Annotated in this window: 103 protein-coding genes, 11 pseudogenes and 1 riboswitch (1 of these 115 running past the window's edge); of the genes and pseudogenes, 61 read left to right on the forward strand and 53 right to left on the reverse strand. The window is 67.5% G+C overall.

Annotation, left to right across the window (positions count from 1 at the left end; all coding sequences use genetic code 11):
* Positions 1-90 precede the first annotated feature (90 nt).
* Genes AB0I54_RS35215 through AB0I54_RS35260 form a run of 10 tightly spaced genes read right to left on the reverse strand, consistent with a single transcriptional unit; the run spans position 91 to position 10,062 of the window.
* On the reverse strand, positions 91-354 hold the full coding sequence (locus tag AB0I54_RS35215; RefSeq protein WP_363300327.1) for an alcohol dehydrogenase catalytic domain-containing protein: 264 nt from the start codon (positions 352-354) through the stop codon (positions 91-93).
* Positions 355-387: 33 nt separating this feature from the next.
* Positions 388-1,566, reverse strand: coding sequence for an acyl-CoA dehydrogenase family protein (locus tag AB0I54_RS35220; protein ID WP_363300328.1), 1,179 nt, complete (start codon positions 1,564-1,566; stop codon positions 388-390).
* Positions 1,567-1,602: 36 nt separating this feature from the next.
* Complete coding sequence (locus tag AB0I54_RS35225) at positions 1,603-2,754, reverse strand: acyl-CoA dehydrogenase family protein (RefSeq protein WP_363300329.1); 1,152 nt, start codon at positions 2,752-2,754, stop codon at positions 1,603-1,605.
* A complete protein-coding gene (locus AB0I54_RS35230; RefSeq protein ID WP_363300330.1) occupies positions 2,739-3,641 on the reverse strand; it encodes a 3-hydroxyacyl-CoA dehydrogenase family protein in 903 nt (300 codons plus the stop codon). The genes AB0I54_RS35225 and AB0I54_RS35230 overlap by 16 nt, the downstream gene beginning before the upstream one ends.
* 3 nt (positions 3,642-3,644) lie before the next feature.
* Complete coding sequence (locus tag AB0I54_RS35235) at positions 3,645-4,448, reverse strand: enoyl-CoA hydratase-related protein (protein ID WP_363300331.1); 804 nt, start codon at positions 4,446-4,448, stop codon at positions 3,645-3,647.
* A 15-nt stretch (positions 4,449-4,463) separates the two neighbouring features.
* Positions 4,464-5,663: a 3-oxoadipyl-CoA thiolase gene (gene pcaF / locus AB0I54_RS35240; protein ID WP_363300332.1), complete on the reverse strand. Its 1,200-nt coding sequence runs from the start codon at positions 5,661-5,663 to the stop codon at positions 4,464-4,466.
* Positions 5,660-7,294 carry an AMP-binding protein gene (locus AB0I54_RS35245; protein ID WP_363300333.1) on the reverse strand — a complete coding sequence of 545 codons (1,635 nt, stop codon included), beginning with the start codon at positions 7,292-7,294 and terminating at the stop codon, positions 5,660-5,662. The genes pcaF and AB0I54_RS35245 overlap by 4 nt, the downstream gene beginning before the upstream one ends.
* A 12-nt stretch (positions 7,295-7,306) precedes the next feature.
* Positions 7,307-8,053 carry a 3-oxoacyl-ACP reductase family protein gene (locus AB0I54_RS35250; protein WP_363300334.1) on the reverse strand — a complete coding sequence of 249 codons (747 nt, stop codon included), beginning with the start codon at positions 8,051-8,053 and terminating at the stop codon, positions 7,307-7,309.
* A 34-nt stretch (positions 8,054-8,087) separates the two neighbouring features.
* Entirely contained in the window at positions 8,088-9,233 is a 1,146-nt protein-coding gene (locus AB0I54_RS35255; protein ID WP_363300335.1) for an acyl-CoA dehydrogenase family protein, read from the reverse strand.
* Between the two features lie 31 nt (positions 9,234-9,264).
* Positions 9,265-10,062: an enoyl-CoA hydratase-related protein gene (locus tag AB0I54_RS35260; protein ID WP_363300336.1), complete on the reverse strand. Its 798-nt coding sequence runs from the start codon at positions 10,060-10,062 to the stop codon at positions 9,265-9,267.
* A 146-nt stretch (positions 10,063-10,208) separates the two neighbouring features.
* Here AB0I54_RS35260 and AB0I54_RS35265 point away from each other — a divergent pair, with 146 nt between their 5' ends.
* Together AB0I54_RS35265 and AB0I54_RS35270 are read left to right on the forward strand one after the other, a co-directional pair.
* Positions 10,209-10,862 (forward strand): TetR/AcrR family transcriptional regulator, encoded by a 654-nt coding sequence (locus AB0I54_RS35265; protein WP_363300337.1) that lies wholly within the window; start codon positions 10,209-10,211, stop codon positions 10,860-10,862.
* A gap of 265 nt (positions 10,863-11,127) precedes the next feature.
* Positions 11,128-13,176, forward strand: a complete 2,049-nt coding sequence (locus AB0I54_RS35270; protein ID WP_363300338.1) for an aconitate hydratase — start codon at positions 11,128-11,130, stop codon at positions 13,174-13,176.
* A gap of 868 nt (positions 13,177-14,044) precedes the next feature.
* On the opposite strand, the gene AB0I54_RS35275 is transcribed toward AB0I54_RS35270, so the two are convergent.
* Positions 14,045-14,848, reverse strand: coding sequence for a VOC family protein (locus tag AB0I54_RS35275; RefSeq protein WP_363300457.1), 804 nt, complete (start codon positions 14,846-14,848; stop codon positions 14,045-14,047).
* 380 nt (positions 14,849-15,228) lie between these two features.
* On the opposite strand from AB0I54_RS35275, the gene AB0I54_RS35280 reads away from it, so the two are divergent.
* Positions 15,229-16,023: a hypothetical protein gene (locus AB0I54_RS35280; RefSeq protein WP_363300339.1), complete on the forward strand. Its 795-nt coding sequence runs from the start codon at positions 15,229-15,231 to the stop codon at positions 16,021-16,023.
* On the opposite strand, the gene AB0I54_RS35285 is transcribed toward AB0I54_RS35280, so the two are convergent.
* Both AB0I54_RS35285 and AB0I54_RS35290 read right to left on the reverse strand, forming a co-directional pair.
* The gene (locus AB0I54_RS35285; RefSeq protein WP_363300340.1) at positions 16,020-17,654 is read right to left on the reverse strand and encodes a fucose isomerase; all 1,635 of its coding nucleotides are present in this window, start codon (positions 17,652-17,654) and stop codon (positions 16,020-16,022) included. The genes AB0I54_RS35280 and AB0I54_RS35285 overlap by 4 nt on opposite strands.
* Positions 17,655-17,856: 202 nt before the next feature.
* On the reverse strand, positions 17,857-19,335 hold the full coding sequence (locus AB0I54_RS35290) for an FGGY-family carbohydrate kinase (RefSeq protein WP_363300341.1): 1,479 nt from the start codon (positions 19,333-19,335) through the stop codon (positions 17,857-17,859).
* 278 nt (positions 19,336-19,613) lie between these two features.
* On the opposite strand from AB0I54_RS35290, the gene AB0I54_RS35295 reads away from it, so the two are divergent.
* The 4 genes from AB0I54_RS35295 (at position 19,614) to AB0I54_RS35310 (ending at position 24,101) form a co-directional block, all read left to right on the forward strand.
* Complete coding sequence (locus tag AB0I54_RS35295; protein WP_363300342.1) at positions 19,614-20,705, forward strand: glycoside hydrolase family 172 protein; 1,092 nt, start codon at positions 19,614-19,616, stop codon at positions 20,703-20,705.
* A gap of 153 nt (positions 20,706-20,858) precedes the next feature.
* Positions 20,859-22,268: a sugar ABC transporter substrate-binding protein gene (locus AB0I54_RS35300; RefSeq protein WP_363300343.1), complete on the forward strand. Its 1,410-nt coding sequence runs from the start codon at positions 20,859-20,861 to the stop codon at positions 22,266-22,268.
* Positions 22,265-23,242: a sugar ABC transporter permease gene (locus tag AB0I54_RS35305; RefSeq protein ID WP_363300344.1), complete on the forward strand. Its 978-nt coding sequence runs from the start codon at positions 22,265-22,267 to the stop codon at positions 23,240-23,242. Before AB0I54_RS35300 ends, AB0I54_RS35305 begins: the two co-directional genes overlap by 4 nt.
* A complete protein-coding gene (locus AB0I54_RS35310) occupies positions 23,232-24,101 on the forward strand; it encodes a carbohydrate ABC transporter permease (protein ID WP_363300345.1) in 870 nt (289 codons plus the stop codon). Before AB0I54_RS35305 ends, AB0I54_RS35310 begins: the two co-directional genes overlap by 11 nt.
* A 109-nt stretch (positions 24,102-24,210) precedes the next feature.
* Here AB0I54_RS35310 and AB0I54_RS35315 read toward each other — a convergent pair whose 3' ends face one another.
* On the reverse strand, positions 24,211-25,224 hold the full coding sequence (locus AB0I54_RS35315) for a LacI family DNA-binding transcriptional regulator (protein WP_363300346.1): 1,014 nt from the start codon (positions 25,222-25,224) through the stop codon (positions 24,211-24,213).
* Positions 25,225-25,331: 107 nt separating this feature from the next.
* Between AB0I54_RS35315 and AB0I54_RS35320 the strand changes: the two are divergent.
* Positions 25,332-25,633: pseudogene (locus AB0I54_RS35320) on the forward strand (transposase); the annotation flags it as partial.
* Between the two features lie 376 nt (positions 25,634-26,009).
* Here AB0I54_RS35320 and AB0I54_RS35325 read toward each other — a convergent pair.
* The 8 genes from AB0I54_RS35325 to AB0I54_RS35360 all read right to left on the reverse strand — a co-directional run bounded on the left by AB0I54_RS35325 (position 26,010) and on the right by AB0I54_RS35360 (position 31,642).
* A complete protein-coding gene (locus tag AB0I54_RS35325; RefSeq protein ID WP_363300347.1) occupies positions 26,010-26,336 on the reverse strand; it encodes a nucleoside triphosphate pyrophosphohydrolase in 327 nt (108 codons plus the stop codon).
* Positions 26,337-26,484: 148 nt separating this feature from the next.
* On the reverse strand, positions 26,485-26,682 hold the full coding sequence (locus AB0I54_RS35330; protein WP_363300348.1) for a hypothetical protein: 198 nt from the start codon (positions 26,680-26,682) through the stop codon (positions 26,485-26,487).
* 123 nt (positions 26,683-26,805) lie between these two features.
* A complete protein-coding gene (locus AB0I54_RS35335; protein WP_363300349.1) occupies positions 26,806-26,991 on the reverse strand; it encodes a hypothetical protein in 186 nt (61 codons plus the stop codon).
* Entirely contained in the window at positions 26,988-27,605 is a 618-nt protein-coding gene (locus AB0I54_RS35340; protein WP_363300350.1) for a hypothetical protein, read from the reverse strand. The genes AB0I54_RS35335 and AB0I54_RS35340 overlap by 4 nt, the downstream gene beginning before the upstream one ends.
* Positions 27,559-28,032 carry an SUKH-4 family immunity protein gene (locus tag AB0I54_RS35345; protein ID WP_363300351.1) on the reverse strand — a complete coding sequence of 158 codons (474 nt, stop codon included), beginning with the start codon at positions 28,030-28,032 and terminating at the stop codon, positions 27,559-27,561. Before AB0I54_RS35345 ends, AB0I54_RS35340 begins: the two co-directional genes overlap by 47 nt.
* A gap of 445 nt (positions 28,033-28,477) precedes the next feature.
* The gene (locus AB0I54_RS35350; protein ID WP_363300352.1) at positions 28,478-29,497 is read right to left on the reverse strand and encodes a hypothetical protein; all 1,020 of its coding nucleotides are present in this window, start codon (positions 29,495-29,497) and stop codon (positions 28,478-28,480) included.
* 3 nt (positions 29,498-29,500) lie between these two features.
* The gene (locus AB0I54_RS35355; RefSeq protein ID WP_363300353.1) at positions 29,501-30,631 is read right to left on the reverse strand and encodes a M4 family metallopeptidase; all 1,131 of its coding nucleotides are present in this window, start codon (positions 30,629-30,631) and stop codon (positions 29,501-29,503) included.
* A gap of 621 nt (positions 30,632-31,252) precedes the next feature.
* Entirely contained in the window at positions 31,253-31,642 is a 390-nt protein-coding gene (locus AB0I54_RS35360; protein ID WP_363300458.1) for a hypothetical protein, read from the reverse strand.
* Positions 31,643-32,247: 605 nt separating this feature from the next.
* Positions 32,248-32,419, forward strand: a riboswitch (M-box (ykoK) riboswitch).
* Positions 32,420-32,742: 323 nt separating this feature from the next.
* On the opposite strand from AB0I54_RS35360, the gene AB0I54_RS35365 reads away from it, so the two are divergent.
* The 3 genes and pseudogenes from AB0I54_RS35365 to AB0I54_RS35375 form a co-directional block, all read left to right on the forward strand.
* Positions 32,743-34,089, forward strand: a complete 1,347-nt coding sequence (locus AB0I54_RS35365; protein WP_363300354.1) for a CBS domain-containing protein — start codon at positions 32,743-32,745, stop codon at positions 34,087-34,089.
* A complete protein-coding gene (locus tag AB0I54_RS35370) occupies positions 34,086-34,265 on the forward strand; it encodes a hypothetical protein (RefSeq protein ID WP_363300355.1) in 180 nt (59 codons plus the stop codon). The genes AB0I54_RS35365 and AB0I54_RS35370 overlap by 4 nt, the downstream gene beginning before the upstream one ends.
* Positions 34,266-34,280: 15 nt before the next feature.
* Positions 34,281-35,402: pseudogene (locus AB0I54_RS35375) on the forward strand (divalent metal cation transporter); the annotation flags it as partial.
* Positions 35,403-35,533: 131 nt separating this feature from the next.
* Here the strand turns inward: AB0I54_RS35375 and AB0I54_RS35380 are convergent.
* Together AB0I54_RS35380 and AB0I54_RS35385 are read right to left on the reverse strand one after the other, a co-directional pair.
* Positions 35,534-36,142, reverse strand: a pseudogene (locus AB0I54_RS35380) (superoxide dismutase).
* A 182-nt stretch (positions 36,143-36,324) separates the two neighbouring features.
* Complete coding sequence (locus tag AB0I54_RS35385; protein WP_363300356.1) at positions 36,325-36,600, reverse strand: hypothetical protein; 276 nt, start codon at positions 36,598-36,600, stop codon at positions 36,325-36,327.
* Positions 36,601-36,896: 296 nt separating this feature from the next.
* Here AB0I54_RS35385 and AB0I54_RS35390 point away from each other — a divergent pair, with 296 nt between their 5' ends.
* Positions 36,897-37,040 (forward strand): hypothetical protein, encoded by a 144-nt coding sequence (locus tag AB0I54_RS35390; RefSeq protein ID WP_363300357.1) that lies wholly within the window; start codon positions 36,897-36,899, stop codon positions 37,038-37,040.
* Positions 37,041-37,084: 44 nt separating this feature from the next.
* Here AB0I54_RS35390 and AB0I54_RS35395 read toward each other — a convergent pair whose 3' ends face one another.
* Positions 37,085-37,258 (reverse strand): hypothetical protein, encoded by a 174-nt coding sequence (locus AB0I54_RS35395; protein ID WP_363300358.1) that lies wholly within the window; start codon positions 37,256-37,258, stop codon positions 37,085-37,087.
* Positions 37,249-37,350 carry a hypothetical protein gene (locus AB0I54_RS35400; protein WP_363300359.1) on the reverse strand — a complete coding sequence of 34 codons (102 nt, stop codon included), beginning with the start codon at positions 37,348-37,350 and terminating at the stop codon, positions 37,249-37,251. The genes AB0I54_RS35395 and AB0I54_RS35400 overlap by 10 nt, the downstream gene beginning before the upstream one ends.
* Positions 37,351-37,428: 78 nt before the next feature.
* Between AB0I54_RS35400 and AB0I54_RS35405 the strand changes: the two are divergent.
* Positions 37,429-37,518 (forward strand): annotated as a pseudogene (locus tag AB0I54_RS35405) (transcriptional regulator); the annotation flags it as partial.
* A gap of 259 nt (positions 37,519-37,777) precedes the next feature.
* The gene (locus tag AB0I54_RS35410) at positions 37,778-38,977 is read left to right on the forward strand and encodes an amidohydrolase (RefSeq protein WP_363300360.1); all 1,200 of its coding nucleotides are present in this window, start codon (positions 37,778-37,780) and stop codon (positions 38,975-38,977) included.
* A gap of 223 nt (positions 38,978-39,200) precedes the next feature.
* Here AB0I54_RS35410 and AB0I54_RS35415 read toward each other — a convergent pair whose 3' ends face one another.
* The gene (locus tag AB0I54_RS35415; RefSeq protein WP_363300361.1) at positions 39,201-40,283 is read right to left on the reverse strand and encodes a DUF5937 family protein; all 1,083 of its coding nucleotides are present in this window, start codon (positions 40,281-40,283) and stop codon (positions 39,201-39,203) included.
* A 209-nt stretch (positions 40,284-40,492) separates the two neighbouring features.
* On the opposite strand from AB0I54_RS35415, the gene AB0I54_RS35420 reads away from it, so the two are divergent.
* From AB0I54_RS35420 to AB0I54_RS35440, 5 genes are all read left to right on the forward strand, one after another.
* Positions 40,493-41,506, forward strand: a complete 1,014-nt coding sequence (locus AB0I54_RS35420) for an ISAs1 family transposase (protein WP_363300362.1) — start codon at positions 40,493-40,495, stop codon at positions 41,504-41,506.
* A 181-nt stretch (positions 41,507-41,687) separates the two neighbouring features.
* Positions 41,688-42,455, forward strand: a complete 768-nt coding sequence (locus AB0I54_RS35425; RefSeq protein ID WP_363300363.1) for an amino acid ABC transporter permease — start codon at positions 41,688-41,690, stop codon at positions 42,453-42,455.
* A 4-nt stretch (positions 42,456-42,459) separates the two neighbouring features.
* Positions 42,460-43,245, forward strand: coding sequence for an amino acid ABC transporter ATP-binding protein (locus tag AB0I54_RS35430; RefSeq protein ID WP_363300364.1), 786 nt, complete (start codon positions 42,460-42,462; stop codon positions 43,243-43,245).
* Between the two features lie 122 nt (positions 43,246-43,367).
* On the forward strand, positions 43,368-44,237 hold the full coding sequence (locus tag AB0I54_RS35435) for a transporter substrate-binding domain-containing protein (protein WP_363300365.1): 870 nt from the start codon (positions 43,368-43,370) through the stop codon (positions 44,235-44,237).
* A complete protein-coding gene (locus AB0I54_RS35440) occupies positions 44,234-45,643 on the forward strand; it encodes a CapA family protein (protein WP_363300366.1) in 1,410 nt (469 codons plus the stop codon). The genes AB0I54_RS35435 and AB0I54_RS35440 overlap by 4 nt, the downstream gene beginning before the upstream one ends.
* Before the next feature lie 700 nt (positions 45,644-46,343).
* Here the strand turns inward: AB0I54_RS35440 and AB0I54_RS35445 are convergent.
* A complete protein-coding gene (locus AB0I54_RS35445; RefSeq protein ID WP_363300367.1) occupies positions 46,344-49,556 on the reverse strand; it encodes a tetratricopeptide repeat protein in 3,213 nt (1,070 codons plus the stop codon).
* A gap of 372 nt (positions 49,557-49,928) precedes the next feature.
* Between AB0I54_RS35445 and AB0I54_RS35450 the strand changes: the two are divergent.
* The 3 genes and pseudogenes from AB0I54_RS35450 to AB0I54_RS35460 form a co-directional block, all read left to right on the forward strand.
* Positions 49,929-50,039 (forward strand): annotated as a pseudogene (locus AB0I54_RS35450) (AAA family ATPase); the annotation flags it as partial.
* An 83-nt stretch (positions 50,040-50,122) separates the two neighbouring features.
* A complete protein-coding gene (locus AB0I54_RS35455) occupies positions 50,123-50,626 on the forward strand; it encodes a hypothetical protein (RefSeq protein WP_363300368.1) in 504 nt (167 codons plus the stop codon).
* A 248-nt stretch (positions 50,627-50,874) separates the two neighbouring features.
* Positions 50,875-52,272 carry a transposase gene (locus tag AB0I54_RS35460; protein ID WP_363300369.1) on the forward strand — a complete coding sequence of 466 codons (1,398 nt, stop codon included), beginning with the start codon at positions 50,875-50,877 and terminating at the stop codon, positions 52,270-52,272.
* Between the two features lie 270 nt (positions 52,273-52,542).
* On the opposite strand, the gene AB0I54_RS35465 is transcribed toward AB0I54_RS35460, so the two are convergent.
* A complete protein-coding gene (locus AB0I54_RS35465; RefSeq protein ID WP_363300370.1) occupies positions 52,543-52,680 on the reverse strand; it encodes a hypothetical protein in 138 nt (45 codons plus the stop codon).
* 107 nt (positions 52,681-52,787) lie between these two features.
* The gene (locus tag AB0I54_RS35470; RefSeq protein WP_363300371.1) at positions 52,788-53,117 is read right to left on the reverse strand and encodes a thioredoxin domain-containing protein; all 330 of its coding nucleotides are present in this window, start codon (positions 53,115-53,117) and stop codon (positions 52,788-52,790) included.
* 319 nt (positions 53,118-53,436) lie between these two features.
* Here AB0I54_RS35470 and AB0I54_RS35475 point away from each other — a divergent pair, with 319 nt between their 5' ends.
* From AB0I54_RS35475 to AB0I54_RS35490, 4 genes are all read left to right on the forward strand, one after another.
* Positions 53,437-53,727 carry a hypothetical protein gene (locus AB0I54_RS35475; protein ID WP_363300372.1) on the forward strand — a complete coding sequence of 97 codons (291 nt, stop codon included), beginning with the start codon at positions 53,437-53,439 and terminating at the stop codon, positions 53,725-53,727.
* Positions 53,720-53,857: a hypothetical protein gene (locus tag AB0I54_RS35480; protein ID WP_363300373.1), complete on the forward strand. Its 138-nt coding sequence runs from the start codon at positions 53,720-53,722 to the stop codon at positions 53,855-53,857. Before AB0I54_RS35475 ends, AB0I54_RS35480 begins: the two co-directional genes overlap by 8 nt.
* A 12-nt stretch (positions 53,858-53,869) precedes the next feature.
* A complete protein-coding gene (locus AB0I54_RS35485) occupies positions 53,870-54,016 on the forward strand; it encodes a hypothetical protein (protein WP_363300374.1) in 147 nt (48 codons plus the stop codon).
* Between the two features lie 62 nt (positions 54,017-54,078).
* Positions 54,079-54,294 (forward strand): hypothetical protein, encoded by a 216-nt coding sequence (locus AB0I54_RS35490; RefSeq protein WP_363300375.1) that lies wholly within the window; start codon positions 54,079-54,081, stop codon positions 54,292-54,294.
* Between the two features lie 484 nt (positions 54,295-54,778).
* Here the strand turns inward: AB0I54_RS35490 and AB0I54_RS35495 are convergent, their stop codons facing one another.
* The 3 genes from AB0I54_RS35495 to AB0I54_RS35505 all read right to left on the reverse strand — a co-directional run bounded on the left by AB0I54_RS35495 (position 54,779) and on the right by AB0I54_RS35505 (position 57,438).
* Positions 54,779-54,934 carry a hypothetical protein gene (locus tag AB0I54_RS35495; protein ID WP_363300376.1) on the reverse strand — a complete coding sequence of 52 codons (156 nt, stop codon included), beginning with the start codon at positions 54,932-54,934 and terminating at the stop codon, positions 54,779-54,781.
* A 238-nt stretch (positions 54,935-55,172) separates the two neighbouring features.
* Positions 55,173-55,736 carry a dihydrofolate reductase family protein gene (locus AB0I54_RS35500; protein ID WP_363300377.1) on the reverse strand — a complete coding sequence of 188 codons (564 nt, stop codon included), beginning with the start codon at positions 55,734-55,736 and terminating at the stop codon, positions 55,173-55,175.
* Between the two features lie 541 nt (positions 55,737-56,277).
* Entirely contained in the window at positions 56,278-57,438 is a 1,161-nt protein-coding gene (locus AB0I54_RS35505; protein WP_363300378.1) for an ISAs1 family transposase, read from the reverse strand.
* Between the two features lie 152 nt (positions 57,439-57,590).
* Here AB0I54_RS35505 and AB0I54_RS35510 point away from each other — a divergent pair, with 152 nt between their 5' ends.
* The 7 genes and pseudogenes from AB0I54_RS35510 to AB0I54_RS35540 all read left to right on the forward strand — a co-directional run bounded on the left by AB0I54_RS35510 (position 57,591) and on the right by AB0I54_RS35540 (position 67,448).
* Positions 57,591-58,358, forward strand: a complete 768-nt coding sequence (locus AB0I54_RS35510; protein ID WP_363300379.1) for a hypothetical protein — start codon at positions 57,591-57,593, stop codon at positions 58,356-58,358.
* Positions 58,359-59,862: 1,504 nt separating this feature from the next.
* Complete coding sequence (ltrA, locus tag AB0I54_RS35515) at positions 59,863-61,065, forward strand: group II intron reverse transcriptase/maturase (RefSeq protein WP_363300380.1); 1,203 nt, start codon at positions 59,863-59,865, stop codon at positions 61,063-61,065.
* 195 nt (positions 61,066-61,260) lie between these two features.
* Positions 61,261-62,091, forward strand: a pseudogene (locus AB0I54_RS35520) (IS256 family transposase); the annotation flags it as partial.
* A 235-nt stretch (positions 62,092-62,326) separates the two neighbouring features.
* Positions 62,327-63,541: an IS110 family transposase gene (locus AB0I54_RS35525; RefSeq protein ID WP_363300381.1), complete on the forward strand. Its 1,215-nt coding sequence runs from the start codon at positions 62,327-62,329 to the stop codon at positions 63,539-63,541.
* A 135-nt stretch (positions 63,542-63,676) separates the two neighbouring features.
* Positions 63,677-64,141: pseudogene (locus AB0I54_RS35530) on the forward strand (transposase); the annotation flags it as partial.
* 575 nt (positions 64,142-64,716) lie between these two features.
* On the forward strand, positions 64,717-66,741 hold the full coding sequence (locus AB0I54_RS35535; RefSeq protein ID WP_363300382.1) for a hypothetical protein: 2,025 nt from the start codon (positions 64,717-64,719) through the stop codon (positions 66,739-66,741).
* 77 nt (positions 66,742-66,818) lie between these two features.
* Positions 66,819-67,448 (forward strand): hypothetical protein, encoded by a 630-nt coding sequence (locus AB0I54_RS35540; RefSeq protein WP_363300383.1) that lies wholly within the window; start codon positions 66,819-66,821, stop codon positions 67,446-67,448.
* A gap of 650 nt (positions 67,449-68,098) precedes the next feature.
* On the opposite strand, the pseudogene AB0I54_RS35545 reads toward AB0I54_RS35540, so the two are convergent.
* Both AB0I54_RS35545 and AB0I54_RS35550 read right to left on the reverse strand, forming a co-directional pair.
* Positions 68,099-68,644 (reverse strand): annotated as a pseudogene (locus AB0I54_RS35545) (helicase); the annotation flags it as partial.
* A 153-nt stretch (positions 68,645-68,797) separates the two neighbouring features.
* Positions 68,798-69,280 (reverse strand): hypothetical protein, encoded by a 483-nt coding sequence (locus AB0I54_RS35550; protein WP_363300384.1) that lies wholly within the window; start codon positions 69,278-69,280, stop codon positions 68,798-68,800.
* A gap of 182 nt (positions 69,281-69,462) precedes the next feature.
* On the opposite strand from AB0I54_RS35550, the gene AB0I54_RS35555 reads away from it, so the two are divergent.
* Positions 69,463-70,343 (forward strand): IS5 family transposase gene (locus AB0I54_RS35555; protein ID WP_363300459.1). Its coding sequence is split into 2 segments (ribosomal slippage): positions 69,463-69,823 and positions 69,823-70,343, totalling 882 coding nucleotides; the frame shifts between segments, so codons are not numbered across the junction.
* 15 nt (positions 70,344-70,358) lie between these two features.
* Here the strand turns inward: AB0I54_RS35555 and AB0I54_RS35560 are convergent.
* Both AB0I54_RS35560 and AB0I54_RS35565 read right to left on the reverse strand, forming a co-directional pair.
* Positions 70,359-70,754, reverse strand: a complete 396-nt coding sequence (locus tag AB0I54_RS35560) for an Imm7 family immunity protein (protein ID WP_363300385.1) — start codon at positions 70,752-70,754, stop codon at positions 70,359-70,361.
* Positions 70,755-72,218: 1,464 nt separating this feature from the next.
* Entirely contained in the window at positions 72,219-74,417 is a 2,199-nt protein-coding gene (locus AB0I54_RS35565; protein ID WP_363300386.1) for an NACHT domain-containing protein, read from the reverse strand.
* 412 nt (positions 74,418-74,829) lie between these two features.
* Between AB0I54_RS35565 and AB0I54_RS35570 the strand changes: the two genes are divergently transcribed.
* Positions 74,830-75,246 carry a hypothetical protein gene (locus AB0I54_RS35570; protein ID WP_363300387.1) on the forward strand — a complete coding sequence of 139 codons (417 nt, stop codon included), beginning with the start codon at positions 74,830-74,832 and terminating at the stop codon, positions 75,244-75,246.
* 93 nt (positions 75,247-75,339) lie between these two features.
* On the opposite strand, the pseudogene AB0I54_RS35575 reads toward AB0I54_RS35570, so the two are convergent.
* Positions 75,340-75,624, reverse strand: a pseudogene (locus AB0I54_RS35575) (IS5/IS1182 family transposase); the annotation flags it as partial.
* Between AB0I54_RS35575 and AB0I54_RS35580 the strand changes: the two are divergent.
* Positions 75,616-75,744, forward strand: a complete 129-nt coding sequence (locus tag AB0I54_RS35580) for a hypothetical protein (RefSeq protein WP_363300463.1) — start codon at positions 75,616-75,618, stop codon at positions 75,742-75,744. The pseudogene AB0I54_RS35575 and the gene AB0I54_RS35580 sit on opposite strands and share 9 nt — an antisense overlap.
* Positions 75,745-75,825: 81 nt before the next feature.
* On the opposite strand, the gene AB0I54_RS35585 is transcribed toward AB0I54_RS35580, so the two are convergent.
* Together AB0I54_RS35585 and AB0I54_RS35590 are read right to left on the reverse strand one after the other, a co-directional pair.
* Entirely contained in the window at positions 75,826-76,233 is a 408-nt protein-coding gene (locus tag AB0I54_RS35585; RefSeq protein WP_363300388.1) for a VOC family protein, read from the reverse strand.
* Complete coding sequence (locus tag AB0I54_RS35590) at positions 76,230-76,997, reverse strand: ArsR family transcriptional regulator (RefSeq protein WP_363300389.1); 768 nt, start codon at positions 76,995-76,997, stop codon at positions 76,230-76,232. Before AB0I54_RS35590 ends, AB0I54_RS35585 begins: the two co-directional genes overlap by 4 nt.
* 250 nt (positions 76,998-77,247) lie before the next feature.
* On the opposite strand from AB0I54_RS35590, the pseudogene AB0I54_RS35595 reads away from it, so the two are divergent.
* Positions 77,248-77,349 (forward strand): annotated as a pseudogene (locus AB0I54_RS35595) (Ku protein); the annotation flags it as partial.
* A gap of 385 nt (positions 77,350-77,734) precedes the next feature.
* Here the strand turns inward: AB0I54_RS35595 and AB0I54_RS35600 are convergent.
* Complete coding sequence (locus tag AB0I54_RS35600) at positions 77,735-78,376, reverse strand: hypothetical protein (protein WP_363300390.1); 642 nt, start codon at positions 78,374-78,376, stop codon at positions 77,735-77,737.
* A 389-nt stretch (positions 78,377-78,765) separates the two neighbouring features.
* On the opposite strand from AB0I54_RS35600, the gene AB0I54_RS35605 reads away from it, so the two are divergent.
* On the forward strand, positions 78,766-79,050 hold the full coding sequence (locus AB0I54_RS35605) for a hypothetical protein (RefSeq protein ID WP_363300391.1): 285 nt from the start codon (positions 78,766-78,768) through the stop codon (positions 79,048-79,050).
* 167 nt (positions 79,051-79,217) lie between these two features.
* On the opposite strand, the gene AB0I54_RS35610 is transcribed toward AB0I54_RS35605, so the two are convergent.
* Positions 79,218-79,442: a tyrosine-type recombinase/integrase gene (locus tag AB0I54_RS35610; protein WP_363300392.1), complete on the reverse strand. Its 225-nt coding sequence runs from the start codon at positions 79,440-79,442 to the stop codon at positions 79,218-79,220.
* A gap of 112 nt (positions 79,443-79,554) precedes the next feature.
* Here AB0I54_RS35610 and AB0I54_RS35615 point away from each other — a divergent pair, with 112 nt between their 5' ends.
* The 5 genes and pseudogenes from AB0I54_RS35615 to AB0I54_RS35635 all read left to right on the forward strand — a co-directional run.
* On the forward strand, positions 79,555-79,929 hold the full coding sequence (locus AB0I54_RS35615; protein ID WP_363300393.1) for a transposase family protein: 375 nt from the start codon (positions 79,555-79,557) through the stop codon (positions 79,927-79,929).
* Between the two features lie 90 nt (positions 79,930-80,019).
* Positions 80,020-80,436: a transposase gene (locus tag AB0I54_RS35620; RefSeq protein ID WP_363300394.1), complete on the forward strand. Its 417-nt coding sequence runs from the start codon at positions 80,020-80,022 to the stop codon at positions 80,434-80,436.
* A 355-nt stretch (positions 80,437-80,791) separates the two neighbouring features.
* Complete coding sequence (locus tag AB0I54_RS35625) at positions 80,792-82,576, forward strand: reverse transcriptase domain-containing protein (RefSeq protein WP_363300395.1); 1,785 nt, start codon at positions 80,792-80,794, stop codon at positions 82,574-82,576.
* Between the two features lie 250 nt (positions 82,577-82,826).
* Positions 82,827-83,075 carry a hypothetical protein gene (locus AB0I54_RS35630; protein WP_363300396.1) on the forward strand — a complete coding sequence of 83 codons (249 nt, stop codon included), beginning with the start codon at positions 82,827-82,829 and terminating at the stop codon, positions 83,073-83,075.
* Between the two features lie 203 nt (positions 83,076-83,278).
* Positions 83,279-83,512 (forward strand): annotated as a pseudogene (locus AB0I54_RS35635) (transposase); the annotation flags it as partial.
* Here AB0I54_RS35635 and AB0I54_RS35640 read toward each other — a convergent pair.
* The 3 genes from AB0I54_RS35640 to AB0I54_RS35650 all read right to left on the reverse strand — a co-directional run bounded on the left by AB0I54_RS35640 (position 83,445) and on the right by AB0I54_RS35650 (position 86,359).
* Positions 83,445-84,041 (reverse strand): bifunctional DNA primase/polymerase, encoded by a 597-nt coding sequence (locus AB0I54_RS35640; RefSeq protein ID WP_363300397.1) that lies wholly within the window; start codon positions 84,039-84,041, stop codon positions 83,445-83,447. The pseudogene AB0I54_RS35635 and the gene AB0I54_RS35640 sit on opposite strands and share 68 nt — an antisense overlap.
* 78 nt (positions 84,042-84,119) lie before the next feature.
* Positions 84,120-84,908 (reverse strand): phosphotransferase, encoded by a 789-nt coding sequence (locus AB0I54_RS35645; protein WP_363300398.1) that lies wholly within the window; start codon positions 84,906-84,908, stop codon positions 84,120-84,122.
* Positions 84,909-85,126: 218 nt separating this feature from the next.
* A complete protein-coding gene (locus tag AB0I54_RS35650) occupies positions 85,127-86,359 on the reverse strand; it encodes a cytochrome P450 (protein WP_363300399.1) in 1,233 nt (410 codons plus the stop codon).
* Between the two features lie 134 nt (positions 86,360-86,493).
* Between AB0I54_RS35650 and AB0I54_RS35655 the strand changes: the two genes are divergently transcribed.
* A complete protein-coding gene (locus tag AB0I54_RS35655; protein WP_363300400.1) occupies positions 86,494-86,685 on the forward strand; it encodes a ferredoxin in 192 nt (63 codons plus the stop codon).
* Positions 86,686-86,714: 29 nt separating this feature from the next.
* Here AB0I54_RS35655 and AB0I54_RS35660 read toward each other — a convergent pair whose 3' ends face one another.
* Entirely contained in the window at positions 86,715-86,942 is a 228-nt protein-coding gene (locus AB0I54_RS35660; RefSeq protein ID WP_363300401.1) for a hypothetical protein, read from the reverse strand.
* A 185-nt stretch (positions 86,943-87,127) separates the two neighbouring features.
* Here AB0I54_RS35660 and AB0I54_RS35665 point away from each other — a divergent pair, with 185 nt between their 5' ends.
* The 10 genes from AB0I54_RS35665 to AB0I54_RS35710 all read left to right on the forward strand — a co-directional run bounded on the left by AB0I54_RS35665 (position 87,128) and on the right by AB0I54_RS35710 (position 98,368).
* Positions 87,128-88,552: an MmgE/PrpD family protein gene (locus AB0I54_RS35665; protein WP_363300402.1), complete on the forward strand. Its 1,425-nt coding sequence runs from the start codon at positions 87,128-87,130 to the stop codon at positions 88,550-88,552.
* Positions 88,549-89,373 (forward strand): SDR family NAD(P)-dependent oxidoreductase, encoded by an 825-nt coding sequence (locus AB0I54_RS35670; protein ID WP_363300403.1) that lies wholly within the window; start codon positions 88,549-88,551, stop codon positions 89,371-89,373. Before AB0I54_RS35665 ends, AB0I54_RS35670 begins: the two co-directional genes overlap by 4 nt.
* A gap of 2 nt (positions 89,374-89,375) precedes the next feature.
* On the forward strand, positions 89,376-90,503 hold the full coding sequence (locus AB0I54_RS35675) for a CapA family protein (RefSeq protein ID WP_363300404.1): 1,128 nt from the start codon (positions 89,376-89,378) through the stop codon (positions 90,501-90,503).
* 53 nt (positions 90,504-90,556) lie between these two features.
* Complete coding sequence (locus AB0I54_RS35680) at positions 90,557-91,693, forward strand: extracellular solute-binding protein (protein WP_363300405.1); 1,137 nt, start codon at positions 90,557-90,559, stop codon at positions 91,691-91,693.
* Positions 91,694-91,770: 77 nt separating this feature from the next.
* Positions 91,771-92,661 carry an SDR family NAD(P)-dependent oxidoreductase gene (locus tag AB0I54_RS35685; protein WP_363300406.1) on the forward strand — a complete coding sequence of 297 codons (891 nt, stop codon included), beginning with the start codon at positions 91,771-91,773 and terminating at the stop codon, positions 92,659-92,661.
* A gap of 81 nt (positions 92,662-92,742) precedes the next feature.
* The gene (locus tag AB0I54_RS35690; protein WP_363300407.1) at positions 92,743-93,951 is read left to right on the forward strand and encodes a CoA transferase; all 1,209 of its coding nucleotides are present in this window, start codon (positions 92,743-92,745) and stop codon (positions 93,949-93,951) included.
* A gap of 50 nt (positions 93,952-94,001) precedes the next feature.
* Complete coding sequence (locus AB0I54_RS35695; RefSeq protein ID WP_363300408.1) at positions 94,002-95,156, forward strand: acyl-CoA dehydrogenase family protein; 1,155 nt, start codon at positions 94,002-94,004, stop codon at positions 95,154-95,156.
* A gap of 210 nt (positions 95,157-95,366) precedes the next feature.
* Positions 95,367-96,632, forward strand: a complete 1,266-nt coding sequence (locus AB0I54_RS35700) for a cytochrome P450 (RefSeq protein ID WP_363300409.1) — start codon at positions 95,367-95,369, stop codon at positions 96,630-96,632.
* A gap of 19 nt (positions 96,633-96,651) precedes the next feature.
* Positions 96,652-97,626, forward strand: a complete 975-nt coding sequence (locus AB0I54_RS35705) for a PDR/VanB family oxidoreductase (RefSeq protein ID WP_363300410.1) — start codon at positions 96,652-96,654, stop codon at positions 97,624-97,626.
* Positions 97,592-98,368, forward strand: a complete 777-nt coding sequence (locus AB0I54_RS35710; RefSeq protein ID WP_363300411.1) for a hypothetical protein — start codon at positions 97,592-97,594, stop codon at positions 98,366-98,368. Before AB0I54_RS35705 ends, AB0I54_RS35710 begins: the two co-directional genes overlap by 35 nt.
* A 73-nt stretch (positions 98,369-98,441) precedes the next feature.
* On the opposite strand, the gene AB0I54_RS35715 is transcribed toward AB0I54_RS35710, so the two are convergent.
* Positions 98,442-99,308, reverse strand: a complete 867-nt coding sequence (locus AB0I54_RS35715; RefSeq protein WP_363300412.1) for an enoyl-CoA hydratase/isomerase family protein — start codon at positions 99,306-99,308, stop codon at positions 98,442-98,444.
* Between the two features lie 97 nt (positions 99,309-99,405).
* Positions 99,406-101,157 (reverse strand): iron ABC transporter permease, encoded by a 1,752-nt coding sequence (locus AB0I54_RS35720; protein WP_363300413.1) that lies wholly within the window; start codon positions 101,155-101,157, stop codon positions 99,406-99,408.
* Positions 101,158-101,257: 100 nt separating this feature from the next.
* Here AB0I54_RS35720 and AB0I54_RS35725 point away from each other — a divergent pair, with 100 nt between their 5' ends.
* The 4 genes from AB0I54_RS35725 to AB0I54_RS35740 all read left to right on the forward strand — a co-directional run bounded on the left by AB0I54_RS35725 (position 101,258) and on the right by AB0I54_RS35740 (position 106,211).
* Complete coding sequence (locus tag AB0I54_RS35725; protein WP_363300414.1) at positions 101,258-102,016, forward strand: SDR family oxidoreductase; 759 nt, start codon at positions 101,258-101,260, stop codon at positions 102,014-102,016.
* Between the two features lie 68 nt (positions 102,017-102,084).
* Positions 102,085-103,236, forward strand: coding sequence for an ABC transporter ATP-binding protein (locus tag AB0I54_RS35730; RefSeq protein WP_363300415.1), 1,152 nt, complete (start codon positions 102,085-102,087; stop codon positions 103,234-103,236).
* Positions 103,237-103,320: 84 nt separating this feature from the next.
* Complete coding sequence (locus tag AB0I54_RS35735; RefSeq protein WP_363300416.1) at positions 103,321-104,772, forward strand: MmgE/PrpD family protein; 1,452 nt, start codon at positions 103,321-103,323, stop codon at positions 104,770-104,772.
* Positions 104,769-106,211 carry an MmgE/PrpD family protein gene (locus AB0I54_RS35740; RefSeq protein WP_363300417.1) on the forward strand — a complete coding sequence of 481 codons (1,443 nt, stop codon included), beginning with the start codon at positions 104,769-104,771 and terminating at the stop codon, positions 106,209-106,211. Before AB0I54_RS35735 ends, AB0I54_RS35740 begins: the two co-directional genes overlap by 4 nt.
* A gap of 77 nt (positions 106,212-106,288) precedes the next feature.
* On the opposite strand, the gene AB0I54_RS35745 is transcribed toward AB0I54_RS35740, so the two are convergent.
* On the reverse strand, positions 106,289-106,735 hold the full coding sequence (locus AB0I54_RS35745) for a VOC family protein (RefSeq protein WP_363300418.1): 447 nt from the start codon (positions 106,733-106,735) through the stop codon (positions 106,289-106,291).
* Positions 106,732-107,217: a VOC family protein gene (locus tag AB0I54_RS35750; RefSeq protein WP_363300419.1), complete on the reverse strand. Its 486-nt coding sequence runs from the start codon at positions 107,215-107,217 to the stop codon at positions 106,732-106,734. Before AB0I54_RS35750 ends, AB0I54_RS35745 begins: the two co-directional genes overlap by 4 nt.
* 87 nt (positions 107,218-107,304) lie before the next feature.
* On the opposite strand from AB0I54_RS35750, the gene AB0I54_RS35755 reads away from it, so the two are divergent.
* On the forward strand, positions 107,305-108,378 hold the full coding sequence (locus AB0I54_RS35755; RefSeq protein WP_363300420.1) for a zinc-binding dehydrogenase: 1,074 nt from the start codon (positions 107,305-107,307) through the stop codon (positions 108,376-108,378).
* Here the strand turns inward: AB0I54_RS35755 and AB0I54_RS35760 are convergent.
* On the reverse strand, positions 108,334-109,785 hold the full coding sequence (locus AB0I54_RS35760) for an MFS transporter (RefSeq protein ID WP_363300421.1): 1,452 nt from the start codon (positions 109,783-109,785) through the stop codon (positions 108,334-108,336). The genes AB0I54_RS35755 and AB0I54_RS35760 overlap by 45 nt on opposite strands.
* A gap of 93 nt (positions 109,786-109,878) precedes the next feature.
* On the opposite strand from AB0I54_RS35760, the gene AB0I54_RS35765 reads away from it, so the two are divergent.
* Positions 109,879-111,309 carry an aldehyde dehydrogenase family protein gene (locus AB0I54_RS35765; protein WP_363300422.1) on the forward strand — a complete coding sequence of 477 codons (1,431 nt, stop codon included), beginning with the start codon at positions 109,879-109,881 and terminating at the stop codon, positions 111,307-111,309.
* A gap of 79 nt (positions 111,310-111,388) precedes the next feature.
* Positions 111,389-112,321, forward strand: coding sequence for an NAD(P)-dependent oxidoreductase (locus tag AB0I54_RS35770; protein WP_363300460.1), 933 nt, complete (start codon positions 111,389-111,391; stop codon positions 112,319-112,321).
* Between the two features lie 71 nt (positions 112,322-112,392).
* On the opposite strand, the gene AB0I54_RS35775 is transcribed toward AB0I54_RS35770, so the two are convergent.
* Positions 112,393-113,562, reverse strand: coding sequence for a CoA transferase (locus AB0I54_RS35775; RefSeq protein ID WP_363300423.1), 1,170 nt, complete (start codon positions 113,560-113,562; stop codon positions 112,393-112,395).
* A protein-coding gene (locus AB0I54_RS35780; RefSeq protein WP_363300424.1) for a VOC family protein crosses the window boundary here: on the reverse strand, positions 113,540-113,777 show its final stretch. 614 nt of this gene lie beyond the right edge of the window; only the last 238 of its 852 coding nucleotides appear in the window; its start codon lies beyond the right edge, outside the window — the gene reads right to left on this strand; it ends in the stop codon at positions 113,540-113,542. The genes AB0I54_RS35775 and AB0I54_RS35780 overlap by 23 nt, the downstream gene beginning before the upstream one ends.

Genomic DNA, 113,777 nt, shown 5'->3' on the forward strand with positions numbered 1-113,777 from the left:
GGTGCTGGACCGGCATCTGCACCACCTGCCACCAACCCCTGCCCAGCAGAACACACACGACACCAAGATCAAGAGAGACCTAACGGAGTCCTACTGGTCGCCCTCCTGAAAACGACCATCGGTCGACTCCGCGACCTCACCGACGACGTCGATCCCTCCGATCAGGGGGAAGGTGCGCACGACCTTTCCGGCTCCTGTAGCGGCGAGCGCGTCCTTGAAGTTCACGCTCGAGTACGACGTCCGGATCAGCAGCTCGCCGGCCCCTACGTCCGCGATGGGGATGTGCGTCCACTCGCCGAATACGCGGTCTCCGTCGGATCTGAGCTGGTAGGCCAGGCTGCTGTCACTGTGCATGGAGTCACCTTGGCGTTGTGTGTCCGGGCCGCATCACCGGAAGGCTGCCTCGCCGGTGAGGGTACGGCCGATGACGAGCTGGTGGACCTCGGAGGTGCCCTCGTAGGTGAGGACGGATTCGAGGTTGTTGGCGTGCCGGAGCACCGGGTACTCCAGGGTGATGCCGTTGGCCGCCAGGATGGTGCGGCACTCGCGTGCGATGGCGATCGCCTCACGCACGTTGTTGAGCTTGCCGAGGCTGATCTGCTCGGGACGGACCAGGCCGGTGTCCTTGAGCCGTCCGAGCTGCACCGCCAGCAGCATGCCCTTGCCCAGCTCCAGGGTCATGTCGGCGAGCTTGGCCTGGGTGAGCTGGTAGGCGGCCAGCGGCTTGTCGAAGATGTCCCGGTCACGGGCGTAGGCGATCGCGGTCTCCAGGCAGTCCCGCGCGGCACCGAGAGCCCCGAACACGATGCCGTAACGCGCCTCGTTGAGGCAGCTCAGCGGCCCGGACAGTCCCCGCACGCCCGGCAGGACCGCATCGGCCGGCAGCCGCACGTCCTCCAGGACGAGTTCGCTGGTGACCGAGGCCCGCAGCGACAGCTTCTTCTTGATCTCCGGTGCGGAGAAACCAGGCGTGTCGGTGGGAACGACGAACCCGCGGATTCCGTCGTCGGTCTGCGCCCACACGACGGCGACCTCGGCGACGGAGCCGTTGGTGATCCACATCTTGCTGCCGTTGAGCACCCAGTCGGTGCCGTCCCTGCGGGCGCGGGTCCGCATCCCCGCGGGATTGGAACCGAAGTCGGGTTCGGTCAGGCCGAAGCAGCCGATCGCCTCACCGGCGGCCATGCGCGGCAGCCACTGGGACTTCTGCTCCTCGCTGCCGTGCTTCCAGATCGCGTACATCGCCAGCGACCCCTGCACGGAGACCAGCGACCGCAGACCGGAGTCACCGGCCTCCAGCTCCATGCAGGCCAGCCCATAGGCGGTGGCCGTGGTGCCGGCGCAGCCGTAGCCCTTCAGGTGCATGCCCAGCACGCCCAGGGAGCCGAGCTCCTTGGCCAGCTCACGGGCGGGGATCGCGCCGGCTTCGAACCAGTCGGCGATGTGCGGCTTGATCCGGTCCTCGACGTACCTGCGGACGGTGTCGCGTATCGCGCGGTCCTCGTCCTCGAGCAGATCGTCGATGCTGAACAGGCCCAGGGGGCTCTGCGGAGTCACGGTGGCCACGGGGGAGTTCCTTTCAGATGAAGGCGCTGACGCCGGTCAGATGAAGGCGCTGATGCCGGTCTCGGCTCGGCCTATGAGGAGCTTCTGGATCTGGCTGGTGCCTTCGTAGAGGGTCATCACGCGGGCGTCGCGCATGTACTTCTGCACCGGGTACTCATCGACGTACCCGTAACCGCCGAAGGCCTGGATGGCGGCGTTCGCCGCGCGCACAGCCGCCTCGCTCGCGTAGTACTTCGCCTTGGACGCCGCCACCCCGAACGGCTCGCCCCGCTCGATCAGATCGGCGGCCCGCCACACGAGCAGCCGCGCGCAGTCCGCCTCCACCGAGATGTCGGCGATCATGTCCTGGATCAACTGGAACGACGCCAGAGGCCGACCGAACTGCCGGCGTTCCTGGGAGTACTGCACGACCGCTTCCAGGCACCCCTGGATGATGCCCACGCAGCCGGCGCCGACGGACACACGTCCCTTGTCCAGGGAGTGCATGGCAATCTTGAAGCCCTCGCCCTCCTCGCCGAGCCGCGCCGAGGCCGGGACCCGGACATCCGTCAGGAAGATCTCGGCAGTGGCCTGGCCACGCAGCCCCAGCTTGCCCTTGATCTCGCGCCGCTCGAACCCAGTTGTGCTGGTGGGCACCAGGAACGCCGAGACACCCTTGGGACCGGGTCCCCCCGTGCGGGCGAAGACCAGGCACAGATCGGCCCACGTCCCGTTGGTGATGAAGATCTTCTGACCGTTCAGGACGTAGTCGCCGCCGTCGCGGACCGCCCGCGTGGCGAGATTGCCGGCGTCCGAGCCGGTGTCCGGCTCGGTGAGCCCGAAGCAGGCGAGGATCCCACCGGTGGCGATCCCGGGCAGCCATGACTGCTTCTGCTCCTCGGTGCCGTGCGAAAGGATCACCTTGCCGACCAGGCCCATGGACACCGAGACGATGCCGCGCACCGAGGAGTCGGCCCGGCCGAGCTCCTCCATGCCAAGGCAGTAGGTGACGTAGTCACCGCCGAGGCCGCCGTACTCCTCCGGAATGGTCAGCCCGAAGAAGCCGATCTCACCCAGCTTGGGAATGATGCCGACGTCGACGCTCTCCTCCCGGTCCCACACAGCCCGGTGGGGTACGACCTCCTTGTCGAGGAACTCGCGGGCGAGCGCTTGGAAGTTCTTCTGGTCGTCGTTCAGCGCGAGGTCCATGGCGTTCCTTCGATCTTGTTGCCGTGCTGGTCGTACGCGTACCAGCCCTTGCCGGTCTTCCTGCCGAGCTCCCCGCGCTCGACCAGTTCGGTGACACTGCGGCTGGGCAGGTCCTGCGGGTCGCCGCTCTCGTCGTAGCGCGCCTTCTTGGTGTGGTAGCCGATGTCGATGCCGGTGAGGTCCATCAGCTCGAACGGCCCCATGGGGTAGCCGAGTGCGGTGCGGCACACGGTGTCGATGGCCTCGACCGAGGCGACGCCGCTCTCCAGGAGGTGGATCGCCTCGTCGCGGACTGCATTGAGGATCCGGTTGGCGACGAACCCGGGGATCTCCCTGTCCAGCACGACCGGGAGCTTGCCGAGCTGCTCGGCGAGCGCGACGGTCGCCTGAACCGTCTCGTCGGAGGTCTGCGGACCACGCACGACCTCGACACACCGCATCACCATGGCCGGGTTGAAGAAGTGCAGGTTGCAGACCCGGTCCGGCCTGCCGGTGGAGTCGGCGATCTGCGACGGCACGAAACCGGAGGAGTTGGTGGCGAGGATCGCGTGTGGCCGGGTGAGGAGGTCCAGTTCGGCGAACAGCTTCCGTTTGACGTCCAGCTTCTCCACCGCGGCCTCGATGACGAAGTCCGCCTCCACGGCCGGGCCGGCCAGATCGGTGCCGAAGCTCAGTCGGGCGAAGGCGGCGTCCCGCTCGGACTCGCTCAGCCGGCCCTTCTCCACGGCACGGGCAGTCCGCTCCTCCAGTTCCTGACGGGCCCGGTTCAGGGCCGTCGCGGCGGGGTCGTACACCGCGGTCCGGAAACCGGCCAGTGCACAGACCATGCCGATCTGGGCACCCATGGTCCCCGCGCCGATGACGAGGATCCGGTCGACCATTCTCATCGGCTACCTCCCCCGGAAGACGGGAGGACGCTTGGCCAGGAAGGCTTCCGTCCCCTCGCGCTTGTCGTCGCTGGTGTAGAGCAGCGCCTGCGCCAGGCGCTCGATGACCAACCCGGTGTGCTGGTCGGCGTCCATGCCGGAGCGGATGACCAGCTTGGCCAGGCGCACCGCGAGCGGCCCCTTGCGCAGCACCTGGTCCGCCACCCGACGAACCTCGTCCATGAGCTCCTCGGCCCGGACCACGGAAGTCACCAGTCCGATCGCGGACGCCTCGGCGGCGTCGACCATACGGCCGGTGAGGATCATCTCGATCGCCCTGCCGGTGCCCACCAGACGGGCGAGCCGCTGAGTCCCGCCGGCACCGGGGAGCACGGACAGGTTCGTCTCCGGGAGCCCGAACCTTGCGGTTTCGGCGGCGATGCGGATGTCGCAGGCCATCGCCAGCTCGCAGCCCCCGCCGAGCGCGTAGCCGTTCACGGCGGCGATCGTCGGCTTCTCGAACGCCTCGATCTCGTCGTACAGCTTCTGCATGTCCGACTCGAGTGCGGTGTGCGGGGTGTAGTCCTTGAGCTGGGTGATGTCGGCCCCGGCGATGAAGGAGTGGTCGCCGGCGCCGGTGAAGACGACGGCTCCGACGGCGTCGTCGTCGCGGAGGTCCACGAGCGCTTGGCGCAGGTCAGCCTGTACCTGCTGGTTGACGGCGTTGCGCACCTCTGGCCGGTTGACGGTGATCACGGCGACCCGGTCGGAGATGTCGACCAGGATCGTTTCGTGAACTCGCTGAGGTGTCCGTGCTGCTGTTGTCATCTGCCTCTCCACATCTCACGCGGCCTCGAGGAGCAGGGAGGCGCCCTGCCCCACGCCGACGCACATCGTCACTACGGCGCGACGGGCCTGCCGGTCCGCAAGTTCGATGGCCGCGGTGAGGGCCAGTCGGGCCCCGCTGGCGCCGAGCGGGTGCCCCAGGGCGATCGCACCGCCGTTGGGGTTCACGTGCTCCGCGTCGTCAGGCAGCCCCAGGCCGCGCAGTACCGCCAACGCCTGGGAGGCGAAGGCCTCGTTGAGCTCGAACAGGTCCACGTCCCCGATCCCGAGGCCGGATCTGTCGAGCAGCTTGCGCGTGGCCGGGTCGGGGCCGATGCCCATCACCCGCGGCTGCACCCCCACCGAAGCCGCCCCCGAGATCCGGGCCAGCGGCCTGAGTCCGTACCGTTCCACGGCCCGCTCCGAGGCGACCAGGACGGCTGCTGCACCGTCGTTGACGCCCGAGGAGTTGCCCGCGGTGACGCTGCCGCCCGGCACGATCGGCTTCAGGCGGGCGAGCGCTTCGAGTGAGGTCCGGCGCGGGTGTTCGTCCGTCTCGACCGGTGGCGTCTCGCCACGCCTGGAGGGCACCGGCACGGGCGTGATCTCGCGCGCCAGCCGTCCCCGGGCGATGGCCGCGTCCGCCCGCTCCTGCGACCGCAGCGCGAACGCGTCCTGGTCCGCGCGGGAGACGCCGTAGGTGCCGGCGACGGTCTGGGCGGTTTCCGGCATCGAGTCCGTGCCGTACGCGGCCTGCATGCGGGGGTTGACGAAGCGCCAGCCGATGGTGGTGTCGTGGATCTCGTCGGCGCGGGACCAGGCGGTGGGCGCCTTGGGCAGGACGAAGGGGGCCCGCGTCATGCTCTCCACCCCGCCGGCGACGACCAGGTCGGCCTCGCCGGCCCGCACGGACCGCGCGGCGACGGCCACGGCGTCCAGGCCGGAGGCGCACAGCCGGTTCACGGTGATCCCGGGCACCTCCACGGGAAGTCCCGCGAGCAGCCCTGCCATGCGTGCCACATTGCGGTTGTCCTCGCCCGCCTGGTTGGCGCATCCGAGGACAACCTCGTCGACGGCATCCCATGGCACGGAGCCGAGTTGCTTGGCGAGGGCCTGGATCACGTGGGCGGCAAGGTCGTCGGTGCGGACGCCGGCGAGGGCGCCTGCGTACCGGCCGATCGGGGTGCGTGTCCCCGCCACCAGGTAGGCCGTGGTCATGGCTCCCCCTGGAAGCGGTCCCGGAGCTGGAACTTCTGGATCTTGCCGCTCGGTGTCCTCGGGAAGTTCGGAAGCACCACGAGCTTCTCGGGCCAGTACTGCCGGGCCACGCCCTTCTCCTTGAGGTACTGCTGCATGTCGTCGAAGGTGAAGTCGCCGGCCTCGGGCTTGAGGACGACGCAGGCGCAGGCTCGTTCCTGCAGACGTGGGTCGGGCACGCCGACGACGGCGACGGAGTCGAGTTTGTCGTTCTCGTAGAGGACGTTCTCCACGTAGGCGACGGGGATGTTCTCGCCGCCGCGGATGATGACGTCCTTGACCCGCCCGGAGATCTTGAGGTAGCCGTCCTTGTCGATGCGGGCCAGGTCGCCGGTGTCGAACCATTCCCCGCTGTAGCTCTCCCGGGTCAGCTCCAGCCTCTCGGCATAGCCGACGAAGAGGAACGGCCCGGTCACCTGCAGACGCCCGCCGTGGTTCGGGGCGAGTTCGTCGCCCTCGGAGTCGACCACCCGTATGCGCATGCCCGGCCAGGGGTGGCCGTCGGTGTCGGCGATCTTCTCCTCCGGGTCACCGGGGATGCCGAGGGTGACCAGCGCGTTCTCGCTCTGGCCCCACCCGCCGAGCACCACCATGTGCGGCAGTTTCCGCCGGGCGTCCCTGACGAGGACCCGGGGGATGGGTGCCCCCATGCAGCAGAAGCGCTCCAGCGACGACAGGTCGTGGCCGGCCAGGTTCGGGGCGTTCAGCAGGTCGTGCAGGAACGGTGTCGCCCCGGAGGTGTAGGTGATCCGGTGCTTCTCCACCAGCTCGACGAACGCGCCTGCCTCCCAGGTTTCCTGGAAGACGCCGGTGGCCCCGGTCTGCACCGGCAGCCGGGCGCCGTACAGGAAGCCGGTCAGGTGGGCGAGGGTGGACCCCATGTGGATCACGCTCGCGTCCGTGATCCCGAGCCGGGCGGGCAGCGGATCGTTCGCGGCGACCAGGGTGTTGTGGGTGTGCATCACGCCCTTCGGCTCGCCGGTGGTCCCGGAGGTGAAGATCAGGAGCGTCACCTCGTTCGGGTCCGGCCGCAGGGCGGCGAGCCGTGAACGGTCGGGCCGCTCCTCCCGCGCGGTGGCCATGAAGTCCGACCAGGGAAGTGCGCCGCAGCGCGGCTGGTCGCCCACGACGATCACGTGCTTCAGGTCCGGCCACTGCGGGCGCAGCCGCTCGATCATGGCCGGGTAGTCGAAGCCCCGGAACTCCTCGGGGACGATGACGACCTTGGAGCGGGCCAGGCTCACCATGAAGCCGATCTCCCGCTCCCGGTAGATCGGGATCAGCGGGTTGCTGATCGCCCCGATCCGGCTCGCCGCGAAGTGGGTGACCACCCACTCGATCCGGTTCGGAAGCTGGAAGGAGACCACGTCTCCCGGCTCGACGCCGAGTTGCAGGAACCCCATGGCACACCGGTCGACCTCGTCTTTCAGCTCCGCGTAGGTGATCTGCCGGCGCGAGTCGATGAACGCGGTCTTGCCGGGGGTCCGGGCGGCGGCGTCGTCGAGGAAGTCGGTGATGGTGCGATCGCGCCAGAACCCCTGCCGGGTGTAGGCGTCGATCTGGTCCTGCGTCAGGATCGTCTCGAAGGACATCGAACCTCCGCGTCAGCTCATGGTGAGGCCGCCGCTGACGCTGACGGTCTGTCCGGTGATGTAGCCGGCCTCGTCGGAGGCGAGGAAGGCGACGGCATTGGCCAGGTCCTCGGGCCGGCCGAGCCGCCGGAAGGGGATGGCCCGGGTCAGGGCCTCCCGGAGCTTGGGGTCGTCACCGCCGAGGGAGGCGAAGAGCGCGGTGTCGGTGGGGCCGGGGCACACGCAGTTGACGTTGATCTGGTGGCGTGCCATCTCCCGCGCGATCGCCTTGGTGAACGCGATCACGCCGCCCTTGGCCGCGGAGTACACCGCCTCTCCCGAGGAGCCGACCCGGCCCGCGTCCGAGCCGAGGTTGACGACCGCACCGGACTTCGCCTCGGCCATCAGCGGCAGTACCGCCTTGCAGGTGTTGAGAACGCCGTAGAGGTTGATCTGCATCACCCGGTCCCAGTCGGCCGGGTCGGAGTCGAGGAACGGGGAGGCCTTGTCCCAGCCGGCGTTGTTGACGAGCACGTCGACGCGGCCGAACTCCCGGACCACTTCCTCGACCATGGCCTGCACCGACTCACGCGAGGTGACGTCGGTGCGGATGCCGATCGCACCGTTCCCGATGCCCTCGGCGGTCTCCTTGGCGGTCGCCTCGTTGATGTCGGTGACCACCACCGTCGCGCCCCCGGCGGCGAGCCGTTCCGCGATCGCCTTGCCGATGCCCTGACCGGCACCCGTCACGATCGCGACCTTGCTGTCGAGCTGTCCCACGGATCTTTCCCCTTCTGGTGGTTGCCGGGCCGGGTTACGGCGCATAGGTACGGCCGAGCAGGTTCCGGGCGATGACGAGCTTGGAGACCTGAGCGGTCCCGTCCCCGATCTCGAGCCCGATGACGTCACGGAGCCGCTGCCCGAGCGGGCTCTCGGCCGAGTAGCCCAGGTGTCCGAACGTGAGCAGGCACTGGTGGATCACCTCGGTCGACAGCTTCGGCGCCCAGAACTTGGCCATCGCCGCCTCGGTGCTGTGTTCCAGGCCGTGGTCCTTGCGCCAGAGGGCCTCGTAGCAGACGTGCCGCGCACCGCGGATGTAGGTGGCGTGTTCGGCCAGCGGGAAGGACACTCCCTGGAACTTGCCGATCGGCTGGCCGAACGCCTCCCGGTCCCGTGCCCACTGGAGTGCCTCGTCGAGCGAGGCCTGGGCGGCGCCGAGGCAGGCGAGCCCGATGATGGCCCGGGAGTAGTCGAAGCCCTGCATGACGGAGACGAAGCCGCCACCCTCGTCGCCGATCAGCTGGTCCCGGGAGACGGGCAGGCCGTCGAAGTGCAGTGAGGCGCGGCCGATGGAGCGGCTGCCCAGATCGTCGAACGCGGAGCGGGTCACATACCGCTCGTCGAGATCGACGTAGAACGCGCTGACCCCGCGTGCACCCTCACCACCGGTGCGGGCCAGTACGAGACCGGTGTGGGCGTTCATCCCCAGCGTGATCGAGGTCTTCTCGCCGGTCAGCCGCCACCCGTCCCCGTCGGGCTCGGCTCGCAGCTCCAGCTTCGCCGCGTCGGTGCCGTGCCCCGGCTCGGTGACGCACAACGACGGGACGGCCTCGCCCGCGGCGATCGGGGGCAGCCATTGTGCCTGTTGCGCCTCGGTGGCGTTCCGCACGAGGACGTCGCTGATGAGGGCGGTGTTGATGATGAGGTAGGTGGCGTTGAAATCGGCGCGGCCCACCTCCTCGGCCGCGAGTCCGGCGACCACCGCGGTGGCCGCCTCGCCTCCGTGGTGCTCCGGGATCCGCAGCCCGGTGAGGCCCATGCCGGCCATCTCCTTGACCAGGGCCGGGCGCAGCCGCGCGGCCTTGTCGTCGGCCTGGTAGTGCGGGGCGAGCACCCTGGTGGCGAAGCGGCGCAGCTCCTGGCGGTACGACTCCTCGTACTCGTCGAACCGGAAGTCCACTGTCTGTTCCCTTCGAAAGTGGTGCGGCGACTCAGTGCCAGTCGACGTGGCGGTTGAAGTCGGGGGTCCGCTTCTCGGCGAAGGCAGCGGCGCCCTCGAGACCCTCGGGCGAAGCGGTGAACAGATCGAGCGCCGACATCGCGAGATTGCTGAGACCGGCCTGATGGTCGGTGTCGGCGTTGAAGGACTGCTTGAGGAAGCGGATCGCGGTGGGGCTCTTCGGGGTGAGCTCCGCCGCCCAGGCCCGGGCCTCGTCCATGAGCCGGTCGGCCGGTACGACCGCGTTCACCAGGCCCATCTCCAGGGCGGCCTTCGCGTCGTACATGCGGCACCAGAACCAGATCTCCCGCGCCTTCTTCTCGCCCACGATGCGCGAGAGGTAGGCGGAGCCGAAGCCCGCGTCGAAGGAGCCGACCTTGGGGCCGGCCTGCCCGAACCGGGCGGTCTCGCTGGCGATGGAGACGTCGCAGAGAACCTGCAGGACATGGCCGCCGCCGACGGCGACGCCGTTCACCGCGGCGATGACCGGCTTGGGGATGTCACGGATCAGCTTGTGCAGGTTGCCGATCTCGAACATGCCGCTCTCGCTGGGGCCGTAGTCACCGGTCTCGGCGCGCTGCTTGACGTCGCCGCCGGTGCAGAACGCCTTGTCGCCGGCGCCGGTCAGGATCACGCACCTGACGTCCTTGTCCGCCCAGGCGAGCCGGAAGGCCCTGATCATCTCCTCGACCGTCCTGGCCCGGAAGGCGTTGTAGCGCTGGGGGCGCTCGATCGTGATGATCCCGGCGGGGCCGTCCACCACGTAGCTGATGTCCTCGAAATCCGTCATGCCAGTCCCCTCGACGTGCGGTGAACCACCATTCAGTGAATACTCATTCATTGAATGGTGGTTCACTGTTCGATGTCAAGGGGGGTCGCGTTGACAGCCCCGCGAAAAATGAACGATCATTCACCGCACGGAGGGACGGTGCTCCATTGACCACTGAGACGAGCCCGCGAGCACGCGGGGAGAAGGCACGCGAGGAACGCGTGCGCCGACGCCGCCGGGAGATCCTTCAGGCGGCGGCCCGGCTCATGGAGGAATCCGGCTACCACGCGGTGTCGATGCAGGCCGTCGCCGAGCAGGCGGAGATCAGCGTCGGCCTTATCTACACGTACTTCGGCAACAAGGAAGACCTGCTCCGCGCCGTGATCGTGGACATCCTCGAGGACTTCCAGGAGCGGGTGCCCGCCGCGATCGAGGGGGCGGGCACCGACCCGGTCGACCGGCTCTTCCGCGGATTCCAGGAGTTCTGCCGCGTCATCGACGCCAAGCTCGACGCCACCGTGCTCGCGTACCGGGAGAGTCAGACCCTCGACGTCGAGGGACGCAGGCAGCTCATGGAGCTCGAGATCCGGACGGCGGCGCCGATCAAGCAAGCCGTCGTCGACGGGATCGCCCAAGGCGTCTTCCGTGATGTCGACCCCGATCTGGTCACACACAACATCGCGCTCATCGCGCACGGCTGGGCGCTCAAGCACTGGAACCTCGCGGGCCGTTTCAGCGTGGAAGACTACGTCGAGCGCGAGTTCGAGCTGCTGCTGGCCGCCATCACGGCGGAGAAGGGGCCGGGGGAGCGCCGAAGCTGAGCTGGATCGCCGGTACTGCCCATAGCCGACGTCCGGCGCAAGCGCTGCTGCGCACTGCAGACGCTTCGCCGGCCCGCAGCCCGTCATGACCTGTTCGGTTCCGCGACCAGCCTCGTCACGGGCACACTGAGCGCGGTTGCTCTGGAGAACAGCGTGTCCACCCTGGGATTTCCGGTGCCTCATACTGCTCGGGAAGCGAAGGCGCTGCAGTCGCCCGTCACGCGTCGGCTTGCCCCCTGTGCGCAAGGCGAGCAGCCTGGGCGTTGTGACGCTCTCCCACCGCACGCTGGCACACCGGCTGATCGACGACCATCTCGTCGATGGCCGGATGGAACCGGGCTGTGAGATCGGGTTGCGGATCGACCAGACCCTTACCCAGGACGCCACCGGCACCCTCGTGATGCAGGAGCTGGAGGCCCTCGGTCTGGACCGGGTCCACACCGAGGTCAGCGTCCAGTATGTCGACCACAATCTGCTCCAGGCGGACGAGCGCAACGCCGAGGACCACGCCTTCCTGCGCTCCGCCTGCCGTCGCTTCGGAATCTGGTACTCCAAGCCCGGCAACGGCGTCTCCCACCCCACCCACATGCAGTACTTCGGCGTGCCCGGCAAGACGCTCGCCGGGTCCGACTCGCACACCTGCGCCGCCGGCTCGCTCGGCATGCTCGCCCTCGGCACCGGCGGCCTCGAGGTCGCGCTCGCCATGGCCGGACGGCCCCTGTACGTGACCATGCCGGAGATCTGGGGGATCCGCCTGACCGGCCGGCTGCCGGAGTGGGTGAGCGCCAAGGACGTGGTCCTGGAGCTGCTGCGGCGCCACGGCGTCAAGGGCGCGGTCAACCGGATCCTGGAGTACCACGGCCCGGGCCTGGAGCACCTGTCCGCCATGGACCGGCACGTCATCGCCAACATGGGCGCCGAGCTGGGCGCGACCACCTCCGTCTTCCCGGCCGACGCGGCGGTGCGCGACTTCCTGCGCGCCGAGGACCGGGAGCCCGACTTCCGTGAGCTGGCCGCCGAGCCGGACGCCGTCTACGACCTGACCGACGAGATCGACCTCTCCGCGCTCGAACCCCTCATCGCCCGGCCCACCTCACCCGGCAACGTCGTCCCCGTGCGCGAGGTCGCGGGCGAACCCATCGGGCAGGCCGTCATCGGCTCCTCGGCCAACCCGGGACTGCGCGACTTCGCCGTCGCCGCCGCCATCGTTGCCGGCCGCCAGACCGATCCGGCCGTCAGCTTCGACGTCAACCCCACCTCCCGCGAGATCCTCGCCGACCTCACCAAGACGGGCTCCACCTTCGACCTGATCGCCGCCGGCGCCCGCATCCACCAGGCCGGCTGCCTCGGCTGCATCGGCATGGGCCAGGCCCCCGCACCGGGACGCAACAGCCTGCGCACCTTCCCGCGCAACTTCCCCGGCCGCTCCGGCACCGAAGAGGACGCGGTGTGGCTGTGCTCCCCGGAGACGGCCGCCGTCTCTGCTCTCACGGGCGAAATCACCGACCCCCGCGACTGGGCGGCCAGAGAGGGAGTGTCGTACCCGGACCTGCGGCTGCCCGAGCGCGCCTCGGTCAACCGCGCCATGCTGGAGCCCGCGCTACCGCCCGAGGAGGCGGCCAGGGTCGAGCTGGAACGCGGCCCCAACATCTCCGGCCTGCCCGACTTCGACCCGCTGCCCGACGTGCTGGACGGCCCGGTCCTGCTCAAGTGCGGCGACAACGTCTCCACCGATGAGATCTCCCCGGCTGGGGCGAAGGCACTGCCGTACCGCTCCAACATCCCCAGGCTCGCCGAATTCACCTTCACCCGTATCGACCCGGACTACCCGCGGCACGCCGCTGATCTGGCCACCGGCGGCAGGCCCGGCAGGCACTTCGTCGTCGGTGGGGAGAATTACGGCCAGGGCTCCTCCCGAGAGCACGCCGCCATCACCCCACGCCACCTCGGCCTGCGTGCGGTCATCGCCAAGTCCTACGCCCGCATCCACTGGCAGAACCTGACCAACTTCGGTGTCCTACCGCTGGAGTTCGACGACCCCGGCGACTACGACCGCATCGACACCGGAGACCGGCTACGCCTGGAGAACCTCCGCACCGCCCTGGCAGCCGGGGCCGAGCCCATGATGCGGCTGCACAACCCAACGAAGGACGAGACCTATCGGGTCCGGCATCACCTCCCCGATGGCCGCCGGCGCACCGTACTCGCGGGCGGCGCCATCGCGGCCCTCGCCCACGAGGAGCGACAGAACCCGGAAAACGCTGGCACGGGCATCCCGGTCACGCCGGCGGACCCCGGCGACCTCGGCGGCTGACCTCCACCTATTCCTCCGGGGCTCCTTCGTCCATCCGGAATGTCCTGGCCCAGGTGACTGTGCCGCGGCCCCGGACAAGCGCGGCCGAGCGGCCACCGACCCGTCTCGGCGATCACATGCCCATGTGCCTCGGACCAATCCTCTTCCTCTTGGGACGACCGGTCGTCGCGGAACAGGAGAACCGCCAGGTACGGGATGTCCGGCGCGCGCTGCACGGCCAGCGGCATGCCGTCCGGGAGCACGCCGAACCGGGTCGTGTCCCGCACGGGCGGTTCGGGCAGCGTCGCCGCCAGGGCGAGGTGCCCGTGCGTGGCGAACAGGGCTTGGCCGTGCCGGCCGCCGGGAACCTTGTGGTTGCTGTCCACCGCAGAGTCCAGGGCGGCGACTGTGGCGGCGTCGGTTCCCTGGGACGTACAGGACGTCCCTCAGGTGCCGCCACCGCACCTCGATCGCTGTCCCGGGATTGTCGACGTCCTGTGATGCGTCCAGCTGAACGCTGGCCCAAGGGCTGGGTTCGGCGAAGAGAGGGTCCAGGAACGAGAGTTTCATCATCGTGCCGGGTCGTCGGTGTCTTCCCGTTCACGGCACCCCTGGCTGCCCCCCCGCCATGTGTTTTCCTGGCTGTCCGTCGGACCGAGCGCGATGGGGGTTTCCTGGGCCAGGCGCTCGCCAGCGTCGGCCCACGGCCACCTCCCGCTTCCCGTCGTCCCTGGTGTCCGGTGCTTTCACCTCTGCCGTCTGGGCATGCGAGTCCGGCTGCGGCGGCGATCGTGGAGCCCCTACGCAGTCGGGGTTCCGCTCGGGCCTCGCACGCAGCAGCCCTGAGGCGGTAGACGGCCGCATGTACCAAGGGCGTCCCAGTGGGACGTCAGCGCCACCGACGCGAGGTCACCGTGAACTGGGCGCCGTCGGGGTCGCGCAGCACAGCTACGTGCTCGCCCTCCGCCAGGACGCTGCCGCCGTGTTGCTCCGCGGCCCGGGCGCACGGTTCCACGTCGGCCACGGCGAAGTGGACCTGCCAGTGCGGCCGGACCGAAGGGTCGGGTGGCGTCTCCACCGAGCCCGACTCGATGCGGGCGACGACATCGCCCCGGCTGCGCAGCAGGACTACGTCCCCGGCGTACTCGACCTCGCAGCAGCCGGGGAGGTCCGAGGCCCAGTCGAGGATCTCGGCGTAGAAGATGGCGGCGTCGAAGGCGTCACGGGTGTAAAGGGTGATGAACGTCCGTGCGGCCTGCCGCCATGCCTCCCACTCGGTGACGAGTTTCCCCTGCCAGATCCCGAAGGTGGCGCCGTCCCGGTCGGCGAGCAGCGCCGCTCTTCCAGGAAGGAAGGAGATCGGCCCGACCGCGACGGTGGCGCCGCGCTCCCGGACGCGGGCCACCGCTTCGTCCGCGTTCGCCACGGCGAAGTACGGCGTCCAGGACACGGCCGTCTGCCACGTCGTGGCCACCCCCGCAATCCCAGCGACGGGTACCCCGTCCGCCAGCGCGGTCCGGAAACGGTCGCCCAGTCTCGCATTGCGGTATCGCCATCCCAGCACGGCACCGTAGAAGTCCTGCGTGGCGTTGAGATCGCGGCTGGTCAGACTCACCCAGCACGGCGCGCCGAACGTGGAAGGCGTGGAAACGACGTCCGTCGCATCTGAGGAGTGTGTCGAGTCGTGATGCATGTCCATCGCGCCATGGTCTCGGAGCGGGTGACCGCTGTTTTCCGGTGTCCAACCAGAGTTCTGATCCTACTTATCGCCTGCCCTGAACTCGTTGACCTGAAAGCAGGCTCAAGCTTTGTCCGTAAAGGGGTCGGTTGTTCCTGCCTCTGGTACCCCACGCGAGTCCGGTCCCTTGGGTGGGTTCGCGGCTCCCACCCATCCGGCGCATATCGCGCACCTGGCGCACTTCGTTGGTTCTTCCGTGGCAGCGCAGCGACGCGGCTCAGGTGTGCCGTACACGGAATTGCGGGTGCAGCTGCAGCGCGTCCTGGCGTGCAGCGAGTCCGCCCGCGCGGACAATCCCTGTGCCGGGTGGTGCCCGGGCGGCGAACACGGCAGGTGTGCCGAAGCAGGCATACCGGCACGACACGCTGTCGGCGGGCTACCGGCTCAACCGGGTCCGGCTCACAGAAGCATTTGCGACTGCGGCCGCGGCGAGAGACGACCGCGCCCGGCGGACAGCCGAGCGCATCGTCGCCAGGCACGGCGCGAACCTAACCGTTGAAGACTGCGACATCCGCACCTGGTACCGGCTGTGGGGCAAAACCCTCCAGGCCACCACACCCGGCAGACTCATTACCGCCATCGGCCGGGAATGCGAGAAGACCGGCGGGCGGATGCTTCGCGCCTCCACCTTCACCACCAAGCTGTCCCAGACTTGCTTCTGCGGCACGAAGGTCGCCAAAACCCTCGCCGACCGGATCCACGCCTGCACCTCATGCGGATTCATCGGCGACCGCGACAAGGTCTCCGCCGCCCTCAACGCCCACGTCCGGCTCAACGATCCGGACGACCCCAGCACTGCGCGCCTGGACATCGTCCAGGCGCGCCATACACAGGTCCTCTTTGAACCAGCGCTGCAAGAAGCCCTGTCGAGTCAACCGCAGCGCGGTGCCCGCCCCGCACGGGGCCGCACCCACGCGGCAGCCCCCACATCGGGACACCCCGATCACGGGCCTCTGCTCGACACAACACACCGACCGGTACCGGACAAACCCCGAATGAGACCCGACCCGCGAACGAGCGGCACAAGGCCCACGTCGGAACAGCCGGCTACACGGACAACACGCCACCCAGGCGCGTCCGCTCCGCACAGACACCGGACGGACATCACAGCACTACGTGATTACTCTTAGAGCGACACGTCCCCGCACAGGTGCACCTCGACGCCCAGTTCGGCGAAGAAGGCCGCCTTGGCGCGCAGCGCCTTGTCCGCGGTCGCCGCGTCGGGGGCGTACGCGACGTTGAGGTGGTTGGCGCGGTGGCGGGCCATGAACTGGTCGCGGGTGATGCCGTGCAGGACCGCGTGCATGATCGGCCACTGGTGGTTGGTGGCCTTCAGCCGGCGCCGGGTCTCCTCTTCGGGCAGCTCGATCGACGTGGCGCGGCCGAGGTCGACGTGCAGCCGGCCGTCCATCAGGAACACGCGCGACCAGACGATCTCGCCCGGCTTGGAGACACCGCTGAGGGTGCCGCCGCCGAGCGGGAAGAACATCGGGGGCTGGCGCATGCTGTACGACTTGTCGTAGCCGCCGTTGTGGGAGGCGGGCACCGAGCCGGAGATCTCGAAGACCCAGACGAACCGGCCGTCGTGCTCCTCGCCCCAGCGAATGTCGTGCAGCGTGGTGGCCGGGTCGAGACCCATCGCCGTCCAGATGCGGTTGGTGACGAGGGAGTCGACGGCGACGCCCTCGTCCACCTCGTTGAAGTGGGGCAGCGGCGTGCCAGCGTAGAGCTCACGGGCGCCGTCGCGGCTGAGCACCGGCGGGCGCTGGACGTTGTTGAGCAGTCCCTCGGCGAGGTCGCTGGCCGGGACGGTGTCCTTCAGGCCCTGCTGGTACTGGATGCCGACCGCGTCGAGCCCGAAGTCGTCGGCGATGCGCAGCGCGGCGATGTACATCTTGAACTGGCTGAGCAACTGCGCGTCGGTGAGCTCGGTGGCCTCGTCGGTGCCGGTGCGGAAGGTCATGCCCGCGTGGTCGAGCCAGGCGCGGACCGCCTGTGCCTCCTCGTCGGAGACCTTCTTCATCTCGGCGACCAAGGCGCTCTGCGACAGGCGCTCCTTGTAGATGCCGAGCGGGTTGAGGAACTCGTCGTCGATGATGGCGTTGTACATGCCCATGCAGCCCTCGTCGAAGACGCCGATGATCGCCTTCTCCTCACGCAGCTGGCGGGCGAGGGCCACGCCCAGTTCGGTCTCCGGGTCCTGCGGCAGGGGCGGCAGGGGCCGGACGTGGCTGGTGTCGTGGGTGAGGGTGCCCGTCTCCAGCCAGGTGCGCAGGCCCTCGCGCGCCCACTCGTCGGTGAAGTCGGTGCTCCACAGGACGGAGTAGTCGCGTCCCGCCTTGGTGAGGCTGCCGGCGAGGTTGAGCAGGCCGACCAGGCCCGGGAACTCACCGCTCCAGTTGGCCACGACCAGGATCGGGCCCTCGTGGCTGCGCAGACCGGCGAGGACGTGGTGGCTGTACTGCCAGACGGCCTCGACGACGATCAGCGGGGCGTCCTTGGGCAGGGTCTTGAAGACCTCGATGCCGGCGCGCTGGCTGTCGATGAAGCCGTGGTCCTTGGCCTCGTCGACCGCGTGGCCGCGGCGCAGCTTCCAGCCGAGGTCCGTCACGGCCGCGGCGAGGTCGCCCTCCAGCTTCTGCTGGGTGGGCCAGCAGGTGACGTTGGCGGCAGGTCGCAGGTCGCCGCTGGCCACGGTGTGGACGGTGTGCGGCTCGGCGGCCGGCGGCCGGTTGAGCTCGGGCAGGGAGTACGTGGTCATGCGGTCTCCGTAGGTTGTGCGTTCGGCCCCGGAGCGGGGCCGCTGTGTCGAGCAATGGGTGAATCCGGTGTGACGGGCCCATGGCGGCAGGCCGGTGCCGGCCGTCAGGGGGTGGCGGCGACCGGCCCTCGCCGAGCAGGTGGCGCGGGGCCGTCTGCGGGCAGGCGGAGGTGGCCGTCTGCGGGCACGCACGAGGTGCCCGTCAGCGCTCCTGCAGTGCCGCCAGGGCATGGACGACGTCCGCGCTGTCCGGGTACAGCCGCCGGTAGAGGGCGTACGACGCGTCGTAGCGCGCGGTGTTTTCGGCGCTCGGCGTCACCGTCTCGCGCACCGGGTTCCAGTCGTCGACGGACGCGTCCCCGACGAGCTGGGCGGCCAGCAGCGCGCCGCCGTAGCTGGCGCCGATGGTGGTGGTGCGCAGCTCCTGCGGGCGGCCGGTGATGTCGGAGACGATCTGCGTCCACTGGGAGCCCTGGGTGCCGCCGCCGACGGCGACCACGCGGCGGATGTCGCCGCCGGCCTCCTCGATGACCTCGATGTTGTGGCGGACAGCGAATCCGGTGGCCTCCAGGGCGGCCCGGTAGAGGTCGCCGCGGGTGTGGGAGAGGGTCAGCCCGGCGATCACTCCGCGGGCGTCCGGGTCCATGAGCGGGGTGCGCTCGCCGGAGAAGTACGGCAGCATCAGCAGGCCGTTGGCGCCCGGGCCGGACTCGGCGGCCAGGCGGGTGAGCTCGGTGTGGTCGGTGCCGTCGAACAGGTCGCGCAGCCAGTTGGTGACCGCACCGGAGGTGGCCATGCCGCCCGCCAGGTTCCGGGTCCCGGGCAGCGCGCCGACCGTGCCCCACAGGGACGGGCTCGTGAGCGGCTTCGGCACGGTGTGGACGAGGAACATGGTGGTGCCGTACATCAGCATCAGGTCGCCGGTGTTCTGCGCGCCCACGCTCAGTGCCTCGGCCCAGGCGTCGATGGTGCCGGTGGTGACGGGGATGCCCGCGGGCAGGCCTGTCTCCCGGGCGACCTCGGCGGTGACGGTGCCGGCCGCCTCGCCAGACCAGCGCAGCGGCGGCAGCTCGATGCCGGGGGCCACCTCGGCCGCCCATGGGGCGTACCACTGACAGGCGTTCGTGTCGTACAGCGGGGTGCACTGGCTGGCCGAGTGGTGGTCGAGGACGTAGGCGCCGGTGAGCTGCCGGACCAGCCAGGAACTGGGCATGTAGAGGCGACGGGCCCGGGCGTAGGGCTCGGGCTCCTCCTCGGCGATCCAGGCGATCTTCGGGCCCGCGGCCTGGGTGGTCAGGGCCGAGCCGCAGCGCCGGATGATCTCGTCGGCGCCGAGCCGCGCCTCGATGCGTTCGATCTGGCGGACCGAGCGGGTGTCCACGCCGTAGAGGACGGCGGGGCGCAGCGGGGTGTCGTGCTCGTCGGTCAGCAGGACGCAGGGTCCCATGCCGCTGACGCCGACGGAGAGGACGGTGGTGTCACCCGGGCCGGTCAGCTCGCGGGCGAGTTCGGTGAACTCGCGCCACCACACGGAAGCGTCCATTTCGAAGCGGCCGGGTCCCGGCCTGGCGGGTCTGTGCTCCCGTACGGCCGAGCGGATCAGAGAACCGTCGAGGCCGACGAGGACGCCCTTGCTGCTCGACGTGCCGATGTCCACGCCGATGACTGCGTTGCGAGGCATGCCCAGGACCATCGCAGAAATCGATTTCAGGGTCAAGCGTCCACGCGTGGCCCACGGTTTCTCCTGGTGAGAGGCCTTGTGTGAGACCTGGCCGTCATCTGAGTGCCCCTGGACGTCTCACCTCTTGACACCCCCGAGGACCCCCTCTACGTTTCGGTGAAATGGATTTCAGAGGTGTTTCACCGAGGTGTCGGTGCCACCTCGCTCTTCCCGCGCCCCACGGTGCCCGTGCCGGCCCGCGGCGCGCGCCCCGTACTCCATCATGAGGGCAAGACACGATGACGACCTTTGGACTCGACGGCATCTCCCGCAGGACGCGTGCGGTCAGCCGTTCCATCAGCGCCGAGAACTTCACCGGCGCCAAATCCGGCGGCGGCCGCGCCACGGAGGGCACCGGAGCGGTGGCGGCGAGCCGGCTGGGACCGGGCTGGAAGATCTCGCCCAGCATCGACATCGCCGCCGGTGAGACGGCGGTGCTCGCCGACATCGAGGGCCCCGGCACCATCCGCCACCTGTGGTGCACCACCGACCCGCACACGGCGTGGCGGGGCACCCTGCTGCGGATGTACTGGGAGGGCGAGGAGGACCCGGCCGTCGAGGTGCCGCTCGGCGACTTCTTCTGCAACGGCTGGAACACCTTCAGCCAGGTCTCGTCCGTGCCGGTGGCGGCCAACCCCAACGGCGGCTTCAACGCCTACTGGCCGATGCCGTTCCGCCGCGGGGCGCGCATCACCCTGGAGAACCTGACCGCCGAGAAGGTCACGCTCTACTACCAGGTCGACTACGAACTGGACGAGGTCGGCGACGACGCCTCCTACTTCCACGCCCAGTGGCGCCGCAGCCACCCGGTCCCCTTCGGCGAGGTGCACACCCTGCTCGACGGCGTCACCGGCGCCGGCAGCTACGTCGGCACCTACCTGGCCTGGGGCGTCAACAGCCCGGGCTGGTGGGGCGAGGGCGAGCTGAAGTTCTACCTCGACGGCGACGACGAGTTCCCGACGATCTGCGGCACCGGCACCGAGGACTACTTCGGCGGCGCCTGGAACTTCGACGTCCCCGGCCAGGGCTACACCGCCTACACCACTCCCTACCTGGGCCTGAACCAGATCCTGCGCCCCGACGGGCTGTACCGCAGCCAGCAGCGGTTCGGCATGTACCGTTGGCACGTCCTGGACCCGATCCGGTTCTCCGAGGACCTCCGCGTCACCGTGCAGAGCCTCGGCATCGGCCCGGGCCAGGGCAACGGCCTGCCGCACCGCTACCGGCACACCAGTGACGACATCGCGAGCACCTCGATCTTCTACCTGGACGCACCCAGCTCCGCGTCCCGTCCGGCCACGCCGGACCTCCTCACGCTGGAAGTCGACTGACCGCCGTACGCGAGTCGCTTCCGGGTGACCGGCCCCCCGCACGCGGGGCCGGTTCCCAGGATCCGCCCCAGGGCCGCCCCCAGGATCCGCCCCGGGGCCGCCCCCAGGATCCGCTCTTCCCAAGGCCCATCACACCTCGACAGGAGCGCACGCATGCTCCAGCACGGCAAAGAAGCCGAGCCCGCGGTCCCCACCGTCCAGGCGGCGGTGCGGACAGACCGCCTGGCCCAGTTCGCCTCCCGCCGCCGCTTCCTCACCGGCCTCGCCGGCGCCGGGGCGGCCTTCGCCTCCCCCGCCCTGCTCACCGGCTGCGGCACGGCATCGGCCAAGGGCGCCACCATGAAGTTCTGGAACTTCTACGCGCCGCAGAACTCGCCGGATCCGGCGATCCGGGCCCAGGCCAAGTGGTTCACCGACTTGATCGACCTGTGGAACTCCAGCCACTCGCCCAAGATCGAACTGGTCTACATCCCCGTCGGCGACTACACCAACGGCGCCAAACTGCCCACCGCGTTCGCCACCGGCGCGGGCCCGGACATCTTCCTGCTCAGCCCTGGCGACTTCCTGAGGTACTACAACGGCGGCGTGCTGGCCGATCTCACGCCGCACCTGGACCACGGAGTGGTGAAGGACTACGGCACGGCGCTGACCAGCCGGATGGTCGACGGCAAGGTGTACGCCCTGCCGATGGAGGTCGAGCCGCTGGCGATGTTCTACTCGATCGACACCTGGGAGAAGGCGGGCCTGTCGGAGGGCGACATCCCCACCACCTGGGACCAGATGCTCGGTCTGGGGGACAAGCTGCGCACGAGGACCAGGGCGGGCGTGGCCTTCGAGTGCCTTCCCGGCTACTTCCAGAACTTCACCTGGTACCCGTGGATGTGGCAGGGCGGCGGCGACGTGGTGGACAAGCAGGGCAACATCGTCTTCGACTCCAAGGCGACCCGGCAGGCACTGCAGATGTGGCAGGACGCCGTGAAACACGGCATCGCGCCCCGCACCAATCCCGCCGCGGGCGACGTCATCGGCGGCTTCAAGGGCGGCAACGTCGCGATGTGGCAGACGGGCATCTGGAACGTCGCCAGCTTCAAGGCGTTCGCCCCCAAGTACCGTTACGGCGTTTTCAAGCTCCCGGCCCCGTCGGGCGGCAAGTACGTCACCACGTTGGGCGGCTGGTCGTTCTGCGCCAACGCGCAGGGCAGCAACAGCGAGGCCGCGGCCGAGTTCTGCGCCTGGGCGATCGGCTCGATGAAGGACGACGCCATCGACCGGATGGTGGACTGGTGCATCCGCGCCAAGTCGGACGTGGCGCCCCGCACCACCGCGCTGGAGCGCGGCGCGGCCAAGGGCGGCTACGACTCGACGATCATGAAGAAGTTCAAGGACGAGGTCTTCCCCGGGGGCCGTGCCGAGCCGCGCTATCCCCCGGTCGTCTACAAGGCGATCTCCGATGCCATCCAGGCGACCATGCTCACCGGCGCGGACGTGGCCGCCGAGACCCAGCGGGCCGCCGAGTCGATGAAGGCCTACACCAAGAGCTACCAGGGGGCGAGTCTGGTATGAGCAGTGTGACCGCACATGACACAGCGGGGGCGAAGTCCCGCACCACGGGCCGGTCCACGGCCCAGACACCCGCTTCTGCACGTCCGCGGCTCAGCCGCCGGCATCGCGAGTGGCTGGCGGCCGGCCTCTTTCTCGCCCCGGACGCCCTCGGCCTGCTGGTGTTCGTCGGCATCCCGATGGTGCTCTCCGTCGTGCTGAGCCTGTTCCAGGTCAGCGGCTTCGGCAGTTACCAGTGGGTCGGGCTCGGCAACTACGACCGGATGTTCCACGACCCGCTGTTCTGGCAGTCGATGAAGATCACCGGAATCTATGTGGTGGTCCTGGTGCCCGTGCTGTTCTGCCTGAGTCTCGGCCTCGGGCTGCTGGTCAAGCAGAAGCTGCCCGGCGTGGGCGCCTTCCGCACCGCGCTGTTCATGCCGTACGTGATCAGCCTCGTGGTGGTGGGCGTGCTCTGGAAGTTCATGCTCGACGACCAGGTCGGGATAGTGAACAAGGCCATGCGGGCGGCCGGCTTCGGCGGCGCGTCCTGGCTCGGCTCCCCGGGGCTGGCGCTCGGCTCGGTCATCGCCGTGATGACGTGGGTGATGATGGGCTACTACATGATCATCTTCCTGGCCGGGCTCCAGGAGATCCCGCAGGAGTACTACGAGGCCGCCCGGATCGACGGCGCGAGCGCCTGGAGGTCGTTCCGCTCGATCACCTGGCCGCTGCTCCGCCCCACCAGCTTCTTCGTGCTGCTGATGTCGACGGTCGCGGCCATCACCGGCGGCCTCGACCTGCTCTTCGTGCTGACCAAAGGCGGTCCGGCCAACGGCACTTCGCTGGCGATCTACTACATCTACCAGCAGGCCTTCACCTTCGGGGAGTACGGATACGCGTCGGCCATGGGCACCTTCCTGGTGCTGATCATGGTCGTCTTCGCCGGGGTGATCTTCAAGGTGACGAAGGGCGGGAGGTTCGACGATGGCGAGTGACGTGGCGACGGGCGGAGCGAAGGCGCGGGGCGCCGGCGGCTCCGGGACCATCGGCAGGACCAGCCGCATCTGGCTGACGGTGCTGGCCGTCGCGGTGTCCCTGGTGAGCGTGTTCCCGGTGCTGTGGATGGTCGACTCCGCGTTCAAGACACGCAGCACGGTCACCGACGGCCGGCTCATACCCACGGAGTTCACGTTCCAGAACTTCGTCGACGTCTTCACCCAGGTGCCGTTCGGGCGCTTCCTGTGGAACAGCTTCTTCGTCTCCGCGGTGATCACCATCGTGTCGCTGTTCTTCCACTCGATGGCCGCCTACGCGCTGGCCCGGCTGCGCTTCCCGGGCCGCGAGAAGGTCTTCGGGTTGATCTTCTCGACGCTTCTGGTCACCCCGCCGGTGGTGCTGATCCCGCTGTTCGTCGTGGCTCGTGAGCTGCACCTGCTCAACAGCTACGCGGGCCTGATCATCCCGGCCATCTTCAACGCGTTCGGCATCTTCCTGCTGCGCCAGTTCTACCTGGGACTGCCCAAGGAGCTGGAGGAGGCGGCGATCGTGGACGGCTGCGGCCACTGGCGGGTCTACTGGAACATCGTCCTGCCGATGTCCCGGCCGATCCTCTCGGCCCTGGCGATCTTCTTCTTCCTCGCCAACTGGAACGCCTTCGTCTGGCCGCTGGTGGCCACCAACGACCAGAGCCTCACGGTGATCCAGCTCGGCATCGCCTCGTTCGCGACCCAGGCCGCCTCCAACTGGAACTACATCCTGGCGGCGGCGACGGTGGCCGCACTGCCCATGCTGGTGCTGTTCTTCGTCTTCCAGCGGCAGATCGTGGAGTCGATCAAGACGTCCGGTCTCAAGTAGCGGCTCCGCAGCAGCGGCACAGCAAGCGAAAGGGGCGTCGCACCGGTCCTTCGACCGGTGCGACGCCCCTTTCGGCGTCCTCCGCGTGCGTCGGGCGCCGCCGCGTTTGTCATTCCGAGGCGACCGGCCCGGCGGTGCTCTCCCGGATCTGGAGCGTGGTGCGCAGCACCACGGTCTGCAGCGGTGCCTTACTGCCCTCCATGCGCTGCAGCAGCAGGTCGGCGGCGGTGCGCCCGAGTTCGTACGAGGGCAGCTCGACCGCCGTCAGCGGCGGTCGCACCAGCGACGCCCACGGGACGTCGCCGAAGGAGAGGACGCCGACGCCGGGCGGAGTGCGGCCGACCTCGTCCAGGGCGTTGAGGACACCGATGGTCATGAGGTTGTTGGTGACGAACACCGCGTCCGGCGGCTCGGGCAGGGCCAGCAGCTCGCGCATCGCCGCCCGGCCGCCTTCGACCCGGAAGTCGGCGTGCCGTACGTAGGTGTCGTCGGCCACGGCCCCGGCTCTGCGTGCGGCGTGCAGCGCCGAACGGTAGCCGGCCAGCCGCTCCTCGGAGGTGGAGGCGCCCTCGGGTCCGGTGATACAGGCGATCCTGCTGTAGCCGGCCTGCAGCAGATGGCGGGTGGCCACCTCACCTCCGTGCCGATCGTCGACTCTGACCGCGTCCACCTCGGCGTCGTGCGGCCGCCGGTCGACGGCTACCACGGGCACGCCGCGGGCGATCAGCGGACCCAGATCCGTGTCGTCCTGAGAGGCCACCGCGACGATCACACCCGCCATCTGCTCACCGAGCGCGACCTCGAGGTAGCGCCGCTCCTTGCCGGTGTCCTCGTCGGAGTTGCACAGGACGACCGAGAGGCTGGTGCGCTGCGCGGCGTCCTCGACACCGCGGGCGAGCGAGGTGAAGAACGGGTTCTCGATGTCCGGGATGATCAGGGCGATCACGCTGGAGCGCTGCTTGCGCAGCGAGCGCGCCAGCCGATTGGGCGCGAAACCGAGGGCCTCGGCGGCCTGTTGCACGGACTGGGCGCGTTCCGGTGTGACCCTGCCGCCGTTGAACACGCGCGACACGGTCGCCGGGGATACTCCGGCGGCTCGCGCCACGTCATGGATCGTCACCACCTGTGTCCGCACCTTTCAAGGGTTCTGGTTCCCACCTTACCTTGCTGATGAAAAGGATTTCACCCCAATATTGAGCGGGCCCGTCCAGAAACAGGCGACTCCGCCGAGGGATGACATGCCGGCGGCGCCTGGCCGCGTGGAAGGAGGCCGGCGTGTGGTATGAGCTGCACCTGGTACTGACGAAGAAACTGCGGGCGGTGATCGACTCCTCCCACGTGCGGGCCGCTCGGCGCGGCCCCAAAGCGGGCCCAGCCCGGTCGACCGCGCACGGCCGGGCAGCAAGCACCACGTCCTCACCGACGGCCAGGCCATCCCGCGCGCGGTGTCGCTGACCGGCGCGAATCGCAACGACGTCACGCAGTTGCTGCCCCTGCTGGACAAGGTCCCGGCTGTGGCCGGCGTCGTAGGCTCACTGGCCGGGAAGCGAAATCCGATATGCCATCGCTGTCGCCCACGGGCCGTCGCTGAACACAATCTGCGCAGCGCCCCGCAGACACGCCGTCCGCACCAACGGGTCCGAGGCCGCGCGGTCCGTGCGGCTCATGTACCGGCCCGGACGGCGGCCGGACTGCTCACCACGACGGCTTATGTCCAGCCAGAGCAAGGGGGACCTTCCAGCGCGGCATCGACCCGGGCGAGATCACCGCCCTCGCCCGCCGGGCCGGCCTCGCCCCCGCCGCCGGTGCCCCCCCGTGCTGCCGCTGCCCGCGGTCTGTCATGCCGTCCTGACCAAGCCCCGGACGTGAATCGCGTACCGCCCAACGTGACCGCCGACACGGCTACGTTCAGCGGTTGCCCGTCCAGACGATCCGGTCGGCGAAGCCGCCCCGCTCGCCCGCCTTGGCCTCACGAATCTTCTCCAGCTGATCCGCGTCGACCCCCAGGACCGCAGCAAGCGCGCGTACGACCTCCAGCACGTCTGCGAGTTCCTCCGGCGCCGAGTCCTCATCCGCCTCAAGGAACTCGGCGACCTCCTCGCTGAGCTTGTCCCTCAGCCGACCGCGGTATTCCTCCCGGCCAGCGGTGTAGGTGATCGGCTCGGCCCCGTCTTCCTGGATGATCTGCGGAATCCGGTCCCGCACCAACTTGCCGTGCCTGCTGTAGGGCTCCACCCGTGCTCTCCCGCACCCGTCTCCGTGAGGCGGTCGCCGAACGCCGCCCCTTCATGCCGCCGCAGCCTAGGGAAGTCGCCTCACAACTCGTCATGCGAACCGCCAGTCCCACCCGTTCGGAGGTGCCCCTTGCCACCGCAGCGGCTCGTCACCGCCGTCCGCGCGGCGGAAGCGGGCGACGGGCCCGCCCGCCGGAAGGGACGGCCAGCTGCTGCTGCGGCGGGGCGGTGTGCAAGGCAGAGACGCCCAGGGCGGCATCCCTCGCGGCAAGGGCCTCATCCCGTTCGGCCTGGACCTCGGCCCGCTCCCTCACCCACTGCTCGATCATGACCGCGTAGGTGCCCACCAGCTCCGACGGCTGCCGCTTCTCCTTGCGGACGCGGGTCGGCTCTTCGCGGAGCTTGTCGAGTTCGGCCTCAGCCTTCTTGACCGGGGCGCTCTTGTGCCGGGCGGCCTTGAACTCCGCCTGTTACTTGGCCATGAGCTTGTTCGGATACTTGTGTGTCAGCAGCCACCGCTTGATCTGGGCTTCCTCAGCGAGGTCGAGGATGGTGAGCTTGCCCGAGGAGTGCAGCGGGGTGCCGGCCAGCAGACGGTCGGCGGCCGTCCGCAGCTTGACGCACAATTCCTCCGGCGGATCCGGCTCAGGACTCACGACACGCCTCCCTCGGGCCGACCGCGCTCATGCTCGGCAAGGAGACTCTCCCAATGGGCAAGGCGCCTTCGCTCACGTCCCCAGCGGATCTCCGGGCTGGCACCGTCGGCGACGACAAGCCTTAACTCGGCTGCCTCAGCCCGAAGTTCGTCGATGTTCTCCTCGGTGCGGACGATGCTGCGGCAGGCCGGACGGCAGCCGTCGGTGTCGGGAGTGACCCGCGCGTCATCAAGCGCGGGTTCCAGCTCGCAAAGCGCCGTCGGGAACGAGAAGACGCAGGTCATGCCCTTTCCCGGGTAGATCTGCAGCGAGAGGTTCGCCAAGACATGCCGGGCTTCCCGGCCTGTACGAAGCACCCGCCCCGCGAACTTCCTCGCCCCGCCCGCCACCCGGGACCGGTAGGCATCCGCCGCCGGACCGCTGGCGTGCTCACCGGCCTTCAGCCGCCGGTCGGCCTCCTCCAGGCCCTCCAGCCGGGCCAGCCACCGCTCGAACGCGAGATCGTCGGGAAACCCGGATGCGAAGTTGCCGAGTCCACCGTGGTGATGATCGTCGGAACGCTGGCGGTCACCAGAGCCAGCGTTCGAGGAACTCGGCCCAGATGAAACCGACATAGCCCTCGAAGGCGGGTGGGTCGATCTCCTTGAGCTCCTCCGCAAGCTCTCGAAGTTCGGCCAGGGCTTCGTCCTCGTGCTCGTCCGGGTCGTTCAGGATCGGAGACTCGCTCACGTGTCGGCCGTAGTGGTGCAGTGTCTGCAGCCAGAGGTCGATGGAGGAGTTGGCAAACCAGGCTTCCCCGCCTGGCAGGACGTAGTAGACCTTGCCGGTGTCCGGCTCGACGCCGAAGGCCCATTGCAAACCTGGCACGAGGTTGCCGTGGTGGTTCTGGGAGAGCTGGTAGAGGACGGTTCCTGATGCGGTCTGGAGAGCGGGGTCCGGGTCTGTCTGGAACGCGACGTGCTCGATCAATTGATCGACGACGGGGACGCCGATGTTCACGAGGAGGGACTTTTGGTTCTCGGGGATGCGCCAGTTGGCCAAGTCGGCGGGATCTGCCCGGGCGACGTGTTCGGACCCGGCCCATGCGGTCGTGGGTCAGCACTGGAGGTCTCCTTGGGCGTTGGATGGGGCGGGCTGGCCCTCGCGGCCGGCCGGTGGTGACGGCTGGTCGCGGCTGGACACTGGTCTGGTGGATCGGCGGCTGACGTCTGCGGCGTAGGCGGCCCAGTCCCCGGCGGCCTCCTTCTGCCAATGGATGGCCACTTGGATGTGCACGCTGAGCCGGTCGTCACCGATGGGGTCGCTCTCCCGGGTCAGGCAGCCGCGGCGCAGGTGCTTGACTACTGGCGGGAGGGGGTTATTCCGACCGTGCACTATTCCCCTGTGTCCGCCCGTGCCACTGGTCCGAGGCCCATAGCATTCAGACGAACGTTGCTGAGAGCCGAGCGCCACCCCGATAGCTCAGGTGCGTGCATGGCCAGGTCGTTCATGGCAGGGGTGAGTTGGTTCGGTACGGATCGAGGGCTGCTCTGCGCTCGTGGTACGGCTGCTTGGCAAGCCGCGTGACCAGAGTCCACATTGTGCGCTCCCCGTCCAACGTGGGAGGAAGTGAGAGGCCGAGGGCCTCTGCCAGGGGTTTGCGACCCAGGTTGACCAGGGCGCGAACGGCGGCGGCCCATTCGTCCGTAGCGGTGACAGCAGAGCGGTACCAGAGAAGGGCCAGGCTGACGACGGTGACAATCGTGGTCAGAAGGACGGCTGCGCGGGCGTGCGCGGAGGCCAAAACCGCCGAGGCGGCGATAGCGACCGCGACATGGCCGGCGAGGAGCGCGACGAAGAAGTCCGCGCTGGCGCGGGCGAGGTCGACTTGGCGGCGGATCTGCTCGGGAGCCGCGCCCGTCAGTTCGTTCCAGAGCACTTGGGTGTCCAGGCGGTAACGGTTGTACCCGTACTCCTCGAAGCGGCGGATTGCGTTACCGAGCCGCGTGGGCGTGATCTGCGAGTCGTCGATGGGGAAGCGGGCCAGCTTCTCCCGCAGGAGGGCTCGTTGGGTGTCAGTCCGCCGCCGGTCCTTGCTCGCGGACTTTGTGATCCGGGGGTCGGCTTCCAGGCGCCGCAGATCGGCAGCCGCGGCAGCGGACAGAGGAGCTTCACGATGCTCCAGCCGCAAGAGCATCAGCCGGTCTTGAAGCTCTGCCTTGGCCCGGCGGTTCCGGCTGCACCCATGCGCGTAGGCGGCGGCCGGCCAGAAGAGGTACCCCTCCAGCAACCGGTACAGCGGGCTCTGTACGGCGCTCAGGACGAGTCCGAAGAGCAGGGAAGATACAAACAGGAGCAGCATTATCCCGGCCGATGTGGTGGGCCACAGATCTGCGATCGCACCGGTACGGCGAATGCTGGGGGCGACGGCGAAGAAGAAGATGCTGAGGTTGAGTGCCGTGGGCAGGATCCATCCCGCCACGAGCGTCCAGGCCCCGCCAAGCACTCCCTTGGCGATCTCACCCATGGGTCACTCTTCGTCCCAGTCGTCCTCGTCACCGAAAGGCGGCCCGGGTGGAGTATGGGCGGTGGGGACGCCCTTCCCGCCCTCCAAGACCCCGACCTGCCCCCAGGCATTCACCGTCGCATCAGACTCGACTCCGTGGCCGTAGCGGGCTACCGCGGCCACGACCGTGAGCTTCGCGAAGTCCGAGAACAACGCGTCCTGCGGCAGCTGGCCGCCGGTCAGCACGTCGTACCAGATCTGTCCGGCCTTCTCCCAGGCATGGCCGCCCAGGGCTTCAGCAACCAGGTAGAACGCGTGGTTGGGGATGCCGGAGTTGATGTGGACGCCGCCGTTGTCACGGCTGGTGCGGACGAAGTCGTCCATGGTCGCGGGCTGCGGGTCCCTGCCCAGGAGGACGTCGTCGTAGGCCGTGCCCGGCGCCTTCATGGAGCGCAGGGCCATGCCTGCGATGTGAGGTCCCAAGAGCCCAGCACCGATCAGCCAGTCCGCTTCGCCGACGGTCTGGCCCAGCGCATACTGCTTGATCAGTGAGCCAAAAATGTCCGATATCGACTCGTTGAGGGCGCCTGGCTGGCCAAAGTACGAGAGGTTGGCGGTGTACTGGCTGACTCCGTGGGTCAGCTCGTGGCCGATGACGTCGATGGGGATGGTGAAGTCCAGGAAGACGTCCCGGTCTCCATCGCCGAAGACCATCTGCTCGCCGTTCCAGAAGGCGTTGCAGTAGCCCTCGCCGTAGTGGACGGTAGCGTCCAGTGGGAGGCCGTTGCCGTCGATGGAGTTGCGGCCGTAGACCTCTTGGTAGAACTCGAAGGTGGCGCGGAGGCCTTCATAGGCACGGTTGACGGTGGCGTCCTCGCCGTGCGCGGAGCCCTCGCTGAGGACCCTCCGGCCGGGGAGGTCTGTGCTGTGTCGGGCGTCGTAGACGGTTCGGTGTGGCTGATCGGCCAGTGCTCCTTCGGGCAGGGCGACGGGCGGGGCGCCGACGACGGTGGTCAGCCGGCGGCGAGTGCGCTCATAGGCATCCGTCTCCAGGGTTCGGCGTGCAAAGGCAACGTGCCGCGGATCCTCGGCGCGTAGCAGCCTGGACAGGATGTGTGGGGGCACGATCGAGCAGTGCACCGGTGAGATCTTCATGGCCCCCTCGCCCGTGGCGTGAGATTCGACCGTAGCGGCAGCATCCCGTTCTCGCACCAGGTACGCCTTGATGTGCTGCCCTATTGATCGGTTGCCCGTCCGCTGCGATCAGTCGTGCTGATACGGGACCGGTAGTACCGCTGAGCTCGGTTCGCCCACCCTGGGGCTGCCGACATTGGCCAGAGAAACGGCTCGGATCCTCGACGCGCAGATCATGAACGTGAACTGCAGTGATCGGCGACAGGCACTCTGTTCAACTGTCCGTCGATGCGTCAGCACGGACTGCGATGTACTCGGCCCAGTCACGGCGGGCGTAGCCGACCCACCGGACAGCAGTGTTCCGGTGCAGGCCGATGAGGTCGGCGAGGATTCAGCCAGCGAGGCCCGGGCCGACTCCGGGAGAGCTGGGACCGCGGCTGGCGCTGTTCGGCGAGATGTCGAAGGAGCTCGGCCAGCCGTGGAGGCATCAGTACGGGGTGACGGCCGAGGACCAGATGAGCATGTTTGTCGCCGGATTTGAGGGATGCCTACGGAGGGTGTGGGGTGGGCGGCGGCCGAAGCCACCGCGAGACGGTCAGGCGGCGGGCTGCCGGCCCTGGTTGTCGAGGTGGCAGCGGGCGGTCAGGCGTCAGGGTCGACTTCGGGGTGCGTGAACCGCACGGGCTTGCCCAGCGACCGGGCGTAGGCGATTTCGGCTCGGGTGCTGTCTCCGATGTAGTCGCCGACTACGAGCACCTCATCAGCGAGCCGGATCTTCGCCCGGTGCAGATCGTCGAGTCGAACCTTCAGCGCCTCGGCCTCGACAGGATCGGACCGAAGTTCGTGCGGCGACTTCATGTCACAGCCCGGTTTGACGACAATCTTTCCGGCTTTGGTCTCCCGCAGATCGGCCTCGTTCATCTCGGTCATGAAGCGGGTGGAGCCGCAGATCACGACGATACGCGGGAGGCTCAACAGCTTCTTCGCGTCGGCGAGCTTCTCCTCGGGGGTGAGCAGTTGCGGGTATGACACTGGTTCCTCCTGGTGGTGTGGCCAGTAGCTTGGCGGCCGCGGTGTCGTCGAGCAAGCGGGGCAGCGGTTCGTCCGCGATCGGGAAGTCGCTGTCGAACACCAGCTGGCGGGGCGGCCGGTCGGGGGCATCCCACTCATCCAGCTGACGGAAGAAGCCGCAGAGTCCGCAGGCTGCGGGCGTAGGCGGCCATGTCGTCGTCGACGGCCTTGGGCCGCCCGCCGTGCTGGTGTCCGCGCTCGCGGGCGGATGCCTTGCCCTCCAGAGAGGGCGGCGCCGTTCCCGGACGGGTCGTAGGCGCCCTGGAGGGGGCCGGTGAGGAGTTCGAGTTCGATGTCGTGGTGGCGCAGGTCCTCGGCGATGGTCAGCAGTTCGGCGGCGCCGCGGCCGAGGTGCTTCGTCTCGTGCACCGTGGAGATCACCCGGGGACGGGGACGGCCTTCTTGATGGTGGGGGCGAAGTCCATCGCCCGCCTTGACGAACTCCGGCCTCACCTCGATGCGGCCCTTCGTGGCGGCTGCGGGGTGGCGGCTGCTGGGTGAGGTCAAGGACTGGTCATGGATTGGGGGCGTGGGGGGACAGGGGCGTATTCTTTGGGCGGTTTGAACAGACACCTCGTTCGGTGAGGCGTCTTCACGGACACAGGCCACTGATCCCACCCGTCGAGAGACGCTCCGGATCAGGACAGGTCTCCCCGGCCCAAGGGGTGACCCCAAGGGCCTTCGCCGTCGGGGGATCACGCCGTGGAGTGCCAAAGCTCTGACGAGTTGGGGTGCGCCGGGACCGGTTCTCGTTCCGGCTGCCCCTTGCCGCATGGCCGTGACGCCCCGTTGCGCGGCCGGGACCGGGAGGAGGCGAGATGGACAGTAGTCCGGGCCATAGTCGGCCCCCCTTCGTGTTGTCCGTGCCGTCCTTCCGCGGCCCGGGACAGCCCGCTCTTTCCTGACCCGTCGGCTCATCGGCCTTTGCCAAGCCGCGCTCTGGCGTGCGTTCGGCGTGCCTGCCGTCACCGGTTCAGGGAGGAAGTGCGCTGCCATGGGCCGCCCGGTGCCCCGTCATTGCGGGGCAAGGGGTGTTCATCTTGGCTGCCCACACTCTGCTCATGTCCACTTCGGCCCGTCTGCGCGACCGCCGGGTTCATTTGGAGCGCCGTGCCACCGCCTCCAAGGCGGTCCGCACCTCGCTGGTCTCGCTGGCAGGGCTGGTCGGCGGACCGGTCACCAACCAGGCCGGTGAGGAGGTCGGCCGCGTCGTCGACGTGGTCGCCCGCCTGTACGGCACGGAGCCGTATCCGCCGGTCACCGGCCTGATCCTCCGCATCGGCCGGCGGCGGACGTTCCTGGCCGCCGCCGCCATCGGCAAGGTGCAGGCCGGGCACGTGCGCCTGCGCACGGCCCGGGTCGACCTGCGCGACTTCGCCCGCCGTCCGGGCGAGGTCCTGCTCGCCAAGGACGTGCTCGACCACCAGCTTGTCGACGTCGACGGAGTGCAGGTCACCCGCGCCGCCGACTTGTACCTGGCGCCCCTGGTCGACCAGATCGTGCTGGTCGGCGTGGACGTCTCCCTGCCCACTCTCATCCGCCGGCTCGGTCCGCGCCGCTGGCAGAGCCGGCCGACGCCGGAGCGGGTGCTGGACTGGCAGGCGGTGGCCCCGTTCGCCGAGCACGCCACCGAGGGCCCGCCCCAGGTGCGGTTGCGTGCTTCCCGGGCTGCGCTGTACCGGCTGCGCCCGGCCGATCTGGCCGACATCCTCGAAGACCTCGGCCGCGCCGAGCGGCAGCAGTTGCTGGGCTGGCTGGAGCCGGAGCAGGCCGCCGACGCGCTGGAGGAGATGGAACCGGCCGAGCTGGAGAACCTGCTGCGCGAGGCACAGCCGGAGCACGCCGCCCGGCTGGTGGACGAGATGGAGCCGGACGAGGCCGCCGACGCCCTGCGTGACCTCGAACCCGAGGAGCGCGAGGCACTGCTGATCCGCATGCCGGCCGGTGAGGCTGGGGAGCTGCGCCGACTGCTGGCCCATCGGGAAGGCACCGCGGGCGGCGCCATGACCACGCTGCTGGTCACCGCCCGCCGGGATGAGACCGTAGCCGAGGTGCGGGCCCAGCTGGCGGAGCAGGCCGAGCACCGCACCGAGATCGATGCCGTCACCGTCGTCGACGACACCGGCCGGCTGGTGTGTGACCTCGCGCTGTTCGATCTGGCCGTGGCCGAGGACACGACTAGCGTGGCCGACCTGGTGGCCTGGCAGGCCCAGTTCGGCCCGCCCGCCACCGTCCGCCCCGACACTCCGCTGGCCGAGGCCGCCGACCAACTGGTCGCCGCCCGCGCCTCCTCCCTCCTCGTGGTCGACGACAGCGACCACCCGCTTGGCCGGATCCTGGCCGACGACCTGCTCGACGCCCTGCTGCCCGAACGCGGGCGCCTGCACTTTCGGAGGTTCCTGCAGTGACCCGCGACCTCGACACCACCGCCGCGGCCGGGGCGGCCGGGTCGGCCGGGGCGACGACCGGCGTGGCTCCCGCCCGCCGCACCGGCTGGCGGCGCCTCACCCTGATCGCGGCGATCGCCGGCCCCGGCCTGGTCGCCGCGAACGCCGGCAACGACGCCGCAGGCATCGCCACCTAGGCCTCGGCCGGATCCCAGTACACCTACGGCACCCTGTTCTTCATGGTGCTGGTCACCATCGCCCTGGTGATGGTGCAGGAGATGGCTGTGCGCCTCGGCGCGCACACCGGCAAGGGCCTGGGCGCCCTGATCCGCGAGCAGTTCAGCCTTCGCCTGACCGCGCTGGCCGTCTTCTGTCTGCTGCTGGCCAACACCGGCCTGGTCGTCAGCGAGTTCGCGGGCATCGGCGCCGCCTTCGAACTTCTCGGCGTACCCAAGTGGGCGGTCATCCCGCCGGCCGCGGTGCTGCTGTGGGCGCTGGTGCTGTTCGGCTCCTACCACTGGGCCGAACGCATCTTCCTCATCATGTCGCTGGCGTTCTTCGCCTACCCGGTCGCGATGATCCTCGGCCACCCCGACTGGGGCGCCGTCGGCCACCACCTGGTCGTCCCGCACATCGAGCCGAGCAAGGACTTCATCCTGCTCGCGGTCGCCCTGATCGGCACGACGGTCAGCCCGTACATGCAGTTCTACGCCGCCGCGGGCGTCGTGGACCGGGGCGCCAAGCCTGCCGACTACCCGCTCATCCGTGCCGACGCCGTCCTCGGTGCCGTCTTTGCCTGCGTCATCAGCCTGACCATCATCATCGCCACCGCGTCCGCCATCGGCGGCAGCGGCCCGCTGGACTCCGCCGCCCAGGCCGCCGAAGCCCTCAAACCGGTCGCGGGCCAGAACGCCGAGCTGCTGTTCGCGCTCGGCCTGATCGGCGCCTCCGCCCTGGCCGGCGCTGTCGTCCCGCTCTCCGCCAGCTACGCCATAGGAGAGGCAGCGGGCGTGGAACGCTCCGTCTCCCGCAGCTTCCGCGACGCCCCACTGTTCCTGGGCCTGTTCACCGCCCAGATCGTCCTGGGCGCGGCGGTGGCGATGACCCCGGTCGACGTCATCCAGCTGCTGATCGGCACCCAGGTCCTCCAGGGCCTGATCAGCCCCATCGTCCTGGTCTACCTGCTGGTGCTGACCAACCGCCGCTCGCTGCTCGACGCGGCGGCCAACGGCCCGCGCTACCGCATCGCGGCCACGGCCGTGGTCGTTGGCGTTGCCGGCATGTCCACCATCCTGCTGGTCCAGACCGTCCTGGGCTGGTTCGGCCTCGCCTGAGTGCGTGACGCTGTCGGAGATCTTGAGTCCGGCTTTGTGAGTGATCCTGGCTGGCTGGTCGCCGAAACGAGCCGGCGGGCAGGGAAGCAATGCTCGCTTCCCTGCCCGCCGGGTGATGGCGCGGTGCTGGATCAGGCGCCGGTTGCTGCGGTGAAGCGGGCGGCGACGTCTTCCCAATTGACCAGGTCCCACAGCTTGGTGACGTAGTCGGGGCGGACGTTCTTGTACTGCAGGTAGTAGGCATGTTCCCAGGCGTCGAAGACCAACAGCGGGGTGGCGCCCTGACCGACGTTGCCGTGGTGATCGTAGACCTGTTCCACGATCAGACGGCGGCCGAGCGGCTCCCAGGCCAGGACACCTCAGCCTGATCCCTGGACCGACGCGGTCGCCGTGGTGAGCTGCTTCTTGAACTGCTCGAAGCCGCCGAAGTGTTCGTCGATGCCGTTGCCGAGGGCGCCGTCGGGGCGGTCACCGCCGTCCGGGGAGAGGTTCTGCCAGAAGATCGAGTGCAGGACGTGGCCGGAGAGGTTGAAGGCGAAGGTCTTCTCCAGCCCGACCAGCGAGGTCGGTGTGATCTGGTCCTTCTCGCGGACCTCGGCGATCTGCTCCAGGGTGTCATTGGCGCCCTTGACGTAGGCGGCGTGGTGCTTGGCGTGGTGCAGTTCCAGGATCTGCCCGGTGATGGCCGGCTCCAGCGCGGCGTAGTCGTAGGGCAGGTCGGGAAGCGCGTAGGTGCCCATCAGGCACGTCCCCTTTCCGGGTGAGCGATTGTCAGAAGCCCACCCTATTCCTCTATTGCGAATTACTTGCAACAACGACTTAGATGCATCAGCATGATCTGTGGCGGGGTCGGCCCGTCAGTCTTCGGTGTCTGAGCGCCTTCCCTCCGTCGGCGTGTCCTTCCTGGAGAGTGATCGTCTTCTCACCCGGCGCCCGCCGGTCCCGGCCGGTCCCGCTCGTTCACGCCGTCCTGCTCCGTGTCCGGCGGCCTGCGTGTGGGGAGCACGTGTGAACCGCCGTCGCGGCCGCTCAGCGCGGCGTTCTCCAGCGTGAGGAGATTGATCGCTCTGGCGTGGACCTGGAGTCGTTCTTCGAGGTCGGCGCAGTGCTGTCGGAGGTCGGCGTACTTCTTCTTGAGCTGCTCGTGCTCGCTGAGCTTGCGGCTGAATGCCTCGGGGGTACTGTCCTGGGCTTTCACCCGGGCCTGGAAGAGCTCATTCAGGTCGAGGTGCTGGTGGGTGAGGTGCCAGCGTTTGACGTCGGCTTCGATCGCGAGCTAGGAGACGTTGAGGCGTCCGCTGGACCGCAAGGGGGTGCCGGGCAGGAGCCGCCGAACACGGCGGCCTGACGCAACCAACTTCCCTTGCTAAATGCCCAGTTGGAGCGCGGCGACATCCTGCCACCACTCGCATGTGCCCGACTGGCCCGCCGTGGCGACGAGATCAGCACCTTCCTCGACAAGACCCTGCCGACGAACGCCTCCCAGGCATCCATATGAGACGGCACAAGCTCACCCCCCGAGCCGTCGAAGCTGTGATCGACACCCTGCTGCGAGAAGCCGAGAACGGACCACATGCCACCGTCTCCGCCCTCGCCCGCCGACTGCAGGTCAACCGCCAGACCCTCCTTGTGGGTTGAAGTGCTGGATTCTGCGCGCCGCCGCGGCAGGATTGATGGCTGGTTCAGACCGCGTTGATGGTGCCGCCGTCGATGACGTAGTCGGCGCCGGTGATGTTGCCGGCCACGTCGGACAGCAGGAATGCGGCCGGGCCGGCGGCCAGTTGGGCGACCAGGCCGTTGGGGTCCTCGTAGACGGTGGTGCGGACCAGGCCGGGGGAGACGGTATTCACGCGCACGCCTGGGGTCCGAACTCCTCGGCCAGGGACTTGCCGTGTGCGGTGACCGCAGCCTTGACGGCGCTGTAGCCGGCAGGGACGCCCAGGGGCATCGGGGCGACGGCGGAGCAGATGCTGACGATCGCTCCGCGGCGCTCGATTCAGGCTGGGCGGCCAGCGACGCCCACGAGCTGGACGACGCCTGGTTCGACCAGGTTGCCGACCTCGGCTCTCAGCGGGGCCAGTACGAGTACGTCACCAACATCGGATTCGCCGCCTGAGACGCGTACCGAGTGCCTGGCGATCCGCGACGTGCCCGGCGAGAGGGACCTCGGCAGTCCCTCAACCACGACCCGATGGCCCGGAACACTCTCACCCTTGCGGACGACCACCTTTGTATGTCCGCGAACCTACTGGTCAAGCGGTTGGAAATGTCCGAGGCGAGTGTTACCGCGTGCACGGTAACGATCGCGCCCCTCGGCCGGGCCCCGCCTTACCGTTCAAGCAATTCGATGATGTGGATCTCTTTTAGGAGTTGCGATGAGCCACCGTGTCCCCGCAGACCTTCATGCCGACATCCGCGCGCGGCGGTCGGCGCTCGAGCAGCTCAGCCTTGACCTGCATGCCACGCCCGAGGTCCGGTTCGAGGAGCACTATGCCGCCGAGCAACTCGTCGGCCGGCTGGCCGGTGCCGGCTTCAAGGTGGACACAGGGGTCGGAGACCTGCCCACGGCGTTCGTCGCCACGCACGAAGGCACGGTCGACGGGCCGACGATCGCGGTACTACTCGAATACGATGCGCTGCCCGGTCTCGGTCATGGCTGCGGGCACAATCTCATCGCCGCTGGCGGCCTGACCACGGCCCTTGCGGTGGCGGCGGTCCGGCCCGACCATCCCGGAACGCTCAAGGTGATCGGCACCCCGGGGGAGGAGGGCGGCGGCGGCAAGATCCTGCTGCTGGAGCGCGGTGTCTTCGACGGGGTCGACGCTGCGGTCATGTTCCATGCGGCTGACCGCAGTCTGCGGGCACGCCATGCGCTCGCCTCGAGCAAGATCCGGATCACCTTCCACGGCGTTGCCGCGCACGCGGCCAAGGGCCCCTGGGAGGGCCGGTCCGCGGCGGCCGGCGCTCAGCTGTTCTTGACGGCTATCGACTCGATGCGCCAGTTCGTCCGTCCCTCGGCCCGTATCCATGGGATCGTCACGCACGGCGGCGACGCCCCCAATGTCGTCCCCGAGCGGGCTGAGATCGACATGTACGTGCGGGAGTCAACGACCGCCGCGTTGGACGACCTGATGGATCGGGTCTCCGCCGCGGCCGACGGAGCGGCCTTGGCTACCGGTACCACCGTGGTACTGACTGAGACCGCGCCCCGGTACGCCGAGCGCTTCAACAACATGGTGATGGCCGATCGCATCGCGGCCTACAGCGCCAGCATCGGCCTGGAGTTGGAGCCGCCTTCCGCACAGAACCCGGCCGGCTCCTCCGACATCGGCAACGTCTCTGCCATCCTGCCGGCGATCCACCCGTATGTGCAGATCTGCGAGCGAGGCACATCGTCGCATTCAGTGGCGATGCGGGAGGCCGCCCGTACCCCCCGCGCCCATGAGGCAGCCGAGACGATGGCCGCCGCCATGGCGGCACTGGTCCTGGACCTGCTCGAGGATGCAGAGCTTCTTACCGCCGCACGCGCCGAGTTCAATGCCGCTGTCTGTGTCGGTGAGCCGTCGCAGCACTGATCGACCCGTCTGCCCGCGGCTGACAAGACGCACAGCATCGGCATCGTCCAAGCGGCGCAGACCCAGGGGACGACGGAGGGGGCCCAGGGCCCGCTCCATGGTGATTGCAGGTGGCTGCACGGCCCTGCGGCTGGAAAACACTGCCGCAGGGCCGATTTTTTCTACCCTTCAGGCAGCTGGCATGCAGGCGGTCGTGATGCGTGATGGGGCGGCCCGTGGCATGTCACTGCACGATGGCGAGCAGAACGTCGACACCCAGGTGCCGGAAACGCTGTACATCGAGCCGGTGATAGACCATGCGGCCCTCGCGCCGTGAAAGCAACAGGTCCACTTCCCGCAAATGGGCGAGATGGCGGGACACCTGGGGCTGGGTCATTCCCGTACGTTCGGCGAGTTCTGTGGTCGTGATCGCCTCGTTGACCAGATGCCGGCAGATCGCCAAGCGCGACGGCTCGGCCAGGGCCGCCAGACGGGCACGTGCCTGCTCTGGAGTGATCGATTCCACTGGCTGGGCGTTTTCCACCGGGAAGTGGATGACAACGGGAAGGCCCGGCAGGTCCTTCACGATGAGATGCGGCCGGTTGTGGACGGACGGTACGAGCAGGCAACGGCGCTTGTTCAGATTCACGGTCAGCGTCTGCAGCTTGTCGAAGCTGACGCTCACCGGATCGTGGCGGACCTCGGCGTTGGGGCTCAACGAGGCGATCAGCTCGGCCGGTTGAAGTACCCGCGCTCTGGCTCTCACCTGCGCGCACTCCGCCTCCAACCGGTGCTCGATGCGGAGCCACTCCGTGTGGAAGAACTCAGTTTCGCATTGGAAGAAGAATTCAGCGAGGCTTGAGCGCACGGCCTCCGGGTCTTCGAGAATGGTTCGTGCGAGTTCTGCTCGTTGGAAGGATCGCCGCTCGCAGCTGGCAATGAACGCCTGGTGCCTCTCGGGATGGGACGCCAGGCCGGCCACGGGGTATCCGCCGCCGTGCACTGCCTCCGCCGCGATCTCTATGAATTGATGCAGGGGCAGCTTGTCCAGACGGCCGACTTCTTCGTCGAGTGACTGGCCGAGCGGCAAGTCCAGTGGCAGGAGCAGTCGGCAGCGTCGACGTGCCCACAGCGGAGCGTAATGCCTCACCGCATTTTGCAGGCCCGGTGTCATGGTGGAACGGGCATGCCTGAGCCAGGGCTGTGTTTCGAGATGGTGCTCGGGCTCCACAATCGCGTGCAGGCACGACATCATCTCGGCCAGCGGGGAGATGCCCGCAGCGATGTCCGCGGCGTATGCGCCCGCAAGGTTGACGACGACAGCCACGCGGGGAGCGTAGCGCATGGTCGCCACCGGGGAGCCCGCCTGTCGTGCTCGGCCGCGGGACAGGGCTGATGCGTTCTCACTCGGCAAGACGTGCCGATTGCGGGTGTCTGAGGCGGGACGGGCGGGGCGTCCGGGCTGGAGATGGTGAACACAACCTCTGATGATCAAGGTTCTCGAAGCCTTTGATCACGAACAGGGGTCGCGTTCGCGTGTCATCCTCCCTGATCGGTGTCCTGCAGCGCCACTGCGGGATCATCGATCCATGCCGCCCGCCCGAGGAACTCACCTCGCTCCACGAGACGTTGGACCAGCTCCCGGATCCGAGGCGGGTACGGGGTCGGCGTTGCGGGCTGGGTTCTCTGCTCGCCGTGTGCCTGCTCGCGGTCCTGGGTGGAGCGACCAGCTTGGCCGGCATCGCCCGGTTCGCCGCGGACGCACCCTTCGACGTGCGCACGCGGATCGGGCTCGGCGGCCTCCCGCGCGCCACCACCCTGGGCCGTCTGCTGTCCCTCATCGACGGTGACGCCGTCGACGACGCCATCGGTGTCCGGCTCGCCCGCCACGCGGCCGACCCGGTCGAGGACGACCAGCCGCTGGTGGGCCTGGCCGTCGACGGCAAGACCGTACGCGGCAGCCGCAGCGGCGACAAGAAAGCCGTTCACCTCCTGGCCACCGTCCTGCACGAGTCCCAGGCAGTGATCTCCCAGCGGCAGACCGCCGCGAAGAGCAACGAAATCCCTGCCTTCGTCCCGCTGCTGGACCGGCTCGACCTGCACGGCCACGTCATCACCGCCGACGCGATGCACACCCAGACCGACCACGCCGAGCAGATCACCTCCCGGGGCGCCCACTACATCCTCGTCGTCAAGGGCAACCAGAAAAAGCTCCGCAGTCAGCAGCGGCGACTGCCCTGGCGCGAGATCCCGCTTCAGCACCGCACCCGCGAACGGGCGCACGGGCGAGGCGAGATACGCCGCCTCAAAGTCTGCACGGTCCAGCCGGGTCTGCTTTTTCCGCACGCCGTCCAGGCCATCGAGTTCAAGCGCCTGCGCACGAATCGCACGACCGGGAAGACCACCATCAGGCCGGCGACCGCCTCGTCATGGCATTTCGGGTCTGAGGACTCGTCGTGCACCATACCCCGATGCACCCGACGGCGACGCGCGAAGTCGAGCGATGAAGTCCAGTTGACAGGCAGCCGGCCGCGGGCCCGGCCTGCCTGACCTGCCTGACAACTTCTGTCAGCGGGACGCTTACCGCACAGGCGGTAAGCGTCGCTACCGACCATGTAACGCCAGTCATAGGATGCGGACACCTTCAGGCCGACGAGATGCCTCCCGCAATTCATGCGGAGGTTCGCGAACGGCACTGCATATATCGGGCACGATAAAGAGGCGACCGTTTATGAATGCCTTTCTCCATACATTTTTCGATCCGCATGAACTGTTGTACGCATTCCCCGTGCTGCTCACTGAGGGGTTGCGGAACACGCTGACCATCGCGGCTCTCGCCATCGTCTTCGGTGTTGTGCTCGGTGTACTTCTTGCTCTGCTCCTCCTGTCGCAGCGCCGACTGGTACGGCTGCCGGCCCGCGTGTACGTGGATGTCTTCCGGGGCCTGCCCGCGATCGTCACAGTCAGCCTCATCGGGGTCGGCCTGCCGGCAGCGAACATCCGGCCCTTCGGACGCGAACCCCTCGGGTACGCGGTGCTCGCCATCGGCCTGATCTCCGCCGCCTACTCCGCCGAGATCTTCAGATCCGGAATCCAGGCCGTCCCGTCGGGGCAGCTGCACGCCGCGCGGAGCCTCGGCATGGGCTATCTGACCGCAATGCGGGTGGTCATCATCCCGCAAGGTGTGCGAAACGTACTACCCGCCATGGCCGGCCAGTTCATCATCGACATCAAGGAGAGCGCTCTGGTCTATCTGCTCGGACTGGGTGTCGGGCAGCGTGAGCTCTACTTCATTGCCCAGGAGCGGCAGGCGTCGACGTACAACTCCTCGGCACTGGTGGCCGCGGGCGTCTGCTACCTGCTTCTGACCATCCCCTTGACGTATGCAGTCAACCGGCTCGACCTGCGGTTGCGTGAAGGCCGTCGCACCCCGACGCCGAGTCGGGCCGCAACGACCGAGGCTCCAGTGCCAGTTGACATCGCGCCGAGAAAGGCCTGAATTGATGCCCACCGACATCCTGCCGGACGAGAACCGGCCTGCCTCGACGTCCCCAGTGGATCTCCCCGCGGTGAGTGTGCACGGCCTGTACAAGCGCTACGGGCACACCGAGGTGCTGCGTGGTGTGGACCTGGAGGTCACGCGGGGAGAGACGCTGTGCCTGATCGGCCGCTCAGGCTCGGGCAAGTCAACGCTGCTGCGATGTCTCAATCTGCTCGAGCCCCCCACTTCCGGCGAGATCCGGCTGGGTGGCGACCTCATCACCGGCCGTGGCGTGGACGTGGACGCCATCCGGTCACGGGTGGGCATGGTCTTCCAGCACTTCAACCTCTTCCCTCACATGAACGTGGTGCAGAACGTGACGGCCGCACTGCGGCACGTGCGCCACATGGACAAGGCCTCCGCCGAAGCCGTCGCCATGGAGCAACTCGACCGGCTTGGCCTGACACCACTGGCGCGGCAGCGGCCCGGCCAGTTGTCGGGCGGCCAGCAACAGCGGGTGGCGATCGCCCGCGCGCTGGCGATGGACCCGGAGGTGATGCTCTTCGACGAGGCGACCTCGGCACTGGACCCCGAACTCGTCAAGGATGTGCTGGACGTCATGCGATCTCTGGCGGCGTCCGGAATGACCATGATCGTCGTCACGCACGAAATCGGCTTCGCCCGCGAGGTTGCCGACACCGTGGTCTTCATGGACGACGGCCGCATCGCAGAGTGCGGCCCCGCCCGCGCGACCCTCGATGGGCCCAGGACAAAGCGCTTGCAGGAATTCCTCGCCCGCGTCCTGTAGACCCGCCGCGCGTGCGTCGTGTCGCCTGGCCGCGCGACGTGCAGATCAGCAATTCTCGCCCTCTCCGCTTTCCTGCCTCCTCAACCAACCTCGTCGCACAGAACCATCGATTCGGAGTTCCCATGCGTATAACACGTCGCCTGGCATCCAGATCCATCCTGGCCGTGGCCGTCACCAGCAGCTTTCTGCTGGCCGGATGCGGCACCGAGAGCAACGGGTCTGCAGCCCAAAAGGCTCAGACCAATCCCTACGGCCTGATCGACGCCGGCACCATCCGCGCGGCAACCCAGCTCGACCACCCCCCGTTCGAGTACGGGTCGCCCTCGGGAAAGCCCATCGGATTCATCGTCGATGTGACCGACGAGGCCGCCAAGCGCATGAAGCTCAAGGTCGACTACAAGAGCACCACCGTCCCCGCCGGACTGGCCGGCCTGACCTCGCACCAATACGACCTGGCAGCCATGGGACTCGGAATCACCGAAGAACGGGAGAAGAGCGTCGACTTCACCAAACCGCTCTTCTGGAGCTCAACAGTCGTACTGACGACCAAGGACAGCAACCTGTCCGGACTCGACGCCTTCGCCGGCAAGAAGGTCGGAGCAGTGACCGGCTCATCTCAGGAAGTCTTCGTCGACCAGAAGATGCCCACCGCACGCGCCATCTCCTTCCCCGGGGAGAACAGCGGGATCAACCAGCTGATGAACGGCAGCCTCGACGCCTTCGTCGTCGGCGGACCCAGCGCCGAACACTTCATGAAGGCACACGCCGACCTGCGGGACGCCGCCTCCGCCGCGGTCGACCACCCCACCTCCATGGCGGTGTCCAAGAACCACCGAGCCCTGCTCGCCGCACTGGACAAGCAGATCACCGCCATGGTTCACGACGGCACCTACGCGCGCCTCTACCGCAAGTGGTTCACCACGAAGCCGCTACCGCAACTGGTCCAGGCCTGGCCCGAGCTCGCCACCCAGTTCAAGGTGGCCGCCCCATGACCCACAACGACGCCAAGTCCACGAGCCCGGCGAACAACCAGATGCCCGACGGGACACTGCTGCCGACATGGCGGGACGCCAACGTCCACGACGACCTCACCGTGGTCGCGGTCGGAGACCTGATCCTTTCCGACGCCATCGCACCGCTCCTTTCAGAGCGCTCCCCGCAAGTCCTCACCCTCCTGCGCTCCGGCGACGTGACCTTCGGTAACTTCGAAAGCACCGCGATCGACCTGGAACATTTCGGCGGCTGGCCCGAAGCGGACTCGGGCGGAGGGTGGCTCATCAGTACCCCGGCAGTTCCCGCCGATCTGCGCTACATGGGATTCAACATGGTCTCCCGAGCGAACAACCACACCACCGACTGGGGCGTCGCCGGCATGCGCTCCACCGACCGGCTCCTGTCCGAAGCGGGCATCGTGCACGCTGGCACCGGCGAAACCCTGTCGCACGCCCGCGCCCCGAGGTATATGACCCTCCCCCCAGGACGGATCTCGCTCGTGGCGACGGCCTCCCGGTTCGAGTCCATGTCCAGAGCCGCCGACCCCATGGGCCGCGTACCTGGCCGCCCTGGAGCCAGCACCCTTCGCGCAACCCGGCACGTCATGGTTCCCGCCCACCGGCTGAAGGACCTCGCTGCCATCCGGGACGCGCAGCCGGCTGGGTCCGTTCGTGCATCCATCACTGAAGCCGACCGAGTCAACGAGACGGTCACTCTGTTCGGTACGACCTACGCGGCCTCGGACGAAGCGGACGACGGAGTGACGTTCCGCTTCCTCGTCAACGAGCAGGACCGCCAAGAATTCCTGGGCGCTGTACGCCAGGCCAAGCAGACATCAGACTTCTCCGTCGCGACGATGCACACCCACGAACCCGGCAACTACAGCGAAGAGCCACCGGACTTCCTCATCACGACGGCCCGCCAATGCATCGACGCCGGGGCGGACGCCTTCATCGGGCATGGGCCGCACCAGCTCCGCGGCATCGAGCTGTACCAGGGCCGCCCGATCTTCTACTCACTCGGAAACTTCTTCTACACGAAGAACACCATGCACCCCCTCACACCCGACGAAGGGCTGCGGGACGCCAAGGCCGACCGCACCACGCTGACCCCCGCGGAATACCAGGAACACGTACGCGTGCACGGGGTCTTCAGAGAGAGGGTCTGGTTCGAAAGCGTCATCACGGTGAGCCGCTTCAACCGACACGGACACCTGCGCACCATCGAACTGCACCCGGTGGAACTGCACTGGGACGGCCCCCGCGACGCCGACCGCGGTATCCCGCGCCTCGCCGCCGCGGACGTCGCCGAAAACATCCTGAGCCGGCTGCAGCGGTTGTCGAAACCTTTTAACACCGAGATCACGGTCAAGGACGGCGTCGGATACGTCGACTGCGACGGCTAATCCCCTTAGACTCGACCTATCATGAGGGGCCCGTCAGCTTGCTGACGGGCCCCACTCTTGTGATCATCAACTCCGAGCCTTCGGTCAGGGCGCATCCGCCCGTGGGCGCGCCGCTTGTCTGCCTTTCCTGCGTCACTGGCGGGTGCTGAGTGGTTCACTGGCGTGCCTGTCAGCTCGGCGGAGTGTGTCCGGGATCGAGCCCGGCCGCGGGCTCGACCTGCCGGGAGCGTCGGACTTCGCGTCGCTGATTGACGGTGTCATGCCCATTCGATGCCGAGTTCGGTGAGTGCGGTGCGCTGGGGTTCGATCGGCGAGCCAGACGGTGGAGTCGGGTCGGTAGACGCAGATGGATTGCCTTCCCCCGCCGCTACATACCCGAGGGCAGCATGGCCGAGCTCTACCCCGAGCACCCCGACAGCCCCCTCGCACTACCCAACACCACCAACACGACGACCGATTGGCGGAGTTGGTCAAAAGCAGGCGGGATCGGCAATGATGCGTCGGCAGGCACTGTCTTCCACCCGGATCACAGAGCGTCGAGAACTCCATGATCTTGGAAGTCCGTGCCTGTCACGTTCCCGGAACCCCGCCGAGCCGGCAGATCATCACGAACCGGACGTCAAGCGACTATGCCGAAACCCTGTGTGCTGACCCAGTGGCGTCTGGTCGTTCCGCGCGGGGTCGGGCCAGGCCGATGTGACTACTGGTGGCGTCCTTGTTTGCTCAACGCAGATATCGGCGGATCCCATGTGCGGGCGATGGATCTGTCAGGCTCCCAGCCGTAGCGTCGTAGCTGTTCTGCCTCGTCCAGTTGTCCGGCGTCTGCCAGCCGTTCGGCCGCCCATCGCAGCGCCCCGGCGTCGCCCGCATCAGCGGCGCGTTCGACCCAAGTCAGGGCCTCGTCCAGTTGTCCGGCGTCTGCCAGCCGTTCGGCCGCCCATCGCAGCGCCCCGGCGTCGCCCGCATCAGCGGCGCGTTCGACCCAAGCCAGGGCCTCGTCCAGCCGGTTGGCTTCCGCCAGCCGTTCGGCCGCCCACCGCAATGCCTTGGCGCCGCCAGCCCGTCCGTACCAGGGCAGTGCGTCATCCAGCCGGTTGGCTTCCGCCAGCCGCTCGGCCGCCCAACCCAGGGCCTCGGTGTCGCCAGCGTCAGCCGCGCGCTTAGCCCAGGTCAGGGCCTCGTCCAGCCGATCGGCAGCCGCCAGCAGGTCGGCCACCCACCATAGAAGCTCCGTGTCGCCAGCGTCGACGGCACGCTCGTACCAGGCCAGGGCTTCGTCCAACTGCCCCGCAGCCGCCAGGAGATCGGCTGCCCACCGCAGGGCCTCGGCGCTGGCGTCGACAGCGAGTTCCACCCAAGTCAAGGCTTCGTCCAGCCGTCCGGCCGCCGCCAGGGATTCAGCTGCCCACCGCAGAGCCTCGGTGCCGCTGGCCACAACGGCGCGCTCGACCCAGGTCAGGGCTTCGTTCAGCCGATCAGCTCCCACCAGCCGTCCGGCAGCCGCCAGCAGGTCGGTCGCCCATCGCAGGGCCTCGGTGTCGCCGGCATCGACGGCGCGCCGGTACCAGGTCAGGGCTTCATCCAACTGCCCTGCGGCCGCCAGCAGGTCGGCCGCCCACCGCAGGGCTTCGGTGTGGCCGACGTCGACGACGCGCTGGTACCACGTCAGAGCTCCGTTGATTTGTCCGGCAGCCGCCAGGGATTCGGCTGGCCACCGCAGGGCCTCGGTGTCGCCGGCGTCGACGGCGCGCTCGACCCAGGTTAGGGCGTCGTCCAGTCGTCCGGCAGCCGCCAGCAGGGCTGCTGCGCCCCCCGGGGCCTCGGTGTCGCCGGCGTCGGTGGCATGCTGGAGCCAGGGGAGAGCCTGGTCCAGTCGTCCGGTAGTCGCCAGCAGAGCTCCCACAGCGCCCAGGGCCTCGGTGTCGCCGGCGTCGGCGGCGCGCTCGTACCAGGTCAGGGCTTCGTCCCGTCGTCCGACAGTCAGCATCAGGTCGGCTGCCCATCGCAGGGCCTCGGCGCCTCCGGCGTCGACGGCGCGCTCGACCCAGAGCAGTGCATCGTCCATCCGATCGGCAACCACCAGTCGTCCGGCAGCCCACCGTAGAAGCCCGGTGTCACCCATGTCAGTAGCCCGCTCGGCCCAGGTCAGGGCATCGTCCAACCGGTTGGCCTGTGCCAGCAGGAGGGCCGTCCACCCCAGGGCGTCGGTGTCACCGGCGTCAACGGCGCTTTCGATCCAGGGCAGCACGTAGTCCAGGCGGTCGACCTTCGCCAGCCGTTCAGCCACCCCCAGTACGGTCGCGGTGCCGCTGGCGTCGACGGCGCGCTTGTACCAGGTCAGGGCTTCGTCCAACCGTCCGGCATCCGCCAGCCACTCAGCCACCAACTGCAGGGCGGAAACCTCGTCAGTGTCGGCGGTAGTGGCGCAAAGGTGGACGGCGATTCGGAGCATGCCTCGGGCTTGGGCTGCTTTAGCCAATGTCAGGCGGTCGGCGGCGGGGGCGTGGTCGATGAGGGCGTTCCACAGAGTGATGGGGGCGCGGGTGGCATGGCGGTGGCGGCGGCTGTGTTGTTCGAGGTAGTCGGCCAGGCGGTAGTGGGGTTGGGCGAGGGCGGGGTGTCCGGGGCGCGGGCGGATGCGGGTGAGGGGGCCGCGGGCGCCGCGAAGTGGTTTCGCGTTGTAGGCCAACGCTTGTTCGAGCCAATCCTCGTCGAGCAGGTCCCATTGAGTGTCGCTGAGGTAGCCCGGGGCGGCCGCTTCGAGCAGGGCCAGGGGGAGGGCGGGACCGTGGCCGAGCCGACGGGCGTCCATGGCAGCCTCGGTCAGTGCCCGCGCGCCGTCTGGTGCGGTGCGGTAGCGCTCCAGCAGAGCCGGAGCTCCGGCCAGATACTGGGTGATGGCGCCATTCTCGGCATGGTCGGCGGCGTACGCCAGGCGGGGATCCTCCACCGCCCGGTCGGCCAGGGCCCGCAGGTCGGTGTCGCTGAAAGCTGGTGGGATGGACAGGTCGTGACCGACCAGTAGCGCGCGGGCCTGGCCATGGGGATCTTCGCGGCCGGGTTCGGGCTGCAGGGTGAGGGTGCGCCAGTATTCGGGCCACAGGGTGCCCAGGACCAATACAGGCGTCCGTCCTGGGTCTGCCAGCAAGGTGCGCAGCTTCGCTGCGAGGCGTTCGCCGAGGTCGGAGGCGGTCAGCAGGTAGTTCTGGGCTTCGTTGAGCCAGACCACGGTGTGGGGTGCGAGCTGCTCGATGGCCGCGAGGGCGGCTTCGGGACGGGTGGGGTCGTAAGGGTGCCACAACCGCCACCCATCGGGGAGGTGGCGCAGTGCTTCCCAGCAGGCGCGGGTCTTGCCGGTGGAGGACCCACCCGTCAGCATCACGAGCCGGCTCATCCCGCGCTTGGCGTCCTCGGCGACGGCGTGGAGCCGGGCGTCGTGATCCCGCTCCACATAAGCCGGCAGGACCGGTAGTCCCGGGCCGGTGTTCAGCAGGTCGGTGCCGATGGCGTGGTGGACCTCCAGGGCGAATGGATCGGTCACCTCGGCCAGCGGCTTGCCCGGCGGGTCCATCAGCCGGGCCCTGACCCACAGTTCGGCGATCCGGGAGGCCAGGGCGTTGGCATCCCAGCTTGCCGAGCTGGCCAGAACAACCGCGACGGCCACGGCGTCACTTTGCTGGGCGGGAACGCTCGGGTCGCTGATGCACCGCCGGACCGTGTCCCGCGATGGCGACCCGAGCAGAGTGTCGTTCCTCGCGATGGCCGTGGTGATCTCATCCAGGCTCGGCTCACCGGCCGCCGTGTAGGCCTCGAAGAGCAGATCCTTCAACTCCCGCAACGGGCCCGGCCCGATCAGGGCCCGCGTCAGTTTCCTCGGACGTCTGGCCGGACTACTCCCCGTGTCGCCGCTCATCGCACCATCATTACCGGACCTTGTTCGGCATACGGCGTGAACAGCCCTGATACCTCCGCCCATTGAGGGCTCGTCGCAAGTTGGAGTGGATCTTCGAGAGGCCTTGAAGGTGGACACCAAGCCGGCCGGCTGCCCACCCGTCCTCCCCCCCCATATCCGTGGAGGCCCCTATGCCCGGCAAGCGCCTGACACGCCGTGAGCGGCTGGCACTGGCCCGCACCGTCCTAAATGGCACGGTCGCTGGAATTGCCCGAGCTGTCACCACCTGGCTCCTGAACCAACTGTCCTCATAACCCAGTGCCGCTTCCACTCAATGCAACGGCGAACTCTGTCCGAGCCTGACTGCTCAGGCTCGGACAACGGACAGCATGCTGGACCAAGACCTTCACCGGCCCCCGTCTCTGCGCTGCCATCGTCGACCGACTCACCTTCAACGGCACCGTGTGCGAGACCGGCACCGACTCCTACCGCCTCGCCAGCACCCGAGCCCGAACCGAACAACCCGCAGCGGGCTGCCCCCTGAAACCGCTGGACTGCTGGTCAGGGCACCTGTCAGACTCCGCCTCGTGGAGATACTCGATGTCCTGACCAGCATGGCGAAGACAGGCCGGCTGGGACCGATCTTCAGCGGCGCTGACTGGAACGATGTGACCGCAGCACTCGGCGAGCCGTGGGACATCGGAACAATGAGCCGGAACGGAAAGTGGCCGAGGCTCTTCGCCTACGGAGACCTTGAGCTGAGTGTCTGCCGCTGCCGCAAGGTCTCCCTCATCTGTGTCCAGACCTGGCGTGACGTCGTCGAACTTCCTCCGTCGGTTGTCGGGGGGACGGGCACCTTCCCTGCAGGGCTCAGGCACACGGACGTCGTTTCCGCCTTGGACAGGTCTGGCTGTTCCTGGGAGCCGTATGCTCCGCTGACCTTCGGCGACCAGTGCTCGCTCGCGGCGATCCCGTCAGGAGCGAACTTCACCTTCGAGATCCCCGAGGGCGAGGAACCCGTGCTGAACGTCATGGGCCTGCCCGGCGACGGTCACGACTGTTCCGCACGAACTACAGGCCAAGATCACTGACGCGAAGCGCCGTCAAAACTCGGGTTCTGGCTCACTTTCTGGATGCTGTTGGTGATGTTCACCTGGTGAGGTGAAGTCCGCTGGCTGCACGTGAGTTGATGTTCTTGCCGTGCTGGGCTGGTGGGAGCGGGGCGGTTTCGGCGGTCGGAGGGGTGGCCGCGGTGGCAATGGGTTCGTGGTCGGGGCGGGTGATTCCGCCGTTGACGGTGCGGATGGCGCGGGCTAGTAATCCGCGGGGTACGGCCGCTATGTGGGTGCGCGACCGCCTGGACGGCCTGTTCACGGATGGCGACTTCGCCGACTGGTATCCGGCTGATGGACGGCGTGGGCTGTCGCCGGCCCAGCTGGCTTTGGTGTCGGTGCTGCAGTACGCGGAAAACCTCAGCGACCGGCAGGCGGCGGACGCGGTCCGCTGTCGCCTGGACTGGAAGTACTGTCTCGGCCTCGAACTGGATGACCCCGGATTCAACTTCACGGTTCTGAGCGAATTCCGTGACCGGGTGGCCGAAGACGACCGCGCGGACCGGCTGTTGGCGCTGGTCGTGGACCGGCTCGCTGAGGCGGGGCTGGTCAGGCGGCGGGGCCGACTCCGGACCGATTCCACGCACGTGCTGGCAGCGGTGCGGCGTCTGAACCGTGGGGAGCTGGTCGCCGAGACTTTACGCTGTGCTCTGGAAGAGCTCGCTCTGCAGGGTGAGCGGTGGCTGGCTGCTCTCGTCACCTCTGACTGGGCGGACCGTTATGGCCGGCCGGTTCGCTATGACCGGCTTCCCCGCGGCGGCGACGCGTTGATCACCTGGGTGTTACAGGTGGGTGAGGACGGCATGCACATCCTGCAGGCCGTCTATCGTGACGATGCCCCGCCCGGTCTGCGGGAGTTGACGTCGGTGCAGGTCTTGCGGCAGGTCTGGGTCCAGCAGTACTGGCACGACGAGTCAGGCCACTTGCGGTGGCGGGCAGCGAAGTCGACCCGTGACCGGGCCAGCCGCAGGGCGACCGAGCAGAGGAACACCGGCAAGTCCTCAGCCGACGGCCGGCCGTATCCTGCGTCGGCGCGGGTACCGTGGTCGACGATGGAGATCGTCACCCCGCATGATCCCGAGGCCCGCTACAGCCAGAAGGTGACCGCGGCCGGCCAGCGCGACTGGATCGGATACCGGGACCACCAGACAGAAACCTGTGACGAGACCAGCCCGAACGTCATCGTCCAGGTGGTCACCCGCCCAGCGCCGCAACAGGACATCGATGCCCTCGACGACATCCACAAACAGCTGACACACCAGGGCTTTCAGCCTCGCGAGCACGTCGTCGACGGCGGCTACGTCACCCCGGACAGCATCCACCAGGCCGCCGTCACATGGGGCATCCCCGTGCTCGGTCCGGTCCGCGATGACCCGCAGGCAGCCCAGCGGCCGGGCTTCACGAAAGAGGACTGCGAGGCCACCGTCTCGGAAACCGTCCACGCTCACGGCCTGCGGCATTGCCGCTACCACGGCCTGGCCAAGACACACGTCCAGCACGTGCTCACCGCCGCCGGAGCCAACATCATCCGCCTCAGCGAATGCTTCCCACCCGGCACTGCACCGACACCTCCCTCACGACCACCCAGCCACTTCCAGCGGCTCTGTCAAAGGCTGACGTCCTAGAGATCACCAACACCATCCGGAATGTGAGCCAGATTCAAAACTCGTGAACATTTATCGCCCAGTGGTCGCTAACCGCCGCTCAAACTGGTCGACAAACGCTGTCACTGAAGGTGAACGCCACCTTCCAGCAGGTGCTCGCCGAACGGTGGGCAATGGCGACAGCGGAGCGGACGACGCGGGATGCGGGTGAGCCCGGAGTACGGCTGCGCTGCTACCTGGACCTGCGCCAGCCGATCAGCCCGGCCACGCCGGACGAAGCCCTGCCGCCGGTCAGCGCAGCCGCATCACAGTTGCGCCGACCGCGGCCGAGCCGGGCTCGTCGACGAGCGATCCGGCGTACGGCAGCCGGTTCACCAGCCCGGGACATCTGTCCTGCTCAGGGTGCAGTCGCTGCTGGTCAGTCCGCACGCGGGCGTCACGCCGGACCGGGGTTGCTCATTCCGACGCCATGCCTCGCCGGGCGGCCGCTGCGCCGTCTTGAAGGGGGTGACGTCCCGTCACCGCCACCGTTGCGGTCAGATGCCCAGGAGTTTGATGAGCATCTCCCGGGAGCACAGGCCGGCGTCCTCGCCGGTCTTCTCGCCTCCCTTGAAGGCAATTGCAGTTGGCGCTTCCGTGACGCTGTACTTCTTCGTCGTCTCGGGACAGTCGTCGATGTCAATCGAGAAGATCTTGGCCCTGCCTTGATAGTCTTCGCCGATCTTGTTCACGATCGGCAGCAGTTCGTTGCTCGGTCCGCTCCATTCCGCGGTGAACACCACCAGGGCCGGCAGGGGCGACTGGAGAACGTGTGTGTCGAAGTCGCTGTCCTTGTAGATTTCCGTTACATACTTGTACGACGTCATGTTTCCTCCGTATCTGGGTGGCTTCGGGGCCTTCTTCCGTTCATGGTCACCCGGCTTGTGTTCTGTTGGGGTGCGGGGTGGGCTGACCGGGTGAGCGCCATGGTTGTGTGCCGGGAAGTGGCGTACGGGTTCGACCTGATCCGGGGTTCATCCGGCTGACCGGTTCGCGTGCAGCGCGGGTCCCGGGGTTTGGCCATGAGTTCCCGGACCCCGAGTACACGACCGGGTAGCTGATGCCCAGGCGCCGGGCGGGGGCCGGGCGTGACGGCGAGCCAGGGGGACAGGGCAGACTCGGGGGAGACTGGAGAGGGGCGCCGCGATGACTGCACAGCCGATTCACCGGCACGGCCCGGAGCGGGTGCCGCGTAACGCGGAGGGCATCGCGGCCGCGCTGACTGGCGAGCGCCGGATGGAGTTCTACCGCGAGCTGCTGGCGGCTGCGCCTGAGGAGGCGGGGGGCGTGCTGCGGCGTTGGTGGTGCGAGGCGATGCTCGACACCGATCCGGCCGGGGACCGACTCACCGCGGCCGCGCTGGACGGGACGCTGCCGACGACGGCCGTCGCCGACCTCGTGCGCCGCCGCCAGGAGGCGGGCCTGCCTGTTGAGTGAGCCCTACGACGAGGAACCGCAGGGCCTGCCCTGCCTGCTGTCGGAGGAGGTCACCGACCTCCTCATGGACAAGGCCCTGCCCGGTGACGTGTTCGGCGCGATCGTCGCCGCCACGGTCGTGATCAACTAAACCCGCGGCCAGGTGCCCGGCAGCACCGCGTCGCCGAAGTGGCCCGAGCAGCGGCGCATACCGCTCGGCGCGGACGGCGCGCTCGGCATTGCCGAGTACGTCATCGTCGCCGACGCCGACCCGCCGCACATCGTCCTCACCCGCATCCAGCTCTACTGACCCGTCCGAACGGCGGTGCCCCCGCCTCGGGCTCCGCCTGACCGCGTTGATAGAACCGCGTCATGACGTACAGATTCACGGCCCGTGCCGCCGGAGCAGAGATCGATCCCGACGGCTACTTCACCGAGGCTGGCCTCGCCGAGCGTGAGGATGGCAGCGGTTTCATCTTGCTGTTCATGGCAGGCGAAGAAGTTCCCGACGATCAGGAGGTCGCTCTGGCTCGCCCGGCACCGCGCCGGCGACCCAGCCAAGGGCCCCTGGCCGGAGCCGAAGGCTGACGCCGAAGGCCGACGCGGTCGAGGCGACCGCAGCCAAGTGCGCAGCGGACTGGTCGGCCTGGAGGCACCGCAAGATCGCCGCGATGATGCGCGCCGACGGCCGCGAGTCGTCCACCTCGACCGTGGAACGGGCGCTGCGCCGCCGCAGGCTGCTGCGTCCGGGTTCCGCGCCGACCGCAGATCCTGGGCGCGGCTGCGTAAGCGGGTGTTCCGCGACCCGCCGAGGCAGCGGAACCGGGTCTGGCAGATGGACTTCTCCGAGTTCGCGACCGCCTGGGGCGGGATCTGGCGGATCTGTGCGGTGATCGACTACGCCACCACGTACCGCCTCCCGGCCACTGTCACGCCCACCTCTCGCGGCGCCGACGCGCTTGCCTGTCTGCGCCGCGCCGTTGCCGAGACGGAACGGGTCCGAGGGCCTCGACGACCCCCGCGCCGACCGCGGCGAGATGGACGTCGTCGACGCCGACGACTACGTCATTGGTCAGACGGCGGCGCCGATCGCGGTGGTCACCGACAACGGCCCATGCTTCCGCGGCGGCACCTTCGCCGAGGCGTTCACCGGCGACGACCCGCTGCTCCGACACGTCCGTACCAGGGTGAGGATGCCCTCGTCGTTGAGATCAACCTGTTCCGCCACACCTACAACACCCTCCGCCCTCACCAGGCACTCGACGACCGGACGCCGCGACAGGCGTACCTCACCAGCCGGGAGAGCCAGCAGCCACCGGTCCGGTCGTCCGTTAGGGGGATCCCTATCCGGACGGATCGTCTGCGGTGAAGAACAGGATCCGGCAGGGACGTCACGATCGCCTCGGAACACAGCGCCACGAGATCCTTGGGTGGCCCGAAGCCCGCGCTGATCCGCCGTCGGGCACTCAGCGCCTGGACTCGTACCTGGTCAGCAACACGCCGTCGGGAAACGTCCGGGTCTCCACCAGGCTGAGGTTCACCCAGTTGTCCAGGGCTGTGAAGAACGGCGTGCCGCCGCCCACCAGGACCGGATGGGTGACGATCGCGTACTCGTCGATCAGCCCGGCCCGCATGGCCGCCGCGGCGAGTGTGGCACCGCCGATGTCCATGGGGCCACCGTCGTCGGCCTTGAGCCTGGTGATCTCGGTGACCGCGTCGCCGGTGACCAACCGGGTGTTCCAGTCGACCGTGCTGGTCGTAGAGGAGAACACCACCTTCGGCATGTCCCGCCAGCGGCCGGCGTACTCGATCGTCGCCGGTGTGGCACCCGGCTGCTTGTCGGCGGTCGGCCAGTGGGAACTCATCGTCTCCCACAGCTTGCGCCCGTACAGCGCCAGGCCCGTCGCGTCCACCCGGTCGGACCACCACTGGAACAGCTCGTCGCTCGGCACGCTCCAGCCGAGGTCGTCGCCGGGCGCGGCGATGTAGCCGTCCAGGCTCGTGTTCATGGCGAAGGTCAGTTTCCGCATGCTGTCAGCCTCCCGTGAGTCGGTATTCGGTGTACAGACCAGCACAGCGCGCAAATATCATCGGTCCGGCCACGCTGAGGGCCAGTTGACCACCACGCCAAGCAGATGCTCCGTACGGAAAGGAGCCCCCGACGTACCGGCGGGGATGAGACGAGCCCGCCGCCACCGCTGTGACCTGCGCTGTTGCAGATACGAGCTCCTTGCGGCATAGCAGACGCCAGCGTCATCAAATCAGTCCTGTAGGGCTTGGGAGAAGCTGCTCAAGCTACGGGCACACAGGTCCTCACAGCACACGCACTCTCCGAATACCTCAGGGCCAAGAACGTCCGGCACATAGAAATGCCGCAGGTTTACGAAGCGAACTGAGGGAGACAGGTGCTGATAGGCCGGTCGGAGCTGGGTGATGAGTGTTCAGGCGATTGAGCCCTCGCCTGCCTTGTCAGGCCCTATGACGCGTCCGACGGCAATCTGCTCAGTCCGCTGGCGATGTTGGCCCAGCGTGCCCGGTGAAGGGCGCCACGGGCGAGGTCGCGTAGCGCGCTCATGACGGCGGGGGTGTGATGGCGGCGGACCCGGCTGGCGTCCTCGGCGAAGGTGACGTCCTTGGTCCAGTGGACGGTGTTCTCGATGATCCGGTGGCCGCGGGCCCCGGCCGCGATCTCGGCCGCGCTTGCCTGGTGGGGGATAGGTCGGTGACGGCGTAGACGGTCTCGGTCTGCGATTTCTTCGTTCCGATGCGGCGCCGCTTGCGGTGGATCCGCACGACTTGGCGGGAGTGGGGGAACAGCAGCCCGTCGACGCTGCAGACCTTCACCTCGCGGACCTCCTCCCGGTCACGCCCGCGGTCGCGGGAGCGGTGAAGGACGGGTATGTCCTTCCAGGGCAGGGCCCTCAACTGCCCTGCCAGAGTGGGCTGGTTGTGCTTCACGGGCAGCAGGTAGCGGGCGTCTCGGTTCTCGACGAGGTAGCGGGCGTGCTCCTTCTGCGCGTGCAGTACGTCCACGGTGATGACGGCATCGGCCAGGTCCGTTTCCCTCGCTGCGTCCAACAGCGGGCCGAACTCGGGGATTTCGTTCGTTTTCGCGCCGATCTTGCGATGAGCGGCGGTGAGGGCGTCGCCATGGCGGACGGCGGTGATGACGAATGCCCGGCTGCCGTCGGTGCGGACGGCCCCGCGCAGGCACTTGCCGTCCACCGCGAACGCCTGACGCCGCGGTGGCGGCTGCTCGCCCGCGTCGTGGGCCGCCCGGTGGGCGCGGCGCTGTTCCCGCTCGGGCACGCCGTCAGGGCCGAGCGCGCCGGCAGGCGTGCCGGTCAGAGCGGCCAGGCGGGCGAATCCGACCGCGGTCAGCGCGCCCGGCTCCACCCGGGCGAACACGTCGCGCAGGGTCCGCTCACCTGGCGCCCGGAAGCGACACGCGAACGGATCGAACGGGCAGCCCAGCCGGGCGAGCACGTCCTGGTCCAGGCGGCGGCCCCACTCGGCAATCGCTGTCAGCGAGTTGTGCCCCGCGCACGTCATGGCACACAGGCCCACGGCGAGCAGCGTCACCAGCTTGAAGCGCACCCCGCGCCGATCGCGCGGATCGGGAATCCGGGCCAGTGCATAGAGCAGCCCCGGCGGCACCACCGTCCCGGCGGGAGACAGTGAGGGCGCCGCGTCCGGCGCCGGAGGCGTAGGCGATGATGGAACAGCGAGCACGGCAACCTTGCGGACCTTGAAGCGTAGACAACTCCATGATCCACAAGTGCCGTGCTCGTCTCATGTCCGGCGCATCTCCGCGCTCTACGCGATCAAACCGGACGATCAGGACTCTCCCCGAGGGCCCTGACGTGAAGGTTCACCGGGCTGTCATGGGCCGCGCACAACCGTCCTGGAAGGCCCTGAGTCGTACTTTCCTGAGGGAGGTGGCGACATTGGGCGGTGGCCGCTGGTGGACAGCCCGACACCGGATGTGGGCATTGGCGGTGTTGGGGCTGCCACTGCTTCTCGGTGGGGTCGCCGTGCTGGCGATGCCGTACCGCCACAGCCTTTTGACGGTGCGGGCCTACGAAGAGGCATCAGGCACTCTGGTGGTCCCCGCGGTGGTCCCCGCGGTGGTCAAGGACCTGGAGAACTATTCCAACGGCAGGGGCGGCAAGTACTGGGTGGAAGTCCAGGGCCCGGTGTCCGTGTCTGGCAGGATCGAACTCGACGACTCTGATCCTGTGCTGTCAAGGCTGAGTAAGGGCGACCGTATCGAGATCAGCATCTGGCACGGGCGCCGCACCGACATCGCCTTCGATGGGCGGGTCCAGGAGACTACTGAGGCGCCGACCCCGGAGCCGGGCCTCTGGCTAGGTGGCGGCCTGGGCCTGCTCCATGTCGGCGTGCTCGCGTTCTACGCGGCCATCCGGCTGCGCCGGGGGATGCGTGAGCCCTCCCGGTCGGGTCCGGAAGAGGGTTTCACGCGGACCGGCAAGATGATCGCCGGATCCGCCGCGGCTGCGTGTATTGCCGGCGTCGTTGCCTCCGGGACGCACGTCAGCGATCCACTGACTTACGCGGTCATCTGGCTCATGCTGGCTTTGATGGCTCTCGCCATGTGGAGGGTGACGTCCTGGGTCCGTGGCCGACGATGATCTACCAAACCGGGCAAACGCGCCTCTCCCCGGGGCCCCGCCAAGAAACGCGCCTGGGCGGTCAAGCCCTGATCTATTCACTGCTGTTCCCCGGTCTTCCGCAGGGAAACCGGAGTCCGAATACATGACGGGCTGATCTTCGTAGCCGCCCCCGCACACACGGCAAGGCCCGATCTACAGCCGGGCTGTTCCCTGAGGCGCTGAAGCCATATTTCCCGGCAGCACAGCAACGCGTAGGAAGCACACCACTATGACGACGAGCACCTCTCCCGGCAACGACATCGCCCTCGATCTGATCACACAGGACCTGATGTTCTTGCGGCGCTTCATGCAGCGTGTCGTGGCCGACGGAGACCAGGCGGTCGTCCCCATGTCTGCATGCACAACTACATCTGCCTCATCATCCACGAGTCCCATCGGGCGCTGCAGGCGATCGAGCCCGGATCTCGCCGGACTACTTGCCTACGACTGTGCTCCAGCCATCGAGCGCGCGAGTCACTCCGTGAAACTCTTCGACGATAAGAAACCCCAAAGATCCGCACGGCCGAGGCCGCCGACCGCTGGACCTGGCTCATCCTCGCCGCCTATACCCAACTCCGCCTCTCCCGTCCCCTTGCAGCCGACCGCCGCCGTCCCTGGGAGCAACACCCGTCCCGCACCCCGCTACGACGTGCACACACCCAAGAAGACACAGCCAGCAGAACGACAAAAGAAGAGCTCAACCACCCCAGAGCCCCACCGCGCAGGTTAAAGATCAAGCGTACGTCCAGCGGTCCGGGCGTCACCGCAGCTCAGAAGGGATGTGAACGATGTAACCGGACGACAAGCTCAGGGTAGCCAGCCGGTGGAAGTCCGGTCCGGGGAGACGCCAGGGTCCCCGGTAGCTGACTCCCGGCGTCGCTCGAAAGGGTGGCGTCGAAGTGGAGTGACTAGCGCCCGTTGGGGGCGTGCAACCGGCCAGTCCGCAACATGAAGTGAAGCCTGCAGCGCCGTCATTTAACCCCCGCCCGCGGGCGGGCCAAGGAGGAGCCGAGCCTGTGCTTGAAAGGCGAAGGCCAAGGAAGGCGATCTTGGACCTGGAGCGATCGCCGAAGAACCTCCCGGCGTAAGGGGCGTGGAATGGTCGGACGGTTGTCCTGGGAACTGGAGAGAGCCTCCTCGGCCCCGCGCATGCGGCGCGGGAAGCGTGGCCTGCCTATAACCGGCGGAACCGGGAAGTGGCGGGCTGTCGAGAGGCAGTCGGAGGGGGTCGTAGTAGTGCCGATCGGCGGGACAACACAACCCGCTGGGAGCGAAGGGCCCCTGCTTCATCGATGCGATTCGCGAACAGGGAGGGGCCCGGTTGAGTGCCGTTTCGGCTAGATCCATCCGCCGGGAGGAAGGCGCCGCCAGACCGGGTGGCCGTCCTTTGGACAAGGTCCGAGCCTTGCAGCGGACGCTCTACCGCTGTGCCGAGCAAGAACCCGAACGCCGGTTTCATGCCCTATATAGTCATGTCCACCGCATGGACGTTCTTCGACGGGCGTGGGCCGGTGTGTGTGCGAACCGGGGAGCCCCCGGCGCCGACGGGGTGACCGTCGACGCGGTGGCGGCCTCGGGGGTGGACGCATTCCTCCAGGATCTGGCCGAGCGACTGCGGACGTATACGTATCGTCCGTCGGTGCTGCGGCGGGTCCAGATTCCCAAACCGGGGCGGCCGGGGGAGTTCCGGCCGCTGTCGATTCCCACCGTGGCGGACCGAGTGGTGATGACGGCCGCGAAATTGGTCCTGGAACCGGTCTTCGAGGCCCAGTTCACCGAGGCGAGCTACGGATTCCGGCCCAAGCGGTCCGCGATCGACGCGTGCGAAGCCGTGCGCGTCGCGGCGAACCAACGGCGGGAATGGGTTTTCGAGGCCGACATCCGGGACTGCTTCGGCACGATCGGCCACGACGCGCTCATGGCCCAGGTGGCCCGGCATGTCGTGGACCGACCAATGCTGAAGCTGATCCGGACCTGGCTGCGGATGGGAGTTCTGGAGGGCGGGGTGACCTCTCCAACCGGGGCGGGAACCCCGCAGGGCTCACCGATCTCCCCGCTGCTGGCCAACATCGCCCTGCACGTCCTCGACGAGGCATGGCAGGACGAGGGCCGCCGGCTGGGAGTGCTGGTGAGGTACTGCGACGACTTCGTGGTCCTGTCGCCGACCAGACAACGGGCCGAGCAGGCCCAGCAGTTGGCGGCGCGAGTGCTGGAACGGCTCGGGATGCGACTGCACCCCGAGAAGTCCGGCATCACCTGCCTCACCCGAGGCGGGCAGGGCTTCGACTTCCTCGGCTTCCACCACCGGAAGGCGGAATCGTGGAAATGGCGAGGCAGGTTCTACTTGCAACGCTGGCCCTCGGCCAGAGCGATGCGGGTGCTGCGGGACAAGGTCCGCGCGGCTACCGCCCGCTCGAAGACCGAACGGCCGGTGTCCGCCGTGGTCGCTGACCTCAACCCCGTTCTGCGGGGCTGGGCAGCGTACTTCCGCAACGGGAACTCCGGGCGGAAGTTCAACGCGGTCGACGGCTACGTCCACGAACGGCTGGCCATCTTCGCCAGCCGGAAACATAGACTCCGAGGCCGGAACTGGACCACCCGATTCACCTATGGGTGGATCACCCGGCTCGGCGTCTACCGCCTGACCGGAAACGTGCACAGGGCGACGGTGCATGCCAGTCGGTGAACGATGTCGGAAAGCCGTGTGCGGGAGAACCGCACGCACGGTTTGAAGCGGCGGGGGGCTGGAAACGGAGCGGAAGCCACCGCGCCAGTCCCCGACCCTACTAGCGTTGGACTTCGCCAGCCTCGGCCATGGCCAACCCGGGGACTGTAAGACGTTCGGTGTAACTCCCGATCATGGAAGATGCATCGATGACCAATGAGAACGTGTCCGAGTCCGAGGGTGCCGTCCACAAGCGTGGTGTCGGCGAAGGCCGTTGACGACCAGTTGATCGAGGAGCTGGTGGGCCGCGCCCAGGCCGAAGGGCTGCAGCTGACCGGTGAAGGCGGACTGCTCCAGCAGCTGACCAAACGGCTGCTGGAGTCCGCCCTGGAAGGCGAGATCACCGACCATCTCGGCTATGACAAGCACGATGCGGTCGGCAAGAACGGCGGCAACTCCCGCAACGGCAAACGCTCCAAGACGGTGCTGACCGACGTCGGTCCGGTGGAGATCACCGTGCCCCGCGACCGCGACGGCTCCTGCGAACCGAAGATCGTCAAGAAGCGGCAGAAACGCCTGACCGGCGTGGACGAGATGGTCATCTCGCTGGCGGCGAAGGGCCTGACCACCGGCGAGGTGCAGGCCCACCTGGCCGAGGTCTACGGCGCCGAGGTCTCCCGCCAGACGATCTCGACCATCACCGACCAGGTCCTGGAGGGCATGGCCGAATGGCAGAACCGCCCGCTCGACACCGTCTATCCGGTGATCTTCATCGACGCTATCCACGTGAAGATCCGAGACGGTGCGGTGGCGAACCGGCCGATCTATGTGGCCCTGGCCGTCACGGTGGAGGGCCGGCGGGAGATCCTCGGGCTGTGGGCCGGTGATGGCGGCGAGGGCGCCAAACACTGGATGCACATCCTCACCGAGCTCAAGAACCGCGGCGTCGGCGACGTGCTGATGCTGGTCTGCGACGGGCTCAAGGGCCTGCCCGAGGCGGTCGAGGAGGTCTGGCCGCGGACGATCGTGCAGACCTCATCCGTGCACACTCCTTGGTGGCGGGAATCCCCCGCCGGTCACCGCGCCAGCGGGAGAGGACCTATGCAGACGCGTTGCCTTCGAGGCCCCCATGCAGACCAGTCCCTCCCGCTGGAGGCGGGCCGCGAACTGGCCAGCGGGAGTTGCGCTTCGAGCGCCCAGATGAGGTACCAGCGGGGCCGCCCGGTCGGTGACCTGGACCGACAGGACGGAACCCATGGACCACTCGTTACCCACCAACCCCGTGGACCCAGCCAAGGTGTTCGCCGGCCTCGACTGGGGCAACGCCCATCAGCAGCTCTGCCTCGTGGACGAGGCCGGCCAGGTCGTGCACCAGAGGCGCTACGCGCACACCGCTGACGGCCTCGAGCGTCTGGACCGGCACCTGCGCCGTCACGCGCCACTGACCGGGATCGCCATCGAACGAGGCGAGGGCCTGCTGGTCGAGCGTCTTCAAGCCGCAGGTCACACCCTCTACTGCGTCTCTCCGAAGATCTCCGCGCGAGCGCGGGAACGCTACCGGATGGCGCCGAAGAAGGACGATGCCTTCGACGCGTTCGTCCTGGCCGACAGCCTCCGCCACGAATACCGGCATTGGCGGCCGCTGCCGGTCGCCTCACCGACACTGGCCGAGCTGCGGGCGGTCATCCGCGACCGCGAACGCGTCGTCTGGAACCAGCGTGACCTGGAGAATCAGCTGCGGGCCATCCTCGAGTCCTACCATCCGGCCGTGCTGCACCTGTTCTCCTCCCTCGACCGCGATATCAGCCTCGCGTTCCTGCAGGACTACCCGACACCCGAACAGGCCCGTCGCATCGGACCCGAGCGGATGAAGGCGTTCATCGGCCGCCACGGCTACTCCGGCCGCACCCGCCCCGAAGTACTGGTGGAACGACTGCGTACACACCTGCTGACCGCTGCACCGGGCACAACCTCCGGCAAGCAGCTGACCGCTGTCCTGTTCGCCGAGCAACTCGCCCTGCTCAACGACCACATCCGCATCCTCAACAAACGGATCGACGAGCTCCTGGTTGCCCACCCCGATGCGTCAATCTTCCTCAGTTTCCCCTGCATGGGCCGCTCGTGCGCAGCAACTCTGCTGGCTGAGATGGGCGAGGACCGCGGTCGTTTCCCCACCCCGGCCGCGCTCATGGCCGAGACCGGAGTCGCCCCAGTCACCCGGTCCTCCGGCCGCACCCGGCAGGTCCGCTTCCGCTATGCAGCCAACAAGCGCATGCGCCACGCGGTGGATTGGTGGGTCTTCAATATGGCTCGCGAAGTGCCCTGGGTGCGCGAGGCATACGAGCAGGCCAGGGCCCGCCGTCAGCCCCACAACCGCGCTATCCGCGGCCTCGGCGCCCGCTGGGTCCGCGTCCTCTGGCGCTGCTGGCAGGACCACACCCTCTACGACCCCGACCTCCACCTCGGCAACCGCACGGAGGCCGATCTGACAGCCTGAAGGCCTCCTGGGCCGTCTGACCGAAGCCGCGGGACGATCACGTCACCGACCCTCGGCTCCTTGGCATGCCCGCAACCCCTTCCGAAACAACACCCGCCTCGTGATCCACAAACCGGAAGGTTGACAGGGGGAGTCTGCGTCGTCCATCTGCTGCGGAACTCCTTCCGCTATGCCGCCCGCCAGGACTGGGACAAGATCGCGCGTCTGCTCAAGCCCGTCTACACCGCTGCGACCGAGGAGGCCGCCCTGGACCGGTTCGCCGAGTTCGCCGATGCCTGGGGCAGGAAGTATCCGGCGATCGTGAAACTGTGGGAGAACGCCTGGGAGGAGTTCACCCCCTTCCTGCGGTTCGACACCGAGATTCGGCGCATCGTCTGCACCAGCAACGCGATCGAGTCGGTCAACGCTCGCATCCGGCGGGCGGTCAAAGCCCGCGGACACTTCCCCAACGAGCAGGCCGCGTTGAAGTGCGTCTACATGGCGATCATGTCCCTCGATCCCACCGGCAAGGGCCAGGCCCGCTGGACCATGCGCTGGAAGACCGCACTGAACGCTTTCGACATCACCTTCGACGGCCGCCTGTCGGCAGCCCGCCAGTAGTCTCAACTACCCCAGTTACACCACCCGTTTGACAGTCCCTGCAGAGGTGACAGTCCGTGCCGTGATCGAGGAGCGCGGAGTAGGCGTGTGTGGCGGCGCACTTGCGGCAGGCCCGCAAGAACGCAGTCGTACCGCCCTGTTTGAGCAGGTGCTCGCCGAGGCCGACGCAGACGAAGTCGTCCGCGGGCACGATGTTGTGCTCCTGGCAGCCGGGACAGCCGCACACCTAGCATGTGTTCTTCCGGTTCCTCTTTCGTCTTCGGCGGGACCTGAAGGTCTCCCTTCTGGAAGACGAGGTCACCGCCTGCGCTTGGCGGTCTCCTCCGGCGCTGGCCGGCGAGACCCTTCAGGGCCGCGTCCTGGCGGCACTTCGCTGACTGGCTCGCTGCACCAACAGACGTGCTCCGCTTCAGCATCTGCCGAGGTGGGGGCGGTTCACATGTCTTCGCACTGCTGACGCACAGTAAGCGACCGAAAACCTACTTCAGCTGACCCGATCTTCCCCCGTACGGTCTTCGACTTGGGCGCGACTCGCACAAGTGTTTGAAGAATCTACGGGGAGGACGAAAATTATCGTGCAGAGCTCCAAACGGTGGTGGTCTCACGCCGCTGTCGGTGCGTTACTGCTGACCCTTTCCGGTGTCATGCCGGCATCTGCCGATTCGGCTACGGCCAGGCCGATTTCCGCGATCGATGCACCACCGTCGGCGACGCCGGCCGCAGGGCTCGAACTACACGGCAATGCCCTTGCGGCTGTCGGTGGTGGAGGGCGGCCCGTCTCGGGCAAGAACCCGGAAGCCGGCCCGGAGTGGAAAAAGGTTGGGGGGAAATGGCAGGTCGACCGTACGACGGTCATGCTGCGCAACACGGTGACAGACCCGGACGGCGACAAGAGCGACTTGACGTTCGACGTGTGGACCGTGAACGCGGACGGCTCGCCGAAGGCACACATCGACACCGACAAGAACCAGTACGGGATGCCCGTCTCCGGCTATGTCGCGTCGGGTGAGAAAGCCTCCGTCACCATCGACTACGGCTACCTCCACCCGGGCTGGACGTACGCCTTCCGTACCTCCGCCTACGACGGCAGCCTGTACGAACAGACCTGGTCGCCGTGGGCCACCTTCACCATCCGGAACCACGCCGTTGACATCACGCTTCCCGAACCGGACAAGAATGCCCCCGATGTCGACCTGGACAAGTACCAGCAACCCCTGGTCACCAACGACCACGTCAACTCTGGGCCGGCCAACCCGACACCGCTGACGAAGAATGAGCTGCCGGCGCCGCTCGGCAAGGGCTGCAAAGAAACAGAAGGCAAGATCTACTGCGCCACCGTCGGTAAGCCGGCCGACATGACCTCCGCTGAGCGCAAGCAGGTGGCCCAGGGACTGCGCGCCGTCGGCACGTCCAACCTCGTCTCCTGGTGTGACGGCGCTGCTGTCGGCAAGGACTACATCAAACGCACCGAAGGATGCGTGAAAAAGGCAAACGAAATCACCAACACGGTCTACAGCAAGCTGCCGAACGGTGAGATCTGGCCGGTCGGACGCGCTATTTTCGCGTCGCAGATCGAAATAAAGACGGACGTCGCGTCCGACACCTTCACCCAGCACTGGATCCTGACGCCCCTGTCGTTCCGCGATGCGGCCGGCGAACAGTCGGAATGGGGCCCGATCACCATGCGGCCCAAGTTCACTTGCGCCCCCCAGTGCACGACCGGCGCGCCGACATGGTCGGCACCGCCCACATGGTCGACCACCGGCACGGACTACCATGCCGCGACCGCCACGATCACACAGACGGTCGACAGTATGAAGCCGGGTGACATCGTTCCCGTTCAGCTCATCTGGAAATGGGATTACACGGTCCCCAACCAGGTACCGGACGCTTTCCCCGATGGTGACATCGGCAACTCTGTTCCTGACCTGGACATCCGCTGTGACGTGGTGGCCGCGGCCACGCCGGGATGTGTTTTCTCCGCGTACAAGCCGACATGGGTCATGAACTTCAAGAAGTTCCCTGCCGCTGCCGCACACGCGTGGCTGACGCAGTCCAAGCTGCCCAACCACCCCGGCAGCCAGAAGGCCAGCAAGGCACTCGTCTACCTGCCCGCAAACGGCGGCAGTACCGGCCGCACGCCGAAGAAGAACCGCGCGGTCATCTGCCCGTCGGGATGGGCCGCGAAGGACGGCAACCCGGACGCCACGACGCTGCCCGGTAATACGCCCAGCGGAAGGGATCCTCTTTCCTGCGACGAGTTCGCCTACGCCGCCACCTACAACAGCGGCGGCATGCCGGCCCCCGACGGACTGAACCCCGTCTCCTCCGGCAATGCGTGCGTGCAGACCTACTCCCAGCGCACCCAGACGAACGTGTGGCACTTCTACGACGACACGCGCCAGGCCGCGCCGACGTGGAAGGAGGTCTGCGGGCGCTCCGCCATGTCGAACTGGATGAACACGCAGTCCATGCAACCGTTCCCCAGCAGCTTCAGTCAGCCGAACCGGCTGCTCGACAAGGACGAGTACTGGTACTACGCCCCCGAATTCGCGGGGTGCGACGCCAGCGCGACGACCGTGAAGTGCACCCCGAAGTGATCTGACCGACCTGCAGGGGCGGTGCCCATCGGTTACGGTGGCGCCGCCCCTGCCCCTTCCCGACAGGAGACGCCACGATGTGCGACGGCATTACCTGGGTCGCCGAGGAAGACGAACTGCTGCCTGGCGGCTATTGCGTGATCCTCGCCCGCAACCTCACCCCCGAAGACCTCGTACAACGCCTCGTTCCCGACGCACAGCCGCGCCTGGTGGGCCCGCGTACTCAGGAGGCGTTCGAGGACGAGCTGCGAGAGCTGTTGCGTGCAACCGGTCGGCACTACCCCATGGCGGGTGTTCGGTACGGATCGGTTGGCGATCTCGCCTTCGCCGTGGGCTGCGGACAGTGGGAATTCGCGCTGGGCCGGCATGACACACCGGTCATCTGGTACGGCGACGTGCACACGTATGAGCTGTACTACTTCGCCGAGCACCCGAACGTCCCGGAGCCGCATTTCCGCTACAGCCACAATGGCGGCGTGCAGCTGTGTTTCGACGTCGACACCGACGAGGCCCCCTACCTCTTCGACGTCGACGGCGACGATGCCGCCCTGGTCGCCGACATAGAGAGGGCCGCCGAAGTCACTCCCGCCCTTGAACTACTCGAACAGCGCTTCGGACTCACCCTGCCGAAAGAGCTGATCCTCACCGGCGAACTACCCGCCGCGGTCATCAAGAGCCCCCAGCAGACCGGGGAAACGGGCTCGTGAGGGATGGCATCACCTGGGTCGTCGAGGCAGAGATCAACGGTGTCGGGCACTGCATCGTTCTCGCCTGCAACCTCACGCCCGAATAGCTCGTACGCCGGCTCCCCAAGGACGATCCCACGTTCCTGCCCGCCGGAACCGGCGCGGCCTGACCGAGCGTCTCGACGCCGAAGGCGGCATGGGAGTGCGCTGCGGCAGCGTCGGTGCGCCGGCGTTCGCCATCGCCTACGGCCAATGGTGTGGCGAGATGGGCCCCGGATACGACCACGGTCTGTCCGATGGTGGGCCGAAATCTTCATGGCTCGGCACGCGGTGGAGTGCGGCATCGATCGCCCCGAAAGGCACCGCGCCGTGGCCTGGCAACGAGCCCGGATCCCTGCCGAGATCACGGCAGCCAGTGCATGGTCCACGCGCGCATGCTCGCTGCTCGTGCCTGACGGCGAGCTCACCCGGTGGAACCGGGAGGGTGGTCCCGCACCCTTTTTCGCGTCAGCCGGGGCAGAGGCCGTACGACTTCGGCCGTCCTGCCGCCGACCGCGCCTGGTCGATTTCCGCCGCCTCGGCTCACCCGCGCTAACGGTTGGGTTCCCGACTGCCGCAGCAATGCCCTCCCGCTCGGGCCGAGTTGAGGTGTTCGGAGTGGGGTCGCAGCCAACGAGGATCCGTGCGGTCTTTGTCGTCCCGTCGGGGTTCGGTCGCAGGGCGCGGCCGATGTTTTGGACGATGTCGACTTGGGAGCCGCGGGTGTCGGCGAAGCAGATGGCTTCTACGCCGCGTTCGCCGACGATGTCGACCCCTTCTTCCAGGACGCGGACGGAGGCGAGGAAGGCGCGGTGCACCCGCCGCCCCGCACTGTCGATGCCGTTGGCGAACTGGTGGATCGTCTCGCGGCGTTCGGCGACGAGGTGGTCGCCGTACAGCCACGCCGACCACACCCGCTGCGGCGGCACATGCCGGCCTTCGTCGAGGTCGTAGAAGCGGGTGTCGATCGAGGACGGCGGCATCTGCTCCGCCGCGGCCAAGGCGTGGTCGGGCACCTCCGACTGATACAGCGCGGCAGCGGTCTTCGGCAGGCTGTCCGCGAACGCTGCGGCTTCCTCGACCCGGTGATGGAACGTCATGACGGTGCGCGGGTTGTGCTTGGCGGCGTGCTCGAGGAGCGCGGTCTGCAGCAGTGCCAGGCGTCGGCCGCGCACCGCTGAAACACCGGCGTGCGTGGTGACGGCGGGCTGGACCTCCCCGGTCACACCCACGAGCCGACCGTCCAGGGGCGATGCCTGTCAGTGCGCGTCGGTAGGGCCCTCCGGTTTCGCCGCGGCAGGTGTCTGGACGGATTTGTCGTGCCTGCTTCGTCAGGGGTGGGTGTGCGGTCGGGGCTGGGGTGGGGGGTGGGGGTGTTGGCGGAGCCATTGCTGGAGTTCGCGGTGGCGGTACTGGTAGGCGGGTCCGCTGTAGCGCATGAGTCCTGCGGTGACGGCCCAGTCCAGGAACAGGCCAAGCCGGAACGGCAGACGACGGTGCGAGCAGACCAGGAACGCCACATACCGCGGTGAAGCCTGCGTGCCGAACGCGAGCCCGGCCGCGAGCCCGTACCCGAGCCCAGCCATGAGCCCGAGCCTGAGCCCGACCACGAGCCCGGCCGTGAGCCCGAGTGCGAGCCCGTACAGGGCGTCACTGCTGATGATGGCCCGGGCTCCGAGGCTCGTGCCCGGCTCTCGCCCGAGCGCGAGCGTGAACCCGAGCCCGAGCCCGAGCACGAGCACGAGCACGAGCACGAGCCTGAGCCCGACCACGAGCCCGAACGCGAGCCCGACTACGAGCCCGAATGCGAGCACGTACGCGAGGTTTTTGCGGGCTTGAGGCGCTCTGAACGGGTTGTCCAGACGCTTGGGGCTGCCGGTCGTGAGCCCAGAGACCGTTCCAGCCAGGACGGCAAACACGCCGATCACACTGGCGAGGACTAAGGCCTGTCCGGCGGATCATGAGTGTTTCGGCTTGCGGAGCCGTGTAGTTGGTCGTGGGCCGTGGCGATCTGACGAGCGAGGAATGGCGCCGCCTGGAGCCGCATCTGCCCGTCCGCGGACGGCGTGGTGGGCGGTGGGCCAGTCACCGCAGGGTGATTAACGGGATCCTCTTCCGTGAGCGGACCGGGATCCCGTGGCGGGATCTGCCGGAGAGGTTCGGCAGGTGGAAGACCGTCTATGAACGGCACAGACGCTGGTCCGCGGACGGTACCTGGGACCGGATCCTCCAGGCCGTCCAGGCCGACGCCGACGCCGAGGGCCGGATCGACTGGAGCATGGTGGGCGTCGACTCTGCGTCCTGCCGTGCCCACCAACACGCAGCCGGCGCCCGCAGGAAGACACCCCGCATACCGAAAAAAGAGCCACGCCCCGGCAGCACCGCTCCGACGAGGGACTCGGAAGGTCCCGGGGCGGCCTGACGAGCAAGATCCACCTCGCCAGTGAAGGTGGTCGCAGACCTCTGGCGCTGCTGGTCACTCCCGGCCAGTGGGGCGACGCACCGCAGATGATCGCCGTACTCGAACGCATCCGAGTGGCCCGCAAGGGCGAGGGGCGCCCGCGCACCCGGCCGGGACACCTGAGCGCGGACAAGGCGTACTCCTCCCGTTGGAACCGCCGCTACCTGCGCAGACGCCATATCAAGCACACCATTCCCGAACCGAAGGACCAGAGTGCCAACCGTCGGCGCCGTGGCAGCCGCGGCGGCCGGCCCACCGGGTTCGACAAGGGGCAGTACAAGCGCCGCAACGAAGTCGAGCGGACGATCAACCGCCTGAAGAGCTTTCGCGCCGTCGCGACCCGCTACGACAAGCGGGCCTACGTCTTCCACGGCACCGTCGCCCTCGCCGCAATCCGACTCTGGCTCCAAATGTGATTCGCCGGAGACGCCTCAGTCGATGCAGGGATCTTCCACTGTCGGGATACACGGAGACAGCAGCGCCTCCGTGTGCTGCGTGACCAAGCCGCGAACGAGCCTGAGCACGCGTACCTCGTTTTCGTGGTCTGGTTCTTCGTCATCGCGAACGTGGAGGAGCCCATAGGAACCAGGGGCAACCACAGCCACATGCTCGAACAGTTCGACAACGTCGGGCGACGAGCGGTGATTGGAGTGGCCGCCGAGGTGGATGAACGGCTCGCCGTTCATCCACCTGAGGTCAAGCAAGTACGGGCTGTCCATCTGGGCGATGCGAAGCCGAAGCTCATCGACGATCTGCCGCAGACTGGCCTCATCGTCGTCATCAACTGCGGTCCGCCTGACCGTGATCCAACCGTGGTACTCGAACATCTCGTGATCGTAGTGCGATGGCCTGCTTCACCGTGCCGATCGCAGCATGATCCGCCGGACACGCCTTAGTGGCTTGGGGGTTGTCCAGGCGAGGGGAAGGGGGGTGAGGACGGTGAGGGTGGTCAGGAGGGTGTCGGTTGCGCGGACGCGGGTGCGTCCGGCGAGGGGCCACAGTTCGTGCAGGACGAGGTCGTGGCCTCCGCGCTCGTGGGAACTGTCGCGTGGAGAGTGCCGGATGGGTCGAGGTGGGTGGTGAGGTGGTGGAGCCAGCGATGGACGTCCTGGGGTGTGTAGCGGCGGGGATGTACCGGGCCAGGAGGTGGCGGTCCAATTCATCAGCGGAGAGGGGGAGGAGCTCGGTAGGGTCGCCGTGGTCGAAGTAGACGGTGGCGGTCAGGCAGAGCCGCCAGGGGGTGGACAGCGCGGCTGCCAGGGGCCCGCTGGGGTGAGCGGCCAAGTTGTCGGTGAGGGGCTGCCAGCGGGCCGCGTCGAGGGCGCGACCGGTGAGGTAGGCCTGGGCGTCGTCGGTGCCGACGGGGGCGACGGCGATGCGGGCGGCGTCCAGGACGGTGGCGTGCTCGGCCAGTGTGTCGTAGTGCTGGGTGCGGCAGGTCAGGATGAGGGGCCCGGCATCGCGGCCTTGCTGGTAGGGGTTGAGCTTGTTTACGACGGCGGTGGCGCGGGGCGCGTCGGGGTCGGGGGTGCCGTCGGGGGCTGGGGGGTCCATCTCGTCCAGGCCGTCCAGGCCGTCCAGGACGGGCAGGATGAGGCGGTGGCGGGACCAGGCCGGCGGTCAGGTGCGGGGGCCAGTCGTAGGCCTCGGTCAGCCGTTGCTGCAGCAGCTCGGGCAGGGACTGGCGTTCGGTGTCCCACCGGGATAGCGGGATGCGGACCGGGACGGGGTCGTCCTCGGCGCGGCCGTCGATGAGGGCCGGCAGCAGTTCCAGGGCCAGGACGGTTTTGCCGGCCCCGGCCGCGCCGGTGACGACCAGCCGCAGCGGGCGGGTGGCGCGGTAGTAGCTGACGATGTTCGGCAGCGTCGCCGGGCCCGGGCCTTCTGCGAACAGGCGCCCGGTGGCCGGGGCCGCGGCCGGACGGTGCGCAGCCGGGTGCAGGACGTAGAGGAGGTTGATGCGCCGGTTGTCGTCGCCCAGCAGCTGCCGCCACACGGCGTTCTCCCCGGCCTCGACTTGCGCGGCCAGGGTCGCTGCCCAGCCACGGGCCTGCTCGGCGTCGTTGCCGTCGACGGGTTTGCGCAGTGCCACCACCGCGGCCACGAGCCCGGCCGCCGCCAGGGGAAGGCTCAGCAGGCCTGCGGTGTCGGCCGGCTGGAGGCCGCCGTGGATGATCTGCCGTACCGCGTATACGGTGCTTGCCACGATCGTCAGGGCGCACGGGGCGCCGATCAGCTGCCAGTTGCGCCGCCGGCGGCGTCCCCCGAGTCCGGCCACCCCCTGATCCGCACTACCGCTCTCGCGCCATAAGGCCGACTTCTCCCATTCGTGACCAAGCGGGTGCGCCCCCCGCCGGGTTCTGGGCCAGGTGGCGTTGGAGGTCGATGTGCCGGAACTGGTAGACCGCTCCGGCCTGTCGGAGCACGCCGCGCTGTTCGTGCGCGTCTTGTAGAAATGCCATGACCTGCCGGGGGATCTTGCGGCGCGCCGCTAGGTAGGTACAGCCGATGAGGAAGAATCCCCATGCTGTCTCGGCCAGTCCTTCCGTGATCCCGAGCACGAGCCCGGTCGCGATCCCGGTCTCAAGCCCGCCCACGGTCCCGGTCGTGAGCACGAACACGGCCGCGGTTGCGAGTCCGACCGTGAGTGCGATCGTGAAGAAGGTGCGTCGATCCAGGGCGAACAGGGTGGCTGGCCCGGAGCTGCTGGTGAGGTCGGGAGCATCGACTGCAGATTCAAACGTGAGAACGAGTGCGAGTCCGGCCGCAACGGCACCTGCCAATTCGAACGCGGGCCAGATCGAGAGTCTGGCCCCGAACATGATCAGCGACAGGACTGCGAGCACGATTACGAGCCGCAGTACGAGCCTGCCGGGGCTGAGAGAAGCAGACGGTGAAATGCGGAACCGGACCCGTGGCGTAGCGACATCCGAGTACCCGGCAAAGAATCCGAAAGTGAACCCGAAGACAAACCCGCCCACGAGTCCGGCCACGAGGCCGCCCACGGCCCCGGCTGCGAGACCGCCCACGGGCCCGCCCACGAGCGCGCCCACGAGCCCGACCGCGCAGCCGCCCAGGAGGAGGCCGAGGGTGCGTTGCCGGAAGGCTTTGGATAGTTCCCACCAGGCGATGTCGGGGCTGCCTGCGCGCTGGTTCTGCTGGAAGTCCGCGAGGATGACGAAGGTGCGGTGGGCTTGTTCGGCTGTCCAGCGGGGCGGGTTGGGCTGGTGGGGGGTGTAGGCGGCGGGGATGAAGGCTTGAAAGAGGCGGGTGTTGATTGCGGTGCGGTCGGGGTAGGTCGCTGTGTCGCACAGTTCGTCCGGGTGCGGTGTTTGCGGGGGTGTGGGGGAGGCGTCGGGGCGGGGGTTGTAGATGGTGCGGGCCAGGAACAGTCCCAGTGGGGTGGACAGCGCCTGTCCGGCGGGACTGGTGGTGCCCAGCTGGGAGGACACGGTGTTCCAGCGTGTGGCGGCAGGGGTGTGGGGGCCGCCGGCGTCGCGGCGCAGGTAGTGGGCCGCCTCCTGGGCGTCGAGGGGCTGGAGTTGGATTGCGGCGGCGCCGTTGAGGCGGACGGTGGTCCCGGGGCGGGTCAGGGCGGTGCGGTAGGGGTCTGTGCGGCTGGTCAGGACGAGGGGCTGCCGGGCGGGCAGGGCGCGGTTGAGCATGTCGAGCGCGGTGGCATGACGGGCTGGGGGTAGTTCGTCGAATCCGTCGAGCAGGGGCAGGACGCGGCCTGTGTTGAGCAGGTGCAGGGCCAGGTCGCCGGGTTCGTCTGCGGCGGCGTGGGCCAGGGCGGCATGCGATGGGGCGGTGAGGCCGCGGTGGGTACGGCGGAGCTTGTCGGCCATCCAGTCCTTCAGGGACTGGCGGGGGTCCCAGGAGGCGAGGGAGAACAACACCGGTACAGGCGCGCCGTCGGTGCGGCGGGCGATGAGGTCCTGCAGAAGGCGGATCAGCAGCACGCTCTTGCCCGCCCCGGGCTCGCCCAGGATCACCAAGCGCCGGGTGGGCACCTTCTCGGAGAACACTTGCCCGATCTCCCCGTCTCTGCCCGCCAGCCCGCTGGCGTCGGCCGGCCAGAGGCTGGGGTCGCCCGGGGGACCGCCCGGCCACGCGCCGGCCAGGCCCGTCAGCAGTTCCCAGGACTCGGCCAGTTGGAGGTCGGCGGGGCACCAGGCGACCGGGAGGGGATAGGGGTCGTTGACGCGGCGTACCACGGACTCGTTGTCCCACTGGGTCTTGACCGCCACGGCCAGCTCGTCCACGATCTTGTCGAGCTCGACGGGATCGGCTTCGGCGCGATCCGCACGGAATGACGCCCAGGCCAGATAGGCCGACGCCAGGCCGAGCAGCACAGACACCGCAGTTGCGGGTACACCGAGGTGAAAGTGCCGGGCCAGTACCAGCGCCGTGAGCGGCCCGAGGACCGACAGCAGCAGATACGCCGCGCCCACATGCCGCGGCCCCCGGCCGCTTCCCCCGCGTCTCATAGCAGGACATCCTGGCCTACCTGGCCCGGGCCGACACGCCCTTTGCACATACACAACTCGCCCACCAGGCTGACCAGTCGACGCCGCCCTGCATGAGCCGCCCCGGCACGTCCGGCCTCGCGCACCCGGGGCCTGATGCTCCTGACCTGCTGTGCCCTGCTCGTTGTCCGCGGGCCGGCCCCCTTCTGGGTTTCCAGCGCGTCTGACCTGGTTTCACCTGTCCGGTCTCGCTGTAGGTGAGCCAATCTCGGTGGACCTGGGTTATCTGCCCCTGGTGGTTCAGGTTGACTGAGACGTTGCAGGTCACGATGTCGGTCGAACGCCTGTCGGCAGCTTCAGGATTGCCACCGGGGCCGTCGTTGCTGAGCCCCGCCGTGCCCAAGGTCATGTCCGGGGCGTATCGTCTTCCGGCGTGACCGACACCGATGCGCCCCGGGCCAACCGTGACCTGCTCATCTGGTCCTGGATTTTCGCGGTCCCGGCGCTCGGCGGCTTCCTCTTGGCGCTCGGCCTGATGTTCTTCCCGTCGTCCTTCGACAACGACGGGGCTTTCCAAAAGCCGATGTCGTGCGGCGTGCCCGCGCTGTTCGACCGGCAGGCGTTCACGAAGCAGCACTACGGCCCCGACGGTGAGCCAGGCGAGCTCGGCACGTCCGGATGCGACGCGACGGTAGCCTCCCGGGAGCACCAGGCAGTCGGCGCCCTGGCCGTGGCCACCCCGCTTGGCCTGCTCGCCCTGACCCTCCACCTGCACCGCCGCACGGCCCTCGGCCAGCGAGCGGGCAACCAGGATCAGACAGACACGGCGGCTTCGTCTCACTCGACCTGAACCACCGCAGGTATCTCTGCTGAGACCGGACATCACCCTGCCGGAGCTGCACGGTTATCACGGCGTGATAAGAGGTCGTGTTCTCCCGTTGTTTCATCCCGTGATGCGGAGTTGGTCCCGTGGTGTCGGGTGGCGCCTGGAGATCGTGTTCTCGCCGGTGAGGCGGCGGGTCATGAGGTCGGTCATGGCGAGGTGGATCATCATGGCTTTGGAGCAGGCGGGGTGGGTTTCGTAGTCGCGGGCCAGGCGGCGGCGCAGCATCAGCCAGCCGTACGTGCGCTCGACTGCCCACCGCTTCGGGATCGGGGTGAAGCCGCTGGTCCCGGGGGCGCGGGCGGTGATTTCCATGTCGATTCCGAGGGTGGCGGCATGCTCGACGAAGTGGTCGGCGCCCCGGCCATCTGGGGCTCCGAGCAAGCCGTGACGGTCACCGACATCCGCCGCTACGGGAAGGCGACCGCCCAGGCATGGGACCCTCCTGGTTCTTGCCCGAGGTGATGACGAGCTTGGCGCCGGCCATCTGGGAGCGGCCAACGTTGTGCATGCAGACGAACAGCACCCTCGGAGTGGCCATCACGGTCACCTCGTGGCCGCTGCGGTGGTCGCTTGCCCAGCGGGTTGGAACAGTTCGATGAGGTTGCCGGCGGGATCGGCGAGCAGGATCTGTCGCCCGCCGGGGCCGGCGATCAGGTCGCTTTGGAACGGCAGGCCCGCGGTGCGGAGCCGGTCGATCTCGGCGTCGATGTCGTCGACGATCAGATGGATGCGGTTGCGCCCCGGGGTGGCGGCGTCGGCAGGGGTGGCGCGGGCTCCGGAGCTGGCCGGCCCGGACAGCAGCAGGCGCAGCGGGCCGCGGACGACGTCGGCGAAGGCGGGGATCGCGTTGGTGTGGACGGTGAAGCCGAGGTGGGTGGTGTAGAAGTCGACGGCGGCCTGGACGTCGTCGACGAGGTAGCGGACGCTGGCGCGTTGGTCGGGTGCGGTCATGAGGGCACTTCCTTGGCGAGTACGGGCAACAGGTGGCTGATGCGGGTGTCGATCTCTGCGGCGACACGGCTGAAGGCCGGGTAGCCGTCCTGGTGGGCGGGGTCGTCGGCGGTGGCCGGGTCGGGGATGCTCCAGTGGACCAGCCGGGGGTGGTCGTCGAAGTCGGGGCAGACCTCGCGGACCTTGTCGCACAGGGTGATCACGTAGTCGAACCGGCGGTCGCCCAGAGCGTCTAGGTGGCGGGGGTGCTGGTCGGCGATGTCGATGCCGAACTCCTCGCGCATGACCCGCACGGCGTGCGGGTGGATGTGCGGTTTGGGGTGGCTGCCGGCACTGGTCACCTCGATGGTGCCGCCGCTGCGGTGGCGCAGGAGGGCTTCCGCCAGCGGGGAGCGGGCGCTGTTGCCGGTGCACGCGAACAGCACCCGAAGGCCGCCCGGCCGCTGCGCGGGCATCCTCGGCGGTGCGCTGAGATGCAGCGTCGGATGCAGGGCCGCCCCGGTGCCGTTCAGCGCGTCGGCGCAGCGGTCCAGGTCGAGGTGGTAGTAGCTGTCGCGGGCATCGAAGCTGCTGCGCCGGGTGGTGACCAGCCCGCCGCTGCGCAGCAGCCGGAGGTGGTAGGAGACCAGGTTCTGCGGCTGGCCGACCAGATTCGTCAGCTCGCGCACGCGGTAGTCGCTGCCGGCCAGTTCGGTCATCAGCCGCCAGCGCAGCGGGTGGGCGGCCAGGCGCACGAACGGTGGGGCCGCTGGACCTGATGCCATCACGCCGACCACACTACATCAAATCAGTTTGATTGAATATGGAGGTGGAGCGGTACCCGCACCAAGGACCGGGCCGAGGCGGCCTGCCGCCCGGAGGCAGCGGGCGCGCCTCGGCCCGGTCCGGGCGATTCGTGAGGTTGGGAGGCTGCTCCTGCTCCTAGTGCCGCAGGGCGCTGCCGTCCGTAGGCTGGAGACGCTCGGGGCTGTGGTGTGGAGGTGCACGGTGCCCCGAACGATGTAGTCCGGCGCGATCAGTTTCGGTCTCGTGACCGTTCCTGTCCACGTGGTGTCCGCGACCGAGGACCACAGTGTGCGCTTTCACCAGTACCACGTTGAGGACGTGGGTTCTCTGGGGCAGCACCCGTAGCGCGAGGCAGGCTCATTCGGTTTTGCGCAGCTCAGCGTCGGTTTCGTGGACGCTAGCAGGTGCAATACGTGTGGTGGTATCGCCGTTTCAGGTGAAGCCCCGAGCACCGACGGCTGACGGGCAACAACTCCTTGATATGCCTGCCTCGTTGTCACGGACGCTCTCTGCTACCACGACAAGACCACCACCCGGCTCCGTAACGAGGTTGGCGGGACATGGAACCGATGCGCCTCCGGTGATCATGTACGGTCACCAGCGGGCTGGGTTCCTCGGGGCACTGGCGGCAGTTGCATACGAGAGCCCACCAGTAATCAGTATCGAGGGCTCTTCGAACTTGTGCGCTTCAGTCGGAAACCGACTTAAGCGGGGGCTACAGGTCCGCGAGCCAGGGATGCCCCGGGTGTGCGCGGGCGAGTAGCTCGGCCAAGGTCTCGCGCTGAGCTGAGGTCATGTGTGGGACGGTCGCGTCGAAGTCTGCTTGATCCTTTCGGCGGGCGTGCTTGGCCTTGAACAGCAGGACCAGTTCGGGCGCCAGATACGGGATGCCGTCTTGAGTGTGGCGGATGATGTCGCGGTAGGGAAGCCGGATCCTCTCATCGCGTCGGCAGATCCAGGTGTCGCCGTCGTGCGGTTCGCGAAACACGTCGAGCAGGTAGTTGCCGGTGGCCGGATCGCGCAGCCATGTCTGATGTACGGCGGCCAACACCTCCCGTGTGGCGTCCTCCCAGATCCGGCCGCTGCCTGCCGCGTCGAAGACGTATCCGGGAAAGCGGTTGCGGACCTCGGGAAAGCGCGTGGCCGGAATCCCGATCTCGATGTCCCCATGCGCGCGCGTCTGCCTGCCGCGGAACAGGTCCAGCGCCCAGCCCGCGGCCACGTACCAGGGCGTGCCAATCCCGGCCAATTGCTGCGCGACCTCACTCGGGGTCCAGCAGGAAGACCACCTGGCGTGGAGGGCTTCGATCTCGTCGGGTGACAGCTCGATGCCACCGCTGGGCAGTTGCTCGCTCACCTCAGGAATCTGGCGCCCCCAGGCCCGACTCGGCCCAGGCAGCCACGCCGAGGGCCTGGGAGAGCGCTTCTCCAACTGCCGGACCCGCGTGGCAAGGCGTTTCTTCCATTCCAGCGCGTTGGCCAGGTCGGCCTGCAGGGAGGCCCGGCTGACAGCTGCGATCCGTCCTTCCTGTGGAGAGGCGGCCGCGGCCGCGTGGACGCGTTGGAGGAGGTCGCGGTGTCTTTAGAGGAAAGTGCGGTCTACTCACGCGGCGCGGGCGAGAGCCGAAACGGTGATGTCGGCGTCGCTTCGCAGCATTGTGTCCAGGGCTTTGAGGACGCGCTCGCGGCGGCGGATCGAGTCGGCCCGCCTGCCGTCACTCATGTTCGTCATGCTCTTCTGCCAAGATGGAAGTCGGGCATGGGCGGTCCGACGCGGGGCATCCCGAGGCCGATGATTTGCCGTCGGCTGCGGCGCAGGACGCTGGTGGCTTCCCTGATCTGCGCGCGGTCCTCGTCGGTGAGGGCGTCGAGATCCTCTCGGACACGCCGGACGAGACGACGGACCCTGATGATCTCCTCATCGAAGGGTGCGGCTTCGACTTTTTCCCAGTCGTCGGCGGAGGTGAACGCGGCCAGGCGTTCCCGTTTCGCAGCAGGTCGGCGAGGTATGCCTCCAGATCGGGGAGGTAGGAGGCGTCAGTGCGGAAGTGGTCGCAGCCGACGCAGCGGAATCGGACAGGGCAGGCGTGTCCGCCGGCCGCGACATTGGACGGCTCGACGCAGACGCCGTAAGGTGCCTGGGCTTCGCCGACGGCGCGGCGGGCGTACTCGTCGTCCAGCAGTTCCTTGGCCTGCCGCTAGATGCAGTTGCCGTGGCGGTCAAACTCCATCGCCGAGACGCGGTCGACGGCCTCGCGTTTGCGCTGCTCACTGACCCGGTAGTAACGCTGAGTAGTGGCGAGTTGGCGATGGTCCATCGGACTTTGGAGGACGTCGGGCTGGATGCCCTGGTCAGCGTGCCGCTGGCAGTAGGTGTGCCGGTAGGCGTAGGGGAAGATCTTGGGTTTGTCGAAGGGCAGCATCTTGGTGATCTGCTGCTGTCGACGGTCACGGAATTGGGTTCAGGCCGCGATTCCGTGAATACCCAGGTCGTTGTCCGACTGCGGGAACGTTTCGCACGGGGATTGCCCTGGTATGGGGGTCGTCGCGGTCGAGGATGTGCTGTTTCCCGGGATCGATGTGCGAGTCACGGCGGTGCATGTCACCGCGGAGGGGATCGCTGTCGAGGCCACTTCGTGCGGGCGACCGCCGCCGTGTCCGGATTGCGGCTGTCCTGCACGTCGTGTGCACTCGCGATATGTGCGTTGGATAGCCGAACGCCCCGCTGTCGGGTGGCCGTTGACCATCACGCTCAGCGTGCGTCGCTTCTTCTGCGAACGCGCCTCGTGCCGACGGCGGACGTTCGTCGAGCAGGTCTCGGACCTGAGCGAACGATACCGGCGTCACAGCGTGGGGCTGCGTCGATGGATGCAGTCCATCGCGACGTTCCTGGGCGGACGCCCTGGATAACGCCTGTGCCAGGTCCTGCAGTTACCCACCAGGCGCACCCATCTGCTGGGCTTGCTCACTGCCCCGACGGTTCCTGAGCAGGCGCCTCGGGTGCTGGGTGTCGACGAGTTCGCCTTCCGGACGGGATGGCGTTACGGCACTGTCCTGGTCGACATCGAGGCGGCCCGGGTCGTGGACGTCCTGCCGGACCGGGACGCGGCGACCTTCGCCGCCTGGCTGCATGAACACCCTGACGCGGAGATCATCTGTAGAGATAGGGCCAGCGCCTACTCCAGTGCCGTCCGCGAAGCCGCCCCCGGCGCTCAGGAGGTCGCCGATCGGTGGCAGTGCGCCATGCGGCGCCTTGTCGTATCCCCGGTTCAACCGGGAGGAATTTGGAGGGAGGTTCTTGGGTCTGATGGCTTACCTAATCCGGAAACGGTGATGGGGACCAGAGCATGCCAGGAAATCGGTGACCGGACTCAGGTATCGGAGACGGGGCATCGAGGGACCCGCGTGACATGGTGAAAGCTGAACTGCCTGAACCCAAATTCCCAGAAGACTGAAGGTCGAGTCCGTCGGAAAGATACCTGAAACCGACGCCGCGCCCTGCGACGGCTTTATGCCATGGCCGACGCAACCTCCGGAGTGCGGAGCGATGCCCAGCGAGGGCATTCAAGGGGATGAGTTGGGCACCTACATCACGCTACGACGTACGACAAGGACGAACATGGGATCGCCTAAGGGATGAGATCTTCCTATGGCGACGGAGGCCCCGTAGTAGTCGCCGGAGTCACGACCGGCCAAGGAGGACGGGAAAGCCGTCCGCATCGGGCGAAGGGGGCCAGGTGATCGGACACCACAGAGTCGGGAGGTATGCGTAATGCAGAGCGCCGAAACGGTGCTGGGTGTCCTCCGTGAACGCGGCAGGCGTGGCCTGCCGTGCAATGAACTGTATCGACAGCTCTTCAATCCGCAGTTGTATCTACTGGCTTACGGGCGCCTGTATTCCAACAAGGGAGCGATGACGCCCGGGGTCATCGGGGAGACCGTGGACGGCATGTCCCTGGGCAAGATCGAGCACGTCATCGACGCACTGCGCCACGAGCGGTACCGGTGGAGCCCAGCTCGCAGGGTCTACATCCCGAAGGCGCGGTCCAGCACGAAGTTGCGGCCGCTCGGCCTGCCGCCCTGGAGCGACAAGCTCGTCGGCGAAGTGATCCGCCTGCTCCTTGAGGCGTATTACGAGCCGACGTTCTCCAGCTCCTCTCACGGTTTTCGTCCCCGCCGGGGATGCCACACCGCCCTACGCGACGTGGCCAACACCTGGACGGGGACAGTCTGGTTCGTCGAGGGAGACATCGCCCAGTGTTTCGACCAGCTAGACCATTCGGTCATGCTCCGGATCCTGGGCGAGAAAATCCACGACAATCGATTCCTTCGGCTGGTGCGCAAGATGCTCAAGGCCGGATACATGGAGGACTGGGTCTGGAACGCCACGCACAGCGGGAGCCCGCAAGGCGGGGTTGTTTCACCGATCTTGTCCAATATTTACCTGCATAAGTTGGACGAGTACGTCGAGACGGTCCTGATCCCGGAATACACCCGGGGCAGGGTCAGGAAGCCGAACCGTGCCTTCTACAGGGTGTGGGCGGCGATGCAACGCGCCCGCAGGCGCGGCGACCGCACTCAGTTGCGGGAGCTGCGCAAGCAACTCCGCAGCATTCCCAGCATGGATACTCAGGATCCCGGCTATCGGAGACTGCGGTATGTGCGCTATTGCGATGACACCCTGCTCGGGTTCGCCGGACCGAAGGCAGAAGCCGAGGAGATCAAACAACGACTGGCGCAATTCCTTCGTGACGAACTCAAGTTGGAACTGTCGCCGGAGAAGACCCTCATCACGCACGCCCGCACCCAGGCGGCGAGGTTCCTCGGCTACGACATCACCGTGCACCACAACGACCGCAAGATCACCGGCGGAAAACGTTCCGTCAATGGGGTCATCAGATTGCGTGTCCCCCGTTCGGTGGTATCTGCCAAGCAGGCCCAGTACATGAAGCGCGGCAAACCCGCGCGTCGGCCCGAACTGCTGAACCAGGACGACCACGTCATCATCAGCACCTACGGGTCGGAGTACCGCGGCATCGTCCAGTACTACCTGCTGGCCGGCGATGTCTTCCGACTCGCCCGGCTGCAATGGGTCATGGAGACCTCGATGCTGATGACGCTCGCCAACAAGTACCGTTCGTCGGTGTCGAAGATGGCCCGCGCCTATGCGGCCACCATCGAGACACCGCACGGGCTGCGCAAGTGCTTCGAGGCCCGCGTCGAACGCACCGGCAGGAAGCCGCTGGTCGGACGGTTCGGAGGGATCCCGCTGCGACGAGACAAGAAGACGGTCATCAACGACCGTCGGCTGGCCCCGGTCAACACCAAACGCAAGGAGCTGGTCACCCGGCTCCTGGCCGGACGGTGCGAGGCATGCGGGCGGATCGACGAGGTGGAAGTCCACCACGTAGCCAAGCTCGCCGACCTCGGGCGACCAGGAGATCGGCCGCCGTGGGCAGACCTCATGGCCGCACGACACCGCAAAACCCTTGTGGTCTGCGGCACTTGTCATACGGACATCCACGGCAGGAAACCTGTCGCAGCACTCACGGAGTAGTCACTGGAGAGCGACGTGCGGTGACAAGTCGCATGCGTCGTTCGGGCTGGGGGCCGTGGGAAAAGGGCCTGCTCAGCAGGCACCTCGCCGACGGCCCACCAGTACCCTGCTGCACAACCTCTCCTCCGCGGTCGAGAAGACATGCCATCAGCATCGCCCTTGCCTGCGGAGACAGGTCGAAGCCCACCGCGACACAGGGTCCCGGCGGATCATCAATCCACTGCCTCCGCCGACTCTGCCGCCCACGAAAATGGCCGTCCATACCGTCGACCGGTACTCCGACATCCACCGCCTGCTCACGCAGGAACAGACCATCTCCCAGATCGCCCGACGTCTGCACCTGGACCGCAAGACCGTCCGCCGCTTCCGCGATACCGGCCTCGACGAGCTGCTGGCCTCCGCCCGGTGCGGCCGCCCCAAGGGAGTGCTCGAGCCGTTCACCGCGAGATCCGCCAACGGGGCTACCAGGGCAGCGATCTGCCCGTGCGCCGCTACGTGACCGGACTCAAGACCGGGACCGTCGAACCCGCCCGCGGAGCCATCCCGAGCCCGCGCAAGATCACAACCTGGATCATGCTGCCCCCGCGGCGCGCTGAAGCCCCGCGAAGACGACGAGCTCCTGAAGTCCGGCTGGCGTGCCCGGACATCGCACGGGCCTGCGACCTCTCCTGAACCTTCCACGATCTACTCCAACACCGGTGCGGCCACCAGCTCTTGGAGTGGATCCTCCAGGTCGAACACGACGCGCCCCCTCCCATCTTGTCCTTCGCGCAGAGCCTATGCCTCGACCTCGACGTCGTCACCGCCGGCCTCACCCTGTCCTGGAGCTCGGGCATCGTCGAAGGCCACGTCAACCGCATCAAAACCATCAAGAGACAGATGTACGGCCGAGCCACCTTCCGCCCGCTGCGCACCCGAATCCTGCTCCGAGCATGAGCCGGGTATTCACGGAATCGCGGCCTGAACCAATTACGTGACCGTCGACAGGAGCGATGACGTAGCCGCCGTCTCCTCGAAAGTCCACGTGATTGGCCGGACTCTGCCAAGAGCGCTGCTCGCCTTCCGCCGTCGCTGGGTAGTACGCGTGCAAGCCACCCGACGGAGTCCGGACGAGGCAGGCCCAACCGGAGAGAAGACCGGCTCGCTGTGCTCGGCGAAAGGCGTCGTAGCCGTCGCCGTCCGCGTGGACGTCCACGTCAACGACGAGGAGTCCGGATCGGGCACCTGTCGGAATCCCGATGTTTGCGGCGGGTGCCGCCGCCACCAACCGGAAACGGTGTCCGCAGGTCGACGCGTCGTGAAAGCCGCTTCTGGTCAGCGGCCGCTTGCCGCGGGGGGCACGGGAAGACGGGGATCCCGAGCCGCGCAAGGCGCATCGCTGCCGTGCCAAGCGAGGCCTCCGCAGCGACCCGCCCGAACACCTGTGACCACAGGAGTCGTGAGGGAGTAGGGGTGGACATGCCATGGACGTTGGCTACCCAGGTTCACCAGTTGTGCCGTCATCGGAGGGGGTACGCCGAGCAGTGGGCTACGTTTGCGCAGGTCAGCGGCGTACCTCAAGTTGTGCGGACGCCACCGGCATCCTGAGTGACTGCCACGCCGGGAGGAGTGCGCGCCAACCGTCACCTGGAGTCGTTGGATGGCCGCCGATCCCGTGTCTGAACCTGTGAAACATGAGGACCGCGCACGCGTAGTGAGCGGCCGTCAGGAGTTCGTCGTCGGTGACCCGGCCGCTGGCGGAGGAGTATCCCGTCAGCAATGCGTCGGTCATCCGAGGAGCGAGCTGGCGGCTGCCTGCGAGGCCAATGGCGGCAAAGCCGAGATCAAGCGCCGGCCAGTCGAATGCAGCCGTCTCCCAGTCGAGAAGATGGATGACGCCGTCCTTGTCCTCGAGCATGTTGTCCGGGAACAAATCACCGTGAATGAACGATCGCTTGCGGGCCGGTAGGGCAGCGAACGCCGCCTCTGCCTCTTCAAGGAGCTCGCGCAGCTGAGCTCCGCCGGCGACGTCGTAAGTACCGCGCCAGTCGGCCGGGAGCCTGCGGGAAGGCAAACAGAGGTCCCGCGGAGGGTCCAGGCGGTGGATCTGGGCAAGGGCTGCCCCCGTCGCGTAGGCATGACGGTTGCTTGGCACCGGGTGCCTACCTCCGACGAAGTCAGTCGCAATCACGGGTCGGCGGGCGTGGTTGCCTACGCGTCCACCATCAGTGCGCACAAGGATCGCTGGTGTCGCGACCCCCTCGCTGATCAGCCAGTCCGAAAGCCGCACGAGTCGGCACGCGGTGTCAGCGGAATGGGCATCGAGGATGTGATGACCAGGTGTCGTCCGCATCGCGTCTGTACCTCGAATGCGGAGTTCGTTCGTCCGTGCACAGACCGTCGGAACTGCTGCAGCTCGTATCCGTAGTCGCTCCACAGGACGGACATTGTCGACAGGTCGACAATCGTCCTCGGGGTCATCCCTCTCGTCTTCTTTGGCTTGTGAAGGACGACGGCCCGACCCGCGTACGCGGATCGGGCCGTCGTCGTCAGATCAGCGGGAGCGTGCATTCACCACTTGACGTGGAGCGAGTCCAAGCCGCGGATGATGTGGTGCGGCGTCCAAGTCGCCGGCTGCGCGATCTCCATCGTCGCGAGCGGGCCCTCGGCGAGCTGGCGGAAGACCAGGCTTGCCTCGGTGCGCGCGAGCAGGTTGCCCAGGCAGAAGTGCTCGCCAGAGCCGAAGGCGACGTGCGGGTTCGGCTTGCGCGTGATGTCGAAGACGTCGGGGTCCTCGACGACGCGCGGGTCTCGAGCCGCCGAGGCGACGATGGGAAGGACCATGTCGCCGGCCGGGATGACGCCGTTCGGCAGCTCGACGTCCTCGAGGGCGACGCGGGGGAGGGCGTGCAGGGCCGGGGTCGCGAAGCGGAGGACCTCTTCGAAGGCCTGGTTGGCGAGCTCGGGGCGCTCGACCAGGAGGTCGCGCTGGTCAGGGTGCTGCAGGATGCAGTGCAGGCCGTTGGTCATCGCGTTGGTGGTGGACTCTGCACCCGCGTGGAGGAGCTCGTTCATGATGCCGATGAGCTCCTTCTCAGTGAGGCGGTCGCCCTCGTCCTCTGCGCCGATGAGTGCAGCCAGGAGGTCGTTCTCGGTGCTTCCGCTGGCACGACGGTTGGCGACGAGCTCGCGCAGGTAGCGGCTCATGGAGATCATCGCCTCGTGCTTTGCCGTAGAGAATTCGGCACTCGCCTCGGGGTTGATGTGCTCCATCAGCAGGACGAGCCAGTTCATCAGCTGCGGGATGTCCTCGTGCGGAACGCCGAGCAGGTCGCCGAGGACGACCAGAGGCATCCGCCTGGCCACGTCCCCGAGGAAGTCCATGCGGCGCGCCTCCATGTACGGCGCCAGAAGGCCGGCGGTCGTCTCGAGGATCTGGGGCTCCCAGCTCTTGACGTTGCGAGCCGAGAACGACCGGTTGACGATCTTGCGCAGGCGGAGGTGGTCGGCGCCGTCGATGCAGGCCAGGCGTGTGGTGGAGAGCTCAGCAGCCTCGCCATCGGGAAGTGCCGACGTGCGCGCGGCGGCGCTCGCGCGGCTCAGCATGGGGTGGCGCAGTGCCTCGACCACGTCCTCGTGGCGGACCGCCAGCCAGGTGCCGCTGGTGCTCCGGACGAGCGGCGCCTCCTCGCGCAGCATCTTGAAGAAGTCCCACGGCTGGGCCCGGTGGTCGAAGTCCGTGAGGAAGAGCTGGGCCAGGCGGCTGAGCTCTTCGCTGTCGGGACGAGCGGTGGTGGTGGTCATGCTGCTCCGATCCGGGGCGTTGTGCACTGATGAAAACATGTATATCGTGCTCATACTTTAAGTTTCAGTGGGCAACTTCACAAGCCCCCTGTACAAATCGCCGGGCCGACAGGCCTGGCGCGAGAGGAGCGGGCATGCGGGCGCGAATCGACGAGGGTCGCTGCATCGGGGCGGGGCAGTGCGCCTTCACCGTCCCCGAGGTGTTTGACCAGGGGGACGAGGGCATCGCCCTCGTCATTGCTGATCAGATCGAAGAAGGGCTGACCGAGGGGGTCCGGCAGGCCGCCGCAGGCTGCCCTGCGATGGCCATCTCCGTCGAGGACTGACTCGCGGGAGGCCTGCGGCGCGCGAGAAGTCAGCGCGTGACCGTGACACCTTCGCTGTTGCGAATGGCGAATCGATGTGCGGCGCGATGCGCAAAGGCGAGGGCGCGCTGCTGAGTGGCGGCGTTGCGGACTTCGCGGCGCGCGGGCTGCGGCGGCGGGTTCCGGGTGGCGGACGCCTGGATGTCGGTGTCGCGAACGACCATACGGATCATCTCGGTTCCGACGAGCTGTCCAAAGGTGGCGGACTGGCGGTTCATGTGGTTCCCCCAAGGCATTGGCGGCCCTGCGGATCGGGGCCATGCATCTATTCAACGCCAAGGTTTCCTGTGGATTTCCCGAAATTCGCGCGAGTCGGGTGGCGCTGGTCACGCTCTTGACATGGCTCATGGCGACAGTAACGATCAAAATCTGCACATGATGCGACTAGATTGGACGATGATGAATGGTCGAGCCTGACGTCGGGTTTCATGACAACACCACCTCGGCGATCGCTTCCTGGGCGGCGTCGGTGCGCCGTGCCGACATTCCGGAGTCGACCGTGCGGGCCCTCGTGGGCCATCACCTCGACACGGTCGCGTGCGCCGTTGGCGCGATGAGCTTTCCGCCCGCAGTTGCGACGCGCGACATCGCATGCGAGTCACCCACCGATCGGGGCGTCTCCGTCCTCGGCGCGATCAACAAGGTCGCCCCAGAGGCTGGCATCTTTGCGAACACGGCGATGGTTCGCTACCTGGACCTGAACGACAACTACTTCCGCCTCGGTGGTGGCCACACGAGCGACCTGATTCCAGCTCTCTGGGCTGCCGCAGAGTTGACCGGTGCGTCCGGGGCGGCACTTGTCGAGGGTCTTCATGTCGGCTACGAGGTCCACATGGCGCTGGCTGATGCAGTCGACCTCCGCGACCGAGGCTGGGACTACCCCGCCTTCATCAGCATCGCGACGGCTGCCGCGACGTCGCGGATGCTCGGTCTGAGCGTCGACCAGACGGCACATGCGCTCGCGATGACGATCACGGGTACGTCGGCGCCGCTCGGCAGCAGCCGTGTGGGCGAGCTCGGCAACTGGAAGGCGCTTGCCTCGAGTCATGCGGTGATGAACGGGTTCATCGCGGCACGCCTGGCGAGCCGCGGCGTCACCGGACCGTCGCGCGTCATCGAGGGCCATCGTGGCTTTCAGCACCTGGTGACCGGGCCCTTCTCCCTCGAGCACCTCGGCCGTCCCCGCGACGGTTTCACCGCGGGGGAGCGTTCTGCGTACAAGCTGCACGTCGCTGACTTCAACACCCAGACCGTGGTCCAGGAGTTCGTCGAGCTACATCGTCAGGGCGTTCGGCCGGATGACATCGACTCGGTCACCATCGCTGTGCCGTGGGTGACGTGGAGTGAGTGTGGCGGCGGCCAGGACGACCACGACGAGAAGTGGGATCCCAAGACGAAGGAGACAGCAGACCACAGCATCCCGTACGTCGCCTCGGTCGCCCTTGTCGACGGCTTCGTCCAGAAGGAGTCCTACCTTCCCGAGCGATACCTCGACCCGGCACTGCGACCGATCATGGCGAAGATCGAGGTTGTTGCTGACGCGGAAATCACCAAGACGTGGGTCGAGAAGCCGACGAACGTGATCACCCTTCGGCTGAAGTCTGGCGAGGTGCGCGCGATTCGCACGGACTACCCGCGTGGCCACCACCTGAATCCGGTGGAGGAGCGCGAGCTCGTCACGAAGTTTGAATACCAGTGCAGGTCGCTCGTTTCGAGCGAGATCGCGGAGCGGCTGCTTGCCACGCTGCAAAAGCTGGACAGTCTGGACACGCTTGGCGAGATGTTCGCCGACATGAGGTCCCTTGAGATGAAGGTGGAGACGCAATGAGCGTCAAGATGCTCGAAGGAAAGACTCTTCTCGTGACGGGGGCTGGCTCCGGCATTGGCGCCGCGACTGCTCGCCTTGCCGCGCAGGAAGGTGCGCTCGAGGTCGTTGTTGCAGACCGCGACGGTGAGGCTGCCGCCAAGGTGTGCTCCGAGATCAACGCCGAGGTCAACGCCCAGGTCGCTTTGGCGGTCGATATGGATGTCAGCGATGTCGCCGCGGTCAACGCGGTTGTGGAGCAGGTCATCGCACGCCACGGGCGACTCGACTGTGCCGTCAACAACGCCGGCATCTCCGGTCCGCGAAAGCGTCTTGGTGACTACACCGACGAGGAGTGGCGCAAGGTCGTCGCGATCAACCTGGACGGCCTCTTCTACTGCATGCGGGCTGAGTTGAAGGCGATGGGGGAGCAGGGTGTGGGAGCGATCGTCAACATCGCCTCGGGCGCCGTTGTCGAGCCGCCGCCGGGCCTCGCGCCGTACGCCGCGACCAAGTCTGGTGTCGTGGCCATGACCAAGGCGACGGCCGGTGAATACGGGCGCAAGGGTGTGCGGGTGAACGCCGTCCTTCCCGGCAAGACGCTGACGCCGCTGCTGACCCTGAACTTCGACGAAGCGAAGCTGGCCCAGGTCATGTCGACGGCGCCCATGGGCCGTATCGGCGGTCCCGAGGAGCTCGCAGAGGCGATCGTCTGGCTTTGCTCCGAGCGGAGCTCCTATGTCAACGGCGCCGAGCTGCTCGTCGACGGTGGTGGGCACGCGGCCTCGCGGATCAAGGAGGGCGACCTCGATCGTGATGACAGCGCCGCGGCGGCGGGTGCCTGAGCATGACCAGGAGCATCGAGATCGTCGCTGTCGGTGACGTCGCCATCAATCGCCCCGACCCGCTGAGCGCGCTCGCGCTTGTGCGCCCGATCTTCCAGGCCGCGGACGTCACGTTCGCCAACTGTGAGTCCACCTACGCGAAGAACTGGACAGCCAACCCGGCGGCCCGAGGCGTCGTTCGCTCGGATCCTGAACAGCTCGAGGGTGTCGCCTGGGCTGGTGTCGACGTCGTGTCGTTCGCCAACAACCACCACCTTGACGCGGGCTACGATGGCTTCCACGAGACCCTGGAGCACCACGCTGCTCACGGGATTGCTGTCTGCGGCGCCGGCAAGGATCTTGCGGCCGCTCGTACTCCTGCTGTGATCGAGCGTGACGGGGTGAAGACGGCCTTTCTCGCGTACTCCTCGATCCTCTGGCCTGGGTATGAGGCTGGACGTGGCAAGCCGGGCTGTGCGCCGATCTTCGTGGATACCCACTACGAGATGGAGGAGCCCGAGCAGCCGGGGTGTCACGCGAGGGTGTCGACGTACGTTCGCGCCGAAACCCTGAAGATGCTGCGCGAGGACGTGGAAGCTGCTCGCGAGGTTGCTGACGTCGTTGTCGTCAGCGCGCACTGGGGCATCCACTTCACTCCAGTGGAGATCAGTGACTATGAGTCGGAGTTCGGCCGGGCCGCCATCGATGCGGGAGCGGACCTGGTCCTCGGCACGCACCAGCACATCCTCAAGGCAGTCGAGGTCTATCGCGGGAAGGCGATCTTCCACGGCACGGGCAACTTCGTGATGGACGTTGACCTGCAGCCCTACAAGGACAGTGAGGGCGTCAAGAAGATGCAGGAGCACTTCGGTGACTTCGGCCTGAAGTACTACGAGGACTACCCGCTGTATCCGTTTCATCCGGACGCGCGCAACACGGTCATCGTGCGCGCTGTGGTGGAGGACGGGGCCGTGAAGCGGGTGTCCATGGTGCCCTGCCTGATCAACGGTGACGGTCAGCCGGCGCCGCTTGACCCGTCGGACCCGCGTTTTGCGGATGTTTGCAACTACCAGATCGAAGTCACCAAGGCCGCTGGCTTTGGTACGTCATTCGATGTCGCGGGCGGCGAGCTCGTTGTCTCTCTCGGCTGAACGCAAGTTCTGGCAAATCCTTTGCCCGTGACCCTCGCCACACTCTGATATTCATGATTAAGGTGATCAGGTCTACTGAAGCGCCTGCGGGCGCCTCTGATGAAGGAGCATGCACGATGCGCATTCCCATGACTGCCCGCACGGCGGTTGCCTCGATTGCCACCGCCGCGCTGGTCATGACGACCGCCGCCTGCGGTGGCGACAGCGAGGCCGACAAGATCGACGCTTCGAAGCGTCCGACCGACGCTGCGATGGCGAAGCTGTACGACGCGGCCGTCAAGGAGATCAAGGCCGACGGCAAGCTTCACGTCTACACCGGCATGCAGGACGCGATCTCCGCGAAGCTCGGAGAGGACTACACCGCGCGCTTCGGTCTCCCGATCAAGACCGAGAACATCGCGGGTACGTCGCTCACGGAGCGCTACGTCAACGAGTCGAAGTCGGGCAAGATCGTGGGCGACGTGCTCATGCTCGGCTCCTGTAGCTTCATCGAGCAGCAGATCAAGGACGGCCTGATCGAGTCCTTCGATGGCCTGGGCCTGCCGCAGTTCCCCGCGGCCGACTGGCCGAAGAGCTTCGTCTGGGCGGACTCCATTCCGGTCCTCCAGCAGAACCTCTGGGGCTTCGGCTACAACACCACCGAGGTGAAGGAGGCCGACATGCCGAAGTCGTGGGAGCACCTCCTCGACCCGAAGTGGAAGGGCAAGCTCCTCCTGATCGGCCCGGAGACCAGCACCGGTATGGCTGGCGCGTGGGACTGGCTCCTGCGCACCAAGGGTGAGGGCTACGTGAAGAAGCTCGCCGCCCAGGCTGGTCTGTGGGGCGCCGGTACCCAGTCCGCTGCTCAGCAGCTTGCTGCGGGCGAGCAGCCCATCATGGTCCCGACCGCGGAGACGGTCACCACGACGGTTGCCAAGGCGGGCGGGCCGACCGACTTCATCGCCCTCGACGAGACTACCGGTGCGCCCATGTGTGGCGGCGTGACCGAGGGAACGTCGCACCCGGCGCAGGCCAAGCTCTTCCTTGCGAACCTTCTCACCAAGGACGGCAACAACGAGTTCAGCGCGATCCCGGGCAATGGCACGGTTGGTCCGTTCGGCGGGTCGCTGAAGTTCCCGGCGAAGTTCACGCAGTCCGCGACGCTCTCGCCGGCGCGCATCGAGGAAGTCATCAAGGCCGTCAAGGGCTGATGTCCCCAGTCGAGGGGCGGTCGGTGGCGGGTCATCCGCTGCCAACCGCCCCTTTCCATTTCAACAGGAGAATGTGCATGAACATCGATGGCATCCCGCACCAGGTCGTGGAGCGGTATCGCCTTGACCGGATCCCGTTCGGTCGAGAGCAGCGTTCGACCGCGGACCTGCTCAGCCTGGCCGGCAAGACGGCGATCGTCACGGGCGGTGGTGGCAGCGGCCTCGGCAACTGCACGGCTCACCGGCTGGCCGAGCAGGGTGCTCGGGTCGCGGTTTTCGACGTCTCGCGCGAGTTGGCCAAGACTGCGGCTGACGAGTTGATGGAGCGATGGGGCGTCCCGGCCCTCGCGGTTGTTGCGGACGTCGGCGATCTCGCGAGTATTGAGCTAGGTGTGTCGGCGGTGCTCGAGGCCTGGGGCCAGATTGACATCCTCGTCAACAATGCGGGCGGGTCGGGGTCGATCAAGGCGGACGGTGCGAAGGTCGAGCACCACGGCAGCTTCCTGAGCCTCTCGCTCGAAGATCTCCAGGGTGTCGTCCGGGTCAATTTCATGGGTGTCTTGAACATGTGCCGCGCGGTCCTGCCCGTCATGGTTGAGCGCGGCGTCGGCCGCATCGTCAACGTGTCTTCCGAGGGCGGAAAGACGACCGTCGATGATCTTGCCGTCTACAACGCGTCGAAGTCAGGCGTCATCGGCTTCACGCGAAACCTGGCGCGGGATGTCGGGGGCCTTGGTATCGGTGTCGTCGGCGTATGCCCGGGAATCATGGTCTCGGAACGCACCCTCAATACGTTGTCGACCGCTGTCAACGGCATTGCCAGTCTGGACTCCAGCTTCCCGCGCGTCTCCATCGACCGCATGTCACTCGCTGACGAAGTTGCGAGCGTCATCTCCTTCCTTGCCTCCGATGCGGGCGCGTACGTCAACGGCACGTCTGTCAGTGCGGGTGGCGGTCTCGCCGACTGATTCGAAGCCGCCAGATGCTTGCGGACCCATGTGACTGGCATTACTCTGACTATGATTACTACAGTACCTTAGGAGCTCGTGATGTCCTTCCCGACTGGCCTTCTTGACGGCGTACGCGTCATCGATCTGACCAAGGCGACCTCGGGTCCCTTCGGCACGCAGATCCTTGCCGACCTGGGCGCTGAGGTGCTCAAGATCGAGGAGCCGCCGACCGGGACGCATGCCCGCGATGTGATCGACGCGCAGAACCGCATCGACGACATGGACTCGTACTTCCTCTGTGTGAACCGCAGCAAGCGGAGCGTGGCGATCAAGCTTGGTGACCCGGAGGGCCTCAAGCTCCTCTATGCGCTGGTCGCAAAGGCGGACGTGGTTGTCAACAACTACCGCCCCGGTGTGGCCAAGAAGCTGGGAGTCGACTATGACGCGCTGAAGAAGGCGAAACCGCAGATCATCCTCTGTGAGCTCAGCGCGTTCGGCGCCACGGGCGACTATCGCTTCCGTGCCGGATTCGACATCTCGGTGCAGGGTGCTTCTGGCGTCACCGAGTTCTGCCAGATCAAGGACGAGGACGGCATCCCGCAGGCGGTTCCCGTCCCCATGGCCGACCTTGTCGGTGGCATGTACGTCGCAGTGGCGGTCCCGGCTGCCCTGCATCGTCGGGCCACGACCGGCGAAGGCTGCCGGATCGACATCGCGATGAACGATTCGCTGATGACGTGGATGGCCGGCTTCGGCGTCCAGATGCTCAACTTCCCAGGCACGCTGAACATGGAGCGCGCGCCCCGCTTCTGGGGTACCTACGCGACCGCCGACAAGCCGCTGACCATCGCGGCCACGCGGCGCTCGCAGTTCGAGCGCTTCTGTCGGATCCTGGGCCACCCGGAGTGGCTCGAGGACCCGCGGTTCGCTGAGCCGAAGGCGCGCGAGGAGAACTTCGAGACGCTCCGCAGTATGGCCACCGAGATCCTGCGCTCCAAGACCTCTGCCCAGTGGATCCAGCGGTTCGAGGAGGGGGGTCTCGCCTACTCCGAGGTGCTCACTCCTGATGAGGCTTTCGCGCACCCGCAGACTGCCGCGCGCGAGATGGTCGTCGAGGTCAAGGCGCACAGCGGGAAGTCGCTGAAGCTCCTGGGCAACCCGATCAAGGTCGACGGTGTCGAGCAGCGGTACGTCGCGCCGCCTCACCCCGGTATGCACACCGGCGGTGTCCTGGCTGACCTTCTCGGTCTCGAGACCGAGCGTCTGGACGAGCTGCAGGATGCCGGCGTCGTCTACCTCGGCGAGTGACTCGCCGCCCGTGTCATCACTGAACATCCCCACAGATTGAGAGAGTTGCCGTGACCATCGAGCTCAGCCCTGAGCAGAAGGACCTGCAGCGGACCGTCCGCGAGCTGGTCAAGAACAAGATCGACCCGATGCTCGACAACCTTCCGGAGGAGCCGCTGCCGACGGACGTGCTCCGTGAGGTGCTCCGCATGCTCGAGCCCTTCGGCGTCCTGAATGCGCGCGTGCCTGAGGAGGACGGTGGGTCCGGACTCGGTTACGTGAACCTCGGCTTGATCTACGAGCAGCTTCCGCCGGAGATCTCGATGGACATCGCGTCCAACGACATGATCGCCATGCGCCTGTGCATGGGTGGCTCCGACGCGCTCAAGCAGAAGTACCTCCCGGGCCTTGCGAGCGGCGAGCTGATGGCTGGCTCCTGCATTTCCGAGCCGGGCGCTGGCTCTGACGTGACGAGCATGGCCACAAAGGCCGTGAAGGTCGACGGCGGCTACCGCATCACGGGCCAGAAGGTGTGGAGCAGTCACGCCGCTGTGGCAGATGTCGTCCTGGTGGCGGCGAGCGTCGGCACGGATGAGCGAGGCCGCAGCATCGTTGGCCGCTTCATCCTCGACACGCGCGAGACCGATGGCTACGAGGCGCGAGACCTCAACATGATGGGTCTGAAGCGGCACCACCTCGGCGAGGTCACGCTGGACAACGCGTTCGTTCCGGACGAGAACCTCTGTGGTGAACCCGGTGACGGCGTGGCTGCTCTCACGCGATCCTGGCTCGGCGCTCGCGCCATGCTCGCGATCATGTCGGTGCACCTCATGCAGCGGGCACTGGAGGCCAGCATCGAGTACGTCAAGACGCGCGAGCAGTTCGGCAAGCCGATCGGTGCCTTCCAGCTCGTCCAGAAGGCGATCGTCGAGATGCAGACGCTGACCGACACCAGCCGTTACCTGGCGTACCGGACCCTCAAGATGCTGGATGACGGCGAGTTCCCGCGCCTGGAGTCGTCACAGGCGAAGTACTACGCCACCGAGGCTGCCGTGAAGGTCACCAACATGGCCATCGAGCTGCACGGCGCCATGGGCCTGTCGTGTGAGCTGCCGCTCGAGAAGTGGGCCCGCGATGCTCGCATGCTGTGGGTTCCCGACGGCACGGGCTACATCCAGCGCCTGATGGCGGGTCGCGAGATCCTCGGACTCAACGCCATCCGCTGAGGTCCAGGGTGACCGGTTCTTCCGCCGCTCCATGGGCTGCCCAAGCCAATGCCCGGGTCCGTCGCCGACGGCCCCGGGCATTGGTCATGGTGCGGACGCCTAGAAAGATGCGCTCATGTGTTGCGCTCATAGTCGTAATTCGTATAATGATAAACAGGGTTTAGTCGGACTTTGAATCCGGCCACGTACTTGATGAAGGTGGACGCTCGCATGATGAATCAAGCCAACCCCCACGCTGGCTGGGACCTCAGCTCGGGTGTGAACCTCGAGCGCTACGACGAGGTCGAGGAGGTCCTGCGTCGCAGCCGTGACTTCAACCTCGAGGGCACCAAGGCAGAGTCGCTGGAGTTCGTGGGTGGCACCTTGGTTGCGATCGATGGCCGTCCGCACCTGAACCGGCGCAAGGCGCTGTCGCGGATGCTGAGCCCGAAGATGCCCTGGGGCGCTGAGGGCACCGCGTTCGAGGCGGTCTTCGCGCACTACGCCGCGCTGACGCGAGCTTCCGCGGAGCCGGGGGCGACGGAGGTTCGCTTCGACCTCCTCGACTTCGCGGCACGCGTCTACTGGCGCCTGGTCGCCGGCATGATCGGCGTCGACCAGATCGAGTCGGAGGCTGACATCGAGCGCTTCCGCGAGCTCGCGACTCACATCGTCATGGGCATCACGGTCGAGTACGTCGCAGACGAGCTCAAGGACGAGATCCTCGAGAACGCGCGGGCGGCGGTCGCCAAGATACGCGAGGAGGTCTATGTCCCCAGCTTCCAGCGCCGTCTCGAGCTTGTGCGCGAGGCTGGCGATGACCTGGCCAAGAAGGATGCGCTCCCGGGTGACTTGATCACCAGCATGATCGCTGTCGAGGACGACCTCGACGCGATCGACGACACGGCCATCTTCCGCGAGATGGTCGAGCTCATGGCGGGCTCGATCAACAACCCCGTTGCCATGGCTGCCTACGGACTCGACGACGTCATTCCGTGGCTCGACAAGCACCCGGAGGACCTCGAGCGTCTCCAGGACCGCACGTTCCTCAACGGCGCCATCGCCGAGTCGCTGCGTCTGCACCGCGCCACGCGCCCGTACCTCGCCCGCATCGCCAATAAGGACGTCGTCCTCGAGACGGGGCGCGAGATCAAGGAGGGCGACTGGGTCTACAGCTGGCTTGGTCCCGCCGACCGCGATGCGTCCGTGTTCGGTGACGACTTCGACGCCTACGACCCGTACCGCAAGGCACTCAAGGGGAAGGTGCCCGGCTTCGGCCTCGCCTTCGGCACCGGCGCGCACATGTGCCTCGGTCGGCCGATCCTCATCTGGGAGCAGGGTGGCAACGAGGCACAGGGTGTCCTCGTGAAGATGCTTCGCCTCCAGCTTGAGAGCGGGATGCGCCCGGACCCGGAGGGTGTCCAGCAGGAGTCTGCGGGCGCTGAGGGCGGCAAGCGGTTCGTCCGGTACGACGTCGTCATGCCGGTCCAGGCTTGAGTTCGAAGGAGACACGATCATGGTGAACAACGCTGACCAGTCGCAGATCAAGCTGCGCCTCCGTGACCGGGTTGACGTCGCCCGCGACGTCGTAAGGCTCGAGTTCGAAGCCGTAGGGGGAGAGGAGCTTCCCGCCTGGGAGCCCGGGGCCCACCTCGACATGTTCCTGCCCTCTGGCATCTCCCGCCAGTACTCGCTGTGTGGAGACCCGGGGGACACCTCCACCTATGCGGTCGCGGTGCTCCGCGAGCCCGCTGGGAGAGGTGGATCGGAAGAGATCCACCGCGACTTCACGCCCGGCGTGGAGATCCTGTCGCGCCGCCCGCGCAATCACTTTGAGCTGGTGGACGCCCCGGACTACGTCCTGGTCGCCGGCGGCATCGGCGTCACTCCGATCAAGGCGATGGCCGAGGAGCTCGAGCGCCGCGGCGCCTCCTGGCGTCTGGTCTACGGCGGACGCAGCCGCGAGTCGATGGCTTTCGCCGACCAGCTGGCTGCGTTCGCACCTGAGCGGGTGACCCTGGTCCCGCAGGACACGGACGGTCTCCCGGACATCGCAGGCATCGTCGGCGGCCTGTCGCCGGAAGGCGTCATCTACTGCTGTGGTCCCGCTCCGCTTCTCGACGCTGTCGCTGCGGCATGCGAGACGGCCGGGGTCGCTGACCGGCTGCACATCGAGCGCTTCTCGGCGCCGACGGATGCTCCGGAGATCGACACCAGCGGTGACTTTGCGTTCGACGTCGAGCTGCGCGCCTCCGGCGTCACGCTGCACATCGCTGCTGACCAGAGCATTCTTGAGGCAGTCCAGGAGATTCGCCCGGACATCGCCTCGTCGTGCCTCGAGGGCTACTGCGGCAGCTGCGAGACCGACGTTATCGAAGGCCAGCCGGATCACCGCGGAACCCTGATGAGTCCGGAGGAGCACGACGAGGAGGGCACGATGCTGATCTGCGTCGGCCGTGCGAAGTGCTCGAAGCTGGTTCTGGATCTCTGACGATGCCGACGGCGGCGTCACGCGCAAGGTGTTCGATTTCGTCGGCGTCAACGTCGTCGATGACCCTTCTGGGTTTGAGGCACTCGAAGCACTGGGCGCCAAGGGACTTCCCGTGCTCACTCGAGGCGACCAGTTCGTGTTCGGTCTTGACCTGGCGATGGTCGACGAGATCCTGGGTGTCCAGTCGGAGGGTGCATACCTACAGGTTGAAGAACTCGTTTCGCGCTCCGTGCGGACCGTCGACGCCGCCTTGCGCTTCTTGCGCCAGTTTCCGGTCGAGCGCTACGAGGACGGCTTGCCGGGCCGCCCTGGGCGTACCTACTTCGGCCTCGTCAACCACGTCGTGGGGCACCTGTGCAGGCTTGTCCTCGTAGCTGAGGAACGGGACACGGACTTCTCGCCCGTTGCGGTCTACGCCTTGGCTGGCTATCAGTCGCCCGAAGGTGAGGACTACCTGAAGGCAGGCACGACGATCGCGGACGTCGAGGCACGTGCAAGCGACCTTCAAGGTCGGGCGGCGACCTGGCTCGCCAGCGGTGACGATCCGGATCGGGTCGTGGAGATGTTCTACGGCGCTGTGCCGCTGCGCCGGGTGATCGAGTCCAACGCTTACTCGGTCATGCAGCACACTCGCCAGATGCAGGCCGTCATCACCTTCCTCGGCCTGCAGCCTGATGGCCCGATTGATCCCACGGAGTTCGAAGGCCTCAACCTCCCCCATGCGCTTTGGGACGAGGTCTGAGAGCCGGCGCGATCAGAAGCGAACGACAAACAGGGGCTGCCTCCGAAGAGGCAGCCCCTGTTGCTTTCGTACGTCAGGCCTGCTTGCCGCGCGAGCTCGCAAACGCACGGGTCGCCGCAAAGCCGTCGGTCTCGATCATCTGCGTCGTCCAGGCAAGGTAGTCGTAGCGCAGAGCCTGCTCGAGGCTCATGTCGGGCGCGGCGTTGGCCACCACCTTGCCGAAACGTACACCGACCGGGTCGCGCTGGGCGGTGGCTCGGGCCATGTCGATTGCGGTCTCGACGAGCTTTTCGGGCTCGGTGACAAGCGTGGCGAGTCCGACCCGGAGGGCCTCGGGACCGTCGAGGATCTGGCCCGTCCACACCATCTGCTTGGCCATGGAGGGACCGACGATCCGGCTCAGGCGGCTGGTCGCTCCGGCGCCACCGACGTGGCCGACGTTCGTCAGGTGCAGGTCGCTGATCTGGGCGGTGCGGGAGGCGATGCGGATGTCACAGCTCATGGCCAGCTCTACGCCGCCGCCCGTGCACACGCCGTCGATGGCGGCGATGACGGGCTTCGGGTATGTCTCCAGCCGGTGCCACAGTTCGCGAATGCCCTGGGCACCGAGGTGGTCGCCGTCGAAGACGCCTGCCACCTCGCGGGCGAGATCGAACTCCCGCTCACCGGTGCCGGCGGACCCGTGGGCTGCGCCCTCGTGGACGTCGGCCCCCGCGCAGAAGCAGGGGCGGCCATCCGTGCGCGGGCCACCGGTGATGACGAGGACCCGGACGTCGGGATCGTGCTCGAAGCGCATGATGGCGTCGCCGAATGCGCGGATCATCTCCTTGTTGAGAGCGTTGAGTCGGCGGGGGCGGGACATCGTCAGGACCGCGACGCCGTCCGCCACCTCGACGGAAAGGACGTCCTCTTCGGTGGCCTCAAGCTTCTCTGTGGTCATGTGTCACTCCTTCTCAGGGCCGGTCGGCCCTGAAATGGCCTGCGGCGGCCGATGGGCCGCCGCAGACGTCTTGTTGTGGAATTCCTGAAGCGCCAGATCAGGCCTTCTTGGCCTTCTTAGACTTGCGCAGGCCGGCATGTCCGGACAGGAAGTAGCCAGCGAGGTTGCCAAGTCCGATACAGGCAGCCGACACGAGGACGAGGGTCACCGCGATGGCCGCGAGGTCTGCGAACTTTCCGGCGTTGAAGGTTTGCAGGATCGCGTAGCCGACGACGGGCTTCTCGTTCGACGCGAGCATCGCGGCAACTTCCATGTCTCCGGCGACGTGGACGAAGACGAGCGTCCAGCCGGCGACCAGCCCCGGGATCATGAGCGGCACAAGGATCTTCCGGAAGATCTTGCCCTCCTTCGCGCCTGAGACAGCGGCGGCCTCTGACATCGAGTCGCTGACCTGGGCCGCCGCGGCATCCGCGATGATCGAGGCCTGCGGGATCGTCATCGCCATGTAGGCGATGACGAAGAGCAGGAAGCTGCCCTGCAGGTAGAACGGCGCGCCCGAGTAAGCCAGGATCATGCCGATGATCAGCACGAACCCGGAGACCACGACGGGCAGGCGGATCGCACCCTCGAGGATGCGGCTGACAACTCCGCCGTGGCGGCGCATGTAGGTCGACATCAGGGCAGCGAAGACGATGATTCCGGTCGCGGTGATGGCGGCTAGGACAAGGCTGTTGCGGAACGAGTCAATGACGTGCTCGTCCTGCCACACACGCTTGAACGAGTCGAAGCCGAGGTTGCCCAAGTCGATCCGCTGGCTCCAGAAGCCCTGGAGCGCGGTCAGCAGCAGACCGACCATCGGCAGCACGCCGGAGACCAACAGGAAGCCGATCATCAGGGCGCGGGCGGGCCACTTGCCCCATCCGAGCCGGACAGTCGTGCCGCGGGCGCCGCGGCCGCCGATCTGCACAAACGTCGCCGACTTCATGATGCGCAGCTGAATCAGCCAGGCGCCGCCGACGAAGAGCAGGATGAAGAGGCTGAGGCTGACCGCGAGGTCGGTCTGCGGCGGGTACGTGAAGTTGATCAGGCGCACGATGCGGACTGTCAGAACCTCGATGTTGCCACCCGTGCCGATGATGAACGGGATGGAGAACATCGCGAATCCGAACCAGATGAGCATGACGGCAGCGGCCGAAACACTCGGCCTCATCGCGGGGAGGGTGACGCGCCAGAACGTCTTGAAGCGCCCGGCGCCAGCGACACGTGCCTGCTCTTCGAGGTCAGCCGGCATGTTGCGCAGTCCGGCCGACACGAACAGGAAGGCGTACGGCACCAGTGCGTTGAAGTAGCAGAAGATCAGGCCGTACATCGTGTAGATGTTCAGCGGTCCTCGCGTGGCCTCGACGCCGAAGAGGCCGAGGAAGTCGCGGATCCAGACGTTGAGGATGCCAGCGCCGGGGGAGAGCAGCAGCACCCAGCCGATCGCGAAGGCGATTCCGGGAAGAAGGAAGGGCATCAGCGGGACGAAGTCGGTGACTCCCGGGATGCGAGCGTCGGTGCGCTCGTTGAGCCACGCCATCAGGCTGCCGATGATCACGGCGAGGATGCCGGCTGCGAAGACGACGATCACCGAGGTCTTGAGGACTTCACCGATTCCGTCGGAGGCGAACGCGCGACGGATCGGCTCGAAGCTCGGCGCGCCATCGACGATGAACAGGCTGACAACCACCTTCAGGAAGGGGTAGCCGACCATGACGCCGACGGCGGCGATCAGGGTGAACGAGGCGCCTTGGAACGCCGACACCCGGCGCCGTGGACCCGCGAGCCGGGTCAGGACGTCGACAGACATGGTTACTCCTCTGTGAGACGTTAGCCACGGATAGTCTGACTACTATGACCATATTGGTCAAGGGCGAGTCTGGATCGCTTTTGCAGCGAAGGAGATGGGCATGGATTCACAGCGGCATGCAGGGAAGACGGCGATCGTGACGGGTGCGGCGAGCGGCATCGGGCTCGCGACAGTCATTCGCCTGGCTGCGGAAGGTGCGCATGTCATAGGGTGCAATCGGTCGGCTGAGGCGCGCGAGCGCGCCGCTGGCGTTCTGGAGGAGCTCGGCCTCAGCGCGCGCTTCGTCGATGCCGACGTCACGGACCAGTCGTCCGTCGATGCCCTGGTCGCAATGGCGGACGGGCGGGTCGACCTGTTGGCAAACGTTGCAGGCGCGATGGACGGCTACGCCACGGTCGCCGACGTCAGTGATGAGGTCTGGCACCGGGTCATCGACGTCAACATGACGGGTGTGATGCGACTGTGTCGGGCCGTAGTTCCGGTGATGCAGGCGCAGGGGAGCGGGTCGATCGTCACCGTCGCCTCGCGCGGCGCGCAGTTCGCCGGCCCCGCCGGCGTCGCCTACGTGGCAAGCAAGCACGGCGTGCTCGGCCTTGCGCGGAGCATCGCCTGGTACTTCGGACCCGAGGGGATTCGCTCGAATGTCGTGCTCCCGGGAGCGGTCCACTCCGAGATGCACAAGTCGTCCCAGCGCAGTGGCTGGGCCTTTGAGCGTGCAGCCATCGCCAAGGGGCCCATGCCAGACCGCAAGGCCGACGCGGATGAGATTGCTGCCGCGATCTCCTGGCTGGGATCGGACGAAGCGAGCTACGTCAACGGGGCGACGCTCAACATTGACGCCGGATGGTCCGTTGCGTGATGAATCTATTGACAAACCATGATTATGATACGCAGTATGGCGCTAGTCACAACGTGAGGACTGACCGCATGGGCGTCAGTCGCGAGACCGAGGAAACGACGTTGAACCAGGTACAGACTCCCGCGATCGAGGTCACGAACCTCGTCAAGCGTTTTCAGCGCCGAGACGGCGAGCGCGTCCAGGCGATCGATGACATTTCGCTGAGCGTCAATCCCGGCGAGTTTGTCGTGCTGCTCGGCCCGAGTGGCTGCGGCAAGACCACGCTGCTCCGTTGTGTCGCCGGCCTTGAGTACCCCGACGCCGGCCGCATCGACATCCAGGGCAAGACCAAGTTCAACGCGGACTCCAAGCTGGTCGTCCCGGCTGAGGGGCGCGGCCTGAGCATGGTGTTCCAGTCCTACGCGCTGTGGCCTCACATGACGGTCTTCGAGAACGTCGCGTTCCCGCTTCGACAGATGAAGGTTGAGAAGTCGGAGATCAAGCGCCGTGTCACGGGCGCCCTGAAGCGGGTGGGTATCCCGCACCTGGCCGACTCCCACCCGAACCAGATATCCGGTGGCCAGCAGCAGCGAGTCGCTCTCGCTCGCGCGCTTGTCCCCAACACGGGTCTGATCCTGTTCGACGAGCCCCTCTCGAACGTCGACGCCCGCGTCCGTGACGAGCTCCGCTTCGAGCTTCTCGAGATGCAGCGCGAGATCGGCTTCGCCGCGCTCTACGTCACCCATGACCAGTCCGAGGCCATGACCATGGCCGATCGCATCGCGGTCCTGGGCGACGGCAAGATTCGCCAGCTCGCCCCGCCGGAGGAGGTCTACGAGCGTCCGGCCACCCGGTACGTCGCGGGCTTTGTCGGCACGATCAACGAGCTTGAGGGAACGGTCACCGAGCTGCATGCCGGCGGCGGCGTCAGCGTGGACACCGCGATCGGCAAGGTCGGGGGTCAGGTCGGTGCCGGGTCGCAGTACGTCGTGGGTGACCAGGTCGCTGTTGTGTGGCGCCCTGAGAACGTCCGCGTGACGCTCGACGAGGTGTCCGGCGTCAACTCCTGGCGCGGGAGCATCGATGCCTCGGTCTTCGTGGGTACCCACCGTGAGGCGCTCATTGATCTCGGCGCCGAGAAGATCCGTGCGTTCGGCATGGGATCCAAGTTCCCGGACGCGGAGGCCCAGGTCTCGGCAACGGTCTCGCCCGAGGATGTTTGGGTCCTGCCGCGCGACTGAAGTTCGACTTCACCAGACGGGCCCCTGGCTTCGACACACGTCGGATGCCGGGAGCCCGTTCTCTTTGTCGAAAGGAACAGCCACGTGATTGAGACAGAACTGGCGGCACCGGATGCGGCGTCCCGCGCGGTCACGCGTGATCTTGCTGCGTTTGCCGTCAACGTCGACGCGACGTCTATCCCCGGGGATCGACTCGAGCTCCTGCATCTCGCCGTCCTCGACACGGTGGGCGTCGCCGTCGCTGCGTCGCGTGAGAAGTCGGGTCGAATCGTCTCGCAGTATGCCCAGGCCTTTGGGCCGGGAAGCGGCGCGACCGTCTTCGGCTGTCCGCGCGGTGCAAGGGTTCCTGCGGAGTTCGCCGCTCTGGCCAACGGCACCATGGCGCACGCCCTTGACTTCGATGACATGCACACCCGCCTCGCCGGCCACCCGTCGGCAGTGCTCGTTCCCGCCGTTCTGGCACTGGCTGAGGAAGTCGGTTCCAGCGGTGATGACGTACTGACGGCCATGGCTGTGGCCTACGAGGTCGTGCACCGCGTCGCCGCGCTGATGGGCTATCCGGCACTCTTCGCCGGCTTCCACCCAACGGGGGTCTGGGCTCCCGTCGGCACCGCGGCTGCCGCGGCTCGTCTTCTCGGACTTTCGATCGACCAGGCGTGCATGGCGCTCGGGATTGCCGCTTCGCAGGCAGGTGGTCTGCGTGCCAATTTCGGCAGCATGGTCAAGCCGTTCCATGCGGGGCACGGAGGAATGGCAGGGATCATGGCCGCGAAACTGGCTGCTCTTGGGTTCGTCGCTGGTGACGATGCGATCGGAGGGCCCAACGGCTTCGTCCATTGTTATGGCGGCGACCGCGAGCGGATCGCAGAGGTGGTCGAAGGACTCGGTACGCGCTGGTTCCCGCTTGAGGGCTACAGCGTCAAGCTCTACCCGGCCTGCGGCAAGACGCACGCGACGGTCGATGCTGCGCTCGCCCTCCGTGGGGAGTGCTCGGTCGAGGCGATCGACCGCATCACGATCGACGCGGACGAGTCAGTCGCCGACGTGCTGCCCTACAGCCGCCCCGCCACGGGGCTGCAAGCCAAGTTCAGCCTCGAATACGCCGCCGTGGTTGCGCTGCTCGATGGCAAGGCCGGTCTTGCGCAGTACACCGACGAGCGCCTGGCTGATCCCCGGCTGCAGGACCTCCTGATGAAGACCGAGTCCCGCCTCAGTCCGGGCAATACCGAGGAGCAGTTCTTCGTCAACGAGACGGTGACGCTGCATCTGCAGGACGGTCGTCAACTGACTAACCAGGTAGCGCGGGAAGCCGGGGACCTGGGTCAGGAAGTCCCTCGTGAGGACGTCGTCCGGAAGTTCCGCGATTGCTGCGAGGGCACCCTGAGTGACGCTGCCGTCGACGCGTTCCTCGCCGGTTGGGAGACGCTTGCGACCATGCCCGACGTGTCGGCATGGATGCGGGGGCTCCAGGGTGCTGGAGCGGACAGCTCCGACTCGCCCGACGCATGCCCTCACGTCCGGAGTGATGCACTTTGACGCAGAGCTATACGTCCACCCTGGCCGAGCATGCCGTCAGCGTGCGCTTTGAGGACCTGCCGCCGACAACGGTCGAGGCAACCAAGGTCCTCATCCTCGACACGCTTGCGGCAACGGTCGGCGGTCGGCACATGCCATCCACGCAGATCGTCGCCGACGTCCGGCTTGCTGAGGGCGGCTTGCCGCAGGCGAGAGTCCTGAACACGGGGGAGTGGACGTCAATCGCGGGTGCGACGCACGTCAACGCTCACATGACCAACGCCCTCGATATCGAGGACACGATCAGTCACTCCGGGCACCACAGTGCGTGCACGGTCCCGCCCGCACTCACGGTCGCCGAGGCGATCGGGGCAAGCGGTGAGGACCTGATCGCCGCGGTTGCGGTCAGCTACGACATCGGTGCCCGCATCGCCCGGTCGTGCCAGCAGCTCAACGTGGTCGACGGTGAGCGCGTCGAGATCGCAGCCGTCACCGGCCTGACCTATGCGGCGTTCAGCTCGGTCATCGCCACCGGCTGCCTGATCGGGCTAAGTGCGGACCAGATGCGTCATGCCATCGGCATCACGATGTCCACGGCGGGTCTGCCCACAGCGGGCCGCTGGGCGGAGACGCGGTCGCCACGCCCCATGACGAAGTACGCCATGTACGGCGCGCTGGCCGAGGCCGGGGTGCGCGCTGCCTACCTGGCTTCGGCTGGATTCACGGCCGACATGGACGCCCTCGACGGTGAGCGGGGCTTCTGGCGGATCATCTCCTCCTTGTCGGTCGACTGGGAGTGGTTGACCAAGGACCTGGGAGAGCTCTACCTCGGTGACCAGACGTCGTTCAAGCTCTTCCCGGCCTGTCACTGGGCCATTCCGGCGCTCGACATCTTCGACCGAATCCGCCGTGAGGAGGACCTGAAGGCAGGCGACATCTCTGTCCTCGAAGCGCGCGTGCCCGCAGGCGCTGTTGCCAAGTTCATGGACCGTCCGGACGTCGACTCGGTGATCGACGGCCAGTTCAGCATCCCGCACGCGCTCGCGCTCGCGGCGGTCTACGGGGATGCGGGGCCGCACTGGCACACCGAGAAGGCACGGACCGATCCGGACGTCCTCGGGTTCCGCGATCGGGTGGCCGTAGTCCCGAATGCCGATGCCGACGCGGAGATGCGGGCTTACCTCCTGAAGCACGGCTACTGTGACCTCCTGCCGACCGAGGTGACGGTGAGGACTGTCGATGGCCGCACCTTCACCGGCTTCCAGGAGTACGGCCGTGGAGACTTCTGGGAAGGGTGCCAGACGGCGTCGTACGACGACATCGCGCGCAAGTTCCTGGCGTTCGCCTCGCCGTCGCTGGCAGAGCGGGCGGGGGTGGCGCTCGACCTCATCGGCCGGCTCGAGTTCGTCGGCGATGTGACTGAGCTGGTCAACGCCCTGTGTCAGGAACCGTCGTCCTGATCTTGACGCCCCGGGGCCAAATGACGAATCCCGGGCTGGTCCAGAGGATGACTCTGGGCCAGTCCGGGATTTCTGGTTCAGCGAGCCGGGTAGTACTTGTCGAGGCCCTTGCGCTCGACGTTCACGTTGCACGCCTCGAGCCAGATGCCGAGCTTGCTGGCGAAGAACGCAGCGCGCGAGTCGGCGGTGACGTCGCCACCAGTGCGGAACCACTCGCACTCGGCGAGGCGAGCCTCCTCCTCGGCGATCGTCGGGGCGCCGGCCCAGTAGCCCATGTGGTGGAAGACCGTGCCGTCCATGGGGGCGTTCGGCGTGCCGGGGATCGCCTCGAAGAGCTCGAAGGCGACAGGGCCGTCGGTCGCGAACGCGAGACGCGTGTCGATCTTGTATGGCGTGCCGTCCGGGTACGTCGCGTCGCCGACGAAGTGCTTGATCGGGGTCCACTCACGCAGGAGGAGGCTCTCGCTGAACTTCTCGATGCCTTCCTCCAGGTTCGGGACGGAGAATGCAACGTGCCAGATCACTTGAGGTCCTCCAGGTTCGGGTAGAAGTGCTCGAGGCCAGGGCGCTTCGTCAGGACGTGGCAGGACTCGAGGATCATGTCGTAGGGGCCCTCGCTGAGCAGGATGCGGCGCAGACCGTTGTCCGGGTCGTCGCGGTAGTAGATGCACGGGTAGCCCAGGGCGGTGAGACGCTCGTCCTCGGCGACCAGGTCGTCGGACCAGTAGCCGAGGTGGTGGAACCGGCTCTGGCCGCGCTTCACGTTGGGCGTGCCCGGGTTCTCCTGGATCAGCTCGAGAGCCAGGGGGAAGTCCGACGAGAACGCGATCGCCGACTTGATCCGGTACGTCGTGTCGCCCGGCCCGAAGACCTCGGTGTCGACGTGGTGCGTCGGGATGAAGCTCAGGCCGATGCCAGCCATGAGCTCCGCCTTGGCTTCCTCGACATCGTCGACGATGAACCCGGCGTGCCAGATCTGACGGGGCCTCTCGTTTAGTGTGCTCATAATAACCATAGTATGGAGGGCGTCGGTCACACGTCCAGAGGTGGCGGTGAACATTCCGCGCTTCGCGCAATCGAGAGGTTGATCTGCATGACAACGAAGACGGCTCGCTCGCTCGTCCTCACCGGACCCCGTTCGGTGGAGATCCGTGAGGTCTCGCTGCCTCGGATCGGTCCCGACGACGGTCTCCTGGAGATCGAGTCGAACGGCCTCTGCGGCTCGGACGTCGAGTTCTACGATGGGTCCCTTCCGGGGTACCCGAACCCGATGACCCTCGGTCACGAGCCCGTTGGGCGGATCGCAGAAGTCGGCGCTGCTGCTGCCGAGCGTTGGGGGCTGTCGGTCGGCGATCGGGTCGTCGTGAACTCGGCTCTGCGGTGCGGCCACTGCGCATCCTGCACGGCGGGTGGCTATTGTCGCGGTCGTTCCTACGGCACCATCTCTCCGAACGTGATGCCGGGGCTGTGGGGCGGCATGGCCTCGCACCTCTACCTCGATCCTGCCTCGGACCTGTTGCGACTCAATCCGGAGGTGACTGCCGCGGCGGCCGCTTTCCACAACCCGCTGGCCAACGGCTTCGAGTGGGCAGTCCGTGCTGCCGGCGCGACTGCTGGTGTCGACGTCGTCATCCTGGGAGCCGGGCCACGCGGCATCGGGTGCGCCATTGCGGCGGCGTCCGTGGGGGCCCGCGTCACGCTCGTCGGGCTCGAGCGCGACCGGAACCGTCTTGAGCTCGTGCGCAAGATGGGGATCGACCGGGGCATTGCCGTCTCCGGCGGTGGATATGTGCATGAGCTCCGGGACCACCTGGGGCGCGAGGTGGACACCGTTGTCGACACGACGCCGCACTCCGTCCAGGCGACGGCCAAGGGCATCGCCGCGCTGCGGACGGACGGGCGGCTCGTTCTGGCTGGTATCAAGGGCCCCGGCAAGTCCATTCCGGTCGATGCCGACACGATCAGCATGCGCCGGCTGAGCATCATCGGCCCGATCCCGAAGACGCGGGAGTCGCTCCAGCGATCGGTCGACCTGATCAACAGCGGTTACCCGGCGCTCGACCTGCTGACTACTGAGTCCTTCGCTCTCGACCAGCTTGCCGAGGCGATTGCCCAGGTCCTTTCAGACGACGTCGAGCGGCCGATCCACGTCCGGATCGAGCCGTAGGTCCTCGTTGCTTGCGAAGCGGCGGCGACGAATCTGCTGCACGAGCAGGTCGCCGAGGACAACGATGCTGCAGCCGGTCACGAGCGAGAGTGCGAGTGGGGTGAGCTCGGAAGCGCTCGCCTCCTCGCCGAAGATGATGCCGGACAAGGCTGCGGTCACGATGGCGCCCGAGTACCAGAAGGCGCGCATCAAGCCAACGGAGGCACCGACCTGCTCCTTGGGGACAAGGCGGAAGACCTCGTCCTGACTCGCCATGTAGAGCACCCCGATCGGGGCCGCGAACAGCAGCATGATCGCCATCAGGACGCCGAGTGGGGTTGCTCCGTCGACCAGCAGGAGCGTCAGTGTGCCGCACAGCTGGGTGATGTTGGCGACCATCAGGATCCGGCGCTTGTCGTGGATGCGCACCGCGGCCAGCGAGATGACTGCGGCGAGGAACGTCATCGGTGCGAGGACGAGGCCGACGTCGAAGATGGTCAGGTCGTGGCCCTGCTGGAGCCACTGCGGCCCCAGGATGGTGACGCTGTAGAGCACGACACCCGAGATGAAGAAGCGGAAGTAGACCCAGCCGAGGAGCGGATTCCGTCCGATCAGGCGTACGTCGACCACGGGGCGTGGGTGTCGGCTCTCCCACCAGATCAGCGCGGCCAGCGCCGGGCCGACCGTGATTGCGGGGATGAGGTGGCCGACGGGGGTGTCGGTCAGCGTCAGGCAGCCGCTGGTCATCACGGCGATGGTGAGCAGCATCCCGATCGGGTCGAGTGTCTCGCGGTTCTCGCCCGGGGCTCGATGCCACCGCAGGTGCCTCAGGGGGAGTGAGAGTGCGATCGCGCAGAGCGCGATGGGGACGTTGATGAGGAAGGCGGCGCGCCAGCCGAACGGTCCGACCAGTGCTCCTCCGAGGACCGGCGCGAGGGCTGCCGCGCATTGCTGGAAAGCGGCGGTGATGGAGAGCGCCCGTCCTGCGGCCGACGGACCGTAGTCATCGGCGGCGATCCGGATCAGCACCACGGTGGCGCCGTACGACGCGGAGGTGCCGACCGCGATGAGCGCCCGGCTCACGATGAGCACCGAGATGTCATTGGCGAGAGCGCCCATCGTGCCGGCAGCAGCCACCAGAGCGAGGCCCCCGCTGAACAGAGGGAAGGGCGGGATCCGGTCGGCCATGGCTCCGAGTACCGGCTGAATGGTTGCGCTCGCCAGGTAGAAGGCGATCACGAGCCACACCGTGTGCTTCATCGAGGTGTGCAGGCCTTCGGAGACGAGCACGAGGCTCATGGCGATGACCGATGAGTTGAGGGGGTTCATCGACGTGCCGAGCAACATCGGCACGAGGAGCCCGAGCGAGAAGCGACGGGCCGGATGCGACTGATCAGCGGTGTGGGCGGAGGGTGACACAGGCGGCATGGCTTCCTCGGGACGGAGGGTGGCCTGTGGGGTCTGTCACAGGTCATAAAACTATGAGTATGATAGCCAGTGTTGATTTAGGGAGGTAGCCCAGTGTTCGAGCAGCTCTTCATCGGCGGCGCCTGGCAGGCGCCTGCTGGACCAGAGACCGTGACCGTGCTGAGTCCGGCCACCGGCCGTCCGGTGGGACGGTTCCCCGTGGCGACTCCCGCCGAGGTGTCAACCGCTGTCGCCTCAGCGAAGCGGGCCTTTGCAACCTGGTCGTCCACCCCGCCCGCTGACCGGATCGCTCTGGTCCGTCGTGCGATGGCCGAGTTGGCGGACGCTTCAGTCGACCTTTCCCGACTCCTGGCCGACGAGCTTGGTACTCCGTTGACCGAGGCTCGTGAGCGGCAGGTCGCGCGAGCTCTAGAAGTCGGCGAGCTCCTGTGTGACTCGGCCGAGCGCATCCACTGGTCGCATGTCGACTGTGATGTCGAGACCACCCACGAGGCCCTCGGTGTGGTTGCTGCGGTCACCTCGTGGAGCCGGCCGCTCGAGCAGATGGTGATCAAGATCGTCTCGCCGCTGCTCGCGGGCTGCACGGTCGTGCTGAAGCCGTCAGAGCTGGCGTCGCTGTCCGCCTTCCCCGTGGTCGAGGCTTTCCGGAAGGCGGGCGTTCCTGCCGGTGTCGTGAACCTTGTCGTCGGGCGAGGGGCGGTGGGGGAGTCCCTCGTCTCCCACCCTGAGGTGCATGTCGTCACCTTCACGGGCACGACCGAGGTGGGGCGCCATGTCGCGCAACTCGCTGCGCGGGGCATGAAGCGGGTCATCCTTGGCCTGGGAGGCAAGTCGCCGTCCCTGCTCCTCGCCGACGGGGACGTCGACGAGGCGGTCCGCGCCACGCTCGAGAGCTGCTTTGCGAACTCCGGTCAGGCTTGCGGCTCGCTCTCGCGCCTGCTGGTGCCACGTGCACGGAAGGATGACGTCGAGGCGGCCATCCTGAGGCACATGGCGAAGTGCCGCCTCGGACTCCCGGATGACCCGGAGGTGACTGTCGGGCCCCTTGTTGCGGCAAGTCAGCGCGCCGCCGTCCTCGAGCTCATCGAGTCGGGCGTCGCCGAAGGTGCTCGCGTGCTCGCCGGTGGCGCTGACGCGGAGGTCCCAGCGAGCGGCTACTTCGTCGCGCCGACGGTCCTCACCGACGTCTCGGCAGCGATGGAGATTGCGCGGTACGAGGTCTTGGGTCCCCTGCTGTGCGTCCTTGCCTACGACTCCGAGGACGAGGCCGTGCACATTGCGAACGACTCTCCGTACGGTCTGGCCGCGGCGGTCTGGTCCGCAGACATTGAGCACGCCCGAGAGGTGGCGCGACAGATCCGCGCCGGTCAGGCCTGCATCAACAGCACGCGACTTCCTCTCGACGCGCCCTTCGGCGGCTCCGGCCACTCGGGCTTGGGGCGGGAACGCGGCGTCGAAGGAATCCTGGGCTTCACCCAGGTCAAGACCATCGGGATGGCGTCGTCGTCCCGCCCGACGGCGTGACCGGGTCCCGCTGTCGCTAACCCACATGCGCGGCACTTCCGGCCGGCGTAAGTACCCCTATCCAGATGGAGGAAACACCATGAAGGTTGGAATCGTCGGGCTTGGCAATATGGGCCAGCTGCTCGCCGGGGCCATCGTCCGGGCCGGCATCGAGACCTACGTGTACGACGTTCGCACGGAGCCGGTTCAGGCCCTCGAGGAGCAGGGTGCGAAGGGGTCGGCTTCGGTGGCGGAGCTTGCGGGGCTCGTTGACGTGGTCGGCGTCGTCGTCCTCAACGAGGCGCAGGTGCGCGACGTCGTCGAGCAGGTTGCTGCCGCGGGCCACGCGCGCACCGTCGTCATCCACAGCACGGTGACGCCCGCTTTCGTCCAGTCCCTTGCCGCGGATCCCGCGTTCGCGAAGCTCGCGTTCGTCGACGCTGCGGTCGCCGGCGGCATCGCTCGTGCGAAGACCGGCGACCTCACCGTGATGATCGGTGGCTCCGAGGAGACGGTCCAGTCGGTGTGGCCGATCTTCGATGCCATCGGTCGTGAGCTCTTCCACTGCGGCCCGGCAGGTGCCGGTTCGGCGGTCAAGCTCGCGGTCAACTTCATGACCATGTCGAGCTACAACCTGATGCTCGAGGCCACCGAGTTTGTCCGCGCGTACGGCATCGAGGAGGACGACCTGATGACCGTCCTCACAACGAGCTCCGCGGACTCGAAGCAGGTCCGGGCCTGGGGCCTGCAGGACCGGATCCGTCGCAACACCCCGGCCGGTACGACGCCGGCACCGCTCGTCTTCGAGAAGGACCTGAGCTCCTTCGCGACGGCTGCCGGTGAGGCCGGTCTCGTCCTCCCGCTCGCGGCCGTGTCAGCCAGCTCGACCGTGCGCACGATCGCGCGCCGCGACGCTTACATTGACGCTCTCGGCGACGCCTACGCCCCGGCTCCGCGGTGCTCGGTTTGCACGCTCGAGCTCGCCGCGCCGTTCCAGGAGGCCGGTGTACACCCGGAGTGCGCCTCGCACTGACGTCGTAAGACAACGAAGCCCACGATCCGAGGTCGTGGGCTTCGTCGTTTTCGGGGACGGGAGTCGAGAGGTCAGGAACCGAACTCGTCCACGAAGTCCTGGGTGTGCGCACCGAGTGCTGGCGCCGGCTCGAGGGCGGCCAGAGGGGCGCCGTCGATGAGGAAGGGACTCCGTACCGTGCGGATCTTTCCTTCGGTCGGGTGGTCCTGGACCGCGAACAGGTCGACCGCGGTCACGTGCTCGTCGACGAGGAGGTCATCGAGGGAGTTCACCTTGGCGTGCGGCACATCGATTTCACCGAAGACAGCAAGCCACTCGTCCGTTGTGCGTGCAGCGAGCTCCTGCGCGGCGACGCCGTACACGTGGTCGATGTTGTTGGTGCGTGCGCTGACGTTGACGAAGCGCGGGTCCTCCACGAGGTCGTGGTGACCCGTGAACTCGAGGAACGCCTTCCAGTGCTTGTCGGTGTAGAGCATCAGGCTGATGTAGCCGTCGCTCGTCGCGAACGGCCGGCGCTGCCGCGAGGCAGTGCGCGGGTACAGCGACGGGCCGGTGGCCGGCTCATAGGTGAGGCCGCCCCACTGCTCGGCGGCGGTGAAGCCGACGAGTGCCTCGAACATGGGGATGCGCACCTGGGAGGGACCGTTGCCCGCCCGATGTCCGGCAAGAGCGGCGCTGATGCCGAGTGCGGCGTACATGCCGCTGATCTTGTCGGCGACCGCGTTGCGGACGTACTCGGGCGTTCCTCCACGGCCCTGGACCCAGGCGACACCCGCTGCCGCCTGAATCGTGTCGTCATACGCCGGAACGTTCTCGTATGGGCCAGGGCCGTAGCCGACGAGCTCGCAGAGCAGTGCCTTCGACCCAGCGCCGTCGAGACCTTCACGGGACAGACCGAGCCGAGCTGCAGCAGAGGCGCGCATGTTGTGGACGACGACGTCGTAGTGGGGGAGAGCTCGCGCGAGAATCGCACGACCCTCCTCCTGTCGGAGGTCGAGGACCACGCTGCGCTTTCCACCGTTGAGGGCGAGGTAGATCGGCGACATGCCGGGGGTCTTGCCAGCGGTCAGGTGCCGGACGACGTCGCCAGTCGGAGGCTCGATCTTGTCCACGCTTGCACCGAGTTGAGCAAGCAGCAAGGTGCAGAACGGGCCGGACATCGTGCTCGTCAGGTCGAGAATCCTGACTCCGTCGAGCGGACCCTTGCCCGCGCTGGGTTCAGTAGCCGGCAGGCGGTTCATAGACGTCCTTGGCGCGAATCGTGCGGACGAACGTCCGCGGCTGGTGGGAACCGGGCGTGACCTGGCCGTGTTCGTAGCAGAACTCGACACCGAGGCCGGTCGGGACCGCCTCGAAGTAGAAGCCGATGGAGCCGGAGGTCTCATGCCGGATCAGGTCGTCCCGCAGCTCCAGGCCGGCGCGGCGCACGATGGCGCGAGCGCGCATCACGTCGTCG

Origin of the sequence: Streptomyces sp. NPDC050625, assembly GCF_040654755.1 — a bacterium.
Taxonomy (GTDB): Bacteria; Actinomycetota; Actinomycetes; order Streptomycetales; family Streptomycetaceae; genus Streptomyces.

Coding starts and splice junctions, on each gene's coding strand:
- AB0I54_RS35215 (WP_363300327.1), bottom strand. CDS start 354: ATGCACAGTGACAGCAGCCTGGCCTACCAGCTCAGATCCGACGGAGAC.
- AB0I54_RS35225 (WP_363300329.1), bottom strand. CDS start 2,754: ATGGACCTCGCGCTGAACGACGACCAGAAGAACTTCCAAGCGCTCGCC.
- AB0I54_RS35230 (WP_363300330.1), bottom strand. CDS start 3,641: ATGAGAATGGTCGACCGGATCCTCGTCATCGGCGCGGGGACCATGGGT.
- AB0I54_RS35235 (WP_363300331.1), bottom strand. CDS start 4,448: ATGACAACAGCAGCACGGACACCTCAGCGAGTTCACGAAACGATCCTG.
- pcaF (WP_363300332.1), bottom strand. CDS start 5,663: ATGACCACGGCCTACCTGGTGGCGGGGACACGCACCCCGATCGGCCGG.
- AB0I54_RS35245 (WP_363300333.1), bottom strand. CDS start 7,294: ATGTCCTTCGAGACGATCCTGACGCAGGACCAGATCGACGCCTACACC.
- AB0I54_RS35260 (WP_363300336.1), bottom strand. CDS start 10,062: ATGACGGATTTCGAGGACATCAGCTACGTGGTGGACGGCCCCGCCGGG.
- AB0I54_RS35275 (WP_363300457.1), bottom strand. CDS start 14,848: ATGCATCACGACTCGACACACTCCTCAGATGCGACGGACGTCGTTTCC.
- AB0I54_RS35285 (WP_363300340.1), bottom strand. CDS start 17,654: ATGACCACGTACTCCCTGCCCGAGCTCAACCGGCCGCCGGCCGCCGAG.
- AB0I54_RS35290 (WP_363300341.1), bottom strand. CDS start 19,335: ATGCCTCGCAACGCAGTCATCGGCGTGGACATCGGCACGTCGAGCAGC.
- AB0I54_RS35295 (WP_363300342.1), top strand. CDS start 19,614: ATGACGACCTTTGGACTCGACGGCATCTCCCGCAGGACGCGTGCGGTC.
- AB0I54_RS35300 (WP_363300343.1), top strand. CDS start 20,859: ATGCTCCAGCACGGCAAAGAAGCCGAGCCCGCGGTCCCCACCGTCCAG.
- AB0I54_RS35305 (WP_363300344.1), top strand. CDS start 22,265: ATGAGCAGTGTGACCGCACATGACACAGCGGGGGCGAAGTCCCGCACC.
- AB0I54_RS35310 (WP_363300345.1), top strand. CDS start 23,232: ATGGCGAGTGACGTGGCGACGGGCGGAGCGAAGGCGCGGGGCGCCGGC.
- AB0I54_RS35340 (WP_363300350.1), bottom strand. CDS start 27,605: ATGTCGGTTTCATCTGGGCCGAGTTCCTCGAACGCTGGCTCTGGTGAC.
- AB0I54_RS35350 (WP_363300352.1), bottom strand. CDS start 29,497: ATGGGTGAGATCGCCAAGGGAGTGCTTGGCGGGGCCTGGACGCTCGTG.
- AB0I54_RS35355 (WP_363300353.1), bottom strand. CDS start 30,631: ATGAAGATCTCACCGGTGCACTGCTCGATCGTGCCCCCACACATCCTG.
- AB0I54_RS35365 (WP_363300354.1), top strand. CDS start 32,743: ATGTCCACTTCGGCCCGTCTGCGCGACCGCCGGGTTCATTTGGAGCGC.
- AB0I54_RS35390 (WP_363300357.1), top strand. CDS start 36,897: ATGAGACGGCACAAGCTCACCCCCCGAGCCGTCGAAGCTGTGATCGAC.
- AB0I54_RS35400 (WP_363300359.1), bottom strand. CDS start 37,350: ATGCCCCTGGGCGTCCCTGCCGGCTACAGCGCCGTCAAGGCTGCGGTC.
- AB0I54_RS35410 (WP_363300360.1), top strand. CDS start 37,778: ATGAGCCACCGTGTCCCCGCAGACCTTCATGCCGACATCCGCGCGCGG.
- AB0I54_RS35425 (WP_363300363.1), top strand. CDS start 41,688: ATGAATGCCTTTCTCCATACATTTTTCGATCCGCATGAACTGTTGTAC.
- AB0I54_RS35430 (WP_363300364.1), top strand. CDS start 42,460: ATGCCCACCGACATCCTGCCGGACGAGAACCGGCCTGCCTCGACGTCC.
- AB0I54_RS35435 (WP_363300365.1), top strand. CDS start 43,368: ATGCGTATAACACGTCGCCTGGCATCCAGATCCATCCTGGCCGTGGCC.
- AB0I54_RS35440 (WP_363300366.1), top strand. CDS start 44,234: ATGACCCACAACGACGCCAAGTCCACGAGCCCGGCGAACAACCAGATG.
- AB0I54_RS35445 (WP_363300367.1), bottom strand. CDS start 49,556: ATGAGCGGCGACACGGGGAGTAGTCCGGCCAGACGTCCGAGGAAACTG.
- AB0I54_RS35460 (WP_363300369.1), top strand. CDS start 50,875: ATGTGGGTGCGCGACCGCCTGGACGGCCTGTTCACGGATGGCGACTTC.
- AB0I54_RS35470 (WP_363300371.1), bottom strand. CDS start 53,117: ATGACGTCGTACAAGTATGTAACGGAAATCTACAAGGACAGCGACTTC.
- AB0I54_RS35475 (WP_363300372.1), top strand. CDS start 53,437: ATGACTGCACAGCCGATTCACCGGCACGGCCCGGAGCGGGTGCCGCGT.
- AB0I54_RS35490 (WP_363300375.1), top strand. CDS start 54,079: ATGACGTACAGATTCACGGCCCGTGCCGCCGGAGCAGAGATCGATCCC.
- AB0I54_RS35500 (WP_363300377.1), bottom strand. CDS start 55,736: ATGCGGAAACTGACCTTCGCCATGAACACGAGCCTGGACGGCTACATC.
- AB0I54_RS35510 (WP_363300379.1), top strand. CDS start 57,591: ATGGGCCGCGCACAACCGTCCTGGAAGGCCCTGAGTCGTACTTTCCTG.
- ltrA (WP_363300380.1), top strand. CDS start 59,863: ATGGACGTTCTTCGACGGGCGTGGGCCGGTGTGTGTGCGAACCGGGGA.
- AB0I54_RS35540 (WP_363300383.1), top strand. CDS start 66,819: ATGTGCGACGGCATTACCTGGGTCGCCGAGGAAGACGAACTGCTGCCT.
- AB0I54_RS35560 (WP_363300385.1), bottom strand. CDS start 70,754: ATGTTCGAGTACCACGGTTGGATCACGGTCAGGCGGACCGCAGTTGAT.
- AB0I54_RS35565 (WP_363300386.1), bottom strand. CDS start 74,417: ATGAGACGCGGGGGAAGCGGCCGGGGGCCGCGGCATGTGGGCGCGGCG.
- AB0I54_RS35580 (WP_363300463.1), top strand. CDS start 75,616: ATGCTCGACGAAGTGGTCGGCGCCCCGGCCATCTGGGGCTCCGAGCAA.
- AB0I54_RS35585 (WP_363300388.1), bottom strand. CDS start 76,233: ATGACCGCACCCGACCAACGCGCCAGCGTCCGCTACCTCGTCGACGAC.
- AB0I54_RS35590 (WP_363300389.1), bottom strand. CDS start 76,997: ATGGCATCAGGTCCAGCGGCCCCACCGTTCGTGCGCCTGGCCGCCCAC.
- AB0I54_RS35605 (WP_363300391.1), top strand. CDS start 78,766: ATGGAAGTCGGGCATGGGCGGTCCGACGCGGGGCATCCCGAGGCCGAT.
- AB0I54_RS35610 (WP_363300392.1), bottom strand. CDS start 79,442: ATGCTGCCCTTCGACAAACCCAAGATCTTCCCCTACGCCTACCGGCAC.
- AB0I54_RS35615 (WP_363300393.1), top strand. CDS start 79,555: ATGGGGGTCGTCGCGGTCGAGGATGTGCTGTTTCCCGGGATCGATGTG.
- AB0I54_RS35625 (WP_363300395.1), top strand. CDS start 80,792: ATGCAGAGCGCCGAAACGGTGCTGGGTGTCCTCCGTGAACGCGGCAGG.
- AB0I54_RS35630 (WP_363300396.1), top strand. CDS start 82,827: ATGGCCGTCCATACCGTCGACCGGTACTCCGACATCCACCGCCTGCTC.
- AB0I54_RS35640 (WP_363300397.1), bottom strand. CDS start 84,041: ATGGCATGTCCACCCCTACTCCCTCACGACTCCTGTGGTCACAGGTGT.
- AB0I54_RS35645 (WP_363300398.1), bottom strand. CDS start 84,908: ATGCGGACGACACCTGGTCATCACATCCTCGATGCCCATTCCGCTGAC.
- AB0I54_RS35650 (WP_363300399.1), bottom strand. CDS start 86,359: ATGACCACCACCACCGCTCGTCCCGACAGCGAAGAGCTCAGCCGCCTG.
- AB0I54_RS35655 (WP_363300400.1), top strand. CDS start 86,494: ATGCGGGCGCGAATCGACGAGGGTCGCTGCATCGGGGCGGGGCAGTGC.
- AB0I54_RS35660 (WP_363300401.1), bottom strand. CDS start 86,942: ATGAACCGCCAGTCCGCCACCTTTGGACAGCTCGTCGGAACCGAGATG.
- AB0I54_RS35665 (WP_363300402.1), top strand. CDS start 87,128: ATGGTCGAGCCTGACGTCGGGTTTCATGACAACACCACCTCGGCGATC.
- AB0I54_RS35670 (WP_363300403.1), top strand. CDS start 88,549: ATGAGCGTCAAGATGCTCGAAGGAAAGACTCTTCTCGTGACGGGGGCT.
- AB0I54_RS35675 (WP_363300404.1), top strand. CDS start 89,376: ATGACCAGGAGCATCGAGATCGTCGCTGTCGGTGACGTCGCCATCAAT.
- AB0I54_RS35680 (WP_363300405.1), top strand. CDS start 90,557: ATGATTAAGGTGATCAGGTCTACTGAAGCGCCTGCGGGCGCCTCTGAT.
- AB0I54_RS35685 (WP_363300406.1), top strand. CDS start 91,771: ATGAACATCGATGGCATCCCGCACCAGGTCGTGGAGCGGTATCGCCTT.
- AB0I54_RS35690 (WP_363300407.1), top strand. CDS start 92,743: ATGTCCTTCCCGACTGGCCTTCTTGACGGCGTACGCGTCATCGATCTG.
- AB0I54_RS35700 (WP_363300409.1), top strand. CDS start 95,367: ATGATGAATCAAGCCAACCCCCACGCTGGCTGGGACCTCAGCTCGGGT.
- AB0I54_RS35705 (WP_363300410.1), top strand. CDS start 96,652: ATGGTGAACAACGCTGACCAGTCGCAGATCAAGCTGCGCCTCCGTGAC.
- AB0I54_RS35715 (WP_363300412.1), bottom strand. CDS start 99,308: ATGACCACAGAGAAGCTTGAGGCCACCGAAGAGGACGTCCTTTCCGTC.
- AB0I54_RS35720 (WP_363300413.1), bottom strand. CDS start 101,157: ATGTCTGTCGACGTCCTGACCCGGCTCGCGGGTCCACGGCGCCGGGTG.
- AB0I54_RS35725 (WP_363300414.1), top strand. CDS start 101,258: ATGGATTCACAGCGGCATGCAGGGAAGACGGCGATCGTGACGGGTGCG.
- AB0I54_RS35730 (WP_363300415.1), top strand. CDS start 102,085: ATGGGCGTCAGTCGCGAGACCGAGGAAACGACGTTGAACCAGGTACAG.
- AB0I54_RS35750 (WP_363300419.1), bottom strand. CDS start 107,217: ATGAGCACACTAAACGAGAGGCCCCGTCAGATCTGGCACGCCGGGTTC.
- AB0I54_RS35755 (WP_363300420.1), top strand. CDS start 107,305: ATGACAACGAAGACGGCTCGCTCGCTCGTCCTCACCGGACCCCGTTCG.
- AB0I54_RS35760 (WP_363300421.1), bottom strand. CDS start 109,785: ATGCCGCCTGTGTCACCCTCCGCCCACACCGCTGATCAGTCGCATCCG.
- AB0I54_RS35770 (WP_363300460.1), top strand. CDS start 111,389: ATGAAGGTTGGAATCGTCGGGCTTGGCAATATGGGCCAGCTGCTCGCC.
- AB0I54_RS35775 (WP_363300423.1), bottom strand. CDS start 113,562: ATGAACCGCCTGCCGGCTACTGAACCCAGCGCGGGCAAGGGTCCGCTC.